Genomic DNA, 110,175 nt, shown 5'->3' with positions numbered 1-110,175 from the left:
CCGCTCCCTGTGACAGGGAGCGGGACCGGGCCGTCTGTTCAGCTAGACCGAATGCCGGAGGCTAGAACGCCTCGTCCAGGGGCACGGAAGGTCCGGTGAATTCACCATAGCCGTCGTCACCGTAGATCGAATCACCGTAGGTCGGGATCGAGTAGGCGGCGTTGCGCGCAGCCTCGGTCGGCTTGACGGAGATGTTGCGGTACCGGGAGATACCGGTGCCGGCCGGGATCAGCTTACCGATGATCACGTTCTCCTTGAGGCCGATCAGCTTGTCCGAGCGCTTGTTGATCGCAGCGTCGGTGAGCACGCGGGTGGTCTCCTGGAAGGAGGCCGCGGACAGCCAGGACTCGGTGGCGAGTGAGGCCTTGGTGATGCCCATGATCTCCGAGCGCAGCTCAGCCGGCTGACCGCTGGCCGCCAGTGCCTCGGCGTTGGCCATCTTCGCCTCGGAGAGATCGACCAGGGTTCCCGGGAGGAACTCGGTCGAACCGGACTCGATGACGGTGCCGCGGCGCAGCATCTGCCGGATGATGATCTCGATGTGCTTGTCGTGGATGGCCACACCCTGGGTGCGGTACACGGCCTGCACCTCATCGATCAGGTGCTGTTCCACACCACGGCGACCGAGCACCTCGAGCACGTCATGCGGGTCGGCGGGACCGCGGAGCAGGCGGTCGCCCACTTCCACGGTGTCGCCGTCGCGCAGTGCCCGCTCGATGAACGCTCCCGGGTTGGACTCCATCGGACGCCGCACCTGGGCCAGGCCCTGGCGCTTGGACAGCTTCTCGTAGAGCACGTCATCCGAACCGTCGGTCGGGTGGATGGTCAACGACCAGAAGTTACCCTCGTCCTCCAGGCTGATCGTGCCGGCGACCGACGCGATCGGGGCGCGGTTCTTCGGCACACGGGCCTCGAACAGCTCCTGGACACGCGGCAGACCACCGGTGATGTCACCACCGACACCACCCTGGTGGAAGGTACGCATGGTCAGCTGGGTGCCGGGCTCACCGATCGACTGGGCGGCGACGATGCCGACAGCCTCGCCGATGTCGACCAGCTGGCCGGAGGCCATGGACTTGCCGTAGCACTTGGCGCACACGCCGGTGGCGGTCTGGCAGGTCAGGACCGAACGGACCTTGACCTCGGCCACGCCACCGTCGACGAGGGCGTCGATGTTGAGCTCGTTGAGCTCGGTGCCCGCGGCGAGCACGACGTCGCCGGCCTCGTTCTTGGCGTCAGTGGCCAGGACACGACCGGAGACCGAGGTCTCCACCAGACCGTGGCGGGAGAAACCGATCGCGACACCGGCGGCGTCGAGAAGCTTCTCCGCCAGCGGGACCCGCACACCCTGACGGGTGCCACAGTCGTCCTCGCGGACGATGACGTCCTGCGCGACGTCCACCAGACGACGGGTCAGGTAACCCGAGTCGGCGGTACGCAGGGCGGTGTCGGCCAGGCCCTTACGGGAACCGTGGGAGTTGTTGAAGTACTCCAGCACCGACAGGCCTTCACGGAAGGAGGTCTTGATCGGCCGGGTGATGTACTCACCACGGGAGTTCACGACCATGCCCTTCATGCCGGCCAGGGTCCAGATCTGACGCATGTTACCGGCGGCGCCGGACTTCACGATCATCGGAATCGGGTTGTCGTCCGGGTACAGATCCTCCACTGCCTGACCCACCTTGTTGGTGGCGTCCTGCCAGAGCTCGACCAGACGGTCGTAGCGGTCACGCTCGGTGAGCGCGCCCTTGAGCCAGAACTTCCGCTCGATCTCCTGTGCCTCAGCCTCGTACTGGTCGAGGATCTCGTGCTTGTTCGGCAGCACGAGCACGTCGGACATGGAGATGGTGACACCGGAACGGGTTGCCCAGTAGAAGCCGGAGTCCTTCATCTTGTCCATGGTCTGGGCCACGGTGATCATCGGGTAACGGGCCGCCAGATCGTTGATCACGTCGCCGAGCAGGATCTTGCCCGCGCCGCCACCCTTACGGACCATGACACCCTCCAGGTACGGGTAGTTCCACGGCAGCAGCTCGTTGAACATGACCCGGCCCAGGGTGGTGTCCCCGGTCCAGACCTGACCCTGCTGCCAGCCGTCCGGGAACAGCGAAGCCTCGATGTCCGCCGGGGGACGCAGGTGCGAGATACGCACCTTGATCGGAGCCTGCAGACCCAGCACACCACGGTCGTTGGCCATGATGGCCTCCGCGACAGTGGAGTACACGCCGCGGGCCGGACCGTTCTCGTCGGCGGGGGTGTAACGACCCTCGCCGCCCTGGTCGCTCTCGGACTTGTCCATGGTCAGGAAGTACAGACCCGTGACCATGTCCAGACGCGGCATCGCCAGCGGCTTACCGGACGCCGGGGACAGGATGTTGTTCGAGGCGAGCATCAGGACGCGTGCCTCAGCCTGTGCCTCGGCGGACAGCGGCAGGTGGACCGCCATCTGGTCACCGTCGAAGTCGGCGTTGAAGGCCTCACAGGCCAGCGGGTGCAGCTGGATGGCCTTACCCTCGACGAGCACCGGCTCGAAGGCCTGGATACCCAGGCGGTGCAGGGTGGGCGCACGGTTGAGCATCACCGGGTGCTCGGAGATGGCCTCTTCCAGGACATCCCACACCTCGGGGCGCTGCCGCTCCACCATCCGCTTGGCGGACTTGATGTTCTGCGCGTAGTCGTTTTCCACCAGACGCTTCATGACGAAGGGCTTGAACAGCTCCAGTGCCATGAGCTTCGGCAGACCACACTCGTGCAGCCGCAGCTGCGGGCCGACGATAATGACCGAACGGCCCGAGTAGTCGACACGCTTACCCAGCAGGTTCTGACGGAACCGGCCCTGCTTACCCTTGAGCAGGTCAGACAGCGACTTCAGCGGACGGTTGCCCGGTCCGGTGACCGGGCGGCCACGGCGGCCGTTGTCGAACAGGGCGTCCACGGACTCCTGCAGCATGCGCTTCTCGTTGTTCACGATGATCTCGGGCGCGCCCAGATCGATCATGCGCTTGAGACGGTTGTTGCGGTTGATCACACGACGGTAGAGGTCGTTCAGGTCGGCGGTGGCGAAACGGCCACCGTCGAGCTGGACCATCGGACGCAGCTCCGGCGGCATGACCGGGATGCAGTTGAGCACCATGCCGGCCGGGTCGTTGCCCGAGCGCTGGAAGGCCGCGACGACCTTCAGGCGCTTGAGGGCACGCATCTTCTTCTGGCCCTTGCCGTTGTTGATGATCTCGCGCAGTTCCTCGGCCTCGGCGTCGAGGTCGAAGTTGCGGATCAGGGTCTGGATGGCTTCCGCGCCCATGCCGCCGGTGAAGTAGTCCTCGTAGCGGTCGATGAGCTCCTCGTAGAGGTACTCATCGATGATCATCTGCTTCGGGGCGAGCTTGACGAAGGTCTGCCAGATCTCCTCCAGCCGCTCAATCTCGCGCTCGGAGCGCTCGCGGATGTGCTGCATCTCCTTGTCCGCGGCATTCTGCACCTTGCGGCGGGCGTCTGCCTTCGCACCGTTGGCCTCCAGCTCTGCGAGGTCCTCCTCGAGCTTCTGGGCACGCTCAGCGATATCGGATTCAGCGTCGGATTCCACGTCCTTCTTCTCCAGGAGCATCTCAGCTTCCAGAGTCGTCAGGTCATTGTGGCGGGCTTCATCGTCAACACCGGTGATGATGTTCGCGGCGAAGTAGATGATGCGTTCCAGGTCCTTCGGGGCCAGGTCCAGCAGGTAACCCAGCCGGGACGGCACACCCTTGAAGTACCAGATGTGCGTGACCGGGGCGGCCAGCTCAATGTGGCCCATGCGCTCACGGCGCACCTTGGACTTGGTCACCTCGACGCCGCAGCGCTCACAGATGATGCCCTTGTAACGGACGCGCTTGTACTTGCCGCAGGCGCACTCCCAGTCCCGGGTGGGACCGAAGATCCGCTCACAGAACAGACCGTCCTTCTCGGGCTTGAGGGTGCGGTAGTTGATGGTCTCCGGCTTCTTGACCTCGCCCTTGGACCAACGGCGAATATCGTCGGCGGTGGCTAGGCCGATACGGAGTTCGTCGAAGAAGTTGACGTCGAGCACGTAACTCCCTTTCCTCCCGGCTGCCCGGGAGATTTGATGGCGTTTAGAAAATAGCGGTGGTTATGCCCGGGGCGGCGCGGCTGGGGTCCTGGTTTCCAAGACCCCGGCCCCGACGCCCGGACCTGGTGTTACGGGCGTTTAGGCGATGTCAGCGTCGGAACGCTCGTCACGGGAGAGGTTGATGCCCAGCGAGGCACCGGCCTGGTCCAGCTCGTCATCATCGGACCCGGACAGCTCCATCGGGGTGCCGTCCGCGGAGAGGACCTCCACGTTCAGGCAGAGCGACTGCAGCTCCTTGAGCAACACCTTGAAGGACTCCGGAATTCCCGGGTCCGGGATGTTGTCGCCCTTGACGATGGCCTCGTAGACCTTGACACGTCCGGTCACGTCATCCGACTTGATGGTCAACAGCTCCTGCAGGGTGTAGGCGGCGCCGTAAGCCTGCATCGCCCACACCTCCATCTCACCGAACCGCTGGCCACCGAACTGGGCCTTACCACCCAGCGGCTGCTGGGTGATCATGGAGTACGGGCCGGTGGAACGGGCGTGGATCTTCTCGTCGATCAGGTGGTGGAGCTTGAGCATATACATGTAGCCCACGGACACCGGGTACGGGAAGGGCTCGCCGGAGCGGCCGTCGAGCAGCACGGTCTTGCCGTTCGCGTCGACCATGACGTCACCGTCACGATTCGGGCGCATGTTCTGCAGCAGGCCCGCCAACTCCTGGTTGGTGGCGCCATCGAACACCGGGGTTGCGGTCAGCGAGTCCGCGGGAACGTCATAGAGGTCCTCCGGGAGGGTCTTGATGAGCTCGGCGTTCTTCGGATCCGCCGGATCAACCTGCCAGCCGGCGTGGGCCAGCCACCCGAGGTGGATCTCCAGGACCTGGCCGATGTTCATACGACGCGGGACACCGTGGGTGTTCAGGATCATGTCGACGGGGGTGCCGTCGGCCATGAAAGGCATGTCCTCCGGAGCCAGGATCCTACCCACGACACCCTTGTTGCCGTGGCGGCCGGCGAGCTTGTCACCGTCCTGGACCTTGCGCTTCTGGGCCACGTACACGCGGATCATCTCGTTGACGCCCGGCGCCAGATCGTCGTCGTCCTCGCGGGAGAAGCGGCGGACGCCGATGACCTTGCCGGTCTCACCGTGCGGCACGCGCATGGAGGTGTCGCGCACCTCGCGGGCCTTCTCGCCGAAGATGGCGCGCAGCAGGCGCTCCTCCGGGGTCAGCTCGGTCTCGCCCTTCGGGGTGACCTTACCGACGAGGATGTCGCCGTCGCGGACGTCGGCGCCGATGCGGATGATGCCGCGGTCGTCGAGGTCGCGCAGGACATCCTCGGAGACGTTCGGGATCTCCCGGGTGATCTCCTCGGCACCGAGCTTGGTGTCGCGGGCGTCGATCTCGTGCTCCTCGATGTGCACCGAGGTCAGGGTGTCATCCTCCACCAGGGACTGGTTGAGGATGATCGCATCCTCGTAGTTGTGGCCCTCCCACGGCATGAAGGCGACCAGCAGGTTGCGGCCCAGTGACATTTCACCGTTGAAGGTACCGGGGCCGTCGGCGAGCACCTGGCCGGCCTCGACACGCTGGCCGAGATCGACCAGCGGCTTCTGGTTGTAGGCGGTGCCCTGGTTGGTCCGCTGGAACTTGCGCAGCATGTAGGTGTCGCGGACGCCGTCGTCGTCCATGATGGTCACGAAGTCGGCGGTGACGTTTTCGACCACACCGGCCTTTTCGGTGATGACCAGGTCGCCGGCGTCGTAGGCGGCACGCAGTTCCATGCCGGTGCCCACGTACGGGGCCTCACCGCGAACCAGCGGCACAGCCTGCTTCTGCATGTTCGCGCCCATGAGGGCACGGTTGGCGTCGTCGTGCTCCAGGAACGGAATCATCGCGGTACCGATGGAGACCATCTGGCGCGGCGAAACGTCCATGTACTCGATGTCCTGGCCGTCGATGACGCGGATGTCACCGTTCTTCACGCGGACGGTGACCCGGTCCTCGACGACGTTGCCCTCGTCGTCGACCTCGGTGTTGGCCTGGGCGACGGCGAACTGGTCCTCTTCATCCGCGGTCAGGTAATCGATCTGGTCGGTGATCTTGCCGCCGACGACCTTGCGGTACGGGGTCTCGATGAACCCGAACGCGTTGACGCGGGCGTAGGAGGAGAGGTTACCGATCAGGCCGATGTTCGGGCCTTCCGGAGTCTCGATCGGGCACATGCGTCCGTAGTGGGACGGGTGCACGTCACGGACCTCGATGCCGGCACGCTCACGGGAGAGACCGCCCGGCCCCAGCGCGGACAGCCGGCGCTTGTGGGTCAACCCCGACAGCGAGTTGTTCTGGTCCATGAACTGGGACAGCTGGGAAGTACCGAAGAATTCCCGGATCGCGGCCGAGACCGGCCGCACGTTGATCAGCGAGGTCGGGGTGATCGACTCGGCGTCCTGGGTGGTCATGCGCTCACGCACGACCCGCTCCATGCGGGTCAGGCCCAGCCGGACCTGGTTCTGGATCAGCTCACCGACGGTGCGCAGACGACGGTTGCCGAAGTGGTCGATGTCGTCGGTCTCCACCGGGATCTCGACGCCGCTCGGGGAGGTCATGGTGCGCTCGCCGGCGTGCAGCCGGACGAGGTACTCCAGCGTGGTGGCGATGTCTTCCTCGGTCAGGGTCAGCAAACCCTCGTTGTCGCCGCCGAGTCCCAGCTTGCGGTTGACCTTGTAACGGCCGACCTTGGCCAGGTCGTAGCGCTTCGGGCGGAAGAAGCTGTTGTCGAGCAGGGACTGCGCGAGATCGCGGGTCGGCTGCTCGCCCGGACGCTGCTTGCGGTAGATCTCCAGCAGTGCCTCATCGGTGTTGGCCACACCGTCGGACTCGAGCGTGGACATCATCAGCTCAGAGAAGCCGAAGCGCTCGGTGATCTGCTCGGTGGTCCACCCCAGTGCCTTCAGCAGGACGGTGACCGGCTGACGGCGCTTGCGGTCGATGCGGACACCGACGGTGTCGCGCTTGTCCACGTCAAATTCCAGCCATGCACCGCGGGAGGGGATGACCTTCACGGCGTGCAGCGGGCGCTCAGTGGACTTGTCGATCGACTGATCGAAGTAGACGCCAGGGGAACGGACGAGCTGCGACACGACGACGCGCTCTGTACCGTTGACGATGAACGTGCCCATCTCGGTCATCATCGGGAAGTCACCGATGAAGACGGTCTGGGACTTGATCTCCTGGGTCTCGTTGTTGATGAACTCGGCCGTGACGTACAGCGGTGCCGAGTAGTTGATGTCCTTTTCCTTGCACTCGTCGACCGTGTTCTTGACCGGTTCGAAACGTGGCTCGGAAAGGGACAGGGACATGTTCCCGGAGTAATCCTGGATCGGAGAGAGCTCCTCGAGGATGTCCTCGAGACCGCTGGTGACGCGGGTCTCAGGACCAAACTCCTCCTGCTGGCGGGCACGCCACTCAGGTGTGCCGACGAGCCATGCGTAGGAGTCACGTTGCAGGTCAAGAAGACCCGGAACGGCGATGGGCTCCGTGATTTTCGCGAACGAGTATCGCTTAGGAGCCCCGGGGATATCGGCCACTGACTTGGTCTGGCGGGAGACTGCCAAGATGGGTCCTTCCAGCACCTCACGCGGATGGTGGTCTCCTGGACTGAAACCACCGAAACCGCTGGTAAATTAGCATTCGGTCTGCTGTGGAATCATCGGCCCCAGATAGCACGAAATAACCTTGTCAAATCGGTTTTTGCAAACCGTTGTGAGCAAGGTTTCCACGGCCACCAGAGTCGAATTCCAGCGCAACGAAACAGCCTATACCATATTGCGGCAGAAGTAAAGAAATAAACCGAAGGGCAAAGTGAGCTCCCCGGAGGACCCGCCGGGGCGCCAGTCGAACCGTATCCGACGGGGACTGTACCACCTACCTCGGGCTACCGGGAATCCCGACGGCCGAATAATCCGAATGCGCCGGCGATGCCGAGCAGCATGAGTACCGCTCCGATTCCCACGGTAACCCACCGGATCAGTTGCGCGGTGGACTGGTGCGGCACCTCGGCGGCCTGGGTGATCCGCTCTGAAACCTGCTCCGCCGACATCTGCCCGTCGAACTCGAGCACCGTCTCCCGGGACTGGCCGTCCGCCGTACCGTAGTAGTCGCTGATGTTTTCGTGGATGTCCACGATCATCCCGGAGTTCGGTTCGACGAAGAAGTCCCGCTGCACGCTATGGAAGAGGAAACCGCGCTCCTGTCCCCCCTCCTCGGTTTCAAAGGTGGTTTCGTTGAAGATCCCGGGGTACAGCTGCCGGACGTTCGTGGGCTCGATGTCCTGTCGGTAGCGGTACACCGTGTGGCCGTCGATCTCGACCTCTTCCGCGAACACCGCGGGCCGGGCCTGCCGCAGGGTCTGGTCGAACACCTCGTACGTGGTCTGCTCCGCCCCGGACGGGAATTTCACCCACAGGCTGTCGACCGGCACTTCAATGGTGGGCGAGGCAAGCTGGTCGGTGACCGTGGCCGGGGTCAGCGCCTCACCGGTGGTCCGGTCGATGCGGTAGTTCCAGACCTCCGCGGAAATCAGTCGGTCCAGATCGCTCTGCTGATTCTCCCGGGCGACCGAGGTACCCACCCGGACGGTCGCCGAATCAGCATCGGAGGGGTTCTGGATCTCCAGGTGCATCTGCCGGGTCACGGGAGATTCCAGCACCCGGCCATCGGGGCCCGACATCAGCCGGGTCTGCGCCTGATCGTCGGTGACGGTGAAGGTGGCCTCCTGGAGATCCATCGGGAGGCGGCCGTCCACGTGGAAGAAGCGGGGAGCCAGCAGTCCCGCCACCACGAGTGCGACACCAAGTCCGAGGACGAGGGCGGAAAAGACACGGGACTTCGGCAGCATGGTCAAGATGTTACCTGCCGTCTGCCCGCTGATCATTCAACACCGCTGGGATGGGCGGCGGTCTTCTCCACAGCGGTTCCCGTATGAGCCGAAGCTGAGCAACAAACCGGAACTGCTGGGAACCGGGTGATGTCAGGCTGTGTGTGGCTACGGGAAGGCAGCCGGGTGGGGCCCGCTTCACGGGTGGCGGCTCCAGAGGCTGGTCGGATCGCGTCGGGCCAGCTGCCTGCGCCCCTCCCCTTACGGGGTGGCGTAAGTGGGCCAGCGTAGACGATGTCCCGGCTGCGGGGAAAGCAACATCCAGGTTCTGGATCATGCCCGCCGGAGAACCTCGGGGTACGAGGTACCCCTTTCGCGAGACCGAGCCAGTGCCCCACTCACCCCGGCTCGTTCACCCCGCCGCCCCGGACGATTCGGGGGCGGAACGCAACGCACCCCGCCGCCACCGATAACGGTGGGACGGGGTGCGGGGAAACTCATCTCGCTCCTGGGAGCGAAACGACTACTTCAGGGAAGCGGTGGCGCCAGCCTCTTCCAGCTTGGCCTTGGCAGCCTCGGCGTCTTCCTTGGAAGCACCCTCGAGGATGGCCTTCGGAGCGGACTCGACGAGCTCCTTGGCTTCCTTCAGGCCCAGGCCGGAGACGAGCTCGCGGACAGCCTTGATCACGCCGATCTTCTTGGCGCCGGCATCCTCGAGCACGACGTCGAACTCGGTCTGCTCCTCAGCAGCGGCAGCCTCGCCGCCGGCCGGGGCACCTGCAGCAACGGCGACCGGGGCAGCAGCCTCGACGTCGAAGACCTCTTCGAATTCCTTGACGAACTCAGAGAGCTCGATGAGGGTCATTTCCTTGAAAGCCTCGATGAGCTCGTCCTTGGTGAGCTTAGCCATGATGGCCATCCTTTCTGTGTGGGCCGGAAGGACCGGGCCCGGGTTGAAATTGAGATAAAGCGTGGGGTGCGTATGCCTCGCGGCAGTACGACTTAGGCGTCCTGCTTCTTTTCCTCGAGCGCCTGTGCCAGGCGAGCGAGCTTCGTAGCGGGAGCGTTGAATGCGCCAGCAGCCTTCGCCAGGTTGCCCTTCATCGCGCCAGCCAGCTTGGCCAGCGTGGTCTCGCGGTTGTCGAGATCAGCGATTGCCTTGACCTGGTCGGCAGACAGAGCGTTGCCGTCCATGTAGCCGCCCTTGACAACGAGAGCCTCGTTGTCCTTGGCGAACTTCTTGAGCACCTTGGCGGCGTCGACAGCCTCGCCCTTGATGAAAGCGACGGCGGTCGGGCCGGTCAGGAGATCGTCAAGGCCCTCGATGCCGGCGTCCTGAGCCGCCAGCTTGACAAGGGTGTTCTTGGCGACGGAGTACTGGACATCGTTACCAAGCTCGCGACGCAGCTCCGTGGTCTGAGCCACCGACAGGCCGCGGTACTCAGTCAGCACGACACTGGATGCCTCAGCGAACCGGTTCTTCAGTGCGGCAAGGTCTGCCTGGTTCTTCGGGTTTGCCATTACTTCGCCTCCTTCCTCTTAACGTCTTGTATGAGATTGTCCGCCGGAGCTCTTCCGAGGGGATGAAACCCATCAAAAAAGCCCCGTGCAGAAGCACAGGGCGCATCAACCACTCGAACAAGCGAGGGAATTTCAGCGTGCAAGTGTCTCCTGCGTGGGCCGATCCAGTTTCCTGGACACCTTCGATCCGGAAAATCCGGATGACCGACGGTCTTCGGTGAACCTTGAGCTCAGCCCCAAAGTGGGCCGTTCAAACTTCGGTTGCTGACTCTATACCACAACCCGGGCAGCCGCCAAATCGCCGCTGGCGGTGACCACAGGTGGGCCGGGCAGCACCACTGGGGGCCGCCGGCCCCAGCAGGTGGACCGGCCACGGTCAGTGACGACCGTTCCGGTGCCCGGAACCACTGGCGGTCTTCCCCACGTCGTGGATCGCGGCGCGGGCGGCGTTCGCCCCGGGAACCCCGTGGACGCCGGCCCCGGGTGGCGTGGCCCCGGAGGCCAGGTAGAGGCCTCCCCCGCCGAGCCGGTAGGGATCCGCGGTCAGCCCGGGCCGGAGCAGCAGCTGCAGTCCACCCATTCCACCGCCGGCGATGTCACCGCCGATGAGGTTGGGGTTCCAGGCCGACAGCTCATCGGGGCTGTGCTGTACGCGGTGACTGACGCGGTCACGGAGACCCGGGGCGAAACGCTCAATCTGTTGCTCGATCAACCCGGCCACCAGGCCCGGCCGGGGTTCCCGGTACCCGTTGGGTACGTGTGCGTAGGTCCACAGGACCTGTGTCCCCGCAGCTGGTCCCGACGTCCGGGTGGGATCGGCCGCCTGCTGCTGGCAGACCATGACGAAGGGCCGCTCCGGGAGGCGGCCCCGCGCGGCCGCCTCCTCGGCAGCCTGAATCTCTCCGACGCTGCCCGCGACGTGCACCGTCGTCGCCGAGCCGACCCGGGGATCGGCCCAGGGAACGGGCCCGTCCAGCAGGTAATCGACCTTGAACACGCCGGGGCCGTAGGTCCACCCGGCGAGCCGGCGGCGCACCCGCGGTGGCAGGTCAGTGTGCTCCAGGCGCAGCACCTGCGCGGGGGTGAGATTGAGGATGGTGGCCTCCGCCGCGGGCAGCGCCCGCAGGTCCCTGACCTCCACTCCCGTGTGGATCCGTCCACCCTGCGAAGTCACGACGGACACCAGCGCATCGACGACCGCCTGGGTGCCACCGCGCGCCACCGGCCAGCCGCGACTCATGCCCAGCGCCCCGAAGAGCATGCCGAAGGCCGACGTGAAGGGACGGCCCGGTGGCAGGAGCGCGTGCACGGCCGAGCCGGCGAAGAGTGCCCGTGCGGCCTCCCCGGAGAACAGCGCCTTCCCCGTCGCCGTGGCCGGCAGTGCCGCGAGAGCTCCGAACTGGGCCATGCGGAACGGGTGTTGCGGCCAGCGCAGCATCGGCCCCAGGAGGTTGTCCAGATGATCGTCGATGTTTCGGACCAGGTGCCCGTGCACCCGTTTCCACGCTGCACCATCCCGTCCCAGGCCGGCGGCCGTGGCTGTCAGGGAGCGGTGCAGCAACGCCGCGGGTTGGTCCTCCAGCGGGTGTGCCATCGGGTAGTCCGAGTGCAGCCACTCCAGCCCGTGGTCCGCCAACTCCAGCTCCCGGAACACCGGACTGGCGACACCGAAGGGATGGGCCGCTGCCCCCAGGTCGACGATGGTCCCCGCGCCGAGTACGTCAGCCGATGCCGCCGCCCCACCCGGGCTGTCCCCGCGCTCGAAGACATCCACCTCCCAGCCCGCGCGCGCCAGCCAGGCTGCCGCGGCGAGACCGTTCGGCCCGGCCCCCACAATGACGGCGCGGGGTACGGACTTCCCGGGCGGAAGCTGCGGCTCGGCAAAGTGTGGGGGTGTCACCGTGAGACCTCCTGGAGGGGTTCGTTCTCGCTTCTCCCCCATGATCCGCCACCCTGTCGGATCATGCGTGGGCACCTTGTGCAACGTGCAACAACGCCGACGCCCCGCCTCCCTGGAGGGGAGGCGGGGCGTCGTCAAGCAGTCGTTGCTGCGGAGCGAAGCTTAGGCTTCACCGGTGAAGTTCTTCTGCACCGACGGGTCGACCGGGATGCCCGGGCCGGTGGTGGAGGAGACGGTGACCTTCTGCAGGTAGATGCCCTTGGAGGAGGAAGGCTTGATGCGGTTCAGCTCATCGATGAGTGCACCGTAGTTCTCGGCGATGGCCTTCTCGTCGAAGGAGGCCTTGCCCAGGCTGGCGTGCAGGTTGGAGGCCTTGTCCACGCGGAAGGAGATCTTGCCGCCCTTGACTTCCTGGACAGCCTTGGCGACGTCGTTGGAGACGGTGCCGGTCTTCGGGTTCGGCATCAGGCCGCGGGGGCCCAGGACGCGGGCGATACGGCCGATCTTGGCCATCTGGTCCGGGGTGGCGATGGCGACGTCGAAGTCGGTCCAGCCGCCCTGGACGCGCTCCACCAGCTCGTCGGTGCCGACGAAGTCAGCACCGGCTTCCTCTGCCTCGGTGGCCTTCTCTCCGGCGGCGAAGACGGCGACGCGCACGGTCTTACCGGTGCCGTTCGGCAGGGAGACGGTGCCGCGGACCAGCTGGTCGGCCTTGCGAGGGTCGACACCCAGGCGGATGGCGACGTCGATGCCGGCGTCGTAGTTCTTGGAGGAGGTCTCCTTGACCAGCTTCGCAGCCTCGATCGGAGAGTACAGACGGCTCTGGTCGACCTTGGCGGCCGCTTCCTTGAAAGCCTTGGAGTTCTTGCTCATGTGCGGATTTCCTTAACTTGAAATCTTGTGGTGCGGGCCGGAGCCGGCCCTGCCACGGTTATGCGGATGGGTAAGGAGGATTAGTCCTCGACCTTGATGCCCATGGAGCGGGCGGTACCGGCGATGACCTTCGCGGCGGCGTCGATGTCGCGGGCGTTGAGGTCTTCCTTCTTGGTGGCCGCGATCTCCTTGATCTGCTCCATCGTCACGGAACCGACCTTGTCGGTGTGCGGGACACCGGAGCCCTTCTGGATGCCTGCGGCCTTCAGCAGCAGCTTGGCTGCCGGCGGGGTCTTCAGCTTGAAGGTGAAGGAGCGGTCCTCGTAGACGGTGATCTCAACCGGGATCACGTTGCCACGCTGGTTCTCGGTGGCGGCGTTGTAGGCCTTGCAGAATTCCATGATGTTGACACCATGGGCGCCCAGGGCCGGGCCGACCGGCGGGGCCGGGTTGGCCTGGCCGGCCTCGATCTGCAGCTTGATGAAGCCGGATGCCTTCTTCTTCGGAGCCATCGAATTACCTACTTTCCTTGGTACCGGGGTGTACGCCACGATGCTGACGTCTCCCCGTCCGGATGCCGGAACCCGCTACCAGCGGCACGCTGGATCTTCACGTGAATCGGCCACCGGGGATGAATGCTTGTCCGCATGCCTGGAGACATGCGGGGTCTAACCCTACACCTACGCCCGCCACCAGCCAAAAATCTCAGCTGGTGGCGGGCGTTTCCGCGGATGCCCGGAAACTAGGTGAGCTTCTCCACCTGGTCGGCGGTCAGCTCCACCGGGGTCTCACGGCCGAAGATGGAAACCAGAGCCTGGATCTTGCCCGTCTCCTGGTCGATCTCGGAGATGGTGGCGGACACCGAGGCGAGCGCACCCGTGAGAATGGTGACGGCTTCGCCGACCTCGAAGTCGATGTTCTGCTTCGGCGCGGCCTGCTCCTCCATCGCCACGACCTTCTCGCCCTCGGCGTTGACGGAAGCTGCCTCGCCCGCCGGGGTCGTCTCCTTCGGGAGCAGGAACTTCGCGACGTCGCGGTGCTTGACCGGAGTGGCATTGCCCTCGTTACCCACGAAGCTGGTCACACCAGGGGTATCACGGACAACCGACCAGGAGCGGTCGTTGATGTCCATGCGGACCAGCACATAACCCGGGAGCAGCTTACGCTTGACGAGCTTCTTCTTGCCGTCCTTGATCTCCACAGCCTGCTCGATCGGGACGACGACCTCAAAGATGGAGTCCTCGACCTCAAGGGTCTGGGCGCGCATGTCCACGTTGGTCTTGACCTTGTTCTCGTATCCCGAGTAGGTCTGCACGATGTACCAGGTGCCGGGGAGCTTCTTGAGCTCACGGGTGTAGTCGCGCAGGCGCTTCCGGTGGGCCGCCTCGGCATCCTCCTCGGAGGTGTCGCCGAGGGCGGCAGCTGCGGCTGAGGCATCGTCCCGGGGTTCCACGGAGGCGTCCTGGTTCTCGCGGGCGGCGGCAGCCGGGTCAACGGCCTCGCCCGCACTGTCACCCTCCTGGTCGGCCTCGAGCTGATCTGCTTCGCGGTTGACGTCGGCTTCCGCCAGGGCGGCCTCGGCGGCCTGCTGGAAGTCCAGGTCTTCTACCCCGGCGTGTTCCTCGGTGATGTTGTTCTCGTCGCTCATGGTTTCTCCAAAACTAATTCATGGTCGTCCGTGACTCCCGCAGCGGGGCGACCGAGATATGACTGGCCACCATGTTACCCGCGGGGGACACCTGGTTCGGCAAAGAATTATCCCGCCGATCCTGAGCGGATCCGGCGGGATGAAACTTGATCTAGTGTTCAGTATACCTAGGGGGCCAGCACGGCCTCAACCCCGGTTCCGGCCAGGAAGTCCACGCCGGAAACCAGTGCGGTCATGATGATGAGGAAGGCGAAGACCACGATGGTGTAGGTGACCATCTGCCGGGCGGTGGGCCAGACGACCTTGCGCACCTCAGAGATGACCTCGGGAACGAAGGTCTTGACGCCGCCTCCCGGGGAGTCATCCCCCTTGGGCTCCGGCGCCACGCGCTTGGCCTCATAGGAGGAGCTGGAGGTGGTGCTGACTCCGGCGAGCTGTCGCTTACCGGTGGGACGGACGGTGCCGTCATTGCCCCGCTGATCTTCGCTCACAGCACTCCTCAGATAGAAAAACTTTGCAGGGGCGACAGGACTTGAACCTGCAACCTACGGTTTTGGAGACCGTTGCTCTGCCAATTGAGCTACGCCCCTTTGCGCCGTTTCTTAAAACGACACAGACTATCCTACCAGAGGGATCATTGCCCGGATAACCCGGGCCCCCTGTTGGAGTTGGGAAAAATGAAAGGCACCGACCACGGTTCCAGACCGTAGCGGTGCCGATCCTTTGTCCCGGTAGCGATGGAGGGGTTCGAACCCTCGACCTCACGATTATGAGTCGTGCGCTCTCACCAACTGAGCTACATCGCCAAGTGTTCAGCTCAGCGTCGCCACGCCAGAGACAAACAACAGAGCCCCCTAACAGAATCGAACTGTTGACCTTTTCCTTACCATGGAAACGCTCTACCGACTGAGCTAAGGGGGCGTAGCTCCACACTGAATCGGACCGGTTTGTTCCGGCCTGCTCCGTTGAAGCTGAAAAGAGATTAACCCGATTGCTCGTTCAAACACAAATCGGCAGGTGAAGGCAGATTTTTATGATCAGCTCCGGGAGCACTTTCCACCGGGTTTTGGAGCGTCGGCCACTACGCCCCATTCCCGCCCCGCGGCACGTGGTCAAAGGCGCGGCCCGGGTGGAACTGCGGGCTGTCCGCGACGCCCGCTGGGACAACCGCCCGATCCCGGCCCCACGGGCCTCAGCTGACCCGCTTCTGAGCACCTGCAGCCCCTGCAGGTGTCTCCGGATCGAACGAGCCGCGCAGGACCCACGATCACGCGAATCAGCGAATTCGGCTCGCCCCGGGCGGCTCCAGGGCGGACCGGAGGATCTCAGCTGGGGCACCCCTCTGCCCCTGCCTGGTCAGCCCCCAGCAAAAACAAAAACGATGGCACCACTAAAACTTCTCAGTGGTGCCATCGTTGCAATTTTGTGCCAGATGAAGGATTCGAACCTTCGAAGGCGTAAGCCGGCGGATTTACAGTCCGCTTCCTTTGGCCGCTCGGACAATCTGGCGCATGCGCACTGTCTGGCGCGATTCACTACTCTACTATGAACCGTACTGAAAACAACAAATCAGCAGGTCATGCAGGATAATTCAGCTCGCTGGCGCGCTCTATCCCAGCCTCTGCGCAGAGAACTCAGCCAGGCTGCGCAGAGCGGCGGTGACGTTGTTCTGCGGCAGGCGGTCGAGCTGCTTCTCGGCCTCCTGCAGGTAACCGTTGATCTCCTCAACCGCTCGCTCCCGACCACTGGAACGGCCGAGCAGTTCCAGGACGCGGTCCACCGTGGCGTCGTCAGTCACCGGTCCGGTGAGCCGTTCCCGCAGTTCCGCCCCCACCACCGAGTCCTCCGCCATGGCGTAGAGCACCGGCAGGGTGAACACCCCCTCGCGCAGGTCGGTGCCCGGGGTCTTCCCGGACTCCTCCGGATCGGAGAAGATGTCGATGATGTCGTCGACGATCTGGAAGATCATGCCGATCGCGGAACCGTAGCGGCGCAGGGCGTCGATATGATCCTCGCTGGCCCCGCCGTGGAGCGCGCCCAGGTACCCCGCCGAGGCAATCAGCACACCGGTCTTTTCCTGGATGACCTTGGTGTAGTGCTCAATGGGGTCTTCATCGCGGGGGCCGATGGTCTCCCGCATCTGCCCGGTCACCAGTTCCCCGAAGGTCTCGGCGAAGTGGGCGACGGTGGCTGAACCCAGTTCGGACATGATCTGGGAGGCGTGCGCCAACAGGATATCGCCGGCCAGAATGGCGATCGAGTTGGACCACCGCTGGTTCGCCGACTCCACCCCGCGCCGCAGCTCCGCCTCGTCCATCACGTCGTCGTGATAGAGCGTCGCCAGGTGCACGATCTCCACGACCGCCCCCGCCTTGATGACGGCGCGACTGCCGCTTTCCTCACCGTACTGCGCCGCGAGCAGGGCGAACATCGGGCGGAACCGCTTCCCTCCCGCCTGTGCCAGGTGGAGCACCTTGTCCACCAGAAAGTCCTCCCCACTGGCCAGTTCCCCCTGCATGAGTTCTTCCACCTGGGCCATGCCGACGGTGATCTTCGCGCTGAGCTCGGGGTCGCCGAGCTCCACCTGGCCGGCAGGGTTGACGGCCAGCAGAGGTTCCACCCGGGTCCCCGAGGGATGTGACGGGGTGGTGTGACCGTTGCTCATGTGTGGGTGTCCTTGCAGCTCAGCTAAGATTCCGCCGCGGCCCGGCGGTGACCGGCGAAGGAATAATCCAGTAGGAGTTCGGGTCTAACCGTAGTCCAAAGTCCCTCGCGCAGGCACCCTCGGGTCTATCGTGTCGGGGCTGCAGTGCGACAATGTAGCCGTGAGTGTTCAGAACCAGCATGTCGACGTCCTCGTGATCGGTGCCGGGCCCACCGGCTCCACCGCCGCCCTGCACGCCGCAGACGCCGGGTTCGATACCCTGCTCATCGACGCCGCGACGTTCCCCCGCGACAAGACCTGTGGCGATGGTCTGACGCCCCGCGCCATCCACCAGCTGACCCGGTTGGGCCTCGCCGAGCGGGTCACCGGAAACTACCACAACAACGGCCTCAAGCTGCACGGTTACGGCGGTTCAGTCACCGCTCCCTGGCCTGACGGCTACTACGGCACCGTGGGTTCCGCCATGCCGCGCACGCGCTTCGATGCCCTGCTGGTCGACGCCGCCGTCGAGCGCGGCGTCTCACTGTGGCAGGGAGCGACCGCCGCCGACGTCGAGTTCGACGGGGCGCGGCTGGCCGGGGTCGTCGTCAAGCACGCGGGGGTGGAGGTTACCGTGCGGGCGAAGTATGTGCTGGTCGCCGACGGTGTGCGATCCACCTTCGGCAAGCTGCTCGGTCGGCAGTGGCACCGCGGGGAGGTCTACGGGATCGCGGCGCGCAGCTACTGCTCCTCGCCGCGGCACGATGACCCGTGGATGCACTCGCATGTCGAGCTGCGGGACGTGGACGGTGGCATTCAACCGGGTTACGGCTGGATCTTCCCGCTGGGGGACGGGGACGTGAACCTCGGCTGCGGGGCGCTGTCCACCGATGCCCGTCCGGCGAAGATCAACACCAAGAAGCTGCTGCAGTTCTACGCTGAGCAGCAGCGCGAGGACTGGTCCCTCGGTAAGCCCCGTGAGATCACCTCCGCACTGCTACCGATGGGCGGCGCGGTGTCGAATGTGGCGGGACGCAACTGGATGCTGCTGGGCGATGCGGCGGCATGTGTGAATGCGCTCAATGGCGAAGGCATCGACTACGGCATGGAGACCGCCGAGCTGGCGGTCCAGCTGCTGCACGAGGGCAAGGATTTCACCCTGCTGTGGCCCGATGTGCTGCGGGCGAACTACGGCGAGGCGTTTCTGCTGGCGCGCACCGCTGCCCGCTTGTTGACCTACCCGAACTTCCTGCCGTTGGTGGGTCCCCTGGGGCTGCGGGGACCGGTGGGAGCCACCCTCATGCCCGCCGCAGCCCGGCTGATGGGCAACCTCATCACCGATGAGGACCGGGACCTGCTGGCCCGCCTCTGGCGCCTCGCCGGACGCGGGATGTCCGCGGTCCGCCGTGACACCCCACTGTGGAGTGCCGGTTAGGGCTTGACCGCCGAGTGCATGGCGACGATGCCGAAGGTCAGGTTCTGCCAGCCAGCATCCGTCCAGCCGTTGCGGTTGATCTCCCGCGCCAGCCCCTCCTGGTCCGGCCACTCCCGGATGGAGTCCGCCAGATACTCATAGGCCTCCGGGTTGGAGGAGACCACGCGCGCCACCTGCGGCAGCAGCCGCATCAGATACTGCTTGTACACTGTGCCGAACACCGGAACCACCGGGGTGGAGAACTCGTTGACGGTCAGCCGTCCCCCAGGCCGGGTGACCCTGGCCATTTCGCGTAGTCCCGCCCGGAAGTCGTGGATGTTGCGCAGTCCGTAGGTGATGGTCACCGCGTCGAAGGTATCGTCCGCGAAGGGCAGCTGCATGCCGTCCCCCACCACCTTGGGCACGTCGCGGTGCCGACCGGCCTCCAACATCCCCTGGGAGAAGTCGCAGGCGACGCACCAGGCGCCCGACTTCTGCAGCTCCACGGTGGACACTGCGGTGCCCGCCGCCAGGTCCAGCACCTTCTCCCCCGGTTTCAGATCCAGACGTTCGCGGGTGCGGCGGCGCCACGCCCGATCCAGCCCGCCCGTCAGGACGGTATTAGTCAGATCGTATTTCTCCCCGACGTCGTCGAACATCGTCGCCACGTCGAAGGGTTTCTTGTCCAGGGATGCCTTAGCCACAGCTTCCCAGTCTAAGGCATCCGCCGGAGACGTCAGTAGGAGCGACCACCCAAGGCCCGGGCGGCCCACAGCGGCAGCTCCGGGCGCGGACCGAAGAAGGTCAGCGGCACCCGGCGAGTCTGTTCGAGGACGTTCTCGTAGTAGCCCAGGAGCTGCTCCCCCAGCGCCTCCCAGGTCTTGTCCGCAACTCCGTCCCGGGCGTTGCGGCGCAGCTCCCGGTGACGCTCGGGGGCCAGCAGGTAATCGGCGGCCGCGGGCAGATCCTGGCTGAAGGTCGCGACGTCGAGAAGCAGACCGTTGTAGCCCTCGGTGACCAGGTCGACGGGGCCGCCGGCGTCGGGGCCGATGGTCGGAACGCCTGAGGCCTGTGCTTCCTGGATGGCCTGACAGAAGGTCTCGAACTCACCGGCGTGGACGAACAGGTCCAGCGTGGCGTAGGCCTCCGCGAGCTTGTCACCGCCCAGCGCGCCGGTGAAGACGGCGTCCGGCAGCAGCTCCTCCAGGTAGGTGCGCTCAGGACCATCACCGATGATGACCAGCTGGATGTCCGGCCGCCCCGACAGCGACACCAGGCGTTCGACCCCCTTTTCCGCGGCGAGCCGGCCGACGAAACCGACGATGGACTTCCGCCCGCTGGGATCCCACCGGCGTCGGAGTCCCGGATTGCGCTTGGCCGGAGTGAAGCGTTCGGTGTCCACGCCCCGGCCCCAGTGCCGGACATTGTTGATGCCGTGTTTTTCCAGCTTGGCGATCGCCGGGGAGGACGGGGCCAGGGTCAGCTGGCACATGTTGTGGATCGTGCGGGTCCATTCCCAGATCGCCAGGGACAGCCCGGCCAGATGGTAGCGGGTGGAGAAGCCGGCGACGTCGGTCTGGTAAAGCGCCACCGCCGGAATCCGCAGTTGACGGGCGGCGAAGGCGCCGGCGCCCCCGAGAACGAAGGGCGAGGCCAGGTGGATGATGTCCGGCTGGAAGCTGCGCAGGGCCAGGGTCACCGAAGCCGTGGGCACGCCAACTGGCAGCGAGTTGACCAGGGGAACCTTGATGGTGGGCACCCGGACGATCTCAAAACCAAGGTAGGACGGGATCTCCTCCTCGAAGTCACGGGCGCCGGGGGCGATCACCATCGCCTCATGTCCCTCGCGGTGGAGGTGCTCCAGCACCCGCAGCACAGAGTTGGTGACACCATTGACATTGGGTAGGAACGATTCCGCAACGATCGCAACTCGCATACGAAAGACCATCTCCGGTTCAGGCTAAATCAAACCAAGAAGCAAATTGATGGAAGAAGAAACTTGGGTTAACAGATCTTCCGTCATCAATCTCTATCAGTTATCACTGTGACGCGCCGAGTCCGAGTGAATAAGTTCACAGTCCACCAGAGGGCCGCGGACACCGCCAGGACCACCGTGGCAACGGAGAGCGCCGGGATGATGGACAGGGTCCACTCCCGACCTTCCACCTTGACCAGATCCGGGTTCTCCTTCGAATAGTTGACCCAGACCCGCTGTCCCTCCCCCAGCTCGCTCGGGTACAGCAGTCCGGTGGGCGGCGAATGATAAAGCCCCTCCCCGTCCTGGTAGTCCACCGTCGTCCGCAGCATGCCCACTCCGGTGACCGTGGCCAGGGCACGGCCCGGATCCGACTCGATCTCACGGTCATTGAGGAAGGGCCCGCCGACCATGGCCACCGACCCCAGCATCGCCAAGGTGAACAGCACGATCACCAGCTGGTGCAGCCGACGTCGCATCCGCGGGCGCGAGTAGACCGGAACCTGCGCGGCGGAGCTCACAGGCCGACCCGTTCCTGCAGTTTCTGGTGCAGCTCCCGACGCGTTCCCCGGGTGGTGCGCGCCTCGATCACCTGGAAACCGGCGGCGACCTCGGTGGTGTCCAGAAGCGCTTCATGCAACTCCTGGAGAGTGTTCACCTCACGATGGTCCACCCCGTAGCCGGCGCACAGGTCAGCCAGATCCGCGTCGTGCGGCGTGCCGAAGGCGCGGTCAAAGGAGCCACGCAGCCCCTCCGCACCGATCTCGAGGGTCTCGAAGATGCCGCCACCGTCGTCGTTGGCCACCACGATGGTCAGGTTCTCGGGGCGTCGCTCATCCGGTCCGATCTGCAGGCCGTTGATGTCGTGGAGGAAAGTGACGTCGCCGAGTAACGCGATGGTGCGGGGGGCACGGATCTCGTCCGGATGCAGTGCCTGGACCGCCAGGGCCACACCGACAGCCTGGGAGACGGTGCCGTCGATGCCTGCCGCACCACGGGCCGAGTAGGTGTCGACCCCGTCGAAGGGCAGTCCGGTCAGGCTGGCGTCCCGGACCGGATTCGATGACCCCAGCACGAGGGTGTCACCGGTCCCGAGGCCATCGGTGACCGCGGCGGCAACGTGCAGTCCGGTGAATCCGAACTCCTCCTGGCCCAGGGTGTCGCGGACAGCGTCAGCACCCATTTCCGAGGCCGCATCGCAGATCTTCAGCCACTGCTTCGACGGCTGGCCCGAGATTTTGACGCGGGTGCCGCGTTGGCTGGCGTTGCCGGAGGGATCCGTGAACTGCGGAGTACGCGACAACAGCGTGACGTTGATCTCCGGGTCTGCCATCAGAGCCAGCACATCGCGGTGCAGGGTGGGGTGCCCCACCACCACCAGTTGCCGCGGCTTCGTGGTGACCACATACTCGTTGGCCTCGACCTGCTCCCGGGAAAATACCCGGGCGGCCAGGGGATGAATCGGATGGTAGGGCGTCGGGGCGGTGGGCTCCGCGATCGTGGGGACGTCCTCCAGTCCCTCCACCCGCCAGGCCTCGTCACCGGCGATGACCAGGGTCTCCTCGCTCAGGTCGAGCGGGACCTCCCCATGGTCTAGATGGTGGTTGTGGCGGACGGGGTTCGTGGTTGCTTCGGGGAGCGGCTCCGCCATCTCCGGGAGCTGCTCGCCCACCAGGGGGTTATCGAAGGCGATGTTGAGGTGGACCTGCTGGTGGGAGCGGAAGACCTGGTCCACCTGGTCCACCTCGCTGATGTCTGCGAGCTGGGTGGTTTCCGCGTAGGTGCCGAAGATCCCCATCTGTTCGATGGTCTGGCTCGCCCCGGTGCCGATCAATCGGGCCGGACGGTCCGCACTGATCACCGCGAGCGGGATATGCGACATCGCCGCCTCCACCATCGCCGGTAGACAATTGGCCACCGCAGTCCCCGAGGTGGTGACCACCCCGACAGCCCGCTGCTGCACCCGTGCCATCCCCAGGGCGAGGAACGCGGCACTGCGCTCGTCCAGACGGACATGCACCCGGATGTCCCGGCGCGCCAGCAAAGCGAGCGACAACGGGGAGTTCCGGGAACCGGGGCTGAGAACAACATCGGTGAGCTGGCCGGCGAGCTTGGCCGCGACAGCGGAAGCGAAAGTGATGGACTCAGGTTGCGACATGGCTCAAAGTCTACGGGTTCGGTCTGGGCGCCCCGGGTTGTGGTTGAACGTGCTGGTTCTCCCCTCTTTGGCTGAGGCTCCTTGTCTGCGGGGATTTCCCCAACCTCACCGGAATCCCGTGTTCCGCCGACAAAACCCATGAATCCGGCAGCACTCGGGAAATCTCAAAGCCTCCAAAAGATCCCCACCGCTCTTCCGTCACCCAGAGTCTTCCGTCGCCCAGATTTCCCTGACCTCACCGGAATCCCGTGATCCGCCGACAAAACCCACGAATCCGGCAGCACTCGGGAAACCTCAAAGACAAGGACCCGCAGTTCCTGACCTTCAGGATGTCGCCCTCGGGAGCCGAACTACCACTTCTCCAGTCGAATCAGTTGGCACGGACATCTGGCGGAAGGCATCTGACACATGGCACAGCACTGGACGACTGAGGAGCTTCGGGACTGCGGCGTCTCAAAATATGAAATCAGAAAACGCCTGGAAGCAGGGACCCTGTACCGCTTGAGTCGCGGCATCTACACCGCGCAACGCCCTGAACCGGAAACAGCCCTGCGGGCGCTACAACACCGGCACCGCGGATTGATCTTCTCCGGAATCACCGCAGCGGGGATCTATGGTCTCGTCCCCATCACCGCACCAGCCCAGGCGGCCCTTCCCCACGGCTCGCACCCCATCCACAACGCTGCCCTCCACGCTCGGCCCTCCCGGCGTCGTACTCGGCGTCGGATCAACGGTATTGCAGTGACCTCACCGATCGCTGTCGTGGCGGAGTTATTCCCCGACCATGATTTCTGGAAACTGGTGAAGTTTCTGGAGACGCACTATGACGGTCTCCGCGCTGCGCAGCAATTCGACGCGGACGTGCAGGCGCTGACTCCGGCACAACGCTCACACATTGAACCCTTGCTCAAGCGCACAGTCATCGGTGCCTCCAGCCGGATGGAGCGGCTGTTCATCGCAGATCTCCGCAAGGCAGGTCTCGACCCCATCGCAAACTTCAAACTCGGCCCCTACCACTGGGACATCGGCTTTCCCCACGGCACGACAGTGATCGACCTGGACAGCCGGATCTTCCACACGGCTGGCCCTGATAATCCGGTAGACAACGCGTTCATCATCGATCGGTGGAAAACCAACCACGCCACCCACCTGGGCTGGGCAGGCCTGCGCTACACCGACATCTGCATTCGTCGGATTCCGGAGGAGGTCATCGAGCAGATCAGAAGAACCGTGGGACATCGGAGAGCAACTTCCGGGTTACGCCGCACGCCCCGCCAGATTCCGGGCATGCGCGAGCAGGGTGTCTGGGGATTCCACCCGGAACTCTTCTACTGAATGAACTTCAGCGCCTCACGCACGCGCTGGAACCACCAGTCCTTCCGATCCGGCGCGGCCGCGAGTTCCTCCACCCGGGAAAGCTCCGGAATCACCGGCGCCGTCGACATGAAACCGTCCACCAGCTCCCGCTCGGGGGCCACATCCGCCAGGAACAGTGAACCGGTGGCCAGTCCGGCGGCGGCCGGGGGGACATCCAGTGCGTCATCGTCCTCGAAACGCGGCAGGGCGGCCACGGCGGCGAAACCGGCGTTCATGCCGACGGCGGTATCCAGGGCACTGGCCACGGTCACGTCCATCTGGCTGGCGCGCAGTCTGGCGGTGATGTCGAGCAGCGGACGCACGCCACCGAGCGGAGCGACCTTGACCACGGCGACGTCGGCGGCACGTAGTTCGGCGACTTTGAAGGGGTCATCAGCACGGCGGATGGATTCATCAGCGGCCACACGGACGAAGATCCCGGAACGCTGCAGGGTCGAGCGAACCTCCGCCAGCTCCTCCACGCTTGCGCAGGGCTGCTCCAGGTAGTCCAACGGACCAAGTGCCCGGGCAGCTTCCAACGCCTCCGCGACGGTCCAGCCACGGTTGGCGTCCACCCGTATCACCGCGCCGGGGCGGGCCTCCCGCACGGCGTCGACGCGGGCGATGTCGTCCGCAAGCGTCTTCCCCTTCTCTGCCACCTTGACTTTGATGGTGCGGCAGCCCGGGTAACGGTCCAGGATCTCCGGAACCTGCTCGGCGGAGACAGCGGGGATGGTGGCGTTGACCTCGACGTGGTCGCGCAGCGGGTCGGGGAAACCAGCCCAGGCAGCCTCGATCCCGGCGCGCAGCCAGTTGGCGGCTTCAGCGGGTTCGTACTCGAGGAAGGGGGCGAATTCGCCCCAGCCGGCGGGACCGTCGATGAGCAGGGCCTCCCGGGTGGTCACTCCGCGGAAGCGCACCCGCATGGGCAGGCTGACGACATGGGCGCGGTCGAGGATCTCATCGGCGGAAACAGTGTTCATGTGTTCAAGCCTAGATAAGGCGGATGGCGGAGTCTTCGACGAGCAGGGCCTGACCGTCACGCAACAGCACCAGGGGCCAGTCCGCCCCGTACTTCCCCACTGTCTCAGCGAACACCGAGATCGGGTACTGCGGGATGTTGCCGCCGGCGTGCGGGATGATGACGTGGTCAATCAGGCCGAGCCCGCGACAATCGCTCAACGCCGGCGCGATGGCCGGCGAATCCAGCAGACTGGCCGGTTCGATGCTGGGCCCGGCGATCACGGATCCCGCGCTGCACCCGATGTACGGTAAACCCGCCAGGACCGCTGCACGCACCACCTCGAAGGTGCCCGTGGAACGCAGCACCCACAGCAGGTCAAAGGTTTCACCGCCGGCGACGTAAACCCCGTCCACGTGGTCCAGCACCCGGGCGACCTCGTCTACCGGGGTATCGGTCAGCGGCAGCTCCACCAGATCAAAACCATGGTCGCGGAGCATGTCGCGTTCCACATGGACGAAGGTCTGATCCGCGAAGGAACGGGTGGCGTCCGGGACATAGGCCAGCGTCCCGGTCACGAACTCACCGGTCAACGGATGACCGAATGAGGTCAGCAGGAGCTTCATGGCCCCAGGGTACGGCCATATCCATCCCTTTGGGGGTGGTGACCACCGCCACTTCCGGGGAGGATGGAGTCATGAGCGATCCGAAACAGAAACTGACCACCGAAGACATCAACCAGGCCGACCTGAACGGTTGGCGCCAGATCGACGACACCCTGCAGGTCCGCTTCGCCACCGGTGATTTCGCCACCGGCCTGAAGCTGGTCAATCTCATCGGTGAATCGGCGGAGGAGGCCAACCACCATCCGGACCTCGCCCTGACCTACCCGGCCGTGTCCGTCACCTTGTCCAGCCATGACGTCGGAGGATTGACCAGCCGCGATATCGATCTCGCCCGAAAGATCAACGAACACGCCGCCCGGCTCGGGGTAGAGGCCGAAAAGGGGTGACCACATCACCCGTCCCACGGCAGCTGCCTCCCTTGAAAGCAGCCTGCCTAAGCTATGACCCATGAGCAGATACAGCACCGACCAGCCCTTCGACGCTTCCCAGTGGAAGACCGTCGAGGGGTTTTCCGATCTCACCGACATCACCTACCACCGCCACGTAGGCAGCGAACGCCGCGACGGCATCGTCCGCATCGCCTTCGACCGCCCGGAGGTGCGCAACGCGTTCCGCCCCCACACCGTTGACGAGCTCTACCGGACCCTCGACCACGCCCGTCGCACCCCGGACGTGGGCACGATCCTGCTGACCGGCAACGGCCCCAGTGAGAAGGACGGCGGCTGGGCGTTCTGCTCCGGTGGCGACCAGCGGATCCGGGGCCGTTCCGGATACCAGTACGCCACCGAGCACGACTCCGATGACGCGCACGCCGACGCCACCACCGTCGATGCCGCGCGTGCGAAGGTCGAGGGTGGGCGCCTGCACATCCTGGAGGTCCAGCGTCTGATCCGCACCATGCCGAAGGTGGTCATCGCGGTAGTCAACGGCTGGGCAGCCGGTGGCGGGCACTCACTGCACGTGGTCTGTGACCTGACGGTCGCCTCGCGCCAGGAGGCCAGGTTCAAGCAGACCGACGCCGATGTCGGCTCCTTCGACGCCGGCTATGGCTCGGCCTACCTGGCCAAGATGGTCGGCCAGAAGAATGCCCGCGAGATCTTCTTCCTGGGGCGCACCTACGACGCGGAGCGGATGCAGCAGATGGGCGCGGTCAACATCGTCGCCGACCACGGCGAGTTGGAGGCCGAGGCCATCCAGATGGCCCGCGAGATCAACGGCAAGTCCCCGACCGCCCAGCGCATGCTGAAGTTCGCCTTCAACCTGACCGATGACGGGCTGATGGGACAGCAGGTCTTCGCCGGGGAGGCCACCCGCCTGGCCTACATGACTGATGAGGCTGTGGAGGGCAAGGAGTCTTTCCTGGAAAAGCGTGAACCGGACTGGTCCGAGTTCCCCTACTATTACTAGGAATTTCCGCCCGTTGACCAGTGCGGCTGCCAGTCAGCCGCCCACGGGGAAACCGCGGTCTCGAAGCGTCCCGGGTCCAGGCACCGCTCATATTCCTCGTCCCCGGGCAGGTCCCCGCGGTGCGGATCCTGACAGTCGGAGTGCCCGGCGCTGAGGTTCCCGAAGACGGCGGCGACGTCTTCGAGCAGGACTCCCGCGGCGTCGGAAAGCGGTGCGGATGATTCGCACCACCAGAAACTCATGCCCTTGCGGCTAGGGCGAAATTCCCCGGCCGCAGTCCGACCCGGGTGTTCCCCCGCCCTCGGCCAAAGTTCACCAACTGTTCATGTAGTTGGTTCCCCATGTCCACATGCGTGCTAAAAGATTTGGTTGGGAGCGCTGTCCCCCTCGTCTTTTTTATTAAGGTGCACGTCAATCGTGGGCCATCCCCAATTTTTCCGGGAAACCCAGTACACTCCACCACCCCCGAATAGGGTGGAGGTATGTGAACCATGGTCTTTTCCGGCAGTTCACCGGTGGTTTTCGATGACCGCGCCCGCTCCGTAATGGGGCATACTCACGATTCGTGACCGAGTTGATAATTCTGCTGATCGTGATCGTCACGGCGCTCGCCTTCGATTTCACCAATGGCTTCCACGACACCGGCAATGCGATGGCCACGTCCATCGCCACCGGCGCACTCCCACCGAAGACCGCTGTCGCTTTGTCGGCGGGGCTGAACCTGGTCGGCGCCTTCCTCTCGGTGGAGGTGGCCGCCACGGTCGCCAAGGGCATCGTGGATCTCGAACAATTCGACCTCGGCGACACCGCGGACGCCCATCAGCTCCTGCTCGTCGTGTTCGCGGGACTGATCGGCGCAATCGTCTGGAATCTACTGACCTGGCTGCTCGGAATCCCCTCCAGCTCCTCCCACGCGCTGTTCGGTGGGTTGATCGGCGCGGCGATCGCCTCATTGGGCTTCGGCGGTGTGATGTGGAACGGCGTGCTGGCCAAGATGATCATCCCCGCCCTGGCCGCACCGGTGGTCGCCGGACTCGTCGCCGCCATCGGCACCTTCGCCGTCTACGCCATCACCCGCTCGGTGGGCGACAAGGACAAGAACCGGTACTTCCGGTGGGGCCAGATCGGCTCCGCCTCCCTGGTCTCCCTGGCGCACGGCACCAATGACGCCCAGAAAACCATGGGCGTCATCTTCCTCTCCCTGGTGGCCACCGGCTACGTCGGCCAGGACGCGGACATCCCCTTCTGGGTGAAGGCGGCCTGCGCCCTGGCGATCGCCGTGGGTACCTACATGGGCGGTTGGCGGGTGATCCGCACCCTCGGCAAGGGCCTGGTGGAGATCGACTCCCCGCAGGGGATGGCGGCGGAAACCTCTTCCGCAGCGATCATCCTGACCTCCTCCCACTTCGGCATGGCCCTGTCCACCACGCATGTGGCCACCGGTTCCATCATGGGCACCGGCATCGGACGCACCGGCGCCAAGGTCCGTTGGTCAGTTGCCGGCCGCATGGCCGTGGCCTGGCTCATCACCCTGCCGTCCTCCGCGCTCGTCGGCGCCTTCTGCTGGGCGTTGTCCCATGGCGTCGGCCTGGTCACCACGGACCTGATCGGGGTCCTGGTTGCCTTCGCGGTGCTGCTCACCCTCTCCGGATACATCTACCGGCAGTCCCGCAAGGCCCCCGTCGATCCGGGCAATGTCAACGACGACTGGGACCGGGCCGCCGACGCCGCGCCGGAACAGACCCCGGAACAGACCCAGCCCCACCTGCACTCCACCACCCCGAACGCCCCCGGAGCCGATCTCCCGGAGAAGGACCAGTAAATGAATCTCAGCACTCTCTTCGGCAGCCTGGTCGAGGTCACCGCCGTCGGAATCCTGCTCGGGGCAGGTCTACCAGCCCTCTTTGGCCTGGGGATCCGTCTGGCTCACGGGCCGAAGACGGTCACCGCAGACGGCACCGTCACCCACCACGCCGGCCCGGTCGGCAAGACGGCCGCCGGCATCTGCTTCGCGGTGATCATCTTCGCCGTCCTACTCGGCATTCTCTGGGTGACCAAGTCCACGATCCACCAGTACCTCGGCCTCGACATCTTCAACACCGAAGGCTGAAGAGCGAAAGACTAAGGATCAAGACTGATGACGCAATTCTCCCCTGACCCGGACGGGCACCCGCTAGACTCAGAAAATGTGACCCAGAACAACATCGACGACCGTAAGACCCGGCCCGGCATCGCCGGACGCGTTCTCAACTGGCTGCGCCAGGGCTACCCCAACGGCGTCCCGACCCACGACACGTTCGCCCTCTTCTACGTGCTCGAGCGGCAGCTGACCGAGGCCGACCTGGACGAACTCGCCAACCTCATCATCGCTGAAGGCGAAGCCACCACGTTGCGGCCCGAACCTGTCACCCGGGAGCAGATCGGCGAGCTGATTGCGCGGGTCCACCGGCAGCCACCGGAACAGGAGGACATCGAGCGGGTCCGGTCCCTGCTCAAGGACGCGAGCTTCCCCACCGCTTGAGCACCGGAATGCCCCTGAAACAGACACACTGCCCCGCCCCCGGCGCGAACCGGTGGGCGGGGCAGTAGACGTCCCGGCGGAACCAGGAGCGGTGGAGGGCAGCTAGGAGTGGCTGTCCTCCCGGTGCGCCCGCTCAATCTCTTCCTCGGGCAGGTTGGACTCGGCCACGGCCTGCCGGTAATCGCGCTCCTCCTCCGGGGCGAGCCTCCCGCGGTCCCGCCTGCCCAGCAGCGTGTTGAGCAGTTCCCGCCGCATGGATTCCTCACCGATCTGATTGCGGCCGCGCAGCCACGCCCAGGTCATCACCGCGATCAGTAACAGGCCGATATATCCCAGCACCGGGTAGACATAGGAGACCAGCGTGCTGAAGCCGATGAAGCTCAGGCCGAAGCCGATGACGGTCACCACCACGTAGACCAGTTTGAAGCGGTCCGGGCGGGCGGCGGTCAGCCGCTTGCCCAGGGCGTAGAACATGCCCAGGGCGGTGTTGAAGATCATGGCGTAGACGACCACCGCCATCAGCTGCCCGAGCACCGGGTTGAGTTCGTTGATGATCGTCAGCATCGGCAGGTCGTGGGTACCCACGGTCTCGACGGCGGCGAACAGGGTCAGTGCGCTGAGCACGATCATGGCGGAGTAGATCAGGCCTCCGATCATGCCGCCGCGCCCGGCCCAGCGGGGGTGGAACATGGTGCCGCCGATGACGATCGCCATGGACACGGCCACCATGAGGTTGAAGCCCACGTAGTTCACGGCCGCGACGGTCCAGTGCGGCAACGTGGTGCTCACCGTCTCGCGGGCCACCGCATCGAGGTGCGCGACGTCGACGTCGGCAGTCAGGAGGGTGTAGACCGAGGCCAGCACGATGAAGATCAGGATGAACGGGGTGATCGCGCCGATGATGGCGGTCACCTTGTCCACGTCCAGCATGCCGGCGGCCAGCACCAGCGCGAGCATGAGGATCGCCCCCACCCACAGCGGCAGCCCCCACTGCTGTTCCATGTTGGAACCGGCCCCGGCGAACATCACGAACCCGGTGGAGAACAGGGTCACCACCACACCGATGTCGAGGATGCGGGAAAAGACCGGGTGGGCGACCCGCTTGAACACCTCACCGTGCTCCCCCGCCCGGAAGTAGCTTCCCAGCTGCAGGATGATGATGGCCATCAGCGTCATCACCACGCCGGAGAGAGCGGCGCCCCACAGCCCCCCGACGCCGAAGGACACGAAGTACTGCAGCACCTCCTGGCCGGAGGCGAATCCGGCGCCGACGATCACGCCCACGAACGCCATCGCGATCTTCATGATCTGCATGAATCTGTGCATCGCGTGCAACTCCCTTCCTCTGGCAACCGGCAGACGGACACCAGCCGCATCCCCTGAAGAAGTTACCCCGCCCCTCCCCCGGCCCTCACTATTGACCACGAAAAGATCAGGGAAATAGGCGTCGACCACGTTAGTTGTCATGTCACCAACATTCCGCTAGAATTGCTTGCCATGTCAACTATCAAGGAAGTCGGGCTTCTCATCGCCCGCGTGCTGCTCGGTGTCATCCTCATCGCCCACGGCTGGGACAAGTTCCAGATCACCGGCCTCGAGGGCATCACCGGATTCTTCGACTCCATCGGCATCCCCGCCGCCGGGGTGGCCGCCCCGGTTGTCGCCACGGTCGAGATCGCCACCGGCATCCTGCTCATCCTGGGCCTGTTCACCCAGATCGTCGGTATCGTCGTCGCCCTGCTCATGCTCGGCGCCGCCCTTTCCGCGCACGTCGCCGCCGGCATCTTCGTCGCCAACGGCGGCTGGGAGCTGGTCGGCGCCATCGGAGCCGGCGCCCTGCTCCTCGCGGTCATCGGTGCCGGCAACTGGAGCCTGGACCGCGCCCTGTTCAACCGCAGCACCGGCTCCCCCACCGCGCGCGAGACCACCACCGTCTGATCTTCCTCGCCCAATGCCTGCGGCGCCGCCCCCACCAGCCCGGGGACGGCGCTGCTTTAGTTTTCCTGTCGCTGCCGGAAACCCGTTGTCCCGCCACTAGACTGTGCAGCCATGGCACCCCGCACCCTGGAAGCGCTCCCCGTCGACCCCGCCCGACCCACCGCGATCCTCAGTGACCTGGAGGACGCCATCGCAGGTCGACGCAGCCTACTGCCCGTGCCCACCGACGACCCCGCCCGATCCCAGCACCTGCGGGACTCCCAGCGGGTCGGCCAGCCCATCGACGATTCCGTCGCCCTGGTCATGGCCACCTCCGGCTCCACCGGCACCCCGAAAGGCGCCCAGCTGACCCCCACGAACCTGGTCAGCTCCGCCGACGCGACCCACCAGGCCCTCGGTGGACAGGGACAGTGGCTTCTGGCCATGCCCGCCCACCACATCGCCGGCATCCAGGTCCTGATCCGTTCCCTGGTGGCGGGGGTGGAACCACTCGCCCTCGACATGGCGCACGGCTTCGACATCGAGGACTTCGCCACCGCCAGCCGGGAACTCGCCGAAACCGGTGACCGGCTCTACACTTCCCTGTCCCCGATGCAGCTCGGCAAGGCGATGGACCGCTTGACCGGCATCGAGGCCCTACGGCTCTTCGACGCCGTGCTGGTCGGCGGGGCGGCCCTCAACCCCCACGCCCGCCACGCCGCCGCGGAACTCGACATCAAGGTGGTCACCACCTACGGCTCCTCGGAGACCGCCGGTGGCTGCGTCTATGACGGTCTCCCGCTGCCCGGCGCGAAGGTGCGCATCGACGCCGGCCGGATCTACCTCGGCGGTCCGATGGTCGCCGACGGCTACCGCAACCTCCCCGGCCACGAGGCCTTCGCGGAGCCCGGCTGGTTCGCCACCTCCGACTCCGGGGAACTGCACGACGGGGTGCTCACCGTGCGCGGCCGCCTCGACGCCGTGATCGACTCCGGCGGCCTCAAGCTGCACCCGGAGGTGCTCGAGCAGGCGATCCTCGGCGTGCACGGAGTCACCGGCGCCTGCGTGGTGGGCGTCCCCCACGCCCGGCTGGGCGAGGCCATCGTAGCCGCGTACACCGGTGACGCCCGCCCCTCGGAGGTGATCGAGGGGCTCGACACCCTGCCCCGGTGGCAGCTGCCCAAGGAACTCAAGCACCTGGACCGGCTGCCGGTGACCGGGCCGGGCAAGGTGGACCGCCGGGCGATCAAGAAGATGTTCCGCTGAATCCGGCCGGCATCCGCCCCGTGCACCTGGACATCACTCAATGAAGGCCAGATGCTTCGCCGTGTAGCGGTCACCGTGCACCCCGATCCGGGCCACCAGCCCGTCCAGGCGGGCCATGTCATCAGAGCTGAGTCCCACCGCCGTCGACGCCGCGTTCTCCCGCACCCGGGGCAGCTTCCGGGTGCCGGGGATCGGGACGATCCAGGGCCGCTTGGCCAGCAGCCAGGCCAGGGCCACCTGGCCGGGCGTGGCGCCCCGGGCGTCGGCAAGCTCCGCCACGGCCTCATAGAGCGCCCGGTTGGCCGCCAGGTTGTCCGGGTGCAGCCGCGGACTGCTAGAATCCGCCTGCCCCTCGGTGACCGAACCGGCGAAGAACCCCTTGCCCAGCGGGCTGAAGGGGATGAAGCCGATGCCCAGTTCCGCGCAGGTGGGCAGCACCTCGGTCTCGGGATCACGGGTCCACAGGGAGTACTCACTCTGCACGGCGGTGACGGGGAACTCGACGTGCGCGCGGCGGATAGTTTCCGCGGCCGCTTCGCACAGGCCAAAGTGGGCCACCTTACCCTCGGTGACCAGCTCCCCGACGGTGCCGGCCACGTCCTCGATGGGCACGGCCGGATCCACGCGGTGCTGGAGGAGCAGGTCGATGCGGTCGGTGCGCAGGCGGCGCAGGGAGTCCTCGGTGACTGTACGGATGTGCTCGGGGCGCGAATCCAGGCCGTCACTGCCACCCGGGACGATGTTCCAGCCGAACTTCGTAGCGATCTGCACCTGCTCCCGGACCGGTTCCAGGGCCTCACCGACCAGTGCCTCGGTGGTGTAGGGGCCGAGCACCTCGGAGGTGTCGAAGAAACTCACGCCCTCCTCCACCGCGCCGCGCAGCACGGCGATCATCTCTCCCCGGTCTGGAGCGCCGGGTGCCGCGGCAGCCGTCATACCCGTGGTGCCGTGCCCGATCGCCGAGACCTGGAATCCCTGGCCGAGTGTCCTGGTGTGCATGCGCTTCCCTCCCTGCCGACGGTGTGTTCCCGCCAGGGTAGCGCCGGTACCGCTAATCCTCCGCGTCGTGGGCGGCGAGCAGCAACGCGACGTCGTCCCCGGTGTAGACCCGGCCGATCTGTTCATCGTTGCCGCCCATCAGGGTGTTGCCCACGGCCAGGGCCCCGACCTGGGTGGCGGGCACCACCGCGAAGTGGCGGGGTTGGGCGTAGACCTGCCGGATCGGGTGCCCGGAGCGCAGGGCACAGACGTGGAGCCAGACATCGTCCGCCCGCGGGGTGGATCCCAGGAACTGGTCGCCCTGGGCCACCACGTACTCGATGAAGGTGCGGGGGTACATCACGCCGGACACCCCGGTGGCGAAGTGCAGCACGGAGGCGTCGCAGGTGTCCGCCGCGCTCCACTTCACATAGGGCAGCATGCGGCCGTCACGCAGCTCGATGCGGTGGGCACGGTAGGCGATGACCGCGTCCAGCCGCAGGTCCCCGATGAACACCAGACGCTGCAGGAACCACTCGGGATAGATCATGTCGTCGTCGACGGTGACCACCTTGGTGGCGGTTCCCGCCACCTCCCGGAACTGGTTCCAGTACTTGGTGTGAGGACCGTAGCTACCGTCCGAACAGCGGACCTGCAGGCCACGATCCACCAGGCGGCGCAGGGTCGGCGGCCACTCCGCCCCAAAGTCCGCCTCATCCAGCCAGAGCACGATCGGCGCCTTCTGGTAGCCCCGGGCCAGGGACTCCAGGGTGTAATGGACCCGTTTGAGCCGCCGACCGTGACTGGTCAGGGAGATGACCACCCCACCGTGGGCGGGGATCCGGGTCCCGCTGAAGCGGTTGAGCACCGCTAACGGGATCATCCGCAGCAGCGTCAGGAAGAAACTGGCGATCTGCCCGACCGCGTACCCGACCCACATGTATCCGTACCGCCTCCACTTGTTCTGCTGCCCCGTACGACCGTCCCGGCGACACCGACGAAACTAGACAATAGCGCCCGTACCGGCACTCGGCCGACACCGAACCTGCCGCATAACCGAAACCTCAGCGCCGCCTCAGCAGGACCTTCGATTCCGCCCCTTCCCCGCTCTTCCCCGCGCCCCGCTCGCCGCCCTGATCTCGCCGGAATTTCCGCCGTGGGGAACAATGTCAGTCATGTCCGATTCTGTGTCCCCCGCGCCGCGGCACCACGCCGCCTTCTCCGACTGGTTGACGGGAGCCCGTCCGCAGACCTGGCCCAACGCCTTCTCCGGCGTTGTGCTCGGCTCCGGCGCCGCCGCTTTCCACGACGGCTTCAACTGGTGGCGGGCCCTGCTCGCCCTGGTGGTCGCGTGGGCCCTGATCATCGGGGTGAACTTCGCCAACGACTATTCCGACGGCATCCGCGGGACCGATGAGGACCGCACCGGTCCCCTGCGCCTGACCGGCTCCGGCCTGGCCCGCCCCCGGCACGTGAAATGGGCCGCCTTCGCCGCCTTCGGTGTGGCCGGACTCGCCGGCATCGTCCTGAGCCTAGCCAGCGCGTGGTGGTTCATCATCATCGGCGCGCTGTGCATCCTGGGAGCCTGGTTCTACACCGGCGGCAAGAACCCCTACGGCTACCGCGGCCTGGGAGAGGTGGCCGTGTTCCTCTTCTTCGGCCTGGTGTCCGTCCTGGGCACCGAGTTCACCCAACGGGGAGCCATCAGCTGGCAGGCGGTGGTCGCCGCGGTCGGCGTGGGGGCGATCTCCGCGGCGATCAACCTGGCCAACAACATCCGGGACATCCCCTCCGACGCCGAGACGGGGAAGATCACCCTCGCCGTCCGGCTGGGCGACGCCAACGCGCGCCGGCTGTTCGTGGTGCTGGTCGCCGTGCCCTTCGTGGCCTCCATCGCCCTGGCCTTCGCCACCTGGCCCGCCCTGGTCCCGCTGCTCCTGCTGCCGCTGGCGGTCAAGGCCGCCCGACCGGTCTACCGGGGAGCGACCGGCAGCGACCTGATCCCGGTGATCGGCGCAACGGGCAAGACGATGCTGGCCTGGGCGGTTCTCACCGCCATTGCGCTGGCACTGGCCTACTAGGAGGCAAGGGCAGTGCTCGGCATCCTCACCGGCTTCGCCATCATCCTGGCGATCATCTTCGTCGGGTACCTGCTGTCCCGCACGGGAATCATCGGTGATGACAGACAGCGCCTGGTGCTCAACCGGGTGGCCTTCTACGCCGCCACCCCGGCCCTGCTCTTCCACGTGGTGGCCACCTCGGACCCGGCGAACCTCTTCTCCCCCGTGATCGCCGTGACCTTCCTGGCCACCGCACTCACCGCCCTGCTGTTCTGCGTGGTCTCCGCGATCTTCTTCAGACGGGACATCCCCACCACGGCGATGGGCGCGGCGTCGGCGGCCTACGTCAACTCCAACAACATCGGCCTGCCGGTCAGCATCTACGTGCTCGGCACCGGCGCCTTCGTCGCTCCGGTGCTGGTGCTGCAGCTGGTGGTCTTCTCACCGCTGATGCTCGGTGCCCTCTCCGTTGACGGCGGTTCCGCCGCGGCCGACGGCGGGGCCCCGGACCGGCACAGTTCCCGCGCGAAGATCCTCACCGTGATCAAGAACTCACTGTTCAGCCCCATCGTCCTCGCCTCGGTGGCGGGGCTGGTGGTATCTCTGGCGCGGTGGGAGGTGCCGGACCCGGTGATGGCCCCCGTCGAGATCCTGGGCGGGGCGTCCATCCCGATGATCCTGCTGAGTTTCGGCGCCTCACTGACCTCGACCACGGTGCTGGACTCGGTGGCGGACCGCCCCTCCGTGCTCACGGCCACGGGCATCAAGCTGGTCGGCATGCCGCTCATCGCCTGGCTGCTCGGCCTGGCCTTCGGGCTCAGCACGGAGGGGCTCTACGCCGCGGTGATCCTCGCCGCACTACCGACTGCGCAGAATGTCTACAACTACGCCGCCACCTACCGGAAGGGCGAGGTCGTGGCCCGCGACTCAGTGTTCCTGACCACCTTCACCGCCCTGCCGGTGATGCTCATCATCGCGCTGCTCTTCGGCAGGTAGGCGGCGGCACCGTGCGTCAGCGCTCCGCGAGCTCCTGCTGGACCCACGCCTTGTAGGCCTTCCGCTGGCGGCTGAGCTCAGCCACGGTCTCGGTGGCCTCGGCGCGCAGGCCGGGGAAGATCAGCATCGACAGCGGGAAGGCCACGATCAACGCCAGGAGGGCGGAGATCACCAACGGAACCGGCGCGCCGATCAGCATGGCCAGGCCCTGGATGACCACGGCCAGCAGGACGAACAGACCCAGCCGTGCCAGCCCGTACTTCACCAGGGCCAGGTTGCGCTTCTTCTTCAGCGCCGGGTCCGGCTGGGGCGGGGTGTTCGGGTCGTGCGATTCAGGGGTGCTCACACAACCGACCCTACTTCAGAGTTGCCCCCTACCCGTATTCTGGAGAGGAGGTAAGGAGGAAACATGGGACGACTACTACTGCTACTGCTGATCATCGTGGCCGTCGTGCTGCTGTGGAAGGCTTTCGGCCCGAAGACCTGGCAGAAACGTCAGGTGACACCGGCTGCCCCACCACGTCCGGTCAAGGGCCCGGATGATGACGAGGACTTCCTGTGGAACCTGGAGAAGAACCGGTTCAAGGAACGCCGCGCCCGGGAGGCCGCCGCCGAGGAAGAAGAGGAACGGATGCGGCGGGCCAACAAACGCTACACCGAACCCGATGAGCCGTCGTCGGGCGCGGAACGGGAGGACGGGGAGGAACCCCGCCCCTGATGCAACTGCGGTGACATAGCTTTCCGCTGAGCTTGTCCCGGCGACAGTCCCGGGACACCGCCGGCGGTCGACGCTGATTTGTTACGGGGAATCTGCCCCGTGTCTGCCCCGAACAATCTAAAGTGGAACCTCAAACAGTTCGATTTTCGAAGAAAGGTTCCATCATGGCCCTCCACTCCTCCCGGGGATCGTCTCCTCCCTCAGGTCGACCCCGCGGATTCTCCCTGTTCCGAGCTCTTCCCGCGATGGCTGCCGCCTTCGCCCTCAGCATCGCGGCAGCGGCTCCAGCCGCTGCGCAACTTCCCGACCTGACCGACGGCGGGCGGCTGCTCAGCGGTTCCAGCAACGTCGAATTCCCCGGGGCTATCGCCGTGGGGTCGGTGGGCGGCCGCGAACTGAGTCAGGTCGATCAGCTGGACCCCGGGCGCTACGCCGGTAAGTGGTACCAGGTCGCTGCCGTACCGCAGCCCTTCAACCTCCAGTGCGCGCGTGACACCACGGCCGAGTACGCCGTGGTGGACGGGCAGACCATCTCCGTGCGCAACAACTGCACCACCGCCTGGGGCAGCGAATCCGGTATCGCGGGCACGGCCACCGTGACCGACACCGACACCAACGCCTCACTGCGCGTGACTTTCCCGGGGGTACCGGGCCAGGACCCCAGCGCTCCGCCCAATTACCGGGTCACCTATCTGGCGGAGGACTACTCGCTCGCCATTGTCGGCGATCCGGCGCGCACCTCCGGGTTCGTCCTCAGCCGGACACCGCAGCTGAGTGAGCAACAGTGGCAGACCGTCTCCCAGACTGTGGCGGACCGTGGCTGGTGGCCGTGTGCGTTCATCACGAGCCCGACCACGGGCGGCTACCCTGCCGCCACTCCGCTGTGTCTGCGCTGACAGCCAGCCAGTCAAAGACTTAAGGCATCCGGCATGATCAGTCTTCCCGGTGCGTCCCGCGCTCCCGTTCCAGGGTGGCCAGGAGGTACTCCCCGTAGCCGGAGGCCCTGAGCTCCGCGGCCCGGCCGCGGAGCGCGGTGTCGTCGATATAGCCCATCCGCCAGGCCACCTCCTCCGGCGCCCCGATCTTGAGCCCCTGCCGCTGTTCAATGGTGCGGACGAAATCCCCCGCTGCCAGCAGCAGGTCCACGGTGCCGGTGTCCAGCCAGGCGGTGCCGCGCGGCAGTACCTCCACCTGGAGCTTCCCCCGGCGCAGATACTCATTGTTGATGTCGGTGATCTCCAGCTCGCCGCGGGCCGACGGGGTCAGCCCCCGGGCGATGTCCACCACCTCGTTGTCGTAGAAGTACAGTCCCGGCACCGCGTACTGGGACTTCGGGACCGCAGGTTTTTCCTCCAGGGAGGTGGCCCGACCTTCCGCGTCGAAGTCCACCACCCCGTAGGCCTCCGGGTTGGAGACCCAGTAGGCGAAGATGGTGCCCCCGTCCGGCTCGGAGTACCGCCGCAGTTGCGTGCCCAGCCCCGCTCCGTAGAAGATGTTGTCGCCGAGCACGAGAGCAACGGGATCTTCACCGATGTGTTCGGCCCCCAGGATGAACGCCTCCGCCAGGCCGCGCGGGGCATCCTGTTCCACGTAGCTCAGCTGCACGCCGAACTGGGAGCCGTCGCCCAGCAACCGCTCGAACTGGCTGCGGTCCTCCGGGGTGGTGATGATCAGGATCTCCGTGATGCCGGCCAGCATGAGCGTGGTCAGCGGGTAATAGATCATCGGTTTGTCATAGACGGGCACCAGCTGTTTGGAGATGCCGTAGGTGATCGGCCGCAGCCGGGAGCCGGTCCCACCGGCCAGGATGATGCCCTTCACTGCCCCGCCGCCTCATTCGCCATCACCCAGGCGTCCTTGAGCATGTTCTCGTGGGCCCGGCAGTCCTCGACGTGCGGCAGCTGCCCGGCACTGCGTATGGCCGCCAGCGAGGGGGCGGCGCGGTCCTTGTCGGACAGCACGTAGTCCAGCCCGGGCCACTCGATGCCGAGTTCGGTGTCGAAGGGATCGATGCCGTGCTCCACCCCCGGCTGGTACTCCGAGGTGGTCAGGTACGCCACGGTGGCGTCCTCCAGGGCCAGGAAGCCGTGCGCGAAGCCGACGGGGAGGAACAGTCCCTCCCGGTTGCCGGCGTTCAATTCCACCGCGACGTGGTGCCCGAATGTCTCTGAGTCCTCGCGGACGTCCACGGCCACGTCCAGGATGCGTCCCGCCACACAGGCGACGAACTTCGCCTGCCCCGGCGGGGTCTCGGAATAGTGCAGGCCACGCAGCACGCCCTTCTTCGAGGTCGACATGTTCGCCTGCTGCAGATCCAGCGGGTAACCGGTCGCGGCCTCGAATTCGGAGGCCTTGAACCATTCGTGGAAGGTCCCGCGGTCATCGGGATGGATGCGCGGAATGGACCGCAGGACGCCGGGCAGGTGCTCTACTTCATGCAGCATGCCCCTGATCCTACTGCGGCAACTGGCGCTCGCGGCTCCGGTACTCCCGCTCGGCGACGTCGCGGCTGCCCGCCCACCAGTCGGGGTGGGCGCGGTACCACTCGATGGTCTCCCGCAGACCCGCCGCGAAGTCACGGTGGGCCGGCTCCCAGCCAAGCTCCAGGGTGGAGGTGGCGTCGATGGCGTAGCGGCGGTCATGCCCCGGGCGGTCGGTGACATGGAGGAACCACCCTGGCTCGCGTCCGAAGCAGCGGTTGAGCTCAGCGACCACCTCGAGGTTGCTGTGCTCGCCGTCCGCGCCGATCAGGTAGGTCCGGCCGATCTCCCCGCGCTCGATGATGGCCCACACGGCGTCATTGTGGTCATCCACGTGGATCCAGTCCCGGACGTTCTCCCCGCTGCCGTAGACCCGGGGCTCCTCCCCGCCGAGCAGGTTGATGATCTGCCGGGGGATGAACTTCTCCGGGTGCTGGCGCGGCCCATAGTTGTTGGAGCAGTTGCTGATCGTCGCGCGCAGTCCATGGGAGCGGACGAAGGCACGCACGAAATGGTCACTGGCCGCCTTCGACGCGCTGTAGGGGCTTGACGGGTTGTAGGGGGTCTCCGAGGTGAAGCGGGCCGGATCGTCGAGGGCCAGGTCACCGAAGACCTCATCGGTGGAGATGTGGTGGAAACGCACGCCGTGCTTCACGGCGGCGGCCACCAGGACCACGGTGCCGTCGACATTGCTCCGGGAAAAGGCCAGGGGATCGAGCAGGGAATTATCATTGTGGCTCTCCGCCGCGAAGTGCACCACCAGATCGGTCTCCGCCAGGAGTTCATCGACCAGGATGACATCGCAGACGTCTCCCTCCACCAGACGACAGCGCTGCGGGTCCAGCCCGGCGAGGTTGTCCGGATTGGCGGCGTACGTCAACGCATCCAGCACCGTGATCACGGTGTCCGGGCGGGTGGCCAGAGTGCGGTGGACGAAGTTGGATCCGATGAAGCCTGCTCCACCGGTGACCAGAATGCGCATGGTTCAGCTACTCCTCCACCAACTGGAGCTTGAGGTCCAGGGCATCCGCCACGGCGACGATCTTCTCCCACCGCACTCCCGCCCCGCCGTGTTCGATGGTGTGCAGAGTCGAGCGGGACACGCCCGCGGCAGTGGCGACATCCTGCTGCAGTCTCCCCAGGGTGCGGCGACGTTCCGCCAGTTGCTCCCCCAAGTCCAGCAGCTCCGGGACATCCCCCGCAGGCTTTCCGGCCTTCTTCCTGGGACCAGGCATCTTCACCCTCCATTGTTCACATGGTCAGACGACAGACAGAGTACGCGGTACCCCGGACAGCGGGCAGACCGTCACGGAGCGCGTGGCGCAGCGGTATCCCGGCCCGAGGTATTGACCCCGCGGCGTCGCCGGCCCCAGTCATACGGGCCGTCCTGCTCCGGTGGCACGCAGCAGTGACGCCCTGTGCCGCTCCCCCGTCGCGGTGTCTCCGCGTGCCACGGTTGCCGCTTGCCTGCCCGGACGCGAGGTCACCCGGTCGACGAGACAACTACGGCCCGTTCCGGGGATCCCGCGCAACGGCGACACAGAACAGCACATTCCCGTTCGCCGGCAGCCGGCGAACGGGAATGTGCGGAGACGGGGCCGGGCCCGCCGCTAGTTCAGTCCGGCGTAGGAGTGCAGGCCGGAGATCACGATGTTGATGAAGAAGAGGTTGAAGATCATCGTGGCGAGCGCCAGCACGTTGATCCAGGCGGCCTTGGCGTCGCGCCAACCGGCGGTGGCACGGGCGTGCAGGTAGGCGGCGTAGAGGATCCAGGTGATGAAGGAGACCGTCTCCTTCGGATCCCAGCCCCAGAACCTGCCCCAGGCGGCCTCCGCCCAGATGGCACCGAGCACCACCCCCAGGCCGAAGATCGGCAGGGTGACGATGGCGGTCTTGTAGGCCACCCCGTCCAGGACCTTGGCGGAGGGCAGCGGCCTGACCACCGCCCCGAAGAAGCCACGTTCCCGACCCTTGGGCTGCCACATACGCAGCAGGTACAGCAGTGAGGCGATACCCGAGACGATGCCGATCGCACCACCGATGGAGACGGTGGAGACGTGGATCGGGAACCAGTAGGACTGCAGCGCCGGCACGACCGGGGCAGCCTCGGCGTAGAGTTCCGTGCCTCCGTAGAACAGCAGCGCCAGCATCGGGGTGAGCACCCAGGGCCACATGACACGCCACTCGCGGCGCTGGAACACGATGGCGGCGGCGATCATCGCGAAGCCAGTGACCACCAGGATGTACTCGTAGAGGTTGCCGAAGGGGAATCGGCCCGCAGACAGACCACGGAGCACGATGGTGGCCACGTGGATGATGATGCCCAACCAGACCAGCGACTGGGCCATGCCGCCGATCCGGTCGGCCCGCCGCTCCCGCTCGTGCAGCGAGTCTGCGTCCGGGAGCGCGGCGGCGGCATCCGAGCGCACGCCCCCGCCAGTGGCGGTGTCACCACCTGCGGTGGCCACATCCGCACCGGAACCCGCGCCGACGGAGACGAGCTCCTGGCCCGACTCCTCCTCGACGAGCCGCTCCCGCTCGCGCCGGGCATCGATGACACCCGAGACCTTGATGTAGTGGAACAGCGAGACGATCAGCGCCAGCAGGTAAATGAAGAACGCCGTCACGAAGGCGGTGTCAGAAAATGACGCGAGAGTCTGATTGACAGGCATAACAGGTGGACACCCTCATCCAGTGTGTGAAAAATGTGTTGCCCAGACGGGCACCACCCAGAAACTCTACCCGCGTTCGGGTGGGAAACTCAATGCAGGAAACCTGAAACCTCCATCTTTCGATGGAGGTGGTGCGCCAACTATCGTTCAGTGGGCAGCGAGCAGGGCGGGAGGCCCGCCCCGGGGAAGGCCAGGGGGTCAGTCGCTCGCGCCGGCCCGGCTCACCGCCTCCTCGGCCTCGTCCCCGTCCATCGGTGCTGTTGCAAAGTTGGGCGGAGAGCAGCGAAGACTCAGTTTCTCATTCCCTGATGGCCGCTGCGTGTGGGCGTTCTCAGGACGTCTCGAAGACCCGGTTGACGATCACCGCGTCCGGGTTCGGTTGCCCGTAGGCAAACATCGTGCCTTGCCCTTTCCGCAATGAGTGCATCGCCTCCATCCCTTTCAACGTCCGATATGCAGATGTCCGGTTCTTAAACGCGCCTTTCGGCCCGAGGATCCGCTTCAGCCGACCATGGTCGCCTTCCAGGATGTTGTTGAGGTATTTCGCCTGCCGGTGTTCCACTGTTGGCGGGCAGATTCCCTCTGACTTCAACTCGGCGATTGCCCTGGCTAGGGAGGGTGCTTTATCGGTGTTGATCACTCTGGGATACCCGGCTGACGCATTGGATCTGAGGGCCTTGGCCAGGAAACGCTTCGCTGCGGCCACGTTCCGCTTCGGAGAGAGGTAAAAGTCCAGGGTCTGGCCACCGGCGGTGATCGCCCGATAGAGGTAGCACCACCTGCCGCCGACCCGGATATAGGTCTCATCCACCCGCCAGGAACTGGCCTGCCAGTCAGGTACCTGCCGGTACCACCATGTTTGCTTGTCCAGCTCAGGGGCGTATTTCTGGACCCAGCGGTAGATCGTGGTGTGATCGACCGGCACGCCCCGCTCGGTCATCATTTCCTCCAGATCGCGGTAGCTCACCCCGTAGCGGCAGTACCACCGCACTGCCCACAGAATGATGTCACGGGGGAAATGACGGCCGGAGAAGATACCCATGGCTGTGATTATTTCACGTCGCTCTTCCTATTGCCCCAACTTTGCAACAGCACCCGTCCATCTCATCCGGATCCGGCAGGCCGAGCAGCTCACGGTGGAAGCGGTCATACTCCTCACCCCAGCCGGCCCGGTCCGTGCGTGCCAGACCGGCAGTCTCCACGTCCGTGGCACCGTCCCCCGCCGGACGCAGGCGGACCCAGATGCGTCGCCGCTTGATGACCAGCGAGCCGACCAGACCCGTCAGCATCAGGAGCGAGAAGCCGAGCACCCAGATCTGGGTCGGGTCCCGCGAGATCTGGTAATTGGCGAACTCGTGTGCGCCGTCGAAGGTCAGCACCGTGCCATCGTCCAGGGTCACGGACTCCCCCTCCAGCAGGTTCACCCGTTCGATCTTCTGGAGCTGCCCACTGTGGATCATGGCGGAATCCAGGCTGAAGATGTTCTGCGCGCGGCCGGAGTCCAGACCGTTGTCCCCGCGGTAGATGTCGATGGCCACGGCCGGATCCCGCATCGCCGGATAGGAGGACTGCAGCAGTTCCCCGTTCTCACCGGACCACTCGGCAGTGGGAGCGAACAGCCCCTGGATGGCCAGCTGGTTCTGGCGGCGTTCATACAGGTCCGGGTACATACCGGCCGGCGGGTCAAAACGCATGGCACCCGAGGACAGGAAGTAGGTCAGATCATCCGGGCGGAACTGCAGGGTCTGGGTACGGGTCTCACCGTTGGGCCACTCGACGGTGAACTGCGGGGCATAGCCGTGGCCCTGCAGATACACGCGGTCGCCACCGATGCGCAGCGGGTTATTGACCCGCAGCTCGAAGTCCTCCCAGGTCTCCGGATCAGTGAGGATGTCATCCCCCTCGGCATAGGAGATGTTCGAGGTGAACATCTCCGCCTGGCCGGAGGGCAGGTAATCCGCGGAGAAATCATGCGCCGTGAAACAGAACGGCGTCAGCCCGGTGCCGTCGAAGACCGGTCCGGCACGGAAGGAGTCGAAGTTGGAGGTGGAGGTGTTGCAGAACTCGGAGCTGCGGTCCTCCTCGGTGCCGGTGACCACGATGACCATGCCCTCGTAGTAGATCATCCGGCCGAGGGCGACGGTGACCAGCATGCCCACCAGGGAGATGTGGAAGACCAGGTTGAAGAACTCGCGGGCGTAGCCCTTCTCCGCGGCGAACGACTTCGCCCCGGCGCGGTCGTTCTCCGGTTCCGTCTCGGAGACGTGCCACCCCTTCTTCAGCAGGCGGCGGACGTCCTCCTCGACCTTCGACATCGGCTTGTCCAGCCGTCCCTCGCCGTGGTGCGGCAGGCGCGAGAGCACCTTCGGGGCCCGGACCGGCGGGGTCTTCATCGCCTTATAGTGGTCCCAGGTCCGCGGCAGGATGCAGCCGATCAGGGAGAACATCAGCAGCACGAAGATCGCGACGAACCAGGGTGAGCTGAAGACGTCGAAGAGCTGGAGCTTGTCGTAGAACTCGGCGATGCGGCCGTTGTTCTCGATGTACTCGATGACGTTGGACTCGTTGAGGTTGCGCTGCGGCAGCAGCGCGCCGGGGATCGCGGCGAGTGCGAGCAGGAACAGCAGGGCCAGCGCGGTGCGCATGCTGGTCAGCCAGTTCCAGGCTTTCCTGAGGTATGAAATGACGGTCCGCATCGTGTGTCGGCCCTACTCCTTGCCCATGTTTCCCAGTCCGGCCGCGGTGGCATCCCACAGCCGCCCGGGGTTGTGTCGATCTGTCGCCCGTGCACCGCCTGCGAGCCGGTCCACGGGATGTCTGTAACGGCGCTAGATCAGTGTCGCACCGTACTCCACCGTCCACTGCCGGACCCAATTGATGAAGTAGGCCCACGCCCCGGACACCAGCAGCAGGCCGACGGCGATCATCAACCAGCCGCCGATCTTCTGGAGGGTGCGCGAGTGGTTGCGCAGCCAGGCCACGCCCTTCATGGCCCTGGTCGAGCCCAGGGCCAGCAGGATGAAGGGCAGTCCCAGACCCAGGCAGTAACCGATGATCAGGATGATGCCGCGCACGGCGGTCATCCCCTCGGTACCGGCGGAGACCGAGATGATCGCCGCCAGCGTCGGGCCCAGGCAGGGGGTCCATCCCAGGGCGAAGACCCCACCCAGCAACGGTGCCCCCAGCCAGGTGGTCCAGCGGCGCGGCTGCAGCCGGGTGTCACGCTGCAGGCCGGGGACCCAGCCGAGGAACACCAGACCCATGAGGATGGTGATCACCCCGCCGATGCGCATGAGCGTCCCGGCGTTGAGGGTCAGCATGCTGATCGCACCGAACACGGTGACGGTGGCCAACAGGAACACCACGGTGAAGCCGAGAATGAACAGCAGGGCCGCCGTTGCGACGGCCCCGTTGCGTTTCCTGGCCACCTGCGGACCGTATTTGCCCTCGTAGTCCATCTCCCCGCCGACGATGCCCGTCAGGTAGCTCATGTAGCCGGGCACCAGGGGGATCACGCACGGGCTGGCAAAGGAGATCAGGCCGGCAGCCGCGGCGGCGAGAATGCCCAGCAGCAGCGGCCCGGAGGCGGCGGCGTCGGCGAACTGCTGGCCCACCGCCATCACGTCGACGGTCATGCCTCCTCCGTCAACGGCAGGGCCACGTCGAGAATGTCCTCGGCGGTGACCTCCCGGAGGAAGACGGCGGCCGGCCGGTGCTGTTTGTCCAGGATGATCGTCGTCGGGACCACGGAGGTGGGCACGCCGCCCAGCGCGACGGCGGTGCGGAAGGGCGGGTCGTAGAGGGACGGGTAGGTCACTCCGTTGTCCTTCACGAAGTCCTGCGCGACCGTCTGGTTGTAGTCCCGGACGTTGATGCCCAGTACGGTGCCGCCGGTCGGCGCCAGTTCCTCCTGCGTGGCCTGGAGGTCGTCGACCTCGGCCCTGCAGGGGGCGCACCACTGGCCCCACGCGTTGAGGACGACGACCTCGCCGGCGAAGTCATCGAGACTGATCTCCTCGCCCTCCTCCATCAGGGACTCCCCGGAGAAGCTGGGCAGCGGCTTGCGCTCGGCCTCATCGTAGAAGATCTCGGTCTCGCCACCGGGCGAGTGGAATTCGAAGGTGCCTCCCGAGGCGACGGCGTTCTGGGTGGCCGTGTCATCGATACTGCAGGCGCCGAGTGCCAGCGCGGACACCAGGACGGCGGCCGCGGTCAGCGCGGGCGAAAACTTCCTCACGGGTGGATCAGATCTCCTGGGCGGGTTCGGTGTAGATGAGTTCGGTGATCTCGCTGTCCCGGAAGATCAGCGAGGACACCGACGCCAGATCGCACTGGCGGGCGGCGGGGTTGTGGGACAGGGACTGGCCGCGCACGCTGCGCTGGATGCACACGATCGGCAGCTGGTGGGTGACCAGGATGGCCTCGTGTCCCTCGGCACGCAGCCGCACCTGCTCGATGGTGTCCATCATGCGGGCGGCGATGACCTCGTAATGCTCGCCCCAGCTCGGCAGCGAGGGGTTGACCATCAACGGCCAGCGGACCGGGTTCCACAGCTGGGAGCGCCAGCCCTTGGTCCGCAGCCCCTCGAAGCGGTTGCCCGCCTCCAGCAGGCCCGGCAGCGTATCGACGTCGCATCCGGTGACCTCGGCGACCGGCTCCGCCGTCTCCTGTGCCCGCTCCAGCGGGGAGGCGGCCAGGTAGGTGACGTCGTGGCCGGTGAAGGCCTTCGCGGTGCGTGCCGCCTGGCTGCGCCCCCGGGAGGACAGGTGATAGCCGGGGATCGTCCCGTAGAGGATCCTCGTGGGGTTGTGGACCTCGCCGTGTCGCATGAGGTGCACGATCGTGGTGCTCATCAGTTCTGGATTTCCGTTTCCTGCTGCGGCGGGCTAGGCCTGCATGGTGGGGGCGGTGGCTGCTGCCGCGGCCTTGGCTGCCGGGGCCAACGCCTGCTCGATCTTCTCAAAATCATCGTCGCTCAGGACGCTGGAGACAAACCAGGTCTCGAACACGCTCGGCGGGGCGAACACACCGTGATCGAGCAGCGCGTGGAAGAACGGCGGGAACCGGAAGGTGTCCGCGGCCTTCATGTCGGCGAAGTTGTGCCCCTCCCCCTCTGCAAAACGGATGGAGAGCATGTTGGAGGCCCGCTGCATGTGGTGGGTCACGCCCTCCTTGTCCAGGGCGGCGGAAATCAGGCCGGAGAGACGGTCGGCGTTGGCGTTGATCACGTCATAGGCGTACTCATCCACCAGCTGCAGCGAGGCCAGGCCGGCGGCCACGGCCACCGGGTTACCGGACAGGGTACCGGCCTGGTAGACCGGCCCCTCCGGCGCGAGGCGGGCCATGATGTCGGCCCGGCCGCCGAAGGCCGCGGCCGGTAGACCACCGGAGATGACCTTGCCGAAGGTGGTCAGGTCACCGGCGACCCGGTCCACCCCGTACCAGCCGCGGTAGGAGGTGCGGAACCCGGTCATCACCTCGTCCAGGATCAGCAGGGCGCCGTCGTCGTGGGCGATCTCCTTCAGCGCGGCGTTGAAGCCCTCCTGCGGGGCGACGGTGCCCATGTTGCCGGCCGCGGCCTCCGCGATCACGGCGGCGATCTCACCGGGGTGTTCGGCGAAGGCGGCGCGGACAGCGTCGAGGTCGTTGTAGGGCACCACGATGGTGTCGGCGGCCGACGCCCCCGTCACCCCTGGTGAGTCCGGCAGGGCGAAGGTGGCCACACCCGAGCCGGCGGACGCCAGCAGGGAATCCACGTGGCCGTGGTAGCAGCCCTCGAACTTCAGGATCTTGGCGCGGCCGGTGAAACCGCGGGCCAGGCGCACCGCGGACATGGTGGCCTCGGTGCCGGAGTTGACCAGCCGGACCTGCTCCACGGAGGTGCGTCCGATGATCTCCTCGGCCAGTTCCACCTCACCGGTGGTCGGGGTGCCGAAGGACAACCCCTGGCTGGCGGCCCGCTGCACGGCCTCGACGATCTCGGGGCGGGCATTGCCGCTGATCATCGGTCCCCAGGAACAGACGAGGTCCACGTATTCGTTGCCGTCGACGTCGACGAGGGTGGAACCGTGGGCGGAGGAGATGAAGCGGGCCTGGCCACCGACGGAGCCGAAGGCGCGGACCGGGGAGTTCACTCCGCCGGGGGTCAGTTCACGGGCACGGGAAAACCACTCCGCGGAACGGCTGGTGTTCGCGGAGGTCAGATCAGCTGCAGTCATGGAGACCATTGTACGGGGGCAACCGGGGTCAACCGTATGGTGTAGGTCACCGTGTCGTGGGCGCGCCCCCGGCCCCCCGTGCAGCGGGCGAAACAGCTGGTCTCAGCCGACCAGTCGGGCGGCTGCCGCGCGGGCGTCGGCGACCACGGCCGGTACGCCGACGCCGCCCGCCCAGGCCCCGGTGGCCTCGACCGCCGGGGCGTCGGCGAGTGCCTCGCGCACCTCGGCGACGGTGGCCAGGTGGGTCTCGTCATAACGGGGCAGGCCGCCGAACCAGCGCTGGGTGTAGATCTCCGACAGGCCGGCGGCACGGCCGTCGAAACCGGTTGCCGCTGCCAGGTCATCCAGGGCGTGGTCCACCAGGTCATCCTCATCGGCGCGCACCAGGGTCTCGTCGCCGAAACGGCCGAAGCTGGCCCGCACCAGGGCGCCGCCGCGCTCCGCCAGGTGCGGCCACTTCTTCGAGGAGAAGGTGAAGGCCTTGGCGTGCATGCCGGGCTCATCGGCGGCGACGAGGACACCGGAATTGTCGGGCAGCCCCGTCGCGGAATCGAACTTCATGCCGACCACCACGGAACTGGCCAGCTTGATCCGCTTGAGTTCCTGCGCCGCCGCCGGTGCCAGCTGCTTAAGCAGCACCGCCGTCGTCGGGGCGGGGGTGGCCAGCAGCAGCCGGTCATAGGCGCCGTCCCCGCCGCCCTTGAGGACGAACTTCCCCTGTTTGTCATGGGTGGCACCGGAGATGAAGGCGTCCAGGTAGATCGCTGCCCCGGACTTCTCCGCGAGCGTCTCATAGAGCTCGGCGTAACCGCCGCGAAACGCCCCGAATACCGGGCCGTCCTGCTTGACCGCGCCGGCCTGCACCCGGGACACGGCAGCGGAGAGAGTGACCTTCTCCCCCGCCGCCGCCAGTTCATCGAAGGCCTCCGCCAGCTTGGGGATGGTGGCGCGGACACCGAGGTCGTCGGCGGTGCAGGAGTACACCCCACCCAGCAGGGCGGAAACCACCCGGTCCACCACCTCATCCCCGTAACGCCGGCGAACCAGTGCGCCGACGTTGGTGTCGTCCCCGACCGACCAGTCGATGCCCGGAGCCTCCCCCTCCGCGTCGATCCGGGCGGCCGTGTCCGCCGAGACCAGTTCCCGGACCGGGGCGGAACTGGCCGGAATACCCATCACGCCGCCCTTGGGCAGGGCGTTGAGCCGACCCCCGGAATAGACGGTGGAGCTCAACCCGGAGGGGTGGACGATGGCTTCGCCGAGTCCGAGCCCCCGGAAGAACTCGACCGCGTCGGCACGGCGGGCCAGGAAGGCCTCGGCGCCCAGGTCCACCGGGCCGGAGTCGAAGGGGACGGTGAACAATTTGCCGCCGATGCGCTCGCCGGCCTCGAAGACGTCGATCGTCGCGGCCGGGTCCAGGGTGCTGATCTCGTGGGCGGCGGTCAGACCGGCCAGCCCGGCGCCGATGATGGCGTAGCGCATGATGGGGAATGCTCCTTGCAGGTGAATCGGTTAGTTCTCGTGGATGATGGCGACCGTTTCGGTGATCGCCTCCGCCGGGGTGTTCGGCAGGACGCCGTGGCCCAGGTTGAAGATGTGGCCGGTGGCGTGGCCGGCGTCGATCGCGGCCTGCGCCTCCGCCTTGATGCGGGCGACCTCCTCGGTGACCACGGAACGGCCGGCGAACAGCAGGGCCGGGTCCAGGTTGCCCTGCAGTACCTTGGGGCCGGATTCGGCGTGGATGCGTTCGGCGGCGCGATCCAACGGCAGGCGCCAGTCCACGCCCATGACTTCCGAGCCGGCGGTGGACATGGCTCCCAGCAGCTCACCGGTGGCCACGCCGAAGTGGATGCGCGGAAGCTGGTAGCGGCCCACCTCGGTCAGGATCTCGGTGGAATAGGGCAGCACGAACTCGCGGTAGTCGCGCTCGTTGAGGAAACCGGCCCAGGAGTCGAAGAGCTGCATCGCGTCGATGCCGGCCTCGATCTGGACCTTGAGGAAGTTGATGATCGTCGGCATCAGGCGCTGCATCAGGTGGTGCCACAGCTGCGGCTCCGAGTGCATCAGTGCCTTGGTGATCTCGTGGTTCTTGCTGGGGCCTCCCTCCACCAGGTAGCTGGCCAGGGTGAACGGGGCCCCGGCGAAGCCGATCAGTGCCTGGGAATCAGTGAGTTCGGCCAGGATGCGGGAGATCCCCTCCGACACCTCCGGAACGTCCTCGTCCAGCACCGGCAGGTTCGCGATATCAGCCTCGGAGCGGATCGGTTTGTCCATCACCGGGCCCTTGCCCGGGACGATCTCCACGCCGACCCCGGCGGCCCGCAGCGGGACCACGATGTCGGAGAAGAGGATGGCGGCGTCCACGTCGTGGCGGCGCACCGGTTGCAGGGTGATCTCGGCGAGCAGTTCCGGCATGAAGCAGGAGTCCAGCATGGAGATTCCCTTTCGGGCCTCGCGGTACTCCGGCAGGGAACGGCCTGCCTGCCGCATGAACCACACCGGGGTGCGCGTCGGCGCGCGTCCGGCAGCGGCGTCGAGGATGGGGGCGTCATGAAGCGTCCGGCGAGCGGCCGGAATCGAAGCGGTCATGTTCTCCATAGTGCCTGATTGGCCGCGCCAAGGGTAACCATCTCCATGCCGACCCGGCCGGACCCCACGCCCGCGGGTGCGGACGGCCCGCTCAGAACCGGCGGGCCAGGTTCGACCGCGCCTCGATCAGCAGGGAGGCCCCCAGCATCAGCACGGTCGCGGCCATCGGGTGGAGCACGCCGCTGACCGCGGCGAGGATGACCAGGGCGTTGTACAGCCAGGCCAGGACAATATTGTGGTCCACGATGGCGATGATCCGCCGGCTCAACCGCACCAGGTGGGGAACGGCGGAGACATCGTCACGGACCAGCACCACGTCCACGGCGGCGTCATCGTCCCGCCCCAGGCGTTCCAGGGTCTCCGAGGTGCCGGCGAGGATACCGACGTCCGCGACCCGCAGGCACTCGACCACGGAGCCGTCACCGACCATGGCCACGGTGGCCCCGCGGGTGTGCACCGCCCGGACGGTCTGGGGCTTGCGCCCCGGCGCGATACCGGCGAGCACATTGGTGATGCCGATGCGGTCCGCGAAGCGCCGGGCCACCGGGTAGGCGTCCCGGCTGAGCATGGTGGTGGTCACCCCCATGGCCTCCAGCTCATCGATCGCTTCCTCCGCGTCCGCCTTCACCGAGTCATGCAGCGTGATGACGCCCCGGTCCCGGCCGTTCCACCGCACGACCAGGGGGGTGCCGCCGGCCACCGCGGCGGTCGCGAGTCTGCCCTGGAGGGCGGCCATGGTGCGCGGCCGCCACAGCACCGCCTCCACCTGGCGTTCTCCCGGCCGGCCGGCGGAATCCGGCACCGGGATGGTGACCATGCCGGTGAAGTGGCCGTCGGGGGTGATGTCGGCGTGGTGGACCTCGATCCAGTGCGGGATCTCGTCCCCGCCGGCTCCGGCGTCCCGGGCTTCCCGCGCGGCCCGCACCAGTGCCTGGGAGACCGGGTGCTCGGATTCCAGGGCCAGGGCTCCGGCCACCCGCAGCACCAGTTCCGGGTGTTCCCCGCGCTCCGCGGTCACCGAGGAGACCCGCATGTTCCGTTCCGCCAACGTGCCCACCCGGTTGAAGATCACCGTGTCCACCTGTGACAGGGTCCGAACCGTGGTCTCGCCACGCACCAGCACCCCGTGACGGGCCACCGCCTCCAGACCGTGGCGGATCGCCAGCGCGGTGGACAGGGCCAGAGCCACCGGGGCGACACCCGCGAGCACCGCCAGGGAGGTGGCGAAGGCGGCGTTGAGGTTGCTGCTGATCAACCACCAGAAACCGAAGTCCAGCGCCGCAATGATGAAGGCCCCGGGAATCAGCAGGGAGGCGGTACGGGTGGACAGCCAGGCCGAGTGGTTCTGCCGCCGCAGCGCCCGTTCCACCCACCGCCGCACCAACGCCACGCGGGTGCGGTGCCCGGTCCGGGCCACCCGGATCTTCAGCTTCCCGGACAGGACGGTGGTCGACGCCAGGACCTGGGAGTTGACCTTGACCTCCTCCGCCCGACTGGAGGCGCGCACCGGTCCGGGGCCCACCAGGGCGGAGCCGCCGACAACGGTGCCGTCCACGGGCACCACCTGGCCGGCGGTGACCAGGATGTCGTCGCCGACGTTGACCTCCGACAGCGGCAATGGTTCGGGTTCCCGCCGGCTGCTGCCCTTGCCACGGTGCCGTTCCACCACCTGGTAGACCGTGGTCGGGTCCGGCAGGTGCTCGGCCAGCTGTTCCAGCAGGCCCGTCCGGGCGCGGCGGGTCAGCGCCCGGCCGACCAGCAGCAGCACGGTGATGCCACAGGCCACGTCGAGGAAGAGTTCGCCCTCCGACAGCGGTTCGTGCCGGAAGGCGAACCACTGGGGGCGGGAGTGCCAGCCGAGATGCCCGGCGTCGGTGAACACGAGCATCGCCACGGACCACAACGCGGCCAGCAGGATCGCCAGGGAACTGGCGCCGTCCAACGCGGACAGGCCGCGGCGCACCCCACCGATCAGCGCCCGGTGGAAAGGCCACGCTCCCCAGGACACCACGGGCAGCGCCAGCGCCAGCGCCACCCACTGCCAGCGATCGAACTGCCAGGGCTCGACATAGGTCAGCAGCAGGACCGGCAGTGAGAACAGCAGGCTCACCACCAGGCGGGACCGGGTCAGCAGATCACCGGCGGTGAACAGCACGTCCGTGGTCTCCTGCGCCGGTCCGCGTCCCATCGGAGGGGCACTGAGACGACCGGCCTGCCGGGCGTGCTCCAGGTCCCGGCGTTCCGCCCGGCGCCGGCGGTGGTCCCGGCGTCCCGGTCCCGCCACGCGGCTTCCCGACGCCGTGAGCTGGGCTGCCATCCGGCGCCGCAGCGAGGCGTCGGACAGGTGGGCGGTGATCCCGAAATTGCGGAAGACCTCCTCCAGGGTGCGCGGATCCGTGCCCTCCGGCGCGGTGACCCAGGCGACCCCGGGCTGGTAGACGATGCGGACCATGACCCCGGGCAGGGCGGCCACCGCGGCCTCGAGGTCCGCCACCTGCGGGGCGTTGTCCATTCCGGACAGCTCGAACACGAAGGAGACCTTCGGCAGGTCAACGGGATCCGCCTCGTCGTCCCGGCCACTGCCCAGGGCGGCATCCAGTCCAGCGACCCGGGCGGCGGTGCGTGCCTGCTCGAGTGCGGTTCCCAGCTCATCCCGCTCAGTGGCGGGAACATCAGGTTCCAGAGTCATGACGATCTCCCGGTCGCGGGTCTGCCTATTCGTTCATCCGGTTGACATAAGCGGTGGCTGAGGGTTGGAACATGACCACGCCGCTGACCATCAGCAGCGCGGTGATCAGCGCCAGGGACAACGGCTCCCGCAGAACCACGAAGGACAGCAGGTTCACCAGCGCGGCCAGCACGATCACGCCGAGCAGCCAACGCCGGGAAATCCGGCTGCCCCGGCGCAGTTGCGGAGACAGCAGGGCGACCATGATCCCGGCGACCAGGTCGACCACCCCCACGAACACCAGGTTGCGGCGCACCGTCCGCACCGCCTCCGGATCCACCTCCAGGTGCTCGGGTGGTGTGGCAGTGACCAGAAGCAGTCCGCTGAACACCATGAGAATGGCCGTGGCCACCAGGAGACCACGTCCCCAGGTGATGGAGCGGGGAACACCCGTCAGATCCCGTTGACTCGGCCGATACCGCCGGTTGATGTCATCGGGGTGGGGGGTGGAGCTCGGGAACATGCTGGGCACGGGACTACTTCTCCTGGTTGTCCGGGCGGGTGGACCGCGGCGGACGACCGGACCCCTTCGCGTCGCCGGGGCCGTCGCCGCCGACCTCCCTGGTCCATTTCAGGGTGTCCGGCCGGAAGCTGAGGATCAGGGAGAGAACCGCTGCCACGCCGACGATGATCTGCAGGCTGCCGTCCACGGCGTAGAAGGCCACTGGCACATCGGACGTACCGGGCGACATCATGAAGATGATGAGGATCCGGAACGCGAAGTAGAACCCGAAGACCAGGAGCAGCCGGCGGGCGGTGGCCGCGTGCTTCGACCGGTTCCGGACCAGGACCATCATCCACGCCAGCACACCCATGATCACCAGGGCGAACAGCCCCATCAGCACCACGCTGGCGACGGCCACGCCGTCGACGACCGACCCCGGCACCTGTTCGAGCTGCTCCGGACTCAGGCTCTCCCGGGCCGTGGCCTGCAGGGCCGAGGGATCCAGCAGAGACATGACCACGTTGAGCACCTGGTGGACGATCTCCAACAGGAGAATGGCCAGCCAGAGCTGGCAGAACAGCCGGACGGTGTCCGGCAGGCCCTTGAACCAGTTGTTCTTCCTCCCGGCACCACCGGGGCCGGCGGTGCCGGATTCCGGTGCGGGGGCGGTGATGTGGGAGGGCGACGTCGGGTTGCCGCCGGTGGCGGGCGGATTCTCGGGGGGTGGGGTGGGAGTACTCACGAAAGGTGTCTTCAGGTCCTCGGCCGGGTCGATGATGGTCTGGGGGTGCCGTCGAGTCTAGTTGCGCAGCAGTTTGGCGGCGTCGGTGGCGAAGTAGGTCAGGATCTGGTCGGCTCCCGCACGTTTGATGCCCAGCAGCGACTCCATCATCACTGCCTTCAGGTCCAGCCAGCCGTTGCTGGCAGCGGCCTGGAGCATCGCGTACTCTCCGGAGACCTGGTACGCGGCGACCGGTACCGGGGAGAACTCGGCGACGGCGGCGAGCACGTCCAGGTAGGGCATCGCTGGCTTGACCATCACGAAGTCCGCACCCTCCTCGATGTCCAGCTGCGCCTCCAGCAGGGATTCGCGGATATTGGCGGGATCCTGCTGGTAGGTGCGACGGTCGCCCTGCAGCGAGGAACCCACCGCCTCCCGGAAGGGGCCGAAGAAGGCGGAGGCGTACTTCGCGGAGTAGGCCATGATCGACACGTCCTGGAAGCCCTCGGCGTCCAGCGCATCGCGGATGGCCAGGATCTGGCCGTCCATCATGCCCGAGGGACTAACCAGGTGGGCGCCCGCCCGCGCCTGGGCGACCGCCATCTGCTGGTACAGCGGCAGCGTGGCGTCATTGTCCACCACGGCGTTGCCGTAGCGGTCCGTACCCACCACGCCACAGTGGCCGTGGTCGGTGAACTCGTCGAGGCAGGTGTCGGCCATGATGAGCAGGTCATCGCCGAACTCCCGGCGCAGGGCCGCCAGGGCACTGTTGAGCACCCCGTCGGGATTCCAGGACTCGGAACCGGTGGCGTCCTTGTCCTCGTCACGGGGCACCCCGAAGACGTCGATGCAGCGGACCCCGGCGTCCAGCGCCTCGTGGGCCGCGCGCAGCAGGGAGTCGGTGGTGTGCTGGTGGACCCCGGGCATGGAGGTGATCTCGCGGGGTTCCGTCAGACCCGCGCCGATGAACATGGGCAGGATCAGGTCGGCGGGACGCAGTGAGGTCTCCGAGACCAGCTCACGGATGGCCGCGTTCTGGCGCAGGCGCCGCGGCCGGCGGTCCGGGGCGGGGATGGGCAGCTGGGAATCGGGGAAATTCGGATGGGACACGGCGGAGAATCGTCCTTCCTGGTGGTGCACTGTCGCCCGTGGCCACCCTCTGGTGCGGTGCCCGGGCCTGATGTGTCTTCATCTTAGGCCAGGGCGCAACCCACGACGGTTTCGTCGGGCGGGCGGGCGACCCCGGCCGGTGTCCCGGCCCGGCCGGTGGTGCCTGGGGACGGAGCACCGGATCCTTCCTCACGGCCGTATTTCCCGTGATCATCTGCCCGGGAGCAGGCCTGGATCCGTCCGCACGCTGGCAGCCCCCGTGATCAGTGGCTGATCACGGGGGCTGCGGTCCCGGGGGAACCCCACGCACCTGGCGCCGGGCGGGACGGCCCAGCTGCGGTGCGCCCTACCCGGTGTTCTTCTTGCGGGTGCGGCGCTTCTTGCGCGGCGGGGGCAGCTGGCCGCTGGCACGCAGGCCGGCCACGTGTTCGGCCAGAGCATCCACCAGGTCCGGAACCTCCGCGACCTCGGGCATGACGTCCACCCGCAGACCGAGTTCCTCAGCCGTGGCCGCGGTCATCGGCCCGATGCACGCGATGATGGTGCGCTGGTGCGGCTTGCCGGCGATGCCGACCAGGTTCTTGACCGTCGAGGAGGACGTGAAGCACACCGCGTCGAAGCCACCGGACTTGATCATGTCGCGGATGTCGGCGCTCGGCGGGGCGGCCCGCACCGTGCGGTAGGCCACAACATCGTCGACCTCCCAGCCCAGCTCATGCAGTCCGTCAACCAGCACATCGGTGGCGATGTCCGCGCGCGGCAGCAGCACCCGGCCGACCGGGTCCAGGCCCTCGACGTACTCGGGGAACACCTCGACCAGGCCGGCGGCGTTCTGCTTGGTGCGCTCCGGCTGCAGTTCCGGGGTCAACCCCAGGGCGGTGATGGCGTCCGCGGTCTTCTGCCCCACGGCCGCCAGGTGCACACCGGCGAAGGCACGGGCGTCCAGGCCGATCTCGATGAGGCGTTCCCAGACGGCGTCGACCGCGTTGACCGAGGTAAACACGACCCACTGGAAACGGCCCTCGACGATGCCCTTGATGGCACGCTCCATCTGGGCGGGATTACGCGGGGGTTCCAGAGAGATGGTGGGGACCTCCTGCGGGATGGCACCGTGGCTGGCCAGCCGGGCGCTCATCGCGGCCGCCTGCGGCTTCGAGCGCGGGACGAGCACCCGCCACCCGTAGAGGGGACGGTTCTCCCACCAGGAGTACTTCGAGCGGTCATCGACCCCCTTCCCCAGCGTGACGACGAGCCGGCCCTCCAGCTCGGCGTCGAGTTTGCCGAGCATCCCCAGGCTGGTGTCGTGGGTGCGCTGCAGGCGGGTCGTCCCGTGCACCGTCACCGAAGCCGGGGTGTCGGCCGGCATACCCTGACCCAGCAGGCCGTCGGCGATGCGCGGCAGATCATCGACCATGGCCTGCAGCACCAGGGGCTGCGGTGCCGTGGCCAGGCTGGCCCAGTCCACGTCGGCGCCGGTGACGTCGGTCTCGGTGTAGGTGGAACCCAGGGCGATGCCGGCGAAGGACGGCACGGTGGCGGGCAGGGACATGCCCGGCACCACCTGGAACTCCAGGCCGGCGGCGGCCACGGCCGAGATCTCGGCGAGGGAGGAATCCTTGCTCAGCGGGTTGCCGGTGACCAGACGGATGACGTCCTCCCCCTCAGCCACCAGCGTCTGGAGCCGGTCGACGATCGCTGCGGGATCCGTGTCCGTCACCTCAGTGATCTCGGCGGCGGTCGGCGGGGCGGGACGGGGCGGCTTACGGCGGGCACCATTGGCCTTGACCTCGGCGCACAGTGCCTCATAAGCCTCTTCAGCGGCCTTCAGAACCTCTTCCGGTACTGGTAACGACGTCGCGACGATCTCCCGCACCCCGTCATGCACATCCGGGTCGGTGAGAACTTTCGCGGTGTTCGAGAGAACTTCACGGGCGCGGACGGTCAACAACTCTGGGTTTCCCGGCCCGGCGCCGACAAAGACAATCTTTCCCGTCTGGGAGGTCTGGGCCGTGGAAGCCTGCGGGGCCATGCTCATGTGATTCTTTTCTAGGGTCAGGCGGCTGCCACCCAAAAGTCGAAGGAGGCGCGTGCCGAAGTCGATCGTGGTCAAGTTCAGCGCACGAAGTAACGCCCATCTCAGGTTCGCGGGGTGATCACCTGCCGAAACCGGCTGGAGTGGACCCGCCGCCAAGGGGGCGTTAACTATGTGGTATTTACACAGTAATTGAGGAAGCGCGATTAAGAAAAACGCCGCCGGTCGACCGGCCCTCGCCAGGCCGGAACCGGGCGGTTCCCGGCCCCTCGGAAAACGGTTCTCAGGCTGCCACTCCACCCAGCTGGGCGGCGTAGGAATGGGCTGCCGGGGTGGAGATGACGATGCGGTCCAACGTGACGTTGCGCAGCTGCAGGACGATGCCGGGACCACGGCCGTGGCAGACGAGGAAACTGGAGGAACGGGAGCCGTCCTCCGCGGAGACGGTACCGGTGTAGGTGAGACCGCGCACTCGGGTGGCGGAGACGCGGCGTCCCTCGCCGGCGGCGTCGGAGGCGTCCTCGACCACCTCGACCGATTCGATCGCGCGCCGCGGCACGGTCAGGTGCGAGCGCCTGGCCACCAGCTTCTCCCACCAGTCGAGTTCGACGGTGACGCGGTGGTCGGTGATCTTCAGAACGGCCATGTATATATCCTACTCGGCGGCGATCAGATCAGCAGCTCCCGACGCGAGCAGCTCCTCCGCCACCTGCTTGCCCAGTGCGAGGACGTCGTTGGTCGGCCCGGTGCGGGTGGACAGCAGCTGACGGGAGCCGTCGAGGGCGAACACGCCGCCGGTCACGGTGATCTCGTCTCCGTTGATCCGGGAGGTGGCGGCCACCGGCGCGGTGCAACCGGCCTCCAGGGTGCGCAGAACGATGCGCTCGGCCTGGACGGCCAGGGAGGTGGTCGGGTCGATAAGGGACTCGATGGCCGCGATGGCCGCGGTGTCGTCCGCCCGGCACTCGATGGCCAGGGCCCCCTGCGCGGGCGCCGGGATGATCTCGGTGGGATCGAAGACCTGGGTGGCGCGGTCCCCCTGCCCCACCCGGCTCAGGCCGGCGTAGGCCAGGACCACCGCGTCGAGTTCCCCGTCGGTGACCTTGCCCATGCGGGTGTCGATGTTGCCACGTAGCGGACGGATGTCCAGGTCGGGCCGCTTGGCCTTGAGCTGGGAGATCCGGCGCGGGGCGGAGGTGCCCACCGTCGCCCCCTCCGGCAGGGTCTCCAGGGTCAGGCCGTCACGGGCGATGAGTGCCTCGCGGGAGTCCGCGCGCACGGGCACGATCAGGCGGAAGCGCTCGTCGGGGGCGGTCGGCAGGTCCTTGAAGGAGTGCACCGCGATATCGCAGACCCCCTCGACCAGAGCCTCGCGGAGCGCCTGGGTGAACACGCCCACCCCGATGCGTTCGACGGGGGCCATGTTCACGTCACCGGCAGTGGTGACGATCTCCAGCTCAGCCCCGAAACCGGCCTCAATCAGTGCGTCACGCATGTGTCCGGCCTGCGTGGTGGCCAGCTTGCTGCCCCGGGTACCGATCTTGAACGTCATGCCTTCTCCTGATGGTCAGTGATGTTGTCCTGCGAGCCTATCGCGACGATGTCGCCTTCCGGTAGCTCCGTGAGGTCCACGGCCGCGGAGCGTTCCGGCTCGGCCTGCTTCAGGCCGAAGAGTTCCTGGAGGGCGGACTCATACGAGACCACCCCCGATTCCGCCGCCAGCTTCTTGACCTGCACAGTCGGCTGGTGCAGCAGCTTGTCGACGACCCGCCGCACGGTGCGGGAGACCTCCTCGAAGTCCCCTTCATCCATGGATCGGGTACGGCTTTCCAGCCGCTCCAGTTCCGCCGCCACGACCGTGGCGGCGTGCCTGCGCAGCGCCGATACTGCTGGTGCCACGTCCCGGACGCGCTGGGCGGAGGTGTAGTCCGACAGCTCCTCGTGGACGATCGTCAGGGCGTCGGTCTGGCCGTCCTCCTCACCGGATTCCCGGATCCGCTGTTCGCGGCTCTGGTGGAGGCGTTCGATGTTGACCAGGTGCACGCCCGGCAGGTCAGCGGTGTCATCGTTGATGTCGCGCGGCATCGACAGGTCGATCAGCGTCAGGTCGGTGTGCCGGTCGGCGGGGACGTCGGCGGCGCTGATGGTGAAGGTACCGGCACCGGTCGCGGAGACGGCGATGTCCACCTCTCTCAGGGCGGTGGCGCGGGCGTCGAAGTCGACGGTCTCGGCAGCCACCCCGGCCTCCCTGGCATGTTCCGCCAGACGTTCAGCCCGGGAGCGGGTGCGGTTGGCGATCACGAGCTTGTCGACGCCCAGCCGGCCCAGGTGGGTGGCCGCCAGGGAGGCCATGGCCCCCGCGCCGAGCACGAGGGCGGTCCGTCCCTTGAGTGGCGTTTCCGGGTCTTCCGGACTGAGGTTGTGCACCGCCTCGTCCAGCGCGAAGGAGACCATGGACGCGCCGGCGTCATCAATGTCCGTCTCGGAGTGGACCCGTTTACCGGTGTGCAGGGCCGCCTGGGCCAGCTGGTGCAGCGCGGGGCCGACGGTGCCCTGCCCGTGCGCCTCCTGGTAGGCCGTGCGGACCTGACCGATGATCTGCTGCTCGCCGACCACCATGGAGTCCAGACCCGAGGCCACGACCATCATGTGTTCTGCGGCAGCGTCGGCGTAGCGGACGTAGAGGTACCCGCGGAGGGTCTCGATGTCGACGCCACTGGCCTCGTGCAGCACCTCGACCACTTCCCGGACGCCGGTGTGGAAGCTGTTGGTCACCGCATAGACCTCCATCCGGTTACAGGTGGAGATGATCATCGCCTCCGACAATGAATTCCGTTCCACGAGCCGGGAGCTGGTGCCGCCGCGCACCGTCTCATCCATGCTGAGCCGCTCCAGAAGAGCGACCGGTGCTGATCGGTGTGACATTCCGACCACAAGCACACTCACGCTATGTTCACCGCTTTCAACCGCGACTGATACAAAATCTGCCTTCCCGAGAGTCTGGGACGCATCAACCGAAAGAATACCCCCGACAGGTGGGGCTGGATGAAACCAACGGTAATCCCCTGCGCGGTGTTACGACAACAAAGCCTGCGCTAAGTCAGGATAAAGCCTCAGCCAATTCTTCATTGTCGACCTCCCAGCAGGAGAATTCCTCGTCGTCGATGACCACGACCGGCACACGGTCCCCGAACTCCACGTTCAGTTCAGTGTCATGGTCGACGTTCCGGATCACCAGGTTCGCCCCGGCTTGTTCGACCACCGGCGCGATCTGGGCCGCGACCCGTCGGCAGGAACCACATTCGGTCCGCACCATCAGTTCCACCGTGTGTGACACGGCGCCACCACCTTTCCGTTCCACCCCGTCGGCACAGATGTCAGCACGTGACAGGCGGGAGACTTACGATGGACACGATACCGAGGCCACCGGACCCTGCCGGTCACGGTCTCCCCCACGCTGTCCACCGGAAAGGCCCGACTACCCTGTGAGCGCCGCAAAGGAACCGAACTCTCTGCCGGACTCCCCGGACGACTTCCTGGCCAGCTGGAGCGCCACCCGGGGAAACCTCCGCCGTTTTCTGGAGGACACGGCCCTGCCGCCGCTCGGGGACGAATTTCAGCGGGAGGCCGGCGAAGCCGCAGCGGCGGCCGCGGTGTCGGAGACCTTCGGCATCGACATCGACGCCTTCTCCTCGGGGATGGAGTCCGTCTCCGGCTCGATCGAGGCCGCCGGTGGTTTCCGCATCAGTCCGCGCGATCCCGACATTCCCGAAGACGCCGGGGTGGCCGCCTTCTTCGACGTGGACAACACCCTGATCCAGGGTTCCTCCCTGATCGTCTTCGCTCTGGGACTGGCCCGCCGCCGGTACTTCCGGCTCTCCGAGGTACTTCCGATCGCCTGGAAACAGCTGAAGTTCCGGTTCACCGGCTCCGAGAATGTCGAGGACGTGGCCAAGGGCCGGCAGCAGGCCCTGGAGTTCATCAGGGGACGCCGGGTGGATGAGCTGGTGGCCCTCTGCGAGGACATCGTGGATTCCCACATGCAGGACAAGGCCTGGCCAGGCACCCGGGACCTGGCGGACATGCACCTCAACGCCGGGCAGCAGGTCTGGCTGGTGTCCGCCACCCCGGTTCAGCTGGCGCAGATTCTGGCCAAGCGGTTCGGTTTCACCGGCGCGCTGGGCACCGTCGCCGAGGTCGCTGACGGGAAGTTCACCGGCCGACTCGTCGGCGACATTCTTCACGGTCCCGGCAAGATGCACGCCGTGGCCGCCCTGGCCGCCGTGGAAAAACTCGATCTGGCGCAGTGCACCGCGTACTCGGACTCCATCAACGACGTACCGATGCTGTCGATGGTGGGCACCGGCATCGCGATCAACCCGGACAAGAAGCTACGCAAGCTCGCCGAGCAGAAAGGCTGGGAGATCCGGGACTACCGCAGCATCCGCAAGGCGGTCCGGAAATGGGGGCTGCCGACCCTGCTGACAGCGGCCTTCAGCTATTCCAGCTGGCGGTTGTTCCGCAAGCGCTGACCCCGGAGCCGGACACCGCTTTGCCGGGTCGGCCGAAGTATGTGTCCCGGCACCGTCACCACCACACCACCGCAGCGCCCCGCGGTCTCCCCTCCCCGACAATGCGGAACACCGCATGTCCCCGACCCAGGAAAATCCCGGGCCGATGGCATGCGGTGTCCACGGAGCCGAAGCCCCAACGCGGTCCACCGGGGCAGCGCCCCGGTGGAACCCGGCCTACTTGCCGAGCTTACGACGCTGCACGCGGGTGCGACGCAGCATCTTGCGGTGCTTCTTCTTCGACATACGCTTGCGGCGCTTCTTGATCACAGAACCCATGGAGGTTTCCTCGTTTCATCATTGATCTGTACGTACAAACCTGTCGATCGCCCAGCAGCCGGCTGCAGGAGCCGGTGGCGGAGTGCACTTCCGCCACTGCCGCGCCCGACTCCCCGTCAGCGACGTGGATCCGGACACTGCCACGCTGGGTGTGCATCGACACGAATGCGTTTCATCATAGCTTTCCACCAAAGCCGCACCAAACAACCCCCTCAGCGGGCCTCATCCCGCCGCAGCGGAAGAAGCCCCGCCGCCCTCGTACCGGACACCCGCCACGTTCCCCGCCCGGGCCCGGGAGACCGGGCCGGAAAACAGCGGAACCTGTGGTAACGACGGCCGCCCCACACGTGGGGCGACATGGTTACCACAGGTTCTGCGGGGAACTGTCAGCGACTATCCGGCCTCGTAGTAGGACGAGTCGAGGTAATCATTCACAGCCTTCTCATGGACGCGGAAAGACCGGCCTACCCGTACCGCCGGCAGATCGCCGGCGTGCACCAGTCGGTACACCGTCATCTTGGAAACCCGCATGATATCCGCGACCTCCGCGACCGTCAGAAAGGTTCCCTTGTCTTCATTAGCCATAAATACCTCACCCTCCAGCATGTGGCGCTGCGGACTTCCCCTCCCGCAGGATCGGACACGCACGTGCTTGAACAAGCTTAGCGTGAAACCTGTGACACGTGCGACCTAAGTGTCCGAATTTATGTGTTTGTCATTAAAGTGATCGCCTCTTCCCAGGCAGGAGCAGCCCCATCCGCCCCCACTCGGGTGGAGGTTTCCGGGTCCGTTACTGGGACAGGAGGCATAACCCGTGTCGGTGGTCCGGCGGGGACCGGGCCGTGCCCGAACGGTCGAACCGGAAGTATCCGGACTACTTGCTGTCTGCTGGGGCGCCCAGCTCTGCGGAGCGCGCCGCACAGGCCTCGGCGGCCCGGAAGAAGGCGCCACGGATCCCGGACTCCTCGAGCTCCCGGAGCGCCGCCACGGTGGTGCCCGCCGGAGATGAGACGTTCACCCGCAGGGCCGTCGGGTCATCGCCGGACTCCTTCAACATCGCACCGGCACCGTGGATGGCCGAGATCGCCAGCTCCTGCGCGGCGTCACGGGTGAGCCCGAGATTGACGCCCGCGTCGATGAGCGACTCGGCGACGAGGTAGATGTAGGCGGGCGAGGAGCCCGACATGGCGGTCACGGCGTCCATGTCGGACTCGGCGACCACACGGACGTCGCCCACCGCGGTGAGCAGCTGGCGGGTGGTCTCCACCTGTTCGTCGGTGGTGAAACGCCCGCCGGCGATGGCGCACATGCCCTGGCGCACCAGCATCGGGGTATTCGGCATGACGCGGATGACCGGGGTGCCGGCGGAAACGGCCTCCTCCATCGCCCCCAGGGAGATTCCGGCGGCCATGGACACCACGGTGGTGTCACCGTCGTTCTCCGCCAGGGAGTCGGAAATCTCCCCGAGCACCGCAAGGATGCCCTTGGGCTTCACACAGAGGAAGACCACATCCGCACCATCCACGGCCTGGGAGTTGTCGCTGAGCGTGACCACGCCGTACTTCTCGCGCAGCTCATTACCACGTTCCTCCCGGCGGTTGGTCACCCTGATGTCCCCGGCATTCACGCCGCTGGCCACCAACCCGGAGATGAGGGCCTCGCCGATCTTTCCGCCACCAATTACTGCAATAGAAGTCATGGCTTCCACAGTGCCATGAATCCCCTGCGGCGGGGAGACACGGGTGCGCTAAAAGGCGAGGATCAACGCGGGGCCGAAGGTCATCAACAGCCCCACCGCCCCTGCCAGGGTCATGCTCAGGCCATCGTTGACGGTGCGCAGGAACTTGGTGCCCACGACCATCAGCGCGGTGACCACGAGGGCGGCTATTCCGACCACGATATTCGGCAGCCGGAGCCAGAGCTGATCGAAGACCAGGAAGACCACGACCCCCAGGATGATGCCGACCACGGCCAACCCGAGCATCGCGCCGATGGAGATGCCCTCGTCCTCTTCCGCCTCGACGTCAGCATCCACCGCCGTTGCGCCCGCCTCTGCCGGCACCTCCCCGGGGACCTGAGCCAACTCACCGGTGGTTTCGGCGTCGAGGGCAGAATCCGTCTGACGGAGCAGGTGCGGGCCAGTGGCCACCCCTGCCGGGACCGCCGCGGCAGCCGCCATGTTCCCGGCCATGCCGTCGGGAGTCGAGTCCACGGCCGGCCGACGCACCGGCTCGTCGACCGCAATGGCGCCGATGACCGCGGTGTCTTCCTTGCTCGGACCCGGCTGGGCCGAATCTGCGGCGGCGGTCTCCGGCTTCTCAGCCTCTGTGGTCTTCGGTTCTCCAGCGGCACCGGCCTTTGACGTCTTTGCTTCCGCGACCTTCTGCTTTCCGGCGGCATCGGCCTCGGGCTTCTCCGACTTCTCCGGTTTCTGTGGAGCCGTCGGCTGCGCAGGTGCAGACTGCTGTTCCTTGGATGCTCCACCGGGAGCCGCCGCCGCAGTGCCGGTGCCTGACTTGCCGGACGTCGGCTGCTTGGCTGCCGACTGTTTGGTGTCAGGCTTCTTCGTTTCCGTTTCCGCCCGGCCTGTCTGCGGTTTCCCGGGCTTTCGGGTCTTTCCTGCCCCGTCAGCGCTGCCGGTCACCCCAGAGTCCCGGTCTCCCGCACTCGTCGGCTGCTTCGCGACGGCGGTGTCCTGAGCCTCCTCGGCCGGTGCGCTCGTGCCCGGAGCGTCCTCAGCTGCACCTTCTGTCTCCGGTGCGGCTGCGCCCTTCGTCGGTGCGCCCTCAGCGGTGTCTTCCGCCGCGTCTGCCCCCTCGTCCAGCGGCACACTGGAGTGCCGGGCTTCCGCGGGTTTCGCCTTGACCTTGGGGATGGAACCGGTGAGCTCAGCAACGGAAATGCCGCCATCCTCCAGGCTGCGGCGACGGCGACGCGGCCGCTTCTCTTCCTCGTCGCCGGAGTCCTTGCTGGCACGGGCGAGCAGCTCGGCTACAGTGAGTTGCTTCTCGTCGCTCATGTCTGCGTCCTTCCTAGTCCAAACCCTTGTCGATGCGCCGCAGGATGACACCCTCGCGCAGTGCCCACGGGCAGATCTCGAGTTTTTCCAGTCCGAGGGTGCGCATGGTGGCCTCCGCGACCAGGGCACCGGCGACGATCTGGTGGGAACGGTCGGAACTGATGCCTTCCAGCTCCGCACGGTCGGCCGCGGTCATTCTGGAGATAAACGCTATCAGCTGCCGCAGACCGGGGGCAGTGAGCGTACGTTTGACGTGCGGTCCGGCGGATGAGGGGGCGGAACCGGTCAGGCGTGCCAGCGTCCGGAAGGTCTTGGAGGTGCCCACCGCCAGGCGGGCCTCCCCCAGGTTACGGATCTGACGGGCGGCGGATACCAGCTCGGCATCGATGTAGTCGCGCAGCAGATTGACCTTCTTGCGCTCCGGAGGGTCGGTGTCGAACCACTCGTGGGTCAACCGGCCGGCACCGAGGTCGAGGGAGAACGCCAGGTCCGGCTCCTCATCGGAACCGGTGGAAATTTCCAGGGAGCCGCCACCGATGTCCAGGTTGGTGATCCGCCCGGCCGACCAGCCGTACCAGCGGCGTACCGCCAGGAAGGTCAGTCTGGCCTCTTCTTCCCCGCTCAGCACCTCCAGCTGCACGCCGGTCTGGCCCGCCACGTAATCGAGCACTGCCTGCGAGTTGGTGGCGGAACGGACCGCGGACGTGGCGAAGGGCATCATCTCCGAGCAGCCGAGTTTCCCGGCGAGCTCAGCGGCTTCCCCCACCGCACTGGTGAGCTTCCTGACCCCCTTGTCGTCGATGTTTCCGGCATCGTCAAGCAGCTCCACCAGCCGGAGGGTGGTTTTCCAGTCACTCATCGGGGTCGGGTGGCCGCCGGTACGGGCATCCACCGCCACGAGATGAACCGTGTTGCTGCCCACGTCCAATACACCTAGTCGCACACCCATCAGGTTAGACGGTCTACGGTGGCAAAGTGTGAATCGCCCACGATCAAACAAGGTAGTTCTGGGATTTCCGGCGTCCTCTCCCGCCGGCAAATCCATCAGTGCCGGGGTTGAGGTGCCCCCGGATTTTCCCCGCGAATGGTTTGAATTCACCAACCCGGAAGATGCCCACCACCAGTTCAGCATCGACCTGACGTGGTTGGAATCCCACTGGAACTGCACCTTCGGAACCTCCGCCTGCCACGGCATCGACGCGGCCCAGCCGGACGTGGGATGCTGCGTCCACGGTGCCTTCCTCGCCGACGAAGAGGACCGCGATCAACTTTATGACGCCGTTGCGGAGATGCCCGCGAAATACTGGCAGAACCGCCCGCCGGGGGTGGACCGCTACATCACGGAGGCGGACCCCACCGACCTGGAACCCTGGCTCGAGTGGGATGAGCTCGACGATGATGACGGCAACCCTGAGCCGGCGCTGAAGACCCTGACGGTCGGCGGTGCCTGCATCTTCGCCAACCGTGCGGGGTGGGCCACCGGCTCCGGTTGCGCGCTGCATCAGTGGGGTGCCGCCGAGAACAAGGACCTGACCGTCGTCAAGCCCGAGGTCTGCTGGCAGGTGCCGTTCCGGCGCCTCGAGGCCTACGAGGACCGCGCCGACGAGGTGGAGATCCTGCGCACGACCATCGGCGAGTACGACCGCCGTGGCTGGGGCGGTGGCGGCGAGGACTTCGACTGGTACTGCACCGGAGACTCCGGCTGCCACACCGCCACCGAGCCGGTGTGGATCACCCAGGAGACGGAGCTGCGGGCGCTGATGGGCGACGCCTCCTATGAGGTGCTCGCCGAGCACTGCCGCTCCCGCCGCGACGCCCGGATGGCCCTGCGCGGCGCCGGTGTGGACCCGGCCTCGGTGTACTCGCCGCACCCGGCGACGATCAAGGCGCAGCAGACCGGGGACCGACGCCAGCGGTAGCCGTCACCCGGCGACTCCCTCTAATTGCGGATGACAGGTTCATTCCGACAGGATAAGTTGTAATTTTCGCTTTCCCCGAGCGACGGGAGTCCCATGTGGCCGTAGACCCCAGGAGGTCCGGCGCCGGGCGACACCGGGCGGTGTCACCCAGACGGCAGCGACGACGCGCCCATCCGGCGGCGGCGCTGTTGCGCTCCCCCATGCGTCGGGTCACCCTGCGCAACATCTCGGCCAACAAGGGCCGGATGACCCTGACGGTCCTGTCCGTCCTCCTGGCGACGGCGTTCATCAGCGGTTCGCTGATGCTCACCAACTCCCTGGAGAAGTCCCTGAATTCGCTGGTGGACACCGGTGTCGAGGGCGTTGATGTAGGTCTGGTGGGCAGTCAGTCCTCCCCACGGGGTGTGCCCTTCGCCGTCATCGACGAAATCCGCGGCATGGCGGAGGTCCGTGCGGTCAACGTCGTCGGATCCGGTCCCGGCATGACCACCGGCACCCGCATGGCCGGAGAGTCCGGGATCGTGGTCACCGACCCGAATAACCTACCGCTGCAGACCGGTTCCTCCGGGGCGCACCCGATCGCGGCCTATCCAGCGGAACAGACCGTCGGCAACGTGCCCCAGCTGCTGACCGGTGGCCGTCCGGCGGGCCCCGACGAGGTGATGATCAACTCCGACGCCGCCGAACGCGCCGGTATCTCCGTGGGCGACACGATCGGTGTGCTGACCCCCACGGACCGGTTGCGGCTGGCGGTCTCCGGCATCTACGAGATGGACTCGGAGCCGCCCGGGTGGGTGGGGGTGATGTTCACCCCGGAACGCTACCTCGAGCTGTTCACGGTGGACGACTACGCCTCCCAGGTGGTGATCTCCGTCCAGGCGGGTGTGGACCCGATGACGGTCCGCAACCACATCGGCATCAACCACCCGGAACTGACGCCGTTGCTACCGGAACAGATCGCCGAGCGCACCGGCGGCCAGATCGCCCAGCAGCTGGAGTTCCTCCGCTACATCCTGGTCATCTTCGGGGCGATCGCGCTGCTGGTCGGCGCGTTCAACATCGCCAACACCTTCGCCATGATCGTCGGCCAGCGCACCCGCGAGTTCGCCCTGTTGCGCAGCATCGGCGTCTCCACCGGGCAGATCATGCTCTCCGTCATCATGGAGGCGGCCACAGTCGGCCTGATCGGTTCCGTACTCGGCATCATCGCGGCCATCGGTCTGATCGCCGCCCTCGCGCAGTTCCTGACCGGCACCGGCAGCGAACTGGCCGCCCTGGAGTTCAGCCTGCCCGCCGAGGCGGTCGTCATTCCACTGCTCTTCGGAGTGGTCACCACGATGCTCAGTGCTCTCGACCCGGCCCGCCGCGCCGGCAGTCTTCCGCCCGTCAGCGCCCTGGAGCTGGCCGACGCCCGCGCCTCCGGGCCCCGTCGACTACGACTGCTCGCGGCCGGGCTACTCAGCGGGGTGGGCGTCATCTCCGTGCTGGCGGCGGGATTGATCTACGCCGTCAACACCACCGAGCTGACCGTATCCCACCGCTTGGCGGGGATCGGGGTGGGTGCCGTCCTGATCTTTCTGGCGATGGCCACCGCCGGCCCCAGCCTGATCACCGGCGTCGGCAACACCCTCGGCATCGTGCTGACGGCGCCCGGCCGGGGCGTCGGAAAGCTCGCCCGCCGCAACACCACCCGGAATCCGCGGCGCTCGGCGACCACCGCCCTGGCGCTGGCCATGGCCGTGGCCCTGGTCTCCGCCGTCGGCATCATCGGGACCACCACGAAGGCCAGCATCTTCGGCCTGGTCGAATCCACGGTCACCGCCCCCTACATCCTGGAGGGACCCGGCGGTTCCAGTCTGGCCGGCCAGCGCTCCCTCGCCGGATCCGGCCTGACGCTACCCGCGGAGACCACGCAGCGGGCCGAGTGGACCACCGGTGTGGAATCCGCCGGCACCCTGATGACGGCGCCGCTTCAGGCCGGAACCTGGGACAACCCGCAGACCACCGTGGTCGACGATGACTTCAGTCAGTACCTGGACCTGGGCATCCGGGACGGCGCTCCCAGTGAGGACAATGCGCCGGGCATCATGATCTCCGCCTCCTATGCGCAGCAGACCGGGTTGCAGGTCGGGGACCGGGTGGCCATCAACTCGTACCAGGGGAACCCGGACACCGCGGTGGAGGTGCCGGTGGAGGCCATCTACACCGAGGTCGGGATCCTCGGACACCTGGTGGTCAACTATTCCCTCGCCGAACAGCTGGTGGACGGGGAAAGCTCCTTCGACCGGTTGGCGGTGTTCCTCAACACCGACGGTTCGGTCCCCGACCGGCAACTGCGCCGGAATCTCAACAACGTGATGGCCGAGCTGCTGGTCGTGCAGGTCAAGTCGCGGGATGAGTTCGGCGGCTCACTGGGTACCCAGATCGACCAGCTGCTGACCATCATCTACGGTCTGCTGGCACTCGCGGTGGTGATCGCGGCGATGGGCATCATCAACACCCTGCTGCTCTCGGTATCGGAGCGCACCCGGGAGATCGGCACCCTCCGCGCCGTCGGCGTCCGCCGCTCCAAGGTGGGGCTGATGATCCAGGTGGAATCACTCATTCTCACGATCCACGGCGCCGTACTCGGGATCGCGGTGGGCACGTTCACGGGCTGGGCCGTGGTCGCCGTGCTGGGCTCCCGGGGTATGGCCAGCCCGGAGATCCCCTGGTACCAGATCGGGCTCACGGTGCTGGGCGCCATCGTGATCGGCACCGCCGCCTCCGTGACCCCCGCGCTGCGGGCGGCGGCGACCCCACCGCTGGAAGCCATCGAACGGTGACGACGCCGCGGGGCCCCGGCCCCGGACAACGGAATCCCGGGCGCCGGCCTGCGGAACAGGCGGCCACCCGGGATGGCGGAAGCAGCGGCGGCACCCGCCGCGGCTACTCCTCGAACTTGTAACCCAGACCGCGCACCGTCACCAAGTGTCGCGGCCGGGAGGGCTCCGCCTCGATCTTCGAGCGCAGCCGTTTGACATGCACATCCAGGGTCTTGGTGTCCCCGACATAATCCGCTCCCCAGATCCGGTCGATCAGCTGCCCCCGGGTGAGCACGCGGCCGGAGTTGCGCAGCAGGTACTCCAGCAGATCGAACTCCTTCAGCGGCATCGGCACCGGATCACCGTTGACGGTCACGATGTGCCGTTCGACGTCCACCCGCACCCCGCCGCCCTGCAGCACCTGCTCCTCGACCTCCTCTACGACGCCCTCGGTCTCCACGCCGCGCCGCAGCACCGCCCGGATCCGGGCGATCAGCTCGCGGGAGGAGTAGGGCTTGGTCACGTAGTCATCCGCGCCGAGCTCCAACCCCACGACCTTGTCGATCTCCGAGTCCCGGGCCGTGACCATGATGACGGGAACCGACGAGGTGGTGCGCAACTGTTTGCACACGTCGGTGCCGGACATGCCCGGCAGCATGAGATCGAGCAGCACGATGTCGACGTCGTTCTTATCGAACTCGACAAGCGCCGTCGGCCCGTCATGCGCGATGATGACCTCGAAACCCTCCTTCTTGAGGAGGAAAGCCAACGGATCTGCCAGCGATTCCTCATCTTCGACAATCAAGATCGTCGTCATGATGTTTTGTCCTTTCGACGTGTTGCTACCCGCGATACAGCCTTACGGATCGGCGACCTCACCGGGAAATCGTCCCCGTCGCCCTGTGACTGCGACTCGGCGTCCGGATGATGGATCGGCAGTTCGATGGTGAATGTCGAGCCGGTTCCCGGACGTGACCACAACTTGATGTTACCGCCATGGTTCGCGACAACATGCTTCACGATGGCCAAACCGAGACCGGTGCCACCGGTTTGCCGGGAGCGGGCCTTGTCCACGCGGAAGAAACGTTCGAAAACCCGCTTCTGATCTTCCTCGTTGATGCCCATTCCACGGTCCGTCACCCGGATGAGCACCAGGTCATGGTCGACGATCTTCTGCGAGACCGACACCGGAGCGGACTGCGGCGAGTAGTTGATGGCATTGCTGATCAGGTTCGAGAGGGCGGTCACCAACAGCGATTTGTCACCGTTGATGTAGACCCCACGGGAACTCCCCCTGGTCAGTTCAATGCCCGCGTTGTCCGCAGCCAGCTGGTTCCGGCTGATCGCTTCATCGATCACGTCATCGACCAGGACCGGTTCCATGTCCGGCAGCGATTCCGCGCCCTGCAGCTTGGACAACGAGATCAGCTCGTTGATCATGTCCGCCATCCGGTGCGCCTCCTTGTGGAGCCGGCCCCCGAAATAACGCACCTGCTCCGGATCGTCCACGGATTCGATCAGAGCCTCCGCCAGCAGCGCCATGCCACCGACGGGGGTCTTCAACTCATGGGAGACATTGGCCACGAAGTCGCGCCGGGCAGACTCCATGCGCACGTTCTCGGATTCATCGGTGCCGTAGGCGATGATGAAGCGGTCATCGACCAGGGTCAGTGGTTTGACGACGACCTGGATGGCGGTGACCCGGCTGCCCGGCCGACGACGCGACATGGTCAGATCCAGGGCCCGGGTCTCCTGGTCCTCATACACCCCGGCGGCGAAGCGCCAGATCTCGGGGTTCAGGGTGCGTTCGTGCACCATGCCCATCTCATGGGACTGGGCGTTGGAGAGCACCACTTCCCCGCTCCGGTCCAGCACGACAATGCCGGTCGGCGAACCCTGGATGGTCAGGTGGAGCACCTGACTGACGGTGGTGACCTCATTCTTCGTCAACGTCTCCGTGGAGCGGTAGCGCTGGATACGCTTGTTCACCCAGAGTCCCGCCGGCACCGCGAGGGCGGTGGCGATGACACCGAGTATGAATGCGAGTACGAAGGACAAGGTCGGGCCTGGTTACCTGGGGGCTATTTCCCGCCCTGGGCGGCCACCGCGGCAGCGCCGGCGGCGGCGGCCTCCGGGTCCAGGTAGGTGCCGCCCGGGTTGACCACGTTGCCGTCGGCGTCGATCTCATAGACCAGCGGAATACCGGTCGGAATATTCAGGCCCGCGATCTCTTCATCGGAGATGTTGTCCAGGTGCTTGACCAGGGCGCGCAGGGAGTTGCCGTGGGCCGCGATCAGCACGGTCTCGCCGCGCTGCGCGCGCGGCGCGATCTCCGCGGTGTAATAGGGGATGAAGCGCTCGACGACGTCCTTCAGGCACTCGGTGGCGGGAACCTCGTCCAGGTCGGCGTAACGGACGTCGTGCGCCTGCGAGTACTCGGAGTCTTCCGGCAGCTCGGGCGGCGGGGTGCCGTAGGAGCGACGCCATGCCATGTACTGCTCATCGCCGTACTTCTCCTTGGTCTCGGCCTTGTTCAGGCCCTGCAGGGCGCCGTAGTGACGCTCATTGAGCCGCCAATCGCGGATCACCGGGATCCAGTGGCGGTCCGCCTTGTCCAAGGAGATATTGGCGGTACGGATGGCACGCCGCAGCAGCGAGGTGTAGGCGACCTCCGGCAGAACGCCGGCCTCGACCAGCAGCTCCCCACCGCGACGGGCCTCGGCCTCCCCTTGCTCGGTCAGATCGACATCGACCCAGCCCGTGAACTGGTTGGAGGCGTTCCACTCACTCTGCCCGTGACGCAGAAGAATCAGTTTTCCGTTACTCATGGAGACCAGCATGCCACCTCGCTGCCCCTGATGCGCGGTTTGACGCCGTTTTAGGTGTCCGGAAGCCCCACCCCCGGGGTCATCTGCCCTGCGCCCGGCGGGCATGGCAGTCCGGCAGTTCCAGGGCAAGCGCCTCCGAATAGACCGAGGCGAGCTTTTCTGCGGTGGCCGCCCAGGAGAAGTTGGCCGCGTGCGCCACCGCGTCCTCCCCCATCCGGATGCGCGTGTCATCGTCATCGAGCAGTTGTGCCAGGGCGTCGGCCCAGTCAGCGGGGTCGTGCCCCTCCACGAGCAGGCCCGTTTCCCCCTCCGCCACAGCGACAGGCAGGCCCCCCACCCGCGCGGCGACGACCGGCGTTCCCGTGGCCTGCGCCTCCATCGCCACCAGACCAAATGATTCGTTGTAGCTGGGCACCGCGACGATGTCGGCGGCCTGGTAAAGCGAGACCAGCTCCTGCGGGGGGCGCGGATCCAGGAAACGGATGCGCCGCTCCACGCCCAGTTCCCGGGCGAGTTCCCGGTATTTCTCCGGGGTGGCGTCGGTGCCTGAAGGACCGCCACTGATCAGTACCCGCAGGTTGCGGTCCGGGTCCCGCCGGAACAGTTCGGCGGTGGCCCGGATCAGTACCTGCGGCCCCTTGAACTCCTGCAGTCTCCCCACGAACGCCACCACTTTCATGTGCAACGGGATGCCCAACTGCCGGCGGGAGCGCTCCGTCGCCCGGTCATTACCCGGGGTAAACAACTCCGTGTCCGCTCCCGGCGCGACCACGACGATCTTGTCCGAGTCCGCGTCATAGTGGTGCACCAGGTCCGCGGTCTCTTCGCGGGTGTTGACGATCAGCAGGTCGGCGTTGTCCACCAGCTGCTGCTCACAGATCCGACGGGCCTCAGACTCCGGAGTGTCGTTTTCCCCGCGGTAGGCGTTCTTGACTGCGGCCAGCGTATGTGCGGTGTGGACCAGCGGGACCTCCCACAGGTCCCGCAGCAGCCAGCCGACCTGGCCGGACAACCAGTAGTGGGAGTGGATGAGGTCGTATTCATTGCCCTCGCACCGGGCGAACTCCAGGATCCCGCCCGCGAACGCGGCCAGTTGGGTGGGCAGTTCCTCCTTCGCCAGTCCTTCGTAGGGGCCGGCGACGATATTGACCACGTTGAGGTTCTTCTCGACAGCGACCACATCGCCCTGGCTGGGCCGGATGGCGCGGGTGAAGATGTCCACCTCAATGCCCTGCCGCGCCAGGTTCCGGGCGGTGGACAGGACATAGACGTTCATTCCTCCAGCGTCGCCGCTCCCCGGCTGCTGCAAGGGGGAAGTGTGCATGGAGATCATGGCGATGCGCATGCCCGACATTCTATCCCGCACAAGCCGGCCGGGCGGGGCAACGGACAGCGGCCGCCGCCCGCCACGCGATGTCCACTGCTGCACCTAGGGTGGGGAAGGAAGGTGAACGAGTACCTGTCACACAACGTTATACTTGAGCCGGAAACTGCCCCGCCACACGGGTGGCGTGCCCCGGGGAAGCAGACCGGCTCGGGCACGGAACGTCAGAAACAGACACAATAGAAGCTACGTCCGCGTAACTTGAAGCAGTGAAGGAAGCGACATGTCGGCATTCGAGACCAAGGCCTGGCTCCAGTACTACCCGGACTGGACCCCGCACTCCCTGGACTACGACCAGACCACTCTGCTCGACGTCTACGACAACAACCTCGCGCTCAACGCCGACAAGCCGGCCACCAACTTCTTCGGCCGTTCACAGAGCTACGGCGAGCTGGACCGCCAGGTCCGTCGGGTGGCCGCCGGGCTCCGGGCTTTCGGCGTGCGCCCCGGCGACCGCGTGGCGGTCATGCTGCCGAACTGCCCGCAGCACATCGCCGCCTTCTATGCGGTACTCAAGCTGGGTGCCACTGTCGTCGAGCACAACCCGCTCTACACCGCACACGAGCTGGAGGAGCCGTTCAAGGATCACGGTGCCCGGGTGGCCCTGGTGTGGGACAAGGCGGCGCCGGTCCTGGAGAAGCTGCGGGACAGCACCTCCCTGGAGACCATCGTCTCGGTCAACATGATCGAGGCAATGCCGAAGTTCCAGCAGCTGGCCCTGCGGCTGCCGATCCCGAAGGTCAGGAAATCGCGCGAGGCCCTGTCCGTGCCCGCCCCGAACACCGTGCCGTGGGAGGCGTTGATCGGTTCGGCGATCGGCGGAGACGGCTCCGACATCGACTCGGATCCGGACGTCACCGAGGACACCATCGCCCTGATCCTCTACACGTCGGGGACCACCGGGGCACCAAAGGGCGCCCAGCTCTCGCACGGCAACCTCTTCGCCAACATGATGCAGGGCAAGGCCTGGGTGCCCGGTCTGGGCGAGCAGGACGAGAAGATGCTGGCGGCCCTGCCGCTGTTTCACGCCTACGGCATGACGATGGTGGGCACGCTGGGCGTCTACATCGGCGCAGAAATGATTCTGCTGCCCACGCCCCGGATCGATCTGATCATGGGCGTGATGAAGAAGAACACCCCGACCTGGCTACCGGGTGTGCCGGCGATCTACGAGAAGGTCGTGGACGCCGCAGAACGCGACAACATCGACATCTCCGGCATCCGCAACTCCTTCTCAGGGGCCTCCACGTTGCCGGTGTCCACGGTGGAACGCTGGGAGCGCTTCACCGGGGGCCTGCTGGTGGAGGGCTACGGCCTCACCGAGTGCTCGCCGATCATCGTGGGTAACCCCATGAACACCGACCGTCGCCCGGGATACGTGGGCATCCCCTTCCCCGACACCGAGATCCGCGTGGCGAACCCGGAGAACCTGGATGAGACCATGCCCGACGGTGAGGAGGGCGAGATCCTGGCCCGCGGCCCGCAGGTGTTCCACGGATACCTCAATCAGCCCGAGGCCACCGAGAAGAGCTTCCACGGTGACTGGTACCGCACCGGAGACGTCGGCGTGATGGAGACGGACGGTTTCATCCGCCTGGTGGCCCGGATCAAGGAGGTCATCATCACCGGTGGCTTCAACGTCTACCCCGCTGAAGTCGAGGAAGCCCTGCGGGAGCACCCGGACATCGAGGACCTGGCGGTGGTCGGGGTGCCGCGCGAGGACGGTTCCGAATCCGTGGTGGCGTGCGTGACCCTCAACGAGGGAGCGGCACTCGATCCGGAGGGACTGAAGGAGTTCGCCCGGGAACGGCTGACCCGTTACAAGGTGCCGCGCACCTTCTACCACTTCGAGGAACTCTCCCGGGACCAGATGGGCAAGATCCGCCGCCGCGAGGTGCAGGCCGATCTCCTGGAGCTGCTGGAGAAGCGGAAGTAACCGGAGACGGTCGCCCCGCCCATCTGAACCGCGACGCCGCCCGCTTCCCCGGTTGATCCGGCGGAGCGGGCGGCGTCGTCCGCAGGCGGGCCCGGGTGGGGCCGGCCCCACCGATGAGGGGAGCCGTCACCGCGGGGTGAAACCCCCGCAGCGGGGCTGACCGAGCGGCAGCGACGCATCCGAGGGAAACCAGCAGCCGTTCTGATCGAATGACAGGGTGAGGTGCTGATCCTTCAGGTCGAAGCCCGTGGCACCGGAGGTGTGCGGGGTCTGTGCTCCGAGCAGGACCATCGCCGCCTCCCGCTCCTGCATGGCCCCGGCGTTGCCGGAGGACTTCGCGCTGAACGCCGCCGGAGAATCGAGGATGAACACGGCAAAACGGTACGAGGAGTCCTCCCCGTTGGGGGTCTGGTCCAGACCCTGGAACTCGGCCAGCTCCGGCGCGGTCAACACCCGGACGGTGCCTGTGACCGTGTTCCCTTCCGCAGAAGCAAGAGTCGGAGAGGGGCCGGGAACACCGCGGCCGCCTTGTCCCCCACCGCCTGTGTCCACCGCGCCGGCGCCCGGCTCCGTGGCCTCGATCGGCTGTCGATCGTGGAGCGGATGGAACGCAATACTGACCAGGTCGCCGGACGGGGCCACCTGATCGTCCTCCCATGTCTCACCATTGGGCACCAGCTCGCCTCCCTCAAGGAGAAATCCCCTGACGGAGACCTCGGGGCGGAGGGAGTGCCATTCCGTCTGGAAGATGCGGTCACCCTCGGGCGCGGCACTGACTCCGGCGCGGTAGCCGCCCGCCCCTGCGGCGCCACTAACCAGGGTGCCACCGGGTGCGACGAGCGCGCCGTCAGCGGTGGTGCTGAATACGCGGATCGGGTCGATGTGGTCGGTGGTCAGCGCCTTGACCAGCAGTTCCGGGGAATCATCCCCGCTCATTTCCACCAGGGCATACTCATATTCGCCATTGAGGGAGTAGTCCGCGCCCCCGGTGAAGGAGTACTTCCCCGAGTTGTCCAGGATGTCCGAGTACGCTTTAGTGATCGTGTTCCCGGGAGGGGGCGTGATTCCAGTCGGGACAGGTGCATCGGCCACCGGCTGCTGCGCCGGGCTCCCGGTACCCGCTCCGGCGACGGTTTCAGCGACATCGGAGGACCCCCTCGCGCCACCGCCAAAGCTGGTGCATGCGGTGAGGGCTGCGGTGGTGGTCAGCACCAGGGGAAAAGCGAAGAACGGGCGGAGCGAACGCATGCGGACGAACGACCTCTCTGTGAATCATCTGTGAATATCTTTAAGATGCCGTAGATGTCCGGAAATGACGTGGCCTTTTTCCGGACTCTTTTTCACGGGGCCATCGGGCCGACGTCTCCCCGCGTCCCAGGGGGGGGAGAGCCCCATTGCGGGATGGAGCAGGTTCGACGACAACTCCACTGGCGTCCAGATGCCGGAAAGAAACTTTCTCCGGAGAGCACTGCCCGCCGCGCCCGCGGCAACACTCTTCACAGAGCACTACTGGTCGATCGACACCCCCACCCAGACCGGCTCCGGCACCAGCTCAACGCCGAAGGTGGCGTATACACCGTCGCGGAGGGTGCGGGCCAGCTCCACCAGATCTGCAGTGTCCGCCGCGCCCCGGTTGGTCAGGGCGAGGGTGTGCTTCGTGGACAGGCTCACCGGCGCGCCCGGGCCGGGATAGCCGCGGTTGAAACCGGCCCGGTCGATCAGCCATGCGGCGGATAGTTTGGATCGGCCCTCCGTGGCGGCGAAGCGTGGCATGGCCGCCGCGTCTTCTTCGCCGCGGATCTCGGCTGCCTTGGCCTGGACGGCGTCGGCGAGCGGGTCCGGGACAACCGGATTAGTGAAGAAGGAGCCGGCGGACCAGGTGTCGTGGTCGGCCGGGTCGAGCACCATGCCCTTGCCCCGGCGCAGCCGTAGGACCTCGTCGCGGACCTGGCCTGCGGGACGCCGTTGTCCGGGGTCGGTGATGCCGAGGCCGCGGGCCAGCTGGCCGAAACGCAGCGGCGCGGACTGGCCGTCGGTACGCAACTGTAGTTCGATCTCCAGGACGACGGCCCGGCCGGTGAACTTCAGGTTGGAGTAGCGGTAGGCCAGATCCAGGTCACCGACCGGCACCCACCGATCCAGCCCGGTACCCCGTTCGTAGAGGCGCACGCGGGTGAGTACGTCCGCGATCTCGGCCCCGTAGGCGCCCACATTCTGCACGGGGGTCGCCCCGGCTGAACCGGGGATGCCGGACAGGCACTCGACGCCCCCCAGGCCGGACATCACGCTCAGGGCGACCACCTCGTCCCACACGGCGCCGGCCTCCGCACGCACCAATCCGGTCGCGACATCGACAGCCACATCATCGCAGTCGATGATCACCGCGACGACGTCGAGGTCCCCGTCTGCGACAACCAGGTTGGAGCCCCCTGCCACGACCAGTGATTCCACTCCCTCGGCGTCGAGCAGGCGCACCGCCGCGATCACCGCCGCCGGGGTGGCGCAGCGCACCGCGAACCGGGGGCTTCCCCCCAGGCGCAGGGTGGTCAGGTCACGGAAAGACACCTGGGCGTCGATGGTGGTGTCGGCGATCTCGGAAAGTCGCCGGGCGAGATCTGGGGTCCGGGATGAGTTAGACACAGCCATAACGGTAGTCTGTCAATCATGGCAACCCGTAGCGAGAACACCGTCACCATCAACCAGCCCGCCGAAAAAGTGCACCGTGCACTGACCTCGGCCGATTACTGGACCCACATCGCAGCAACCCTGAGCCCGGAACCGGGCGAGCTCAACAGCTTCGAGGAGAAGGACGGCGGCGCCGAAGCCACCCTCTTCGAGGTCCTGCCGCTGGAGATCCTGCCGGAGGCCGTCCGCGCCATGATCTCCCAGGCGCTCAAGGTCAAGCGCGTGGTCAACGTCGGCCCGCTGGCCGACGGCAAGGCAGACGTCACCTACACCGCCGATGTCAAGGGCACCCCGGTGGACTTCAAGGGCGAGATCGCCCTCGCCGGCGACGATGCCAGCACCACCCTGTCCTACGACAACGAGGTTTCCGTGAACATCCCGTTCATGGGCCCCGCCATCGAGCCGAAGGTCGGCGACGCGCTGGGCGACCTGTTCAACAATGAGGGCGAGCTCACCGAGAAGTGGATCGCGGAAAACCTGTAGTTTCCTCCTCCGACGACCCTGCCGTCAGCGGCCGGGATCAGGCGAAAGCTACGGCAGCCGCGTCTCGCCGCCGCAGTGGCACCGCCGTGCACGCGTGTCGACGCCGCGCGACGCCCCGGCTCCGACGGGGCCACCCGCGAAGTGAGAATCTGCTGACAATACCGGTTCAGTATGGCACCGGAGCCCCTTCATAAGGGACACTGGTGAGCGTGGCTAAATCAACAGGTTCTAAATTCTGGCGGATTCTGGTGGGCATCCTCGTCGCCCTCCTGGTCTTGCTGATCGTCGCCGAGATCGGATTGCGCTGGTTCGTGGGCCAGCAGGTGCGCGATAGCTTTGACCAGCAGGTACAGGAGCAGGGCATCACTGTGGAAGAAGACCCCGAGATCTCCTTCGGCGCAACCCCGCTGCTCTTCGGACTGCTCGGCAGCAGCATCTCCCAGGTGGAGATGAGCACACCTTCCACCCTCGAGATCAACTATCCGGACGGCGAGAACTCCGTCCCGGAGATCGAGGGAGCTCCGGCGGCGACCGTGAACCTGGAGTCCCTGGACATCTCGGACCCGGACAACCCGGTCGCGCAGACGATGGTCACCACCACTCAGATTCCGGAGGACATGATCCTCGCGATGATCCAGCGGGAGACCGCCGGTCAGAGCGGCGACAGCCAGGACACCGGTTTCGGTGCCGCGATCCTGCAGCAGCTGGTCCAGGTCACCAACGTCACCACCGATCCGGCGAACAACGCCCTCGACATTGAATTCACCGGCGGCGCCGCCATCCTTTCCCTGGAACCGGTGCTCTCGAACGGCGGGCTGACCTTCCAGGTCATCGGTGCCGAGCTTTTCGGCATGGACCTTCCGGAGCAGGTCACCGGTGCCATCACCTCCGCCCTGGAACAGGGCGTCCAGGACGCCACCGGCGACCTGGAGATCACCGCGTTCGACGTCGTCGACGGCGCGGTCGAGGTCACCATCCGCGGTGAGAACGTGCCCCTGGGGGAGGTGGCCTCCCAGTCGGGCATCTGACCGGGGGCTTCACCGGGTTCCCGGCCCTCTCACAGCACCGGCCGGCACCGTCTATCCCGTCATCCGGGATGCGGTGCCGGCCGGTGCTGTGCGTGGGCAGACTACGGAACTGCCGTTACTTTCCCGTCCACTCCCGGCAACCCGGTTAGATCCGGGACAATCACCCGGTCCGCACCGGCCGCCAGGAGTTCCTCCGTGTCCGCCGCCGACTCGGCCATGGCACCCAGGCCCAGCGGATGGCCCGCGCCTACGGTGGCGAGCACGGCTACGTCTGCGGGGTCGGCGCCACCCAGGTGGTGGTAACCGGTGCCGACGATGATGCGGTCGGCACCGGCGACCCGGACGGTGTGCGCGAAGGCGGCGAGCTGGGCGTCGTCAAGCAGGGCCGCCTCGATCACCACGGCGAGGCCGGCCGGATGAGGTACTGCCTCCCGGATCGCCACCAGTTCCGCCAGGAGGGCGTTGGTGTCATTGCGGGCGATGACCGGATCCACCACCACGCCCACCTCGGCCACCCCGAATTGCACGGCGAGCCGGGCCTCGGCGGCCTTGACCAGGGTGTGGTGCTTACCGGTCGGGAATCCGGCCAACGTGGTGACGTTCACCTCCGCCCCCTCGGCGGCCCCCAGCAGCGAAGGCGGTACGGCGATGCCGGCGATCCCCTGCTGCCGGGCGGACTGTAGCGCGCGCCTCACATCAGCTGCGGCGACTTCGAGTCCCAGCATTCCCAGGTAGACCCGATCCAGCACGGCTCACCAGCCGCCGGAGTTGCTGATGATGTTGCGCAGCTGCGGACGGACATCAAACCAGTAGAGACCGATGATCACCATCGCCGCCCAGGGCAGGATCGGGATGGGCAGCGTGACCACGAGGGCGGAGCCGGCCACGAGTCCCACCCAGATCCACTTGTTCTGCCGGTCTCCGGCGGTATAGGCGTCATCCCGCGTGGTCGCCGCCAGAATCGCGCCGATGACGCCGGCTATGGCAACGAGGAAATAAGGAAGGCGCTCGATGAGAGCATAGGCCTGCAGGATCTCAAAGGCGATCATCCTGAACTAGTTGTCCTTTTCATTGTCGTCCCGGTCCCCCGGTTTATCTTCGGAAATCAGTTCTCCGTCAATGATATCCGGATCAGTGCCAGAACCCGCATCGGCTGCAGCCGGTTCATCATCGTTCCGGGCCAGAGAGCCTGCCCGGGAGATCAGGTCATCGAGCCGGGTGCGCAGATCGGCGATCATGGAATCCGCATCAGCGCTGGTGTCACCGGTGTTGCGACGCCGCTCCTGGACACTGTCCACCGCCTCGTCGAAGGAGTCCCGGACGGAGCCGATAGCGGTAGACAGGGCGGAGCGGGCCTCCGTCGCGGCGTCGCTGTCCCTGGTCTCGCTGGCGGCCCGGCGCACGTTGCCCGCGACATCCCGGATGATGTCCTCGGCGTGCGCGGCGAAATTACCCGTGGCGTGCTTGAGGTCATCGGTGTTGCGGACGCTTCCCAGCCGATCCGAGGCTTCCCTTGCGGCCGCCCGGAAGCGCCCCGTGGTCGACTTCTCCTCGGTGACCGGATCCGGCTTCGCGTGCGCCCCGGAGCTGTGTTCCGCCCCGGTGCCGTCCTTGAAGCGTCCGGCGAAATCACTGACCACATCGCCCAGGCGGGAACCGGCGTCGACCCACGCCTGTCCTGCCTCCCGCAGGTTGTCGAGGAAGGAGTCCTTGTTGTTTCCGGTGGTGTTGTCCGAGGTCATGATGTGCCTTTCAGGAGAAGCGCCGGTTGCGGCGGCGCAGGGTCGCGGCCGGTCCGGTGCTGGACGAAATATGTCGGGGTCTGCTCCCTCCCAGTTTAGGTGCCGAAGAGCAGTTGCGACACGGTATAGATGACCAGCCCCGCCAGCGCACCGACAATGGTGCCGTTGAGCCGGATGAACTGGAGATCCTTGCCCACCATCAGCTCGATCTTCTCACTGGCTTCCCTGGCGTCCCAGCGCTCGACGGTCTCCGAGATGATGGCGGTGACCTCTCCGGAGTAGTTGTTCGCGAGGAACGCGGCGGCACCGGTGATGCGGCGGTCCAGGGAGGAACGCAACTGTTCATCAGTGGTGATCCGGGTGCCCCAGGTAATGCAGAGCTCGGTGACCTTCTGGCGCAGCAGGGACTCCGGGTCTCGGGCGGCCTCAATCAGCGAGGCTGAGGTGGTGGCCCAGATCGTGCCCGCCGCGGACTGGACCGAACGGGAGTTCATCAGGTCCTGCTTCCAACCCTCGACCCGCTCGATCATCTCCGGGTCCTCCTGCAGATCCCGCGCCAGATCCTCCAGGAAGCGCCGGATGGACCTGCGTGCCTCATGGTCCGGGTCAGAGGAGACGTCAGCGGTGAACTTGATCAGCTCCTTGTACACCCGCTCGCCGATCAGGTTGTTCACGAATTTCGGCGCCCACGCCGGTTTCCGGGAGTCCACCAGGTTGACGATCATCTCCTCCGATTCCAGCGCCTTGCCGTGGAGCCAACGGACCACACCGTCGACCACCGGCTCGGTCTTACCGTCCTCGATCAGCTGCTGCAGCATTCGTCCGGCGGGCGGCCCCCACTCCGGTTCCGCCAGCTTGTCGATCACGGCGGCGTTGATGACCGCTTCCGCATCCTTCGGATCCAGTGCCGCCACCGCATTGGCGGTCAGTTTACCGGCCTCCCGGGACACCTTGGCGGCGTTCTCCGGGACCGCCAGCCACTCCCCTGCCCGCTCCGGGATCCGGGCGCGGCCGACCTTCTCCGTGATGAGCTCCGCATTGAGGAAATTCTCGCCGACGAAGCTGGACAGCGCCCCGCCCAGCTGATCCTTCTTCCGGGGGATGATCGCGGTGTGCGGGATCTTCAGCCCCATCGGGTACCGGAAGAGCGCGGTGACCGCAAACCAGTCCGCCAGACCACCGATCATGCCGGCCTCGGCGGCGGCCCTCACGTAACCGACCCACCCCGGGGTCTGGCCGGGCTGACTGGAGTACCAGCTGCACCACAGGAAGATGACGGCGGCCACCACCAGCAGACCGGTGACAAATGCCTTGTGGTTGCGCAGGGTCCGGCGGCGCTCCGCCTCGACGGCGGGGTCGGGTCCCGGCAGGGTGTCCACCCGCCTGGCGACGCCCTCGCCAACGCCACCCTCGACAGCGGCGGCGGCAGGGGCGGCGTCGGCGCGGGGCACTGACCCGGGGTGAGGGCGCTCCGGCTCCTCCACACGATGTTTAGCCATGCTCCCCATTATGACCGCTCCCCGCCCCACGGGCGTCAGAGAGTGGCGAAGCCGGCCTCGAACAACCGCCAGGCGGTGATGGCGGTGATGAGGCAGATGAGACAGATGACGAGGATCCGGCTGCGACGGTGCATGTCCGCCAGCCTAACCGGGGAAAGTCGGGGAACGAGAAACACTCCGCCCCGCGCGGTTGCGGGGACGGAGTGTGTCGAGCGGAGATCCGGTTAGTGGCTCCGGCCGGTCTCGCGGCGGTACTTCTTGTAGTGCTGGCGACCACGGTTGATCAGGATGAGACCTCCACCGCAGATCACGACGGCGACAATCGCACCGGCGATCATGAAGAAGTTGGAGTTCTCGTCACCTCCCCAGAGGGAGGTGGCCAGGCCGTAGAGAACCATGCCGATGCCGACCAGTCCGACCAGCAAGAAGCCCATTCCGGCCCAGGTCGCGGTACGCTCCAGCGAGGAGTGCGGGGCGCCGAGGCTCACCGGGGTGTAGCCCTCGATGTAGTGCATCCGGCCCTCATAAGCCGGGAAGGTCTCAACCTCGTGCTTGGGCGTTGGGGAGGAATCAGCGGACATAACCTTGACTCGCTTTCGTCTTTTTCAATCAGCCAAGCTCTAGCTTAGTGATCCTTGGCGGAGAAAGCTGCACGAGCCCGCTCCTTGTTGATGGCGGAGACCGCGGTCAGCGGAATGCCGGCCGGGCACACGTCGGCGCACTCACCGTAGAGCGAGCAGGGACCGAAGTTGGTCTCCATCTCGTCGATCATCTGGCGGGCACGCTTGCCGCGCTCCTCCTGCCCCAGCGGGGAGAGCTTCAGGTGCACCAGCTTGGCGCCGGTGAACAGGTGGGCCGCACCATTCGGGCAGGCGGCCACGCAGGCACCGCAACCGATGCAGGCGGCGTGGTCGAGGGCGAGCTCCGCCTGCTGGTGGTTGGTGTGCAGGGTATCGGCGTCGGGGGCGGTACCGGCGTTGATCGAGACATAGCCACCCTGCTGCATGACGCGGTCCAGGGAGGAACGGTCGACGACCATGTCCTTGATGACCGGGAAAGCGGCCGAACGGAACGGCTCGATCTTCAGGTGATCACCATCGTTGTAGTTGACCAGACGCTGCTGGCAGGCCGGGGTGTTCTCGCCGGCGCCGTGCGGTCGGCCGTTGACGACCAGACCGCAGGTGCCGCAGATGCCCTCACGGCAGTCCGAGGCGAACGCGAAGGGTTCCTTGTTCTCCTCAATCAGACGGTTGTTGACGTGGTCGAGCAGCTCCAGGATGGACATCTGCGCGACGGCGTCCGGGACCTCGACGGTCTCGAACTGACCCGCGTGGTTCGGTCCTTCCTGACGCCAGATCTCAAGTGTCAGCTTCATTACTTGTAGTTCCTTGTCTGCAGCGGAATCGATTCGAAGTACAGGGGCTCGGCGTGCCGGATGAACTTGTTCTCACCCGCCGGCTCCCAGGCGGAGACGAAGCACCAGTTCTCATCGTCACGCTCGGCCTCGCCATCTTCGGAGAGGTGGTCATCGCGGAAGTGGGCGCCGCAGGACTCGTCGCGGTCCAGGGCGTCGACGCACATCAGCTCGCCGAGGTCGATGTAGTCGGCCACACGGGCGGCATACTCCAGAGCCTGGTTCATCTCGAGCTGGTCGCCCGGGATCTGGACGTTGGCCCAGAAGTCGGCGCGCAGTGCACGGATGTCCTCGATGGCCTGGGTCAGATCCTTGACGTTACGGGACACGCCACAGGCGAAGTAGAGGATGTCACCGAGCTTGCGGTGGTAGTAGTCCGCACCGTGCGGATCCTCGCCCTTGATGTTCATCAGGCGGTCCAGACGGGTCTGGGCGCGCTCGACGGCCTCGACGGCTGCCGGAGCGTCCGCTGCCAGCGCCGGCTCGTTGAGGTAGTTGGCCAGGTAGTTCGGCACGGTGAACGGCAGGGTGAACCAGCCGTCGACCGAGGCGGACAGCAGCGAGTTGGCGCCCAGACGGTTCGCACCGTGGTAGGTCCAGGAGGCCTCACCGGCGGCGAAGAGGCCGTCGATGGAGGTCATCTCGTTGAAGTCGGTCCACAGGCCGCCCATGGTGAAGTGGACGGTCGGGGCGATGCGCATCGGGGAGGCGTAGGGGTCCTCGCCGATGGCCTCCTCGTACATCTGGAAGAGGTTCGAGTAGCGCTCGCGGATGGTGTCCACGCCGAGCCGCTCCATGGCGTCCTTGAAGTCCAGGTAGGCGGAGTTCTCCAGCGGGCCGATGCCGTAACCGGCGTTGATCTGCTGGGAGATCGCACGGGAGGCGACGTCACGCGGGACCAGGTTGCCGAAGGCCGGGTAGCGGCGCTCCAGGAAGTAGTCGCGCTCATCCTCCGGGATGCTGTTCGGGTCGCGCTGGTCGCCCTTCTCCTTCGGGGACCAGATGCGGCCGTCGTTACGCAGCGACTCCGACATCAGGATGGTCTTGGACTGCCAGGTCGCGTTGACCGGCAGGCCGGTCGGGTGGAACTGGATGAAGGCCGGGGAGGCGAAGTACGCGCCCTGCTCGTACGCGCGCATGATGGCGCTCGCGTTGGAATTCTTGGCCAGCGTGGACATGTGGTACACGTTGCCGTAACCACCGGTGGCCAGGACGACCGCATGGCCGGTGTGGGCGGTCAGCTCACCGTTGATGAGGTTGCGCATGACGAGGCCCTGGCAGCGCTTCCTGCCCTCTTCCTCGGTGACGATCAGGTCGACCATCTCGTTGTGGGTGAAGATCTCCACGGAACCGAGGTGGATCTGACGCTGCAGCGCCGAAGCGGTCGACAGCTGGAGCTGCTGACCCGTCTGGCCACGGGTGTAGTAGGTACGCGAGACCTGCACACCACCGAAGGAACGGGTGGCCAGGGTGCCGCCGTACTCCCGGGCGAAGGGAGCGCCGATGGCGTTCATGTGGTCGATGACGCGGGCGGACTCGATGGCCAGGCGCCAGCAGTCGGACTCGCGGCCACGGTAGTCGCCGCCCTTCACGGTGTCCTTGACGTGGCGGTAGGCGGAGTCGTTGTCCACCTTCTTGCCGCGGGCGGAGTTCACGCCACCCTGGGCGGCGATGGAGTGCGCGCGACGCGGGGCATCGTGGTAGGTGAAGACCTTGACGTCATAACCCAGCTCACCGAGGGCCGCCGCTGCGGCGCCGCCGGACAGACCGGTGCCGACGATCAGAACCTGGAACTTGCGGCGGTTCAGGGGCGAGACCAGGTTCATGTGGTCCTTGTTGTACTGCCACATGTCCTTGGAGGGAACGCCAACCGGTTCGTTGGCACCCAGAACGTTGCCCAGGGACACGCCGGCAACCGAGGAGGCGGGCTGCCGGAACTCCTGGCGGCTCACAGTTTCGTTGTTTGTGCTCATGTTTTCCTTATTCCCCTGTTTAACCGACCCAGCCGAACAGGACTGAGAGCGGGATAGCGATGTTGCCGATCATGACAATGGCCGGAACAGCGTAGGCGACGACCAGCAGGATCGCGCGCCAGCGGTGACCGGTGATCCCCAGGTCACTGACGGCGAGCCAGATGCCGTGCGAGAGGTGGAAGAAGAGCACGACCATGGCGATGATGTAGAACGCGGCAACCCACCAGCGGGAGAAGCTGGCCACCAGGTTGGCGTAGATCTCACCGTGCTGGAACACGTCAGCGGCGGCCGGGGCGACGCCGATGGTCAGGTCCAGGATGTGGAAGATGATGAACGCCAGCAGAATGATGCCGGAAACCAGCATCGTGCGGGTGGAGAAGGAGTTCATCCCTCCGACCAGGTTGGTGCGGCGGAACTTACCGCGGGACTCGCTGGCCCGCTTGTTCAGGGCGAATGCACCGTAGACGTGGAGCACAAGGGCAACCAGCAGCACGATGCGGAAGATCCACAGCGCGCCCTCGCGCGGAATGATGGGGTCACCCAGCGTCCGCAGCCACTCACCGTAGGTGTTCAGCGGGTGGCCGCCGTCAGCGTAGGGGGCGGCGAAAACCTTCAGGTTTCCGATCATGTGGACCAGGACGTACAGACCGAAGATGAGGCCGGTGATGGCCATGGTCAGCTTCAGCGCCCAGGTCGGGAATTTCGGCCGCTCGCGTAGCGGCCGCTCAGTGATTTTGCCGTGAGCGATCGCATCACGGTCTGCGTTTTTTACAGTCATGGCACCTCCAGTGTCGCCATTACCTTACGTGGTGGCCACCGAAACAAACTACTCAGCAGCATCTCAGCAGAGTTGCACCGCCCCAGTTCACACCCCCTTTTGAGGATTTTTTAGGGCAGCCTTACCTTTAATTGCCCAAGTCCGAAAAGAGACAAGCACACGTCACGCGCGCTCCGGATTAATGACGACAACGGCGGTTTCTAAAATCTGTGAATTTGCTCACGAGCACCAGCGGAACCCCCGACTGGCCCCCGTTCGGAATCAATCGATAGTTTGATTTCCCAGATTTCGGGAACTCCACTCCATCGGGGCCCCGACCCAGCCCCCTCAACGCCCCAGTAAAGCCGGGGCAATGCCCGGGGAAAAGATTCCCGCCACCGGAACGCGTCCGCAGGGGGCCGCGATTTGCTAATTTTGTGCAACTTAAGTGTGAAAGTTGTGACGCTGCGGGGTTAATCGCGCTACTCTAGCGCCATGGGAAAGACATATGTGGGTTCACGACTGCGTCAGCTGCGTAGGGAGCGCGACCTGAGTCAGGCGTCGTTGGCCGCCACACTCGGGCTTTCAGCTAGTTATGTGAACCAGATCGAGCACGATGTCCGGCCGCTGACGGTGCCGGTTCTGCTGCGGATCACCGAGGCCTTCGGGGTGGACGCGACGTTCTTCTCCCGCGATGATGACTCCAGGTTGCTCGCGGAGGTCCAGGATGTCGTGCTGGACCAGGAGATCAACCAGTCTCCCGTAGAACTGCAGGAGCTGTCCGAGCTGGTCTACAACCACCCGGTGATCGCCCGGGCCATGGTGGACATGCACCGTCGCTACAGCAATGTCCGCGACAAGCTCTCCATCGCCACCGACACCCGTCGCTCCTCCCCTGTCGCCGAGGGCAGTGCTGCGGCTCAGGCGCTGTCCATGCCGCACGAAGAGGTCCGCGACTTCTTCTATGCCCGCAAGAACTACCTCGATGAGCTCGACCTGACCGCTGAGGATATCGCCCATCAGCTCGGCGTGGCCCCCTTCGACGTCCGCGCCACCGAGGACGCCCTGGCCCGCCGACTCCAGGTGGAGCATGGGGTGAAGGTGGAGACCCGCACCAGCAACGAGGGCACCCTGCACCGGTTCAACCCGGAGACCCGGGAGCTCTGGCTGGGAGTGCAGCTGACCCTCGGTCAACGCGCCTTCCGCATGGCTCAGGAGCTGGCGTACCTGGAGTGTTCGCCGATCCTGGAATCCCTGGTGGAATCCGAGAACTTCACGTCAGAGGCCTCCCGGCAGCTCGCCCGGCGTGGAGTGGCCAGCTATTTCGCGGCCGCGGTGATGATGCCGTACCGCACCTTCCACGCTGAGGCTGAGAAGTCCGGCTACGACGTCGAACATCTCTGCCAGGTCTTCGGGGTCGGCTATGAGACCGTCGCCAGCCGACTCTCCACCCTGCAGCGCCCCAACCTGCGGGGCATACCGTTCACTTTCGTCCGTGTGGACCGGGCGGGCAACATGTCGAAACGTCAGTCCGCCACCGGTCTGCACTTCACGAGTTCGGGCGGCACCTGTCCCCTGTGGGCGATCTACGAGACCTTCACCAACCCAGGCACCATCGTCCGGCAGTTGGCCCAGATGCCGGACGGCCGTAACTACCTGTGGATCGCTCGCACGGTGCAGCATCACCGGGGCAAGTTCGGCGAAACCGGAAAACTGTTCTCCATCGGATTGGGGTGCGAGGCCCGCCACGCTGACCGGACCGTCTACGCCCGCGGCTTCGACATGAGCGACCTCTCCCAGGCCACTCCGATCGGCGCCGGCTGCCGCGTCTGTTCCCGGCAGAACTGTGCCCAGCGCGCCTTCCCACAGGTGCATGAGCCGGTCTCAATCGACGCCCACGCCTCCACCGTCGCGCCCTACTGAGTGAGGGAACCCGCCCCGCGGTAGACCTCAGTCGTCGTAGTAGCCGGACCGCTGCCGGCGCTTGTAGTCGCGCAGGCTGTAGGTGGCCGACTGGATCTGGACCTCCTTGTCGAAATTCGACCCCAGCGCGCCACCCATGGTGCCGAGCGAGGCGGTGAACCAGGCGATCGCGCCATAGGCGTGCCAGGTCACGTCCCGCCCGAGCTGGGTGGCCATGTAGGAGTCCGGCACCACCACGAAGGTCAGCACCAGCATCAGCAGAATAGCCGCCAGGTAGATCAGCACCGTGTTGACCGATACCGTCACCACGGTCGCGGCATTATCGAGGCTGGCCCGCCAAGTCCGGCCCCGGTGCCAGAGCCCGTTGTGAAAGATCAGCCAGAAGGTCAGGACCACAATCGCGAATACACTGATCAGCAGTTGCCGGGGAGCTGAAACCGCGTTGGCCATCTGCCACACCGAGCCGTAGAAGATGCCGAACCCGCCGGTGGCACCGATGGCCGCCAGGCAGCCGGACAGCGCAGGCAGCAGGGCACCGGGTTGATTGCACCGCACCATGCCGGCCAGCAGGATCAGCACAGAGCCGAAACCGGTAAAGGTGCGCGTACGCCGGGGACGTCGTTTCGGGCCGACCACGCCGAGTCCGATTCCCTCCGGGCCACCTTCCCGCAGCACCCCGGAATTCACCAGCCGCTGCAGTTCCTTCTGCAGCCGGTGCCGCATGCGGAGCGCCCCGAAGGCCGGGAGGGACACCAGCACCGCCCGGGCGTCATCAGCACGCTGACTGGCCACCGGATGTTTTTCCGCGGTCATGGGGAGGTCCGTGACGTAGATGAAGCCCTCCCAGCCATAGCGGGTGAGGATGGCCTCGCCGGTTTCCGACAGCCGGAGATTGCCCACCTCATCCATCGGCACGGAGCCCGTGCGCAGCTCCAGGCGGCGGCCGGCAGAGTCAACGCCGGACAGGATGCGGGGATCCCCGGCCTCTGCATGCGGGTCCGCATCGAGCTCACTGAGGTCGTCGATGCTGAGGATGTCCTCGAGAATTCGCCTGGTCAGACGGGTGGCGATTCCGTCATCGGCGAGGATGCCCACGATGGCCACTGAAGGTCGCTACCTCCTGCTACTCGTACCATGGTCCGGTCTGCGTCTGACAGAAAGCGCAGTGCCACGGTCTCTTCTCCGGGAAGATTACGGTCTGTCCCTCCCAGTCAGCATTTTGGGGGTACTGCCCTGCCCCCGCCCGGGCAGAGAACAGGCGCGGCGCTGTCGCCGCAGCGTCGCCACGCACCCGAAACCGAGCGGGTAGTGAAAGGCGCCGTCCCGCGGGAGAGGTGCGGGACGGCGCCGGGGACGAGGCAGCTGACTGCGCTAGAGGTTGATCATGTGGCCCGCGATGCCGTGGGCGGCTTCCTTGATGGCCTCGGACATCGTCGGGTGGATGTGGACGTTGCGCCCGATCTCCTCGGCGGTCAGATCGAAACGCTCGGCCAGAGTCAGCTCGGCGAGCATCTCGGAGACGTTCGCCCCGACCAGGTGGGCACCGAGGATCTCACCGAATTCGGCATCGGCGATGATCTTGGCGAAACCGGCGGTTTCACCCAGTCCGGCGGCCTTGCCGTTGGCGCTGAACGGGAAGGAGGCGACCTTGATCTCCCGGCCCTCGAACTTCTCGCGGGCGGCGGCCTCGGTGTAACCGAAGGAGGCGACCTGCGGGTTACAGAAGGTCGCGCGCGGCATCATCTGGTAGTCACCCAGCTCCTGGGTCTCGGCGTCGGCGATCGTCTCGGCGGCGACGACGCCCTGCGCCTCGGCCACATGGGCCAGCTGCAGCTTCGCGGTGACATCACCGATGGCGTAGATGCCGTCGACGTTGGTGCGCATGCGCTCGTCAATGTCGATGGCGCCGCGCTCGGTGAGCTTGACGCCGGTGTTCTCCAGGCCGAAGCCCTCGACGCGCGGCGCGAAGCCGACGGAGACCAGGACGCGGTCCACGGTCAGGGTCTCGGGCTTGGAGCCGTCCTTGGACTCGATGTCGACTTCGACGTTGTCGCCGTTGTCGCGCACGGCGGTGGTCTTGGTGCCGGTCAGCAGCTTGACGCCGAGCTTCTTGTACTCCTTGGCGATGACCTTGGAGATCTCCGCCTCCTCATTCGGGAGCACGCGGTCCATGAACTCGACGATGGTGATGTCCACGCCGTAGTTGGCCAGCACGTAGGCGAACTCCATGCCGATGGCACCGCCACCGACAATGACCATCTTCGCCGGGAGCTCACCGTCGAGGATCTGCTCCTCGTAGGAGACGACGTTCTCGGAGAGTTCCACGCCCGGCAGCGTCTTGACCACGGAGCCGGTGGCGATGATGACGTCGTCGAAGGTGATGGTCTTGCCCTTGTCATCACCGTCGGTGACCTCAATGGTCTTCGCGTCCTTGAACTCACCGAGACCGTTGATCTCGGTGATGTTGTTCTTCTTCATCAGGTAATGGACGCCCTTGACGATGCCGGAGGACACCTTCCGGGAACGCTTGTGCGCGGCCCCGAAGTCGAAGGAGACGTCGCCGGAGATACCGAAGGTCTTGGCCTCATGGTTGAAGGTGTGGGCCACCTCGGCGTTCTTCAGCAGCGCCTTGGAGGGAATGCAGCCGACATTGAGGCAGACGCCGCCCCAGTACTGCTTCTCCACGACCGCAACCTTTTTGCCGAGCTGGGACGCACGGATGGCGGCGACGTACCCGCCGGGGCCGGCGCCGAGGACTACTACATCATAATGTTCACTCACACTGACAAGGATACGTAATTGGTGTCCCATTGTCGTAGAAAGCATCCGATTCCGCGCTGAATTTCCGTGGCGCTCTGGATAGCCGCAGGCGAGACCCCACGGCAGGCACTCCGGCAGCTCACCCGTCCCGCCCCACCTCCCGGCACAGCGCCGTCAGCCGGAGCGGCCCCGCCGGATCATGCCGGGTGCCGGGACCGCTCACCTCCCCCAACGCAAGAGGCGCCCCTTCGCCGGGACTGACGTGCGCAGGCATGCCAGCCGCCCCGGCAAAGGAGCGCTGTCACCGCCGCCCGGATGGGCCAGCGGGCTCTGGTTCGGGAGTGGACCCCTCCGCGAACTCCAGGGCGTCTCTAGAAGGAACCCAAGGTGTAGGCGATCTGGGAGGACGTGGAGGAACCGAGGTGGATCGCGGCACCCAGGTGCTCGTTGATGAAGAGGATGATCTGCTCGACGATCGTGTTCATGGGACTACTTCCTTCGTGAGTTGCTGGCGTACAGGGAGATTCGCGGTGCCTCAGGGCCGGAACCGGGAAAATTCAAGAACCGTGCCACGGAAACCGTGCCATAAGCCAGCGGAACCGGGCGTCTCCCACAGCTGTTTTAACGCCGTTCACAGGAACACCGTTACATGAAGCAGGAAGGCACGGGCCACATCACCCGCGGTCCAGGTGACACCATCGCGCCGTCACATTATGACATAGCCATCACTTTCGCACCACGGAACACACAGGAAACATGGGGACGACTCTCAGCGGGCATTCTCCCGAGGCATTGGAGCACGTCAGCGTGCCCTCCCACTCCCCCTACTCAACCTCACCGGCATTCCACGAGGTGGAGCGGGCTTATCGCCGACACTGATAACATGTAACCCGCTCGTGGCGATGAGGCCACTGTGGGGACCACAGCGGCACTGTACGCCCGCTGCTGAGGTACCGCTGGCACGGAAATAAACCCGTCCCGTGACTCCGGCTGCACCGTCCCGCTGACTGATTACACCGCTTCGTGTCACCCGGTCACCGAAGCGCCCCGTGCCGTTCCGAAACGATGAGGAAGACGATTTCATGAAGTTCCTGCGCCGCCTGACTGCCCCTGCCGCAGCACTGGCCATTGCCGTAACCGCAGCCACCGGCACGCTGATCACTCCGACCGCCGGAGCAGCCGCGCTCACCCCCGCGGACATCGCCGGTGACACCCCGCTTTCGGAGATCGCCCCGGAGACCGCACCCGTCACCGAGAACTCGCCGTACTGGCGGCGCGCGGTGGCCGCTGATGAGTCGGGGCGTGTCGAGGAACTGGTGGCCACCTCCCCGGCCATGGACGGTCGTAAGGTCTCGCTGGCCGTGATCAAGGCACCGAACCCCGGTGCCCCCACGTACTACATGCTCAACGGCGCTGACGGCGGCGAGGGCGGCGCCAACTGGATCCAGCAGAGCGACATCCTGGAGTTCTTCCAGGACAAGAACGTCAACGTGGTCATCCCGATGGAGGGCCAGTTCTCCTATTACACGGACTGGGTCACCGAGCAGCCGCAGCTGGGCGGCAAGCAGATGTGGGAGACCTTCCTGACCCAGGAGCTGCCCGGCCCGATCGAGGAGTACCTGCAGGCCGGCGACAAGCGCGCCATTTCCGGCATGTCCATGTCCGCCACCAGTTCCCTGCTGCTGGCTCAGCACAACCCGGACTTCTACGACGCCGTCGGCTCCTTCTCCGGGTGTGCCGCCACCTCCAACCCGGTCGGTTACACCTCCATGCAGGTGACTCTGAACCGCGCGAACACCACACCGGAGGCCATGTGGGGTCCGCGCGGCACCGGGACCTGGCACTACAACGACGCGCTCATCAACGCCGAGAAGCTGGAGGGCACCGAGCTCTATGTCTCCAACGGTTCTGGTCTGGCCGGCAGTTGGGACCTGCCCTCGAGCCCCCGCCTGGAGGGGGCGAACCAGGTGCAGGCCTCCGCGGCCATGGCGGAGACCATCATCGTGGGCGGTGCCATCGAGGCAGTGACCAACACCTGCACCCACGATCTGAACACCAAGCTGCAGGCCAACGGCATCAACGGCGACTTCAACTTCCGCAACACCGGAACCCACTCCTGGGGCTACTGGCAGGATGACCTCTACGACTCCTGGCCGACCATCGCCCGCGGGCTCGGCCTCTAGGACCGCCCGAGCCGGCACCGGCCGCCACGACACCACCGCCCACCCCGAAGCCGCGGGGTGAGCGGTGGTGTCGTCGTATTCCCCCGCAGACCGCTTCCCGACCTGCGGCACCGTGTCCGGGGTGCCACGTAGACTTCGTTACACCATGAAGAACACGACGCCCTCCCCCTTTGACCCCACCACCGTGTCCCCGGAACACCTGGAACCCATCGACTCCCCCGAGGCCCTGGAATGGGCCGAGGACTGGTCCGCGCGCACCGAAGCGGACGTCGACGATCATCCGCTCCGGGCCTCGTTGCGGGAACGCATCCTGGCGGCGTTGAACACCGATGACCGCATTCCGTACGTCACCCGCCGCGGCGACCGGCTCTTCAACTTCTGGCGCGACGCCGAGCATCCCCGGGGTTTGTGGCGCACCACCGATCTAGACTCCTACCTCTCCGGGGAGGCGACATGGGACGTGCTCATCGACGTCGACCGGCTCGCCGCGGATGAGGACGAGAACTGGGTGTGGAAGGGCGCCATCGTGCACCGCCCCGACAATGACCGCGCCCTGGTCCGGCTCTCACGCGGTGGCGCGGATGCGGTGGTGATCCGGGAATTTGATCTGGCAACGGCAACGTTCCTCACCGACACCGCATTCACCCTCCCCGAAGCCAAGACGGATGTCAGCTGGCTCGACCCAGACACCCTGCTGGTGGGCACGGACACCGGGGAAGACTCACTGACCTCCTCCGGTTACCCCATGCAGGTCCGTTGCTGGCGGCGCGGCACTGATCTTGCCGACGCTCCGGTGGTCGCCGAGGGAGAGCACCACGACGTCGCCATCGGTGCCGGGATGGACCACACGCCCGGCTTCGAACGGATCACCGTGACCCGGGCACTGGATTTCTACCGATCGCGGACCTGGGTCGGCCCCACGACGGAGAGCCTCACGGAAATCGACGTCCCGGACGACTGCGAGGTCACCACCCACCGCCAGTGGCTGTTCCTCCTGCCCCGGCAGGATCTCGGCAGCCTCAGTGGCGGCTCCCTCGGCGTGATCGAGCTCGACGCCTATCTCGCAGGCTCCCGGGACATCCAGCCGGTGTTCACCCCGGATGAACGAAGTTCCCTGCAGTCGATGGCCCTGACCGAGCATCACCTGGTGCTCACGGTGCTGCGCGATGTCGCCACCGAGATCCTGGTGATGGACATCGCAGATCCGACCGGGCCGCAGCAGACTCTCGACCTCCCGGAACTCGCCACTGCTCAGGTGGTGGCCACCTCCGCGCTGGACGGCGACGAACTCTGGCTGAATGCGGCCACCTTCACCGACCCGGCCACGCTCTACCGACTGGACCTGGCCGAGTCCCTGAGCCCGACGGAGGTCCGGCGCTCCCCGGTCCTCTTCGAGGCGGACGGCCTGGAAACCCGCCAGCACTGGGCCACATCCGCGGACGGCACGAGAATCCCCTATTTCATCACCGGCTGCTTCGACGGCCAGCCGCATCCGACCCTGGTGGGCGGCTACGGCGGCTTCGAGCTCTCCCTCACCCCTGGCTACGCGGGCATCAAGGGGCTGTCGCTGCTGGAGGGTGGTTGGTTCACCGTGACCCCGAATCTGCGCGGGGGCGGCGAATTCGGACCTGCCTGGCACTCCCAGGCGGTCAAGCTGAACCGTCGGAAGGTGTTCGAGGACCACCGGGCCGTGATTGAGGACCTGCACGCCCGCGGCTACACCACCCCGGAGCTCACGGCGATCCGCGGTGGTTCCAACGGCGGACTGCTCACCTCCGGAGCACTCACTCAGTACCCGGAGCTGCTCGGGGCCGCGGTGACCCAGGTGCCACTGACGGATATGCTCCGCTATCACACCTGGTCAGCGGGGGCGAGCTGGATGGCCGAGTACGGTGATCCGGAGGTGCCGGAGGAGCGCGCCGTCATCGAGTCCTACTCACCCCTGCACAATGTGGTCCCCCGGTCCGATCGCCCGTACCCGCCGGCTCTGGTGACCACCTCCACCCGCGACGACCGGGTGCATCCGGCACATGCCCGGTTGTTCGCCCGCCGACTGGCCGAAGCCGGGCAACCCGTCGACTACTTCGAGAACACCGAAGGCGGGCATGCCGGGGCCGCGGACAACACTCAGGTGGCCCGGGTCGAATCGCTGGTCTACACATGGTTGCTGGATACGATCACGCCGCAGGTAACATCACGCAGTGATGACTAGCAACAGACTGCGCTCTACTCCGGTCCCGGGTACCCGGGACGTGTACACCGGAGTCGACTTCAACCTCGGCTTCCACGTCCGTTCCTATGAGCTGGATCTGGAGTACCGAGTCTCCCCCAATCACCTGCGGGGCACCGCCGTCTTGCGGCTGGACAACTACGAGCCGCTGAACCAGCTGACCCTGGACTTGGCGGAGACCCTGCGGGTGCATCGGGTCACCGCGGCCGGGACCGCTGGTCACCACATCAAGGTCTCGCGGTTCCGGCAGTCCGGCGGGAAGCTGCGGATCAGTTTTGCCCAGCAGGTTCCCGTCGATCAGGAATTCTCCCTGACGATCCGCTACAGCGGCGTGCCCCGGCCACTGCGGACGGCCTGGGGTGAGATCGGCTGGGAGGAACTGGACAATGGTTCCCTGGTTGCCTCCCAGCCCTGCGGTGCCCCCAGTTGGTTCCCCTGCGATGACACACCGGACGAGAAGGCGTACTACGACTTCCAGGTCAGCGCGGACAACCCCTACACCGTGGTCGCCAACGGTGAGCTGATGGGCAAGAAGGTCTCCGGATCCCGGACGAACTGGCACTACCGCACGGAGCACCCCATGTCCACCTACCTGGCCACCGTGCAGGTCGGCGAGTACGACACGCTCACGTTGACCGCCCCCGGCGCGCCGGTCCCGGTACTGGCCTACGTCCCACCGGAGTTGAAGAACTCCTTCCAGGTGGACTTCGCGGATCAGGTGAAGATGCTGGAGGTGTTCACCGAACTCTTCGGCCCCTACCCCTTCGAGCACTATTCCGTGGTCATCACCGAGGATGAGCTGGAGATCCCCCTGGAGGCCCAGGGTCTGTCGATCTTCGGGGCGAATCACGCCAGCGGAGAGAACAACTGGACTCGGTTGATCGCCCATGAGCTCTCGCACCAGTGGTTCGGCAATTCCCTGGGCCTGGCGCAGTGGAATGACATCTGGCTGAACGAGGGTTTCGCCTGCTATGCCGAATGGCTATGGGATGAGAAGGCCAACGGCATCCCCGCGGCGACGTCGGCCCGCCGCCACTACCGGGGTCTGTTCTTCAAACCGCGCACCATCCTGCTCGCCGATCCGGGCACCCGGCTGATGTTCGACGACCGGGTGTACAAGCGCGGTGCAATCGCGGTGCACGCCATCCGCTGCCTACTCGGCGATGAAGCCTTCTTCACCATGGTGCGCCGCTATGTCGCCGCCGGCCGCCACTCCGTGGTGGAGCCGCTCGATCTGCAGCGTGAGGTCCACCGTGTCTGCCGGGAGTTCGGTGTCCCGGAACCGGAGTTCGAGCAGCTCTGGCACGACTGGCTGGATGACAAGTCCCTACCGGCCTTCCCCGAGCCCCGCGCGTAGACTGCTCCGACATGCGTTCGCTCAGTCTGGCCACCATCTTCGCGGCCGCCTCGGGTTTCATTGTCCTGATCGTCGCCGCCGGTGCCCTGGGGTCGGAGGGGTACAACGAATTCCAGGCTTACTGGGCCCTGTTCTTCGCCCTGACCGGATGCATTGACGGCGTCATGCAGGAGACCACCCGCGCTGTGTCCGTCTCCCGGGAAACGGGCAGGCGGGGGTCGGGGCGGCCATGGCGTCTGGGCGGCCTGGTCGCGGTGATCGTCCTGGTAGCTGTCCTGCTCACCGGTGCCCTGTGGATCGGTCTGCTGCTCAGCGAACAGCGGACCAGCGCCGTGGGACTCATGGCCTTCGGACTGGCGTCCTACAGCTTCCAGGCGGTGCTCTCCGGGATCCTGTCCGGCCTCGGGCTGTGGAACCAGTACGCCTGGTTGCTCGCCCTGGACTCCGGTATCCGGCTGCTCCTGGCGGTTCTGGCGTGGGCGGCCGGGCTGGGAATGTGGGTCTACATCCTGCTGACGGTGATCGGCGCGGCCAGCTGGTTGGTGGTTCTCGCGGCCTCGCCCACCGCGCGGCAGGCTCTCGCGGCTCCGATCGACGTGTCCGGTCGTGCGTTGGCCCGCCGGGCCGGCTCGGCGATGCTGGCCTCCGGCGCCTCCGCCGCCCTCATCACCGGCTTCCCGGTGTTCGTGCAGGCCACCTCGACGGAAACCGCCGGGGCGGTGGTGACCATCTCCGGAATCATGATGGCGGTCACGCTCACCCGCGCCCCGATTCTGGTTCCCCTGCAGCGCTTCCAGTCCGCGCTGATCGTGCGGTTCGTCGAGCACCGTGACCGGATCTATTCGGCACTGGTCAGGCCGGTTGCCGCCGTACTCGGCCTCGGGGTCTTCGGCGGTGTGCTCGCCTGGCTGATCGGCCCCTGGATTCTCCGGATGCTGCCGATCGATCAGGGCTTCGAGGTTCCCGGCCTCATCCTGGCCATCCTGACCTTCGCTTCCGCATGCACCGGCTCCCTCATGATCACGGGGGCCGCCACCCTGGCGGTCGAGCGGCACCGGCCTTATGTGGCCGGTTGGATGAGCGCCTCGGTCATTGCGTTCGCCACCCTGATGCTGCCGCTGCCTCTGCACATCACCGTGTGCATCGCGCTGATCCTCGGCCCTGTCGTCGGTGGCGGGGTGCATGCGGCTGCGCTGCGTGGTGCGAGCCGCAGCACCACGGCCGTCGACTAAGATCTGGCCGCATGCCCACGCTTTCCGTCCTGGTGACCGTCTACCACAAGATCGAACCTGAGGAGCTGTCGGCGAGCCTGGCCAGTCTGGCTGCCCAGACCCGCCCGGCTGAAGCCGTCGTGATCGTCGAAGACGGTCCCCTGGGAGACGGCCTGCGGGAGGTCATCGACGGTTTCCTCGCCGAACGCCCGGAATCCCGGGTCGTTCGGCTGGCCCGCAACCAGGGTTCCGGTCCGGCTTCCGCCGCCGGACTGGAAACCATCACCACCGATCTTTTCGCCCGGCAGGACGCTGATGACATCTCCAACCGTGAGCGTTTTGAGCGGCAACTCAGGTTCTTCGAGGAGCACCCCGACGTCGATGTGCTCGGGACCGCAGCCGCTGAGTTCCGGGAGAACACCGACAATGTGGTCGGCGTCCGTCGGCTCCCCACCGGACACGGTGAGATCGCGGGGTATCTCAAGATCAACAACCCCATCAGCCACCCCACGATGATGGTGCGCACCGCAGCCGTCACCGAAACGGGCGGATACCGGGCAGTGCACCACATGGAGGACTACGATCTCATGGCCCGTCTGCTCTCCCACGGCTACCGGTTCCACAACCTGCCCGAACCCCTGGTCTACTTCCGGACCTCGGACGCCCAGTTCGCCCGCCGGACCGGAAAGGGGATGTTCGCGGCGGAACGGCACATGCAGCGTAACCTGGTCTCCTACGGGCTGATCTCACGGCCGAGATCCTGGGTGAATCTGATGATCCGCAGTCTCTACCGCGCCCTGCCGAAGCAGCTGATCGCGCGGGTCTACGGCACGTTGTTCCACGGCAGAAAATAAGTGGGCTAGCATAAAGCCATCATGAACGACGTCGCAGCATCCCAGGAGTTTCGGGACACCTGGCTGATCATCCCCTGTTTCAACGAGGGGACGGTCATCCAGGACGTCATCGAAGCAGCCCGGGAGACCTTTCCGAATATCGTCGCCGTCAATGACGGTTCCAAGGATGACTCCGCCGCGCGGATCCACGCCGGCGGCGCCCACCTGGTGGACCACCCGGTCAACCTCGGCCAGGGAGCCGCTATCCAGACCGGTGTCGAGTACGCCCGCAGGCAGCCGGGCGCGAAGTACTTCGTCACCTTCGACGCCGATGGCCAGCACCAGGTCAAGGATGTGGTGACCATGGTCGCCCGCCTGCGGAAGGAGCCGCTCGACATCATCGTGGGAACCCGCTTCGGCCGCCCCCGCTCCGAGGATGACCAGGTTCCCTGGATCAAACGTCTGGTGCTCAAAACCGTGGTACTGCTCTCCCCCACCACCCGCAAGCTGGGGCTCACGGACGCCCACAACGGCCTGCGGGTGTTCAACCGGACCGTGGCCGAGCAGATGAACATCCGGATGAACGGGATGTCCCACGCCTCCGAGATCGTCTCCATGATCGCCGACAAGAACTGGCGGGTCAGCGAGGAGCCGGTGGACATCCTCTACACCGAATACTCGATGAGCAAAGGGCAGTCCCTGCTCAACGGCGTGAACATCCTCACTGACGGTCTGCTCGCAAGGAGGCTCCCGTGACCATCATCATCCAGCTTCTCCTGCTGTTGGGCGTGCTCGCACTCGCCTACTATTTCCTGAGCAACCGACGGAAGGCCCGCGCCAAGGCCTGGGTCAAACTCGGCTTCGCGATGTTCCTGCTCGTGAGCATCTGGGCGATCCTGCGTCCCGATGATCTCACCGTGATCGCCAACTGGCTCGGGGTCTCCCGCGGCACGGATCTGCTGCTCTACGCGATCGTCGTGGCCTTCATGTTCGTCACCGTCAGCTCCTACATGCGGTTCCGGGAGCAGGAGCTGCGCTACGCCCGCCTGGCCCGCGCCGTCGCGCTGCAGAACGCCGTGAAACCGGAGGACGAGTACTAGATGTCCCGGAGCCGGATCCTGCTCGGCGCCGGACTCTTGGCGCTCGGCGTCGGCCTCGGCGTGGGCGGCACGATGATCGCCACGGACGACGAGCCCGAGATCGTCCGCCAACCGCTGCCCCTGACCGAGGAACAGATGGCCGCAGAGCCCTTCACCGATGAGGTGGGCACCTACACCACGCAGTGCGATGTGGTCTACACCGGCAGCAGCGAACGCATGGGGGTCATCTGGGGCAACCACACGGAGGCCGAAACTTCCGAAACCATGACTGGACAGTACCTCTCCCAGTTCGGCCCCGAGGCCGAGATCGCCGACTGCGGCAGCCTGCACGAGTACCACTCACCGGGAATCTTCCGGTACTGACATGGAGCTTCACGACGCCCCGTAGTGCTCCGGAAGTGCGCAGCTGCGCACTCAGCCGCGGTGCCGGCGCCAGCCCAGCCACCACTGCAGCAGCAGGCGACGGAACAGGAGGCTCAGCCCGGCGATCAGCGTCGCCCGGCCAGAGTAGGCGACCAGTCCCAGACCGATCTCCACGCCGACACCCCAGAATCTGACGTAGAAGCCCACCAGGAAGGCGAACACCGTATACCCCAGCAGAATGATCTCGGGGAAATAGGTGTTCGCCGGGAACACCGGCGCGATGATGGCGATGACCAGGGCGAGCAGCGCGCATTGCAACCAGAGCCACAGCTCAATGTCCCCGCCCACGGAGGGACGGGTTTCCCAGGAATCAGGGTAAGCGGCCTGCTGGCGGCGGTGTGCCAACCACAGCAGGCCGGCGAGGACTATCTCCGGCAGCGGCACCGCCCCTAACGGATACCACCACAACGATCTGCCCGGTGCTGCATTCCTGGGTGGCCTCACGTCACGCTCCCGCCGGGAACGCTAGTTCTGTTCGCCGCGGAAGAAGTCCACCGTCCGTCGCACGCCCTCCTCGATGCTGATCTCCGGCCGCCAACCGAGCACCTCGGTGGCTTTGGCGTGGGAGAGACAGGAGCGCGGAACGTCACCCAGCCGGGCGGGAGCGAATTCAGGGTCATCCGCTGCACCGGCTGCCCCAGCCACCAGGGAGTGCAGTTGCCGGTCAGAGGTCTCCACCGACGTGCCGATGTTGAAGCGTTCTCCCCCGCCGACCTCACCGGAGGCCAGGTAGAAGGCGCGAACGACGTCCCCGACGAAGACGTAGTCCCGGGTGTTGCCGCCGTCGCCGAAGACCTTGGTCGGCTGTCCATTGAGCAGACGCTGGGAGAAGATGGCCACCACTCCGGCCTCACCGTGTGGATCCTGACGCGGGCCGTAGACATTCGCCGGTGCGATGTGCGAGCACTCCAGGCCATAGAGGTGACGGTAGGTGTTCAGGTAGATCTCGCCGGAGACCTTGGAGGCCGCGTACTGCGAGTAGGGGTCCACCGGCTGATCCTCGCCGACCGGCAGCTGGTCGGTCTCGCCGTAGATGGAACCGCCGGAGGAGGTGAACACGATCTTGCGCACTCCGTTCTTGCGCGCTGCCTCCGCGATGCGGATGGTGGCCAGGATATTGGTCTCAGCGTCGTGGATCGGGTCCTTAACGGACTCGCGGACGTCGATCTGTGCGGCAAGGTGGAAGATCACCTCGGGAGTGTGCTCGGCGAGCAGCTCCTCGAAGTCCACCTCCAGCAGATCCGCCTCAAGGAAAGTCAGCTTCCCGGTCTCCTTGGCGGAGGTCAGGTTGGCCAGCTTGCCACGGGAGAGGTTGTCCACCACGACCACGTCGTGCCCCTCCGCGATGAGCAGGTCGGTGAGGTTGGAACCGATGAAGCCGGCACCGCCGGTGACGAGAGTACGCATGCCTAAACTTTAACAGCGCCGGACGGTCTGACTCAGTGCCAGCAGCATGAACCGCGCATTGAGGGTGCCCAGACCCGAGCTACTGGGGTAGCTGAGCCACTCCTGCCCGTGGGTCTATAGCGCCGGGAAGATCATCCCGGCAGAGACCAGGCAGTAGAAGCACACCGGAAGGAGATCCCCGGGAGTCCGCAGGGGCGATGGCCTTCCGGCTCCCCGCGATCCGGACGTTCCGGTGCGTCCCAGAGGACGCCGGAGGACCACGCAGGTCGGCGTCAGGGTAGACCGGCCGCCGTCCCCGCGCCGCTTGGAGACCGCGCTGGTGGCCGGCGGCGGTCCGGCCGGTGCGGACATGAAAAATTCAGCGCCGCCGGGTGGCGGCGCTGAATTCAGGCGAATCCCGGTCAGTACGACAATCTGTGCCGCCGATCGGGTGGCGGGTCAGTAGCCGCGTTTGATCCATTCCTCCAGGTGCGGAGCCTCCGCACCAACGGTGGTGTGGTCACCGTGCCCGGTGCGCACGATCGTCTCGGCCGGAAGATCCAGGATGGAGGTCTTCAGCGAGTCGATGATCGTGTCAAAGGAACTGTAGGAACGGCCCGTCGCCCCCGGCCCACCCTGGAACAGGGTGTCCCCGGAGAACAACTCCTTCGCCTCCGGTAGGTACAGGCACACCGACCCCGGAGAATGACCCGGGGTGTTGAGCACCGTCATGTCCGTCCCCGCGATCTGGAAAACCTGCCCGTCGCTCATCGTCTCGTGCTCGATGCCGTGGTGGGTCTCGTCCCAGAGCATCTCATCGCCCGGGTGCAGCAGGATCGGGGCATCCAGCTTCTCAGAGAGTTCCGGGGCCACGGTGATGTGGTCATTGTGGCCGTGGGTGAGCAGAATGCCCTTGACCTTGCGGTCGCCGACCTTCTCCAGGATCGGGGCGGCATCGTGCGCGGCGTCGATGATGTAGACCTCGGAGTCATCACCGACGATCCAGATGTTGTTGTCGACGTCCCATTCGCCGCCGTCCAGCTTGAACTTGCCGGAGGTCTCGACGTGGTCGATACGCAGTGCATTAGCCATGGTTTACAGGACCACCACCGAACGCAGCACGTCGCCGGCCTTCATGGTGGTGAAGGCCTCCTCGACATCGCCCAGCCCGATCCGCTCGGACACGAACTTGTCCAACGGGAAACGGTCCTGCAGATACAGATCCACATACAGCGGGAAATCCCGCTCCGGGAGGCAGTCGCCGTACCAGGCCGGACGCAGCGAGCCGCCGCGGCCGTAGAAGTCGATCGCCGGGACGTCGATACGCGAGGTCAGGTTCGGCACCCCGACCATGACCATGCGACCGGCGTGGTCGCGGGAGTAGAAGGCCTGCTCCCAGGTCGTCATGATGCCCACGGCATCGATGGCCACATCGGTGCCGAAGCCGTCGGTGATCTCCCGGACCTTGGCCACGACCTCGGAATCCTCGCCCTCACCCGAGAGCTGCGAGGAATCAATGGTGTGGGTCGCACCGAACTCCTTGGCCCACTCCAGCTTCTTCGGGTCAATGTCCACGGCGATGATGGTGGTCGCCCCTGCGATCTTCGCGCCGGCCACGGCGGCCATGCCCACGCCACCGAGCCCGAACACGGCCACGGACTCGCCCAGCTTGGTCTCACCGGTGTTCACGGCTGAGCCCAGGCCGGCCATGATCCCGCAGCCCAGCAGGCCGGCCGCAGCCGGATCGGCGTCCTCGTTGACCTTGGTGCACTGGCCTTCGTGGACCAGGGTCTTTTCCGCGAAGGAGCCGATACCCAGTGCCGGGGTCAGCTCGGTGCCGTCGGTCAGGGTCATCTTCTTCGAGGCGTTGTGGGTGTTGAAGCAGTACTTCGGCTCGCCCTTGCGGCAGGCGCGGCACTCGCCGCACACCGCACGCCAGTTCAGCACGACAAAATCGCCGACCTTGACGTGCGTGACGTCCTCACCGACGGTCTCCACGACACCGGCCGACTCGTGGCCGAGCAGGAAGGGAAACTCATCGGCGATGTCGCCGTCACGGTAGGCGAGGTCCGTATGACAGACGCCGGTGGACTGGATCTTGACGATCACGTCGTTGGGACCGGGGTCTGGAATGACGATCTCGGCCTGCTCAACCGGGGCACCCTTGGAACGGGCGATAATACCGGTAACGGTGGTGCTCAAGGTGATGTTCTCCTTCACAAAACGGGTATCTCGTCCCGAGCCTACCGAGATTTTCAGTTCTCGGCCTTAATGAAAATAAGTTTCCTTATCTCGGCTTCCGCAGACCGCGGTCGGACTTCTCCGGTCGACCTCCGGTCGTTGGGAAACCGCACTGGCTCCCCGCCTCGTGACGCACCACAACTCGGCGGCACCGGGACCCCTGACAACGGCAGCGGCGCCCGCGACGAAAGGGTCCTTCCCATCCGTCACGGACGCCTTTCTGCCCGCTGAACCGTAGATCAGCGGTTGAAGTTCAGGCCGAAGCCGTAGGCGTAATTCTGCCCGTTCCGGTCCAGATACGCGTAGTTTCCGTGCTCCTCCTGAATAACCTTCCCGGGCACGTCCCGCGGAGCGAGGTTGATGACCCGTTCAGACATCGGCACCGTCAGCGGCAACCTGCCCTGCGGGCCCCCGTCTTCGCCACCCAGGGAGCGCAGCAGATTATCGGCGGTGACCCCATAGGTGGCCACGACCGCCGCGGCGGCCGGCTCGATCTCCCCGAGCAGCCAGGGGTTGATCATGTCGACCACGAGGATCGTCGGCACGAGCTTCTCGATTTCCATGATCTGGTCCACATCCACGCCATTGGCGCGCGGGTCCACAGACAGCTGTGCACCTTCCTGATCATCTTCGAACAGGGCTATCTCCGGTCGCACCCAGATCATCGCGACATCGGCGTCCTCCGGCTTGTCCACCAACTGAACGGAGACCTTGAACCGGCGGATGGCCTCCTCCAGCAGCGCCTGCACCCGGTCATCACCGCTGCGTCCGGTGACATAGGCGTAGACCATCTTCACCTCATCGGCGTCGAGAGGCAGCAGCTCCTTGTTGTCCCGCAGCAGAGTCACGGAACGACGCTGGGCACGGGCACCGGCTTCGACATATTCACCGCCACCGATGGTGCGTTCCGCGCGGTCTACGTCCACGAAGGGGTTCTCGAAGAGACCCAGGGCGAACATCTCCTCGAGCAGACGCTGCACCGGCTGATTCAGCTCGGCCTCCTCCAGATGTCCCTCCTGGACCGCAGCGATCAGCTGTGAGGGATCGGCCATGTCAGCGAAGATGTCCGTCCCGGCGCGGACCGCCTTCGCGAAACGTTCGGGGAGACTGAGGTCTTCCACTCCCCACGCCATGGCGTCGATGACTCCGGAATCCGAGTTGACGTATCCGGAAAAGCCCATCTCCTCGCGCAGGAGCCCCTGGAGGAAGGTGGGGTTGAAGCCAAAAGCCACTTCTTCGAACTGGGTGTCCTCCGACTGCCACTGCTCCTGCTTGAGCTGCGGTGCGGAGGTGTTCACCGGTCGCGCATAGTAGGGCATGATCGACGAAGCACCGGCGTCCACCGCAGCCTGGAAGGCGGGCAGGTGGTACCGGTGCAGCGAGTTCTCGGTGGGATAGTCATTGGTCTGCCCCCAGGCGAAGTGGGGGTCGTGACCATCGAAGCGGACGCCGCCACCCGGGAAGTGTTTGATGGTGGTGGCAACGGATGTTTTGGTCAGCTGCTCGCCCTGCATGCCCCGAACCACGGCGGCGATGTAGCTGGCGACCAACTCCGGATCCTCGCCGAACGTACCGCCGAAACGGGACCAGCGCGGTTCGGAAGCCAGGTCAGCCATGTAGCCGTAGAGCTTGTGGATACCGCCGGCCCGCCATTCCTTGGCTATCTGCCGACCGAAGGTTTCCATCAGCTCGGGGTCCCGCAGAGCGGCCAGGCCCAGCTCACTGGGCCACTCGGAGAACACTCCAGCAGAGTCGTTGATGCCGAACTCGGTGCCCAGCCGGACATGGTTGCGCGGGTTGGAGGCAAAGAGGGCCGGAATACCCAATCTGGTCTGCTCGGCAACTTCCTGCACGGCATTGGTCCATTCGGCCAGTTCCTGGGGCTGCAGATTGTCACGGACGATGAAATGGCGCTGCTGCCGCTCATTGATGGCCTTGTCCGTGGCTGAGGTCACCAGCACCGGGGCCGGGTAGGGGTGGCCGTTGATCGGATTGGCGTCGTGGTGCACATCCTTCTGGTTGAGCACCTGCCCATCTTCCGGCTCCGGCAGATGCCGGGAGTACCCGGGATAGTGGGAACCGATGATCATCATCCCGGCCTTCTCGGCCAGATTCATCCGTTCCACCAGATCTGCGGCCCGTTCCGCAGGGCTCAACCGCCAGTCCTCATAGGGGGCGAGCTGCTCATCCCCGTCCAGGTCCCGGAACTCCAGTCCGTCGACGATGAAGATATGACCGGTTCTGGTTCCCAGGATCGGCTGCGTGCTCATGTATGGCGCTCCCGTCGGTTCTGCTCTGCTTCAGTGGATTACGTGACACCAGCCCGCTTGCCGACGCCGTTTCCACCTGCCCGACGGCACCAACTCGGCGCGGTCCGTCGGTTACGGAAACGTCCAGCGATGGGAGCATCGGCGGCGCTGCCCTTGATCTCACCCAACAGTCTACGTTGCGCTCAGGTGAAATCCAGGGAAAAGCTCAGTCCGACTCCCCCGCATAGGTGCCGAAAGAGACAGTGTGACCGTCCGGGGTACGCACTCCGAAGTCACGGGAACCGTAGTCAGTGTTCTGCAACTGCACGGTGATCTCCACCCCCGCATTCACCGCGCGGTCATGCACCCGGTCCGGGTTATCAGTGACGATGTAGATATTGCCCACCCCCGCGGGCTGCATGTCCGGATCGTCCGGCCGGGCGGTGCAGACCATGAGCCTGCCTCCCTCGGGCCAGACCATCTCACTGTGTTGGACGTGCTGCCCGTCTGCGATGAGGACCCCCTCCTCAAAGCCCAGGTTCTTAAGAAACTCACGGAGAGCGAGCGCATTGTCGGAGGTGAACAAGGGCCAGATGTTGTGGTCGGTGCGTGCCGGTGCAGGGCTCATGGTTTTCAGTCTTGCAGTTTGTTCACCGGGCGCAAGGGGGTTGACGTAACGATTCCGTGGCTTTTCGGGGTGGAGCTGGCCGGTGGGTGTGCCAGGAAAGTAGCCACGCCAGCCGTGGGGATCGACGGACGAGAGCCCTGTATGAATGGTCAACCGGTCTTTTTCCGGACTCACCCACCCGGCACGCAGCCCCAACGCCGTCCGAACCGACAAATTCAGTGCAGCAGTAAACCCCAGCCAGAACCGTGTTCTGCCTGGGATTTCATGGAGCCGCCTGCGAGAATCGAACTCGCGACCTTCTCATTACGGGCTCTTCCGGATCTAGATGATTGATTCCGGGGGTTTAGTGGTCGTACGCGATCAGTGACCGCAGCACCGGCTGGCCGGTGGCGTGGTTATGCCAGATCACCGCGGTCAACGCCAACAACCGCCGCACAATCCGACTGA

The 110,175-nt window shown here is 66.2% G+C and carries 99 protein-coding genes, 4 tRNA genes and 1 pseudogene; 28 read left to right on the top strand and 76 right to left on the bottom strand.

Going from position 1 to position 110,175, the window contains the following annotated elements:
• Positions 1–61: 61 nt before the first annotated feature.
• From ACQCVD_RS11630 to ACQCVD_RS11560, 15 genes are all read right to left on the bottom strand, one after another.
• Positions 62–4,066 (bottom strand): DNA-directed RNA polymerase subunit beta', encoded by a 4,005-nt coding sequence (locus ACQCVD_RS11630; RefSeq protein ID WP_426823926.1) that lies wholly within the window; start codon positions 4,064–4,066, stop codon positions 62–64.
• A gap of 138 nt (positions 4,067–4,204) precedes the next feature.
• Positions 4,205–7,705, bottom strand: coding sequence for a DNA-directed RNA polymerase subunit beta (locus ACQCVD_RS11625; protein WP_426823925.1), 3,501 nt, complete (start codon positions 7,703–7,705; stop codon positions 4,205–4,207).
• A 302-nt stretch (positions 7,706–8,007) separates the two neighbouring features.
• Complete coding sequence (locus ACQCVD_RS11620) at positions 8,008–8,970, bottom strand: DUF3068 domain-containing protein (protein ID WP_426823924.1); 963 nt, start codon at positions 8,968–8,970, stop codon at positions 8,008–8,010.
• Between the two features lie 502 nt (positions 8,971–9,472).
• Positions 9,473–9,859: a 50S ribosomal protein L7/L12 gene (rplL, locus tag ACQCVD_RS11615; protein WP_426823923.1), complete on the bottom strand. Its 387-nt coding sequence runs from the start codon at positions 9,857–9,859 to the stop codon at positions 9,473–9,475.
• A gap of 92 nt (positions 9,860–9,951) precedes the next feature.
• Positions 9,952–10,470, bottom strand: a complete 519-nt coding sequence (rplJ, locus tag ACQCVD_RS11610; RefSeq protein WP_426823922.1) for a 50S ribosomal protein L10 — start codon at positions 10,468–10,470, stop codon at positions 9,952–9,954.
• Positions 10,471–10,846: 376 nt separating this feature from the next.
• Positions 10,847–12,370: a phytoene desaturase family protein gene (locus ACQCVD_RS11605; RefSeq protein WP_426823921.1), complete on the bottom strand. Its 1,524-nt coding sequence runs from the start codon at positions 12,368–12,370 to the stop codon at positions 10,847–10,849.
• A gap of 162 nt (positions 12,371–12,532) precedes the next feature.
• On the bottom strand, positions 12,533–13,243 hold the full coding sequence (gene rplA, locus ACQCVD_RS11600; RefSeq protein WP_426823920.1) for a 50S ribosomal protein L1: 711 nt from the start codon (positions 13,241–13,243) through the stop codon (positions 12,533–12,535).
• An 80-nt stretch (positions 13,244–13,323) separates the two neighbouring features.
• The gene (rplK, locus tag ACQCVD_RS11595) at positions 13,324–13,755 is read right to left on the bottom strand and encodes a 50S ribosomal protein L11 (protein WP_426823919.1); all 432 of its coding nucleotides are present in this window, start codon (positions 13,753–13,755) and stop codon (positions 13,324–13,326) included.
• A gap of 230 nt (positions 13,756–13,985) precedes the next feature.
• Positions 13,986–14,891 (bottom strand): transcription termination/antitermination protein NusG, encoded by a 906-nt coding sequence (gene nusG, locus ACQCVD_RS11590; protein ID WP_426823918.1) that lies wholly within the window; start codon positions 14,889–14,891, stop codon positions 13,986–13,988.
• A 167-nt stretch (positions 14,892–15,058) separates the two neighbouring features.
• Complete coding sequence (gene secE / locus ACQCVD_RS11585) at positions 15,059–15,382, bottom strand: preprotein translocase subunit SecE (protein WP_426823917.1); 324 nt, start codon at positions 15,380–15,382, stop codon at positions 15,059–15,061.
• Between the two features lie 26 nt (positions 15,383–15,408).
• Positions 15,409–15,481 (bottom strand) — tRNA-Trp (locus ACQCVD_RS11580).
• Positions 15,482–15,623: 142 nt separating this feature from the next.
• A tRNA-Met gene (locus tag ACQCVD_RS11575) sits at positions 15,624–15,697 on the bottom strand.
• Between the two features lie 42 nt (positions 15,698–15,739).
• Positions 15,740–15,812: transfer RNA gene (locus ACQCVD_RS11570), tRNA-Thr, on the bottom strand.
• 505 nt (positions 15,813–16,317) lie between these two features.
• A tRNA-Tyr gene (locus ACQCVD_RS11565) sits at positions 16,318–16,400 on the bottom strand.
• Between the two features lie 100 nt (positions 16,401–16,500).
• Positions 16,501–17,556 carry a polyprenyl synthetase family protein gene (locus ACQCVD_RS11560; RefSeq protein WP_426823916.1) on the bottom strand — a complete coding sequence of 352 codons (1,056 nt, stop codon included), beginning with the start codon at positions 17,554–17,556 and terminating at the stop codon, positions 16,501–16,503.
• 160 nt (positions 17,557–17,716) lie between these two features.
• On the opposite strand from ACQCVD_RS11560, the gene ACQCVD_RS11555 reads away from it, so the two are divergent.
• Complete coding sequence (locus ACQCVD_RS11555; RefSeq protein WP_426823915.1) at positions 17,717–18,970, top strand: geranylgeranyl reductase family protein; 1,254 nt, start codon at positions 17,717–17,719, stop codon at positions 18,968–18,970.
• On the opposite strand, the gene ACQCVD_RS11550 is transcribed toward ACQCVD_RS11555, so the two are convergent.
• The 4 genes from ACQCVD_RS11550 to menD form a co-directional block, all read right to left on the bottom strand.
• A complete protein-coding gene (locus ACQCVD_RS11550; RefSeq protein ID WP_426823914.1) occupies positions 18,967–19,653 on the bottom strand; it encodes a demethylmenaquinone methyltransferase in 687 nt (228 codons plus the stop codon). The two genes, ACQCVD_RS11555 and ACQCVD_RS11550, sit on opposite strands and share 4 nt — an antisense overlap.
• A gap of 32 nt (positions 19,654–19,685) precedes the next feature.
• A complete protein-coding gene (locus ACQCVD_RS11545) occupies positions 19,686–20,885 on the bottom strand; it encodes a glycosyltransferase family 4 protein (RefSeq protein ID WP_426823913.1) in 1,200 nt (399 codons plus the stop codon).
• 86 nt (positions 20,886–20,971) lie between these two features.
• Positions 20,972–21,403: a DUF3592 domain-containing protein gene (locus ACQCVD_RS11540; protein ID WP_426823930.1), complete on the bottom strand. Its 432-nt coding sequence runs from the start codon at positions 21,401–21,403 to the stop codon at positions 20,972–20,974.
• Positions 21,404–21,441: 38 nt separating this feature from the next.
• Positions 21,442–23,082, bottom strand: coding sequence for a 2-succinyl-5-enolpyruvyl-6-hydroxy-3-cyclohexene-1-carboxylic-acid synthase (gene menD / locus ACQCVD_RS11535; RefSeq protein ID WP_426823912.1), 1,641 nt, complete (start codon positions 23,080–23,082; stop codon positions 21,442–21,444).
• 408 nt (positions 23,083–23,490) lie between these two features.
• Between menD and ACQCVD_RS11530 the strand changes: the two genes are divergently transcribed.
• Positions 23,491–24,417 carry a type IV toxin-antitoxin system AbiEi family antitoxin domain-containing protein gene (locus ACQCVD_RS11530; RefSeq protein ID WP_426823911.1) on the top strand — a complete coding sequence of 309 codons (927 nt, stop codon included), beginning with the start codon at positions 23,491–23,493 and terminating at the stop codon, positions 24,415–24,417.
• Here the strand turns inward: ACQCVD_RS11530 and ACQCVD_RS11525 are convergent.
• Together ACQCVD_RS11525 and ACQCVD_RS11520 are read right to left on the bottom strand one after the other, a co-directional pair.
• Positions 24,411–25,421: an o-succinylbenzoate synthase gene (locus ACQCVD_RS11525; RefSeq protein ID WP_426823910.1), complete on the bottom strand. Its 1,011-nt coding sequence runs from the start codon at positions 25,419–25,421 to the stop codon at positions 24,411–24,413. The two genes, ACQCVD_RS11530 and ACQCVD_RS11525, sit on opposite strands and share 7 nt — an antisense overlap.
• 10 nt (positions 25,422–25,431) lie before the next feature.
• A complete protein-coding gene (locus tag ACQCVD_RS11520; protein WP_426823909.1) occupies positions 25,432–26,025 on the bottom strand; it encodes a Type 1 glutamine amidotransferase-like domain-containing protein in 594 nt (197 codons plus the stop codon).
• A 71-nt stretch (positions 26,026–26,096) separates the two neighbouring features.
• Between ACQCVD_RS11520 and ACQCVD_RS11515 the strand changes: the two genes are divergently transcribed.
• A complete protein-coding gene (locus tag ACQCVD_RS11515) occupies positions 26,097–26,411 on the top strand; it encodes a 4a-hydroxytetrahydrobiopterin dehydratase (RefSeq protein WP_426823908.1) in 315 nt (104 codons plus the stop codon).
• 61 nt (positions 26,412–26,472) lie between these two features.
• A complete protein-coding gene (locus ACQCVD_RS11510) occupies positions 26,473–27,432 on the top strand; it encodes a 1,4-dihydroxy-2-naphthoyl-CoA synthase (RefSeq protein ID WP_426823907.1) in 960 nt (319 codons plus the stop codon).
• Here ACQCVD_RS11510 and ACQCVD_RS11505 read toward each other — a convergent pair.
• Positions 27,429–27,674 (bottom strand): hypothetical protein, encoded by a 246-nt coding sequence (locus ACQCVD_RS11505; protein ID WP_426823906.1) that lies wholly within the window; start codon positions 27,672–27,674, stop codon positions 27,429–27,431. The genes ACQCVD_RS11510 and ACQCVD_RS11505 overlap by 4 nt on opposite strands.
• Before the next feature lie 323 nt (positions 27,675–27,997).
• Between ACQCVD_RS11505 and ACQCVD_RS11500 the strand changes: the two genes are divergently transcribed.
• The 3 genes from ACQCVD_RS11500 to ACQCVD_RS11490 all read left to right on the top strand — a co-directional run bounded on the left by ACQCVD_RS11500 (position 27,998) and on the right by ACQCVD_RS11490 (position 29,953).
• Positions 27,998–29,254, top strand: coding sequence for an anion permease (locus ACQCVD_RS11500; RefSeq protein ID WP_426823905.1), 1,257 nt, complete (start codon positions 27,998–28,000; stop codon positions 29,252–29,254).
• The gene (locus ACQCVD_RS11495; protein WP_426823904.1) at positions 29,255–29,542 is read left to right on the top strand and encodes a hypothetical protein; all 288 of its coding nucleotides are present in this window, start codon (positions 29,255–29,257) and stop codon (positions 29,540–29,542) included.
• A gap of 78 nt (positions 29,543–29,620) precedes the next feature.
• Positions 29,621–29,953: a DUF3349 domain-containing protein gene (locus ACQCVD_RS11490; RefSeq protein WP_426823903.1), complete on the top strand. Its 333-nt coding sequence runs from the start codon at positions 29,621–29,623 to the stop codon at positions 29,951–29,953.
• 102 nt (positions 29,954–30,055) lie between these two features.
• On the opposite strand, the gene ACQCVD_RS11485 is transcribed toward ACQCVD_RS11490, so the two are convergent.
• Positions 30,056–31,279, bottom strand: coding sequence for a YkvI family membrane protein (locus ACQCVD_RS11485; RefSeq protein WP_426823902.1), 1,224 nt, complete (start codon positions 31,277–31,279; stop codon positions 30,056–30,058).
• Positions 31,280–31,450: 171 nt separating this feature from the next.
• Between ACQCVD_RS11485 and ACQCVD_RS11480 the strand changes: the two genes are divergently transcribed.
• Together ACQCVD_RS11480 and menE are read left to right on the top strand one after the other, a co-directional pair.
• A complete protein-coding gene (locus tag ACQCVD_RS11480) occupies positions 31,451–31,891 on the top strand; it encodes a DoxX family protein (protein ID WP_426823901.1) in 441 nt (146 codons plus the stop codon).
• A gap of 111 nt (positions 31,892–32,002) precedes the next feature.
• Positions 32,003–33,136: an o-succinylbenzoate--CoA ligase gene (gene menE / locus ACQCVD_RS11475; protein WP_426823900.1), complete on the top strand. Its 1,134-nt coding sequence runs from the start codon at positions 32,003–32,005 to the stop codon at positions 33,134–33,136.
• Between the two features lie 33 nt (positions 33,137–33,169).
• On the opposite strand, the gene ACQCVD_RS11470 is transcribed toward menE, so the two are convergent.
• The gene (locus ACQCVD_RS11470; RefSeq protein WP_426823899.1) at positions 33,170–34,135 is read right to left on the bottom strand and encodes an aldo/keto reductase; all 966 of its coding nucleotides are present in this window, start codon (positions 34,133–34,135) and stop codon (positions 33,170–33,172) included.
• A 52-nt stretch (positions 34,136–34,187) separates the two neighbouring features.
• Complete coding sequence (locus tag ACQCVD_RS11465) at positions 34,188–35,054, bottom strand: glycosyltransferase (RefSeq protein WP_426823898.1); 867 nt, start codon at positions 35,052–35,054, stop codon at positions 34,188–34,190.
• Positions 35,055–35,289: 235 nt separating this feature from the next.
• Between ACQCVD_RS11465 and ACQCVD_RS11460 the strand changes: the two genes are divergently transcribed.
• Both ACQCVD_RS11460 and ACQCVD_RS11455 read left to right on the top strand, forming a co-directional pair.
• Positions 35,290–36,195 (top strand): 1,4-dihydroxy-2-naphthoate polyprenyltransferase, encoded by a 906-nt coding sequence (locus ACQCVD_RS11460; protein WP_426823897.1) that lies wholly within the window; start codon positions 35,290–35,292, stop codon positions 36,193–36,195.
• A 12-nt stretch (positions 36,196–36,207) separates the two neighbouring features.
• Positions 36,208–37,170, top strand: coding sequence for an AEC family transporter (locus tag ACQCVD_RS11455; protein ID WP_426823896.1), 963 nt, complete (start codon positions 36,208–36,210; stop codon positions 37,168–37,170).
• A gap of 16 nt (positions 37,171–37,186) precedes the next feature.
• On the opposite strand, the gene ACQCVD_RS11450 is transcribed toward ACQCVD_RS11455, so the two are convergent.
• Complete coding sequence (locus ACQCVD_RS11450) at positions 37,187–37,516, bottom strand: DUF4229 domain-containing protein (RefSeq protein ID WP_426823895.1); 330 nt, start codon at positions 37,514–37,516, stop codon at positions 37,187–37,189.
• A gap of 63 nt (positions 37,517–37,579) precedes the next feature.
• Here ACQCVD_RS11450 and ACQCVD_RS11445 point away from each other — a divergent pair, with 63 nt between their 5' ends.
• Both ACQCVD_RS11445 and ACQCVD_RS11440 read left to right on the top strand, forming a co-directional pair.
• A complete protein-coding gene (locus tag ACQCVD_RS11445; RefSeq protein ID WP_426823894.1) occupies positions 37,580–37,888 on the top strand; it encodes a hypothetical protein in 309 nt (102 codons plus the stop codon).
• A 245-nt stretch (positions 37,889–38,133) separates the two neighbouring features.
• The gene (locus ACQCVD_RS11440; RefSeq protein ID WP_426823929.1) at positions 38,134–38,784 is read left to right on the top strand and encodes a lipocalin family protein; all 651 of its coding nucleotides are present in this window, start codon (positions 38,134–38,136) and stop codon (positions 38,782–38,784) included.
• Positions 38,785–38,821: 37 nt separating this feature from the next.
• Here ACQCVD_RS11440 and rfbA read toward each other — a convergent pair whose 3' ends face one another.
• From rfbA to ACQCVD_RS11330, 22 genes are all read right to left on the bottom strand, one after another.
• Positions 38,822–39,709 carry a glucose-1-phosphate thymidylyltransferase RfbA gene (rfbA, locus tag ACQCVD_RS11435; protein WP_426823893.1) on the bottom strand — a complete coding sequence of 296 codons (888 nt, stop codon included), beginning with the start codon at positions 39,707–39,709 and terminating at the stop codon, positions 38,822–38,824.
• Positions 39,706–40,332, bottom strand: coding sequence for a dTDP-4-dehydrorhamnose 3,5-epimerase (gene rfbC, locus ACQCVD_RS11430; RefSeq protein ID WP_426823892.1), 627 nt, complete (start codon positions 40,330–40,332; stop codon positions 39,706–39,708). Before rfbC ends, rfbA begins: the two co-directional genes overlap by 4 nt.
• Positions 40,333–40,342: 10 nt before the next feature.
• Positions 40,343–41,350: a dTDP-glucose 4,6-dehydratase gene (gene rfbB / locus ACQCVD_RS11425; RefSeq protein ID WP_426823891.1), complete on the bottom strand. Its 1,008-nt coding sequence runs from the start codon at positions 41,348–41,350 to the stop codon at positions 40,343–40,345.
• 7 nt (positions 41,351–41,357) lie between these two features.
• Complete coding sequence (locus ACQCVD_RS11420) at positions 41,358–41,603, bottom strand: helix-turn-helix domain-containing protein (protein ID WP_426823890.1); 246 nt, start codon at positions 41,601–41,603, stop codon at positions 41,358–41,360.
• 375 nt (positions 41,604–41,978) lie between these two features.
• Positions 41,979–43,040 carry a c-type cytochrome biogenesis protein CcsB gene (ccsB, locus tag ACQCVD_RS11415; RefSeq protein WP_426823889.1) on the bottom strand — a complete coding sequence of 354 codons (1,062 nt, stop codon included), beginning with the start codon at positions 43,038–43,040 and terminating at the stop codon, positions 41,979–41,981.
• A gap of 331 nt (positions 43,041–43,371) precedes the next feature.
• Positions 43,372–44,082, bottom strand: coding sequence for an IS6 family transposase (locus tag ACQCVD_RS11410; RefSeq protein ID WP_426823888.1), 711 nt, complete (start codon positions 44,080–44,082; stop codon positions 43,372–43,374).
• Between the two features lie 13 nt (positions 44,083–44,095).
• Entirely contained in the window at positions 44,096–45,736 is a 1,641-nt protein-coding gene (locus ACQCVD_RS11405; RefSeq protein ID WP_426823887.1) for a cytochrome c biogenesis protein ResB, read from the bottom strand.
• A gap of 132 nt (positions 45,737–45,868) precedes the next feature.
• Complete coding sequence (locus ACQCVD_RS11400; protein ID WP_426823886.1) at positions 45,869–46,675, bottom strand: cytochrome c biogenesis CcdA family protein; 807 nt, start codon at positions 46,673–46,675, stop codon at positions 45,869–45,871.
• A complete protein-coding gene (locus ACQCVD_RS11395) occupies positions 46,672–47,277 on the bottom strand; it encodes a TlpA family protein disulfide reductase (RefSeq protein ID WP_426823885.1) in 606 nt (201 codons plus the stop codon). Before ACQCVD_RS11395 ends, ACQCVD_RS11400 begins: the two co-directional genes overlap by 4 nt.
• Before the next feature lie 7 nt (positions 47,278–47,284).
• A complete protein-coding gene (locus tag ACQCVD_RS11390; RefSeq protein WP_426823884.1) occupies positions 47,285–47,893 on the bottom strand; it encodes a histidine phosphatase family protein in 609 nt (202 codons plus the stop codon).
• 33 nt (positions 47,894–47,926) lie between these two features.
• Positions 47,927–49,267 (bottom strand): glutamate-1-semialdehyde 2,1-aminomutase, encoded by a 1,341-nt coding sequence (gene hemL / locus ACQCVD_RS11385; RefSeq protein WP_426823883.1) that lies wholly within the window; start codon positions 49,265–49,267, stop codon positions 47,927–47,929.
• 93 nt (positions 49,268–49,360) lie between these two features.
• Entirely contained in the window at positions 49,361–50,740 is a 1,380-nt protein-coding gene (locus ACQCVD_RS11380) for a protoporphyrinogen oxidase (RefSeq protein ID WP_426823882.1), read from the bottom strand.
• A 30-nt stretch (positions 50,741–50,770) separates the two neighbouring features.
• Complete coding sequence (gene hemE / locus ACQCVD_RS11375; protein ID WP_426823881.1) at positions 50,771–51,847, bottom strand: uroporphyrinogen decarboxylase; 1,077 nt, start codon at positions 51,845–51,847, stop codon at positions 50,771–50,773.
• 91 nt (positions 51,848–51,938) lie between these two features.
• Positions 51,939–54,536, bottom strand: a complete 2,598-nt coding sequence (locus tag ACQCVD_RS11370) for a heavy metal translocating P-type ATPase (protein ID WP_426823880.1) — start codon at positions 54,534–54,536, stop codon at positions 51,939–51,941.
• A 25-nt stretch (positions 54,537–54,561) separates the two neighbouring features.
• On the bottom strand, positions 54,562–55,047 hold the full coding sequence (locus ACQCVD_RS11365) for a hypothetical protein (RefSeq protein ID WP_426823879.1): 486 nt from the start codon (positions 55,045–55,047) through the stop codon (positions 54,562–54,564).
• A 4-nt stretch (positions 55,048–55,051) separates the two neighbouring features.
• Positions 55,052–55,762 (bottom strand): hypothetical protein, encoded by a 711-nt coding sequence (locus ACQCVD_RS11360; RefSeq protein WP_426823878.1) that lies wholly within the window; start codon positions 55,760–55,762, stop codon positions 55,052–55,054.
• Between the two features lie 57 nt (positions 55,763–55,819).
• Complete coding sequence (gene hemB / locus ACQCVD_RS11355; RefSeq protein ID WP_426823928.1) at positions 55,820–56,815, bottom strand: porphobilinogen synthase; 996 nt, start codon at positions 56,813–56,815, stop codon at positions 55,820–55,822.
• Positions 56,816–57,197: 382 nt separating this feature from the next.
• On the bottom strand, positions 57,198–58,886 hold the full coding sequence (locus ACQCVD_RS11350) for a uroporphyrinogen-III synthase (protein ID WP_426823877.1): 1,689 nt from the start codon (positions 58,884–58,886) through the stop codon (positions 57,198–57,200).
• Positions 58,887–59,166: 280 nt separating this feature from the next.
• A complete protein-coding gene (locus tag ACQCVD_RS11345) occupies positions 59,167–59,529 on the bottom strand; it encodes a hypothetical protein (protein ID WP_426823876.1) in 363 nt (120 codons plus the stop codon).
• A gap of 9 nt (positions 59,530–59,538) precedes the next feature.
• Complete coding sequence (hemC, locus tag ACQCVD_RS11340) at positions 59,539–60,435, bottom strand: hydroxymethylbilane synthase (protein ID WP_426823875.1); 897 nt, start codon at positions 60,433–60,435, stop codon at positions 59,539–59,541.
• Complete coding sequence (locus tag ACQCVD_RS11335; protein WP_426823874.1) at positions 60,432–61,829, bottom strand: glutamyl-tRNA reductase; 1,398 nt, start codon at positions 61,827–61,829, stop codon at positions 60,432–60,434. The genes hemC and ACQCVD_RS11335 overlap by 4 nt, the downstream gene beginning before the upstream one ends.
• Before the next feature lie 154 nt (positions 61,830–61,983).
• Complete coding sequence (locus ACQCVD_RS11330) at positions 61,984–62,199, bottom strand: glutaredoxin family protein (RefSeq protein ID WP_426823927.1); 216 nt, start codon at positions 62,197–62,199, stop codon at positions 61,984–61,986.
• Between the two features lie 169 nt (positions 62,200–62,368).
• Here ACQCVD_RS11330 and ACQCVD_RS11325 point away from each other — a divergent pair, with 169 nt between their 5' ends.
• Positions 62,369–63,415 carry an HAD family hydrolase gene (locus tag ACQCVD_RS11325; RefSeq protein ID WP_426823873.1) on the top strand — a complete coding sequence of 349 codons (1,047 nt, stop codon included), beginning with the start codon at positions 62,369–62,371 and terminating at the stop codon, positions 63,413–63,415.
• A 216-nt stretch (positions 63,416–63,631) separates the two neighbouring features.
• Here ACQCVD_RS11325 and ACQCVD_RS11320 read toward each other — a convergent pair whose 3' ends face one another.
• The 5 genes from ACQCVD_RS11320 to ACQCVD_RS11300 form a co-directional block, all read right to left on the bottom strand.
• The gene (locus tag ACQCVD_RS11320) at positions 63,632–63,733 is read right to left on the bottom strand and encodes a 30S ribosomal protein bS22 (protein ID WP_003855542.1); all 102 of its coding nucleotides are present in this window, start codon (positions 63,731–63,733) and stop codon (positions 63,632–63,634) included.
• A 393-nt stretch (positions 63,734–64,126) separates the two neighbouring features.
• Positions 64,127–64,318: a helix-turn-helix domain-containing protein gene (locus ACQCVD_RS11315; RefSeq protein WP_426823872.1), complete on the bottom strand. Its 192-nt coding sequence runs from the start codon at positions 64,316–64,318 to the stop codon at positions 64,127–64,129.
• A 289-nt stretch (positions 64,319–64,607) separates the two neighbouring features.
• Positions 64,608–65,432 (bottom strand): pyrroline-5-carboxylate reductase, encoded by an 825-nt coding sequence (gene proC / locus ACQCVD_RS11310; RefSeq protein WP_426823871.1) that lies wholly within the window; start codon positions 65,430–65,432, stop codon positions 64,608–64,610.
• Between the two features lie 48 nt (positions 65,433–65,480).
• Positions 65,481–66,752: a hypothetical protein gene (locus ACQCVD_RS11305; protein WP_426823870.1), complete on the bottom strand. Its 1,272-nt coding sequence runs from the start codon at positions 66,750–66,752 to the stop codon at positions 65,481–65,483.
• Between the two features lie 13 nt (positions 66,753–66,765).
• Positions 66,766–67,695, bottom strand: coding sequence for a hypothetical protein (locus ACQCVD_RS11300; protein WP_426823869.1), 930 nt, complete (start codon positions 67,693–67,695; stop codon positions 66,766–66,768).
• Between the two features lie 34 nt (positions 67,696–67,729).
• Here ACQCVD_RS11300 and ACQCVD_RS11295 point away from each other — a divergent pair, with 34 nt between their 5' ends.
• On the top strand, positions 67,730–68,671 hold the full coding sequence (locus ACQCVD_RS11295; protein ID WP_426823868.1) for a hypothetical protein: 942 nt from the start codon (positions 67,730–67,732) through the stop codon (positions 68,669–68,671).
• Between the two features lie 140 nt (positions 68,672–68,811).
• Positions 68,812–71,496: an ABC transporter permease gene (locus tag ACQCVD_RS11290; protein ID WP_426823867.1), complete on the top strand. Its 2,685-nt coding sequence runs from the start codon at positions 68,812–68,814 to the stop codon at positions 71,494–71,496.
• Positions 71,497–71,599: 103 nt separating this feature from the next.
• Here ACQCVD_RS11290 and ACQCVD_RS11285 read toward each other — a convergent pair whose 3' ends face one another.
• The 4 genes from ACQCVD_RS11285 to mshA form a co-directional block, all read right to left on the bottom strand.
• On the bottom strand, positions 71,600–72,292 hold the full coding sequence (locus ACQCVD_RS11285; RefSeq protein WP_426823866.1) for a response regulator transcription factor: 693 nt from the start codon (positions 72,290–72,292) through the stop codon (positions 71,600–71,602).
• The gene (locus tag ACQCVD_RS11280; protein WP_426823865.1) at positions 72,289–73,533 is read right to left on the bottom strand and encodes a sensor histidine kinase; all 1,245 of its coding nucleotides are present in this window, start codon (positions 73,531–73,533) and stop codon (positions 72,289–72,291) included. Before ACQCVD_RS11280 ends, ACQCVD_RS11285 begins: the two co-directional genes overlap by 4 nt.
• 23 nt (positions 73,534–73,556) lie before the next feature.
• Positions 73,557–74,303, bottom strand: coding sequence for a phosphoglyceromutase (locus ACQCVD_RS11275; protein ID WP_426823864.1), 747 nt, complete (start codon positions 74,301–74,303; stop codon positions 73,557–73,559).
• 79 nt (positions 74,304–74,382) lie between these two features.
• The gene (gene mshA / locus ACQCVD_RS11270; RefSeq protein WP_426823863.1) at positions 74,383–75,648 is read right to left on the bottom strand and encodes a D-inositol-3-phosphate glycosyltransferase; all 1,266 of its coding nucleotides are present in this window, start codon (positions 75,646–75,648) and stop codon (positions 74,383–74,385) included.
• 262 nt (positions 75,649–75,910) lie between these two features.
• On the opposite strand from mshA, the gene ACQCVD_RS11265 reads away from it, so the two are divergent.
• Positions 75,911–77,623 (top strand): long-chain-fatty-acid--CoA ligase, encoded by a 1,713-nt coding sequence (locus tag ACQCVD_RS11265; protein WP_426823862.1) that lies wholly within the window; start codon positions 75,911–75,913, stop codon positions 77,621–77,623.
• A 126-nt stretch (positions 77,624–77,749) separates the two neighbouring features.
• On the opposite strand, the gene ACQCVD_RS11260 is transcribed toward ACQCVD_RS11265, so the two are convergent.
• Positions 77,750–78,871, bottom strand: a complete 1,122-nt coding sequence (locus tag ACQCVD_RS11260; RefSeq protein WP_426823861.1) for a hypothetical protein — start codon at positions 78,869–78,871, stop codon at positions 77,750–77,752.
• A 258-nt stretch (positions 78,872–79,129) separates the two neighbouring features.
• Positions 79,130–80,263 carry a UDP-N-acetylmuramate dehydrogenase gene (locus ACQCVD_RS11255; RefSeq protein ID WP_426823860.1) on the bottom strand — a complete coding sequence of 378 codons (1,134 nt, stop codon included), beginning with the start codon at positions 80,261–80,263 and terminating at the stop codon, positions 79,130–79,132.
• A 24-nt stretch (positions 80,264–80,287) separates the two neighbouring features.
• Here ACQCVD_RS11255 and ACQCVD_RS11250 point away from each other — a divergent pair, with 24 nt between their 5' ends.
• Together ACQCVD_RS11250 and ACQCVD_RS11245 are read left to right on the top strand one after the other, a co-directional pair.
• Positions 80,288–80,791, top strand: a complete 504-nt coding sequence (locus ACQCVD_RS11250; protein ID WP_426823859.1) for a DUF2505 domain-containing protein — start codon at positions 80,288–80,290, stop codon at positions 80,789–80,791.
• A gap of 209 nt (positions 80,792–81,000) precedes the next feature.
• Positions 81,001–81,819 carry an LmeA family phospholipid-binding protein gene (locus tag ACQCVD_RS11245; RefSeq protein WP_426823858.1) on the top strand — a complete coding sequence of 273 codons (819 nt, stop codon included), beginning with the start codon at positions 81,001–81,003 and terminating at the stop codon, positions 81,817–81,819.
• Between the two features lie 101 nt (positions 81,820–81,920).
• Here the strand turns inward: ACQCVD_RS11245 and ACQCVD_RS11240 are convergent, their stop codons facing one another.
• The 8 genes from ACQCVD_RS11240 to ACQCVD_RS11205 all read right to left on the bottom strand — a co-directional run bounded on the left by ACQCVD_RS11240 (position 81,921) and on the right by ACQCVD_RS11205 (position 89,225).
• The gene (locus ACQCVD_RS11240) at positions 81,921–82,568 is read right to left on the bottom strand and encodes a 2-deoxyribose-5-phosphate aldolase (RefSeq protein ID WP_426823857.1); all 648 of its coding nucleotides are present in this window, start codon (positions 82,566–82,568) and stop codon (positions 81,921–81,923) included.
• A 3-nt stretch (positions 82,569–82,571) separates the two neighbouring features.
• Positions 82,572–82,868 carry a DUF2516 family protein gene (locus ACQCVD_RS11235; RefSeq protein WP_426823856.1) on the bottom strand — a complete coding sequence of 99 codons (297 nt, stop codon included), beginning with the start codon at positions 82,866–82,868 and terminating at the stop codon, positions 82,572–82,574.
• Positions 82,869–82,874: 6 nt separating this feature from the next.
• On the bottom strand, positions 82,875–83,561 hold the full coding sequence (locus ACQCVD_RS11230) for a CGLAU_01105 family protein (RefSeq protein ID WP_426823855.1): 687 nt from the start codon (positions 83,559–83,561) through the stop codon (positions 82,875–82,877).
• A gap of 95 nt (positions 83,562–83,656) precedes the next feature.
• Positions 83,657–85,060 (bottom strand): DUF445 domain-containing protein, encoded by a 1,404-nt coding sequence (locus ACQCVD_RS11225; protein WP_426823854.1) that lies wholly within the window; start codon positions 85,058–85,060, stop codon positions 83,657–83,659.
• A gap of 224 nt (positions 85,061–85,284) precedes the next feature.
• Positions 85,285–85,641: a hypothetical protein gene (locus tag ACQCVD_RS11220; protein WP_426823853.1), complete on the bottom strand. Its 357-nt coding sequence runs from the start codon at positions 85,639–85,641 to the stop codon at positions 85,285–85,287.
• A gap of 44 nt (positions 85,642–85,685) precedes the next feature.
• Complete coding sequence (locus ACQCVD_RS11215; RefSeq protein ID WP_426823852.1) at positions 85,686–86,435, bottom strand: succinate dehydrogenase/fumarate reductase iron-sulfur subunit; 750 nt, start codon at positions 86,433–86,435, stop codon at positions 85,686–85,688.
• Positions 86,435–88,447, bottom strand: a complete 2,013-nt coding sequence (locus ACQCVD_RS11210) for a fumarate reductase/succinate dehydrogenase flavoprotein subunit (RefSeq protein WP_426823851.1) — start codon at positions 88,445–88,447, stop codon at positions 86,435–86,437. Before ACQCVD_RS11210 ends, ACQCVD_RS11215 begins: the two co-directional genes overlap by 1 nt.
• A 19-nt stretch (positions 88,448–88,466) precedes the next feature.
• A complete protein-coding gene (locus ACQCVD_RS11205) occupies positions 88,467–89,225 on the bottom strand; it encodes a succinate dehydrogenase cytochrome b subunit (protein WP_426823850.1) in 759 nt (252 codons plus the stop codon).
• Positions 89,226–89,699: 474 nt separating this feature from the next.
• Between ACQCVD_RS11205 and ramB the strand changes: the two genes are divergently transcribed.
• Positions 89,700–91,127: an acetate metabolism transcriptional regulator RamB gene (gene ramB / locus ACQCVD_RS11200; RefSeq protein ID WP_426823849.1), complete on the top strand. Its 1,428-nt coding sequence runs from the start codon at positions 89,700–89,702 to the stop codon at positions 91,125–91,127.
• A 27-nt stretch (positions 91,128–91,154) separates the two neighbouring features.
• Here the strand turns inward: ramB and ACQCVD_RS11195 are convergent, their stop codons facing one another.
• Both ACQCVD_RS11195 and lpdA read right to left on the bottom strand, forming a co-directional pair.
• Positions 91,155–92,231 carry a hypothetical protein gene (locus ACQCVD_RS11195; protein WP_426823848.1) on the bottom strand — a complete coding sequence of 359 codons (1,077 nt, stop codon included), beginning with the start codon at positions 92,229–92,231 and terminating at the stop codon, positions 91,155–91,157.
• 267 nt (positions 92,232–92,498) lie between these two features.
• Entirely contained in the window at positions 92,499–93,908 is a 1,410-nt protein-coding gene (gene lpdA, locus ACQCVD_RS11190; RefSeq protein ID WP_426823847.1) for a dihydrolipoyl dehydrogenase, read from the bottom strand.
• A gap of 1,061 nt (positions 93,909–94,969) precedes the next feature.
• Between lpdA and ACQCVD_RS11185 the strand changes: the two genes are divergently transcribed.
• The 8 genes from ACQCVD_RS11185 to ACQCVD_RS11150 all read left to right on the top strand — a co-directional run bounded on the left by ACQCVD_RS11185 (position 94,970) and on the right by ACQCVD_RS11150 (position 103,164).
• Positions 94,970–96,070, top strand: coding sequence for an alpha/beta hydrolase (locus ACQCVD_RS11185; RefSeq protein WP_426823846.1), 1,101 nt, complete (start codon positions 94,970–94,972; stop codon positions 96,068–96,070).
• Between the two features lie 145 nt (positions 96,071–96,215).
• Complete coding sequence (locus tag ACQCVD_RS11180) at positions 96,216–98,282, top strand: prolyl oligopeptidase family serine peptidase (protein ID WP_426823845.1); 2,067 nt, start codon at positions 96,216–96,218, stop codon at positions 98,280–98,282.
• A complete protein-coding gene (locus ACQCVD_RS11175; protein WP_426823844.1) occupies positions 98,275–99,657 on the top strand; it encodes a M1 family metallopeptidase in 1,383 nt (460 codons plus the stop codon). The genes ACQCVD_RS11180 and ACQCVD_RS11175 overlap by 8 nt, the downstream gene beginning before the upstream one ends.
• Before the next feature lie 11 nt (positions 99,658–99,668).
• Complete coding sequence (locus ACQCVD_RS11170) at positions 99,669–100,889, top strand: hypothetical protein (protein ID WP_426823843.1); 1,221 nt, start codon at positions 99,669–99,671, stop codon at positions 100,887–100,889.
• Positions 100,890–100,900: 11 nt separating this feature from the next.
• Positions 100,901–101,722: a glycosyltransferase gene (locus tag ACQCVD_RS11165; protein ID WP_426823842.1), complete on the top strand. Its 822-nt coding sequence runs from the start codon at positions 100,901–100,903 to the stop codon at positions 101,720–101,722.
• A gap of 21 nt (positions 101,723–101,743) precedes the next feature.
• Entirely contained in the window at positions 101,744–102,457 is a 714-nt protein-coding gene (locus tag ACQCVD_RS11160; RefSeq protein WP_426823841.1) for a glycosyltransferase family 2 protein, read from the top strand.
• Complete coding sequence (locus tag ACQCVD_RS11155; protein WP_426823840.1) at positions 102,454–102,801, top strand: DUF2304 domain-containing protein; 348 nt, start codon at positions 102,454–102,456, stop codon at positions 102,799–102,801. The genes ACQCVD_RS11160 and ACQCVD_RS11155 overlap by 4 nt, the downstream gene beginning before the upstream one ends.
• Positions 102,802–103,164 (top strand): hypothetical protein, encoded by a 363-nt coding sequence (locus tag ACQCVD_RS11150; RefSeq protein ID WP_426823839.1) that lies wholly within the window; start codon positions 102,802–102,804, stop codon positions 103,162–103,164. It abuts the gene before it with no gap.
• A 51-nt stretch (positions 103,165–103,215) separates the two neighbouring features.
• On the opposite strand, the gene ACQCVD_RS11145 is transcribed toward ACQCVD_RS11150, so the two are convergent.
• The 7 genes and pseudogenes from ACQCVD_RS11145 to ACQCVD_RS11115 form a co-directional block, all read right to left on the bottom strand.
• Entirely contained in the window at positions 103,216–103,608 is a 393-nt protein-coding gene (locus ACQCVD_RS11145; protein ID WP_426823838.1) for a hypothetical protein, read from the bottom strand.
• A gap of 81 nt (positions 103,609–103,689) precedes the next feature.
• Positions 103,690–104,631 carry an NAD-dependent epimerase/dehydratase family protein gene (locus ACQCVD_RS11140; protein WP_426823837.1) on the bottom strand — a complete coding sequence of 314 codons (942 nt, stop codon included), beginning with the start codon at positions 104,629–104,631 and terminating at the stop codon, positions 103,690–103,692.
• A 438-nt stretch (positions 104,632–105,069) separates the two neighbouring features.
• Entirely contained in the window at positions 105,070–105,702 is a 633-nt protein-coding gene (locus ACQCVD_RS11135) for an MBL fold metallo-hydrolase (RefSeq protein WP_426823836.1), read from the bottom strand.
• A gap of 3 nt (positions 105,703–105,705) precedes the next feature.
• A complete protein-coding gene (locus tag ACQCVD_RS11130) occupies positions 105,706–106,812 on the bottom strand; it encodes an S-(hydroxymethyl)mycothiol dehydrogenase (RefSeq protein WP_426823835.1) in 1,107 nt (368 codons plus the stop codon).
• 278 nt (positions 106,813–107,090) lie between these two features.
• On the bottom strand, positions 107,091–109,121 hold the full coding sequence (locus ACQCVD_RS11125; RefSeq protein ID WP_426823834.1) for a glycoside hydrolase family 3 protein: 2,031 nt from the start codon (positions 109,119–109,121) through the stop codon (positions 107,091–107,093).
• 205 nt (positions 109,122–109,326) lie between these two features.
• Positions 109,327–109,728, bottom strand: a complete 402-nt coding sequence (locus ACQCVD_RS11120) for a VOC family protein (protein ID WP_426823833.1) — start codon at positions 109,726–109,728, stop codon at positions 109,327–109,329.
• Between the two features lie 343 nt (positions 109,729–110,071).
• Positions 110,072–110,175, bottom strand: a pseudogene (locus ACQCVD_RS11115) (IS982 family transposase); the annotation flags it as partial.

Source organism: Corynebacterium halotolerans, assembly GCF_050107895.1.
Taxonomy (GTDB): Bacteria; Actinomycetota; Actinomycetes; order Mycobacteriales; family Mycobacteriaceae; genus Corynebacterium; species Corynebacterium halotolerans_B.
Note: the sequence above shows the minus strand (reverse complement) of the source record. Positions and strands in the feature narration are given on the sequence as shown.

What these genes read in the sequence shown, in the direction of transcription:
- ACQCVD_RS11620 (WP_426823924.1), bottom strand. Translation starts at nt 8,970, where the DNA reads ATGCTGCCGAAGTCCCGTGTCTTTTCCGCCCTCGTCCTCGGACTTGGT.
- rplL (WP_426823923.1), bottom strand. Translation starts at nt 9,859, where the DNA reads ATGGCTAAGCTCACCAAGGACGAGCTCATCGAGGCTTTCAAGGAAATG.
- rplJ (WP_426823922.1), bottom strand. Translation starts at nt 10,470, where the DNA reads ATGGCAAACCCGAAGAACCAGGCAGACCTTGCCGCACTGAAGAACCGG.
- rplA (WP_426823920.1), bottom strand. Translation starts at nt 13,243, where the DNA reads ATGAGCAAGAACTCCAAGGCTTTCAAGGAAGCGGCCGCCAAGGTCGAC.
- rplK (WP_426823919.1), bottom strand. Translation starts at nt 13,755, where the DNA reads ATGGCTCCGAAGAAGAAGGCATCCGGCTTCATCAAGCTGCAGATCGAG.
- nusG (WP_426823918.1), bottom strand. Translation starts at nt 14,891, where the DNA reads ATGAGCGACGAGAACAACATCACCGAGGAACACGCCGGGGTAGAAGAC.
- ACQCVD_RS11560 (WP_426823916.1), bottom strand. Translation starts at nt 17,556, where the DNA reads ATGAGCAACGGTCACACCACCCCGTCACATCCCTCGGGGACCCGGGTG.
- ACQCVD_RS11545 (WP_426823913.1), bottom strand. Translation starts at nt 20,885, where the DNA reads ATGCGAGTTGCGATCGTTGCGGAATCGTTCCTACCCAATGTCAATGGT.
- ACQCVD_RS11540 (WP_426823930.1), bottom strand. Translation starts at nt 21,403, where the DNA reads ATGCGACGTCGGCTGCACCAGCTGGTGATCGTGCTGTTCACCTTGGCG.
- menD (WP_426823912.1), bottom strand. Translation starts at nt 23,082, where the DNA reads ATGTCGCAACCTGAGTCCATCACTTTCGCTTCCGCTGTCGCGGCCAAG.
- ACQCVD_RS11530 (WP_426823911.1), top strand. Translation starts at nt 23,491, where the DNA reads ATGGCACAGCACTGGACGACTGAGGAGCTTCGGGACTGCGGCGTCTCA.
- ACQCVD_RS11525 (WP_426823910.1), bottom strand. Translation starts at nt 25,421, where the DNA reads ATGAACACTGTTTCCGCCGATGAGATCCTCGACCGCGCCCATGTCGTC.
- ACQCVD_RS11520 (WP_426823909.1), bottom strand. Translation starts at nt 26,025, where the DNA reads ATGAAGCTCCTGCTGACCTCATTCGGTCATCCGTTGACCGGTGAGTTC.
- ACQCVD_RS11515 (WP_426823908.1), top strand. Translation starts at nt 26,097, where the DNA reads ATGAGCGATCCGAAACAGAAACTGACCACCGAAGACATCAACCAGGCC.
- ACQCVD_RS11510 (WP_426823907.1), top strand. Translation starts at nt 26,473, where the DNA reads ATGAGCAGATACAGCACCGACCAGCCCTTCGACGCTTCCCAGTGGAAG.
- ACQCVD_RS11505 (WP_426823906.1), bottom strand. Translation starts at nt 27,674, where the DNA reads ATGAGTTTCTGGTGGTGCGAATCATCCGCACCGCTTTCCGACGCCGCG.
- ACQCVD_RS11495 (WP_426823904.1), top strand. Translation starts at nt 29,255, where the DNA reads ATGAATCTCAGCACTCTCTTCGGCAGCCTGGTCGAGGTCACCGCCGTC.
- ACQCVD_RS11485 (WP_426823902.1), bottom strand. Translation starts at nt 31,279, where the DNA reads ATGCACAGATTCATGCAGATCATGAAGATCGCGATGGCGTTCGTGGGC.
- ACQCVD_RS11480 (WP_426823901.1), top strand. Translation starts at nt 31,451, where the DNA reads ATGTCAACTATCAAGGAAGTCGGGCTTCTCATCGCCCGCGTGCTGCTC.
- menE (WP_426823900.1), top strand. Translation starts at nt 32,003, where the DNA reads ATGGCACCCCGCACCCTGGAAGCGCTCCCCGTCGACCCCGCCCGACCC.
- ACQCVD_RS11470 (WP_426823899.1), bottom strand. Translation starts at nt 34,135, where the DNA reads ATGCACACCAGGACACTCGGCCAGGGATTCCAGGTCTCGGCGATCGGG.
- ACQCVD_RS11465 (WP_426823898.1), bottom strand. Translation starts at nt 35,054, where the DNA reads ATGTGGGTCGGGTACGCGGTCGGGCAGATCGCCAGTTTCTTCCTGACG.
- ACQCVD_RS11460 (WP_426823897.1), top strand. Translation starts at nt 35,290, where the DNA reads ATGTCCGATTCTGTGTCCCCCGCGCCGCGGCACCACGCCGCCTTCTCC.
- ACQCVD_RS11445 (WP_426823894.1), top strand. Translation starts at nt 37,580, where the DNA reads ATGGGACGACTACTACTGCTACTGCTGATCATCGTGGCCGTCGTGCTG.
- ACQCVD_RS11440 (WP_426823929.1), top strand. Translation starts at nt 38,134, where the DNA reads ATGGCTGCCGCCTTCGCCCTCAGCATCGCGGCAGCGGCTCCAGCCGCT.
- rfbC (WP_426823892.1), bottom strand. Translation starts at nt 40,332, where the DNA reads ATGCTGCATGAAGTAGAGCACCTGCCCGGCGTCCTGCGGTCCATTCCG.
- rfbB (WP_426823891.1), bottom strand. Translation starts at nt 41,350, where the DNA reads ATGCGCATTCTGGTCACCGGTGGAGCAGGCTTCATCGGATCCAACTTC.
- ACQCVD_RS11420 (WP_426823890.1), bottom strand. Translation starts at nt 41,603, where the DNA reads ATGCCTGGTCCCAGGAAGAAGGCCGGAAAGCCTGCGGGGGATGTCCCG.
- ccsB (WP_426823889.1), bottom strand. Translation starts at nt 43,040, where the DNA reads ATGCCTGTCAATCAGACTCTCGCGTCATTTTCTGACACCGCCTTCGTG.
- ACQCVD_RS11410 (WP_426823888.1), bottom strand. Translation starts at nt 44,082, where the DNA reads ATGGGTATCTTCTCCGGCCGTCATTTCCCCCGTGACATCATTCTGTGG.
- ACQCVD_RS11405 (WP_426823887.1), bottom strand. Translation starts at nt 45,736, where the DNA reads ATGCGGACCGTCATTTCATACCTCAGGAAAGCCTGGAACTGGCTGACC.
- ACQCVD_RS11400 (WP_426823886.1), bottom strand. Translation starts at nt 46,675, where the DNA reads ATGACCGTCGACGTGATGGCGGTGGGCCAGCAGTTCGCCGACGCCGCC.
- ACQCVD_RS11390 (WP_426823884.1), bottom strand. Translation starts at nt 47,893, where the DNA reads ATGAGCACCACGATCGTGCACCTCATGCGACACGGCGAGGTCCACAAC.
- hemL (WP_426823883.1), bottom strand. Translation starts at nt 49,267, where the DNA reads ATGGTCTCCATGACTGCAGCTGATCTGACCTCCGCGAACACCAGCCGT.
- ACQCVD_RS11380 (WP_426823882.1), bottom strand. Translation starts at nt 50,740, where the DNA reads ATGCGCTACGCCATCATCGGCGCCGGGCTGGCCGGTCTGACCGCCGCC.
- hemE (WP_426823881.1), bottom strand. Translation starts at nt 51,847, where the DNA reads ATGACCGCTTCGATTCCGGCCGCTCGCCGGACGCTTCATGACGCCCCC.
- ACQCVD_RS11370 (WP_426823880.1), bottom strand. Translation starts at nt 54,536, where the DNA reads ATGACTCTGGAACCTGATGTTCCCGCCACTGAGCGGGATGAGCTGGGA.
- ACQCVD_RS11350 (WP_426823877.1), bottom strand. Translation starts at nt 58,886, where the DNA reads ATGAGCATGGCCCCGCAGGCTTCCACGGCCCAGACCTCCCAGACGGGA.
- ACQCVD_RS11345 (WP_426823876.1), bottom strand. Translation starts at nt 59,529, where the DNA reads ATGGCCGTTCTGAAGATCACCGACCACCGCGTCACCGTCGAACTCGAC.
- hemC (WP_426823875.1), bottom strand. Translation starts at nt 60,435, where the DNA reads ATGACGTTCAAGATCGGTACCCGGGGCAGCAAGCTGGCCACCACGCAG.
- ACQCVD_RS11330 (WP_426823927.1), bottom strand. Translation starts at nt 62,199, where the DNA reads ATGGTGCGGACCGAATGTGGTTCCTGCCGACGGGTCGCGGCCCAGATC.
- ACQCVD_RS11320 (WP_003855542.1), bottom strand. Translation starts at nt 63,733, where the DNA reads ATGGGTTCTGTGATCAAGAAGCGCCGCAAGCGTATGTCGAAGAAGAAG.
- ACQCVD_RS11315 (WP_426823872.1), bottom strand. Translation starts at nt 64,318, where the DNA reads ATGGCTAATGAAGACAAGGGAACCTTTCTGACGGTCGCGGAGGTCGCG.
- proC (WP_426823871.1), bottom strand. Translation starts at nt 65,432, where the DNA reads ATGACTTCTATTGCAGTAATTGGTGGCGGAAAGATCGGCGAGGCCCTC.
- ACQCVD_RS11305 (WP_426823870.1), bottom strand. Translation starts at nt 66,752, where the DNA reads ATGAGCGACGAGAAGCAACTCACTGTAGCCGAGCTGCTCGCCCGTGCC.
- ACQCVD_RS11285 (WP_426823866.1), bottom strand. Translation starts at nt 72,292, where the DNA reads ATGACGACGATCTTGATTGTCGAAGATGAGGAATCGCTGGCAGATCCG.
- ACQCVD_RS11275 (WP_426823864.1), bottom strand. Translation starts at nt 74,303, where the DNA reads ATGAGTAACGGAAAACTGATTCTTCTGCGTCACGGGCAGAGTGAGTGG.
- mshA (WP_426823863.1), bottom strand. Translation starts at nt 75,648, where the DNA reads ATGCGCATCGCCATGATCTCCATGCACACTTCCCCCTTGCAGCAGCCG.
- ACQCVD_RS11265 (WP_426823862.1), top strand. Translation starts at nt 75,911, where the DNA reads ATGTCGGCATTCGAGACCAAGGCCTGGCTCCAGTACTACCCGGACTGG.
- ACQCVD_RS11260 (WP_426823861.1), bottom strand. Translation starts at nt 78,871, where the DNA reads ATGCGTTCGCTCCGCCCGTTCTTCGCTTTTCCCCTGGTGCTGACCACC.
- ACQCVD_RS11250 (WP_426823859.1), top strand. Translation starts at nt 80,288, where the DNA reads ATGGCAACCCGTAGCGAGAACACCGTCACCATCAACCAGCCCGCCGAA.
- ACQCVD_RS11235 (WP_426823856.1), bottom strand. Translation starts at nt 82,868, where the DNA reads ATGATCGCCTTTGAGATCCTGCAGGCCTATGCTCTCATCGAGCGCCTT.
- ACQCVD_RS11230 (WP_426823855.1), bottom strand. Translation starts at nt 83,561, where the DNA reads ATGACCTCGGACAACACCACCGGAAACAACAAGGACTCCTTCCTCGAC.
- ACQCVD_RS11225 (WP_426823854.1), bottom strand. Translation starts at nt 85,060, where the DNA reads ATGGCTAAACATCGTGTGGAGGAGCCGGAGCGCCCTCACCCCGGGTCA.
- ACQCVD_RS11220 (WP_426823853.1), bottom strand. Translation starts at nt 85,641, where the DNA reads ATGTCCGCTGATTCCTCCCCAACGCCCAAGCACGAGGTTGAGACCTTC.
- ACQCVD_RS11215 (WP_426823852.1), bottom strand. Translation starts at nt 86,435, where the DNA reads ATGAAGCTGACACTTGAGATCTGGCGTCAGGAAGGACCGAACCACGCG.
- ACQCVD_RS11210 (WP_426823851.1), bottom strand. Translation starts at nt 88,447, where the DNA reads ATGAGCACAAACAACGAAACTGTGAGCCGCCAGGAGTTCCGGCAGCCC.
- ACQCVD_RS11205 (WP_426823850.1), bottom strand. Translation starts at nt 89,225, where the DNA reads ATGACTGTAAAAAACGCAGACCGTGATGCGATCGCTCACGGCAAAATC.
- ramB (WP_426823849.1), top strand. Translation starts at nt 89,700, where the DNA reads ATGGGAAAGACATATGTGGGTTCACGACTGCGTCAGCTGCGTAGGGAG.
- ACQCVD_RS11185 (WP_426823846.1), top strand. Translation starts at nt 94,970, where the DNA reads ATGAAGTTCCTGCGCCGCCTGACTGCCCCTGCCGCAGCACTGGCCATT.
- ACQCVD_RS11180 (WP_426823845.1), top strand. Translation starts at nt 96,216, where the DNA reads ATGAAGAACACGACGCCCTCCCCCTTTGACCCCACCACCGTGTCCCCG.
- ACQCVD_RS11175 (WP_426823844.1), top strand. Translation starts at nt 98,275, where the DNA reads ATGACTAGCAACAGACTGCGCTCTACTCCGGTCCCGGGTACCCGGGAC.
- ACQCVD_RS11170 (WP_426823843.1), top strand. Translation starts at nt 99,669, where the DNA reads ATGCGTTCGCTCAGTCTGGCCACCATCTTCGCGGCCGCCTCGGGTTTC.
- ACQCVD_RS11165 (WP_426823842.1), top strand. Translation starts at nt 100,901, where the DNA reads ATGCCCACGCTTTCCGTCCTGGTGACCGTCTACCACAAGATCGAACCT.
- ACQCVD_RS11160 (WP_426823841.1), top strand. Translation starts at nt 101,744, where the DNA reads ATGAACGACGTCGCAGCATCCCAGGAGTTTCGGGACACCTGGCTGATC.
- ACQCVD_RS11150 (WP_426823839.1), top strand. Translation starts at nt 102,802, where the DNA reads ATGTCCCGGAGCCGGATCCTGCTCGGCGCCGGACTCTTGGCGCTCGGC.
- ACQCVD_RS11140 (WP_426823837.1), bottom strand. Translation starts at nt 104,631, where the DNA reads ATGCGTACTCTCGTCACCGGCGGTGCCGGCTTCATCGGTTCCAACCTC.
- ACQCVD_RS11135 (WP_426823836.1), bottom strand. Translation starts at nt 105,702, where the DNA reads ATGGCTAATGCACTGCGTATCGACCACGTCGAGACCTCCGGCAAGTTC.
- ACQCVD_RS11125 (WP_426823834.1), bottom strand. Translation starts at nt 109,121, where the DNA reads ATGAGCACGCAGCCGATCCTGGGAACCAGAACCGGTCATATCTTCATC.
- ACQCVD_RS11120 (WP_426823833.1), bottom strand. Translation starts at nt 109,728, where the DNA reads ATGAGCCCTGCACCGGCACGCACCGACCACAACATCTGGCCCTTGTTC.